The organism is Pseudomonas sp. UBA3149 (assembly GCF_002364655.1).
In the GTDB taxonomy this organism is placed as follows: domain Bacteria; phylum Pseudomonadota; class Gammaproteobacteria; order Pseudomonadales; family Pseudomonadaceae; genus Chryseomonas; species Chryseomonas luteola.
This window is the reverse complement of the sequence record NZ_DEYV01000010.1, coordinates 1-110,687: the sequence shown is the minus strand read 5'-3', so window position 1 is coordinate 110,687 and position 110,687 is coordinate 1. Positions and strand designations below refer to the sequence as shown.

General features: G+C 55.7%; 111 protein-coding genes and 2 pseudogenes. 60 read left to right on the top strand and 53 right to left on the bottom strand.

Features of this window, described 5'->3' with window-relative positions; all coding sequences use genetic code 11:
• The 6 genes from B3729_RS06435 to pilG form a co-directional block, all read right to left on the bottom strand.
• The coding region (locus B3729_RS06435; RefSeq protein WP_286787426.1) for an Hpt domain-containing protein at positions 1-2,741 on the bottom strand (2,741 nt) is incomplete at its 3' end.
• Between the two features lie 19 nt (positions 2,742-2,760).
• On the bottom strand, positions 2,761-3,645 hold the full coding sequence (locus B3729_RS06430; protein WP_010795385.1) for a CheR family methyltransferase: 885 nt from the start codon (positions 3,643-3,645) through the stop codon (positions 2,761-2,763).
• Positions 3,646-3,675: 30 nt separating this feature from the next.
• Positions 3,676-5,706, bottom strand: a complete 2,031-nt coding sequence (locus tag B3729_RS06425; RefSeq protein ID WP_286787425.1) for a methyl-accepting chemotaxis protein — start codon at positions 5,704-5,706, stop codon at positions 3,676-3,678.
• A gap of 183 nt (positions 5,707-5,889) precedes the next feature.
• Positions 5,890-6,426, bottom strand: a complete 537-nt coding sequence (locus tag B3729_RS06420; RefSeq protein ID WP_010795387.1) for a chemotaxis protein CheW — start codon at positions 6,424-6,426, stop codon at positions 5,890-5,892.
• A gap of 24 nt (positions 6,427-6,450) precedes the next feature.
• Positions 6,451-6,816: a twitching motility response regulator PilH gene (pilH, locus tag B3729_RS06415; RefSeq protein ID WP_010795388.1), complete on the bottom strand. Its 366-nt coding sequence runs from the start codon at positions 6,814-6,816 to the stop codon at positions 6,451-6,453.
• 39 nt (positions 6,817-6,855) lie between these two features.
• Positions 6,856-7,263, bottom strand: coding sequence for a twitching motility response regulator PilG (gene pilG, locus B3729_RS06410; RefSeq protein WP_010795389.1), 408 nt, complete (start codon positions 7,261-7,263; stop codon positions 6,856-6,858).
• A gap of 229 nt (positions 7,264-7,492) precedes the next feature.
• On the opposite strand from pilG, the gene gshB reads away from it, so the two are divergent.
• The 7 genes from gshB to B3729_RS06375 all read left to right on the top strand — a co-directional run bounded on the left by gshB (position 7,493) and on the right by B3729_RS06375 (position 13,338).
• Complete coding sequence (gshB, locus tag B3729_RS06405) at positions 7,493-8,455, top strand: glutathione synthase (RefSeq protein WP_010795390.1); 963 nt, start codon at positions 7,493-7,495, stop codon at positions 8,453-8,455.
• Between the two features lie 108 nt (positions 8,456-8,563).
• Positions 8,564-9,457, top strand: coding sequence for an energy transducer TonB (locus B3729_RS06400; protein ID WP_286787424.1), 894 nt, complete (start codon positions 8,564-8,566; stop codon positions 9,455-9,457).
• A 51-nt stretch (positions 9,458-9,508) separates the two neighbouring features.
• On the top strand, positions 9,509-10,078 hold the full coding sequence (locus B3729_RS06395; protein WP_150346818.1) for a YqgE/AlgH family protein: 570 nt from the start codon (positions 9,509-9,511) through the stop codon (positions 10,076-10,078).
• On the top strand, positions 10,079-10,540 hold the full coding sequence (ruvX, locus tag B3729_RS06390; protein ID WP_019364349.1) for a Holliday junction resolvase RuvX: 462 nt from the start codon (positions 10,079-10,081) through the stop codon (positions 10,538-10,540).
• On the top strand, positions 10,537-11,049 hold the full coding sequence (gene pyrR, locus B3729_RS06385; RefSeq protein ID WP_010795394.1) for a bifunctional pyr operon transcriptional regulator/uracil phosphoribosyltransferase PyrR: 513 nt from the start codon (positions 10,537-10,539) through the stop codon (positions 11,047-11,049). The genes ruvX and pyrR overlap by 4 nt, the downstream gene beginning before the upstream one ends.
• A gap of 18 nt (positions 11,050-11,067) precedes the next feature.
• A complete protein-coding gene (locus B3729_RS06380) occupies positions 11,068-12,066 on the top strand; it encodes an aspartate carbamoyltransferase catalytic subunit (protein ID WP_019364347.1) in 999 nt (332 codons plus the stop codon).
• A complete protein-coding gene (locus B3729_RS06375; RefSeq protein ID WP_286787423.1) occupies positions 12,067-13,338 on the top strand; it encodes a dihydroorotase in 1,272 nt (423 codons plus the stop codon). It begins immediately after the preceding gene.
• Positions 13,339-13,377: 39 nt separating this feature from the next.
• Here B3729_RS06375 and B3729_RS06370 read toward each other — a convergent pair whose 3' ends face one another.
• Positions 13,378-13,794 carry an NINE protein gene (locus B3729_RS06370; RefSeq protein ID WP_150346816.1) on the bottom strand — a complete coding sequence of 139 codons (417 nt, stop codon included), beginning with the start codon at positions 13,792-13,794 and terminating at the stop codon, positions 13,378-13,380.
• Positions 13,795-14,002: 208 nt separating this feature from the next.
• Between B3729_RS06370 and B3729_RS06365 the strand changes: the two genes are divergently transcribed.
• The 3 genes from B3729_RS06365 to B3729_RS06355 all read left to right on the top strand — a co-directional run bounded on the left by B3729_RS06365 (position 14,003) and on the right by B3729_RS06355 (position 17,401).
• On the top strand, positions 14,003-14,671 hold the full coding sequence (locus tag B3729_RS06365; protein WP_010795398.1) for a C40 family peptidase: 669 nt from the start codon (positions 14,003-14,005) through the stop codon (positions 14,669-14,671).
• A 97-nt stretch (positions 14,672-14,768) separates the two neighbouring features.
• Positions 14,769-15,980: a putative DNA modification/repair radical SAM protein gene (locus B3729_RS06360; RefSeq protein ID WP_286787422.1), complete on the top strand. Its 1,212-nt coding sequence runs from the start codon at positions 14,769-14,771 to the stop codon at positions 15,978-15,980.
• 2 nt (positions 15,981-15,982) lie between these two features.
• A complete protein-coding gene (locus B3729_RS06355) occupies positions 15,983-17,401 on the top strand; it encodes a UdgX family uracil-DNA binding protein (RefSeq protein ID WP_286787691.1) in 1,419 nt (472 codons plus the stop codon).
• Between the two features lie 3 nt (positions 17,402-17,404).
• Here B3729_RS06355 and B3729_RS06350 read toward each other — a convergent pair whose 3' ends face one another.
• Both B3729_RS06350 and B3729_RS06345 read right to left on the bottom strand, forming a co-directional pair.
• The gene (locus tag B3729_RS06350; RefSeq protein ID WP_286787421.1) at positions 17,405-18,544 is read right to left on the bottom strand and encodes a PilT/PilU family type 4a pilus ATPase; all 1,140 of its coding nucleotides are present in this window, start codon (positions 18,542-18,544) and stop codon (positions 17,405-17,407) included.
• Entirely contained in the window at positions 18,544-19,578 is a 1,035-nt protein-coding gene (locus B3729_RS06345) for a type IV pilus twitching motility protein PilT (protein WP_010795402.1), read from the bottom strand. The genes B3729_RS06350 and B3729_RS06345 overlap by 1 nt, the downstream gene beginning before the upstream one ends.
• Positions 19,579-19,651: 73 nt before the next feature.
• Here B3729_RS06345 and B3729_RS06340 point away from each other — a divergent pair, with 73 nt between their 5' ends.
• The 9 genes from B3729_RS06340 (at position 19,652) to B3729_RS06300 (ending at position 28,013) form a co-directional block, all read left to right on the top strand.
• Complete coding sequence (locus B3729_RS06340) at positions 19,652-20,356, top strand: YggS family pyridoxal phosphate-dependent enzyme (protein WP_286787420.1); 705 nt, start codon at positions 19,652-19,654, stop codon at positions 20,354-20,356.
• 11 nt (positions 20,357-20,367) lie between these two features.
• Positions 20,368-21,186, top strand: a complete 819-nt coding sequence (gene proC / locus B3729_RS06335; RefSeq protein WP_286787419.1) for a pyrroline-5-carboxylate reductase — start codon at positions 20,368-20,370, stop codon at positions 21,184-21,186.
• Positions 21,187-21,195: 9 nt separating this feature from the next.
• A complete protein-coding gene (locus B3729_RS06330; protein ID WP_286787418.1) occupies positions 21,196-21,828 on the top strand; it encodes a YggT family protein in 633 nt (210 codons plus the stop codon).
• Between the two features lie 158 nt (positions 21,829-21,986).
• A complete protein-coding gene (locus B3729_RS06325) occupies positions 21,987-23,942 on the top strand; it encodes a dynamin family protein (RefSeq protein ID WP_286787417.1) in 1,956 nt (651 codons plus the stop codon).
• Positions 23,943-24,048: 106 nt separating this feature from the next.
• A complete protein-coding gene (gene metX, locus B3729_RS06320) occupies positions 24,049-25,188 on the top strand; it encodes a homoserine O-succinyltransferase MetX (protein WP_010795407.1) in 1,140 nt (379 codons plus the stop codon).
• A 10-nt stretch (positions 25,189-25,198) separates the two neighbouring features.
• Positions 25,199-25,798 carry a methionine biosynthesis protein MetW gene (gene metW, locus B3729_RS06315; protein ID WP_010795408.1) on the top strand — a complete coding sequence of 200 codons (600 nt, stop codon included), beginning with the start codon at positions 25,199-25,201 and terminating at the stop codon, positions 25,796-25,798.
• A 130-nt stretch (positions 25,799-25,928) separates the two neighbouring features.
• Complete coding sequence (gene rdgB / locus B3729_RS06310) at positions 25,929-26,522, top strand: RdgB/HAM1 family non-canonical purine NTP pyrophosphatase (protein ID WP_125887769.1); 594 nt, start codon at positions 25,929-25,931, stop codon at positions 26,520-26,522.
• Positions 26,519-27,676: a radical SAM family heme chaperone HemW gene (gene hemW, locus B3729_RS06305; RefSeq protein WP_286787416.1), complete on the top strand. Its 1,158-nt coding sequence runs from the start codon at positions 26,519-26,521 to the stop codon at positions 27,674-27,676. The genes rdgB and hemW overlap by 4 nt, the downstream gene beginning before the upstream one ends.
• 13 nt (positions 27,677-27,689) lie before the next feature.
• Entirely contained in the window at positions 27,690-28,013 is a 324-nt protein-coding gene (locus B3729_RS06300) for a DUF3392 family protein (protein WP_122041877.1), read from the top strand.
• 42 nt (positions 28,014-28,055) lie between these two features.
• Here B3729_RS06300 and trmB read toward each other — a convergent pair whose 3' ends face one another.
• The 4 genes from trmB to B3729_RS06280 form a co-directional block, all read right to left on the bottom strand.
• Positions 28,056-28,727 (bottom strand): tRNA (guanosine(46)-N7)-methyltransferase TrmB, encoded by a 672-nt coding sequence (gene trmB / locus B3729_RS06295; RefSeq protein ID WP_219653295.1) that lies wholly within the window; start codon positions 28,725-28,727, stop codon positions 28,056-28,058.
• A 113-nt stretch (positions 28,728-28,840) separates the two neighbouring features.
• Positions 28,841-29,635, bottom strand: a complete 795-nt coding sequence (locus tag B3729_RS06290) for a thiazole synthase (protein ID WP_074824958.1) — start codon at positions 29,633-29,635, stop codon at positions 28,841-28,843.
• 18 nt (positions 29,636-29,653) lie between these two features.
• The gene (gene thiS, locus B3729_RS06285; RefSeq protein WP_010795414.1) at positions 29,654-29,854 is read right to left on the bottom strand and encodes a sulfur carrier protein ThiS; all 201 of its coding nucleotides are present in this window, start codon (positions 29,852-29,854) and stop codon (positions 29,654-29,656) included.
• Between the two features lie 76 nt (positions 29,855-29,930).
• Positions 29,931-30,302, bottom strand: coding sequence for a DUF423 domain-containing protein (locus B3729_RS06280; protein ID WP_286787415.1), 372 nt, complete (start codon positions 30,300-30,302; stop codon positions 29,931-29,933).
• Between the two features lie 67 nt (positions 30,303-30,369).
• Between B3729_RS06280 and mtgA the strand changes: the two genes are divergently transcribed.
• Positions 30,370-31,065, top strand: a complete 696-nt coding sequence (mtgA, locus tag B3729_RS06275) for a monofunctional biosynthetic peptidoglycan transglycosylase (RefSeq protein ID WP_286787414.1) — start codon at positions 30,370-30,372, stop codon at positions 31,063-31,065.
• Between the two features lie 34 nt (positions 31,066-31,099).
• Here mtgA and speA read toward each other — a convergent pair whose 3' ends face one another.
• From speA to B3729_RS06255, 4 genes are all read right to left on the bottom strand, one after another.
• Positions 31,100-33,013, bottom strand: a complete 1,914-nt coding sequence (gene speA, locus B3729_RS06270; RefSeq protein ID WP_010795417.1) for an arginine decarboxylase — start codon at positions 33,011-33,013, stop codon at positions 31,100-31,102.
• 94 nt (positions 33,014-33,107) lie between these two features.
• On the bottom strand, positions 33,108-33,479 hold the full coding sequence (locus B3729_RS06265) for a translation initiation factor Sui1 (RefSeq protein ID WP_010795418.1): 372 nt from the start codon (positions 33,477-33,479) through the stop codon (positions 33,108-33,110).
• 188 nt (positions 33,480-33,667) lie between these two features.
• The gene (locus B3729_RS06260) at positions 33,668-34,657 is read right to left on the bottom strand and encodes an aldo/keto reductase (protein WP_019364332.1); all 990 of its coding nucleotides are present in this window, start codon (positions 34,655-34,657) and stop codon (positions 33,668-33,670) included.
• A 137-nt stretch (positions 34,658-34,794) separates the two neighbouring features.
• Positions 34,795-35,850 carry a DUF2333 family protein gene (locus B3729_RS06255; protein ID WP_197870861.1) on the bottom strand — a complete coding sequence of 352 codons (1,056 nt, stop codon included), beginning with the start codon at positions 35,848-35,850 and terminating at the stop codon, positions 34,795-34,797.
• Between the two features lie 208 nt (positions 35,851-36,058).
• On the opposite strand from B3729_RS06255, the gene B3729_RS06250 reads away from it, so the two are divergent.
• The 23 genes from B3729_RS06250 to ureC all read left to right on the top strand — a co-directional run bounded on the left by B3729_RS06250 (position 36,059) and on the right by ureC (position 62,236).
• Positions 36,059-37,687 (top strand): response regulator, encoded by a 1,629-nt coding sequence (locus tag B3729_RS06250; protein WP_286787413.1) that lies wholly within the window; start codon positions 36,059-36,061, stop codon positions 37,685-37,687.
• A gap of 90 nt (positions 37,688-37,777) precedes the next feature.
• Positions 37,778-39,559 (top strand): protein-disulfide reductase DsbD, encoded by a 1,782-nt coding sequence (locus B3729_RS06245; protein ID WP_286787412.1) that lies wholly within the window; start codon positions 37,778-37,780, stop codon positions 39,557-39,559.
• A gap of 124 nt (positions 39,560-39,683) precedes the next feature.
• Positions 39,684-40,136 (top strand): type II 3-dehydroquinate dehydratase, encoded by a 453-nt coding sequence (gene aroQ / locus B3729_RS06240; RefSeq protein WP_010795423.1) that lies wholly within the window; start codon positions 39,684-39,686, stop codon positions 40,134-40,136.
• Positions 40,137-40,223: 87 nt separating this feature from the next.
• Positions 40,224-40,679: an acetyl-CoA carboxylase biotin carboxyl carrier protein gene (gene accB, locus B3729_RS06235; RefSeq protein ID WP_010795424.1), complete on the top strand. Its 456-nt coding sequence runs from the start codon at positions 40,224-40,226 to the stop codon at positions 40,677-40,679.
• Between the two features lie 16 nt (positions 40,680-40,695).
• Positions 40,696-42,042: an acetyl-CoA carboxylase biotin carboxylase subunit gene (accC, locus tag B3729_RS06230; RefSeq protein ID WP_019364327.1), complete on the top strand. Its 1,347-nt coding sequence runs from the start codon at positions 40,696-40,698 to the stop codon at positions 42,040-42,042.
• 80 nt (positions 42,043-42,122) lie between these two features.
• Entirely contained in the window at positions 42,123-42,998 is an 876-nt protein-coding gene (gene prmA, locus B3729_RS06225; RefSeq protein ID WP_286787411.1) for a 50S ribosomal protein L11 methyltransferase, read from the top strand.
• Positions 42,999-43,103: 105 nt separating this feature from the next.
• Positions 43,104-44,381 carry a DUF3426 domain-containing protein gene (locus B3729_RS06220; RefSeq protein WP_286787410.1) on the top strand — a complete coding sequence of 426 codons (1,278 nt, stop codon included), beginning with the start codon at positions 43,104-43,106 and terminating at the stop codon, positions 44,379-44,381.
• A gap of 178 nt (positions 44,382-44,559) precedes the next feature.
• On the top strand, positions 44,560-45,555 hold the full coding sequence (gene dusB / locus B3729_RS06215) for a tRNA dihydrouridine synthase DusB (RefSeq protein WP_286787409.1): 996 nt from the start codon (positions 44,560-44,562) through the stop codon (positions 45,553-45,555).
• A complete protein-coding gene (gene fis / locus B3729_RS06210) occupies positions 45,552-45,872 on the top strand; it encodes a DNA-binding transcriptional regulator Fis (protein WP_010795429.1) in 321 nt (106 codons plus the stop codon). The genes dusB and fis overlap by 4 nt, the downstream gene beginning before the upstream one ends.
• A 79-nt stretch (positions 45,873-45,951) precedes the next feature.
• Positions 45,952-47,559, top strand: coding sequence for a bifunctional phosphoribosylaminoimidazolecarboxamide formyltransferase/IMP cyclohydrolase (gene purH / locus B3729_RS06205; protein ID WP_286787408.1), 1,608 nt, complete (start codon positions 45,952-45,954; stop codon positions 47,557-47,559).
• A gap of 122 nt (positions 47,560-47,681) precedes the next feature.
• Entirely contained in the window at positions 47,682-48,965 is a 1,284-nt protein-coding gene (gene purD / locus B3729_RS06200; protein ID WP_286787407.1) for a phosphoribosylamine--glycine ligase, read from the top strand.
• 93 nt (positions 48,966-49,058) lie between these two features.
• Positions 49,059-51,812, top strand: coding sequence for a hybrid sensor histidine kinase/response regulator (locus tag B3729_RS06195; RefSeq protein WP_286787406.1), 2,754 nt, complete (start codon positions 49,059-49,061; stop codon positions 51,810-51,812).
• A 291-nt stretch (positions 51,813-52,103) separates the two neighbouring features.
• Positions 52,104-53,378, top strand: a complete 1,275-nt coding sequence (urtA, locus tag B3729_RS06190) for an urea ABC transporter substrate-binding protein (protein WP_286787405.1) — start codon at positions 52,104-52,106, stop codon at positions 53,376-53,378.
• 108 nt (positions 53,379-53,486) lie between these two features.
• Positions 53,487-55,061: an urea ABC transporter permease subunit UrtB gene (gene urtB / locus B3729_RS06185; protein ID WP_286787404.1), complete on the top strand. Its 1,575-nt coding sequence runs from the start codon at positions 53,487-53,489 to the stop codon at positions 55,059-55,061.
• Positions 55,058-56,137, top strand: coding sequence for an urea ABC transporter permease subunit UrtC (gene urtC, locus B3729_RS06180; RefSeq protein ID WP_010795435.1), 1,080 nt, complete (start codon positions 55,058-55,060; stop codon positions 56,135-56,137). Before urtB ends, urtC begins: the two co-directional genes overlap by 4 nt.
• Positions 56,134-56,967, top strand: coding sequence for an urea ABC transporter ATP-binding protein UrtD (urtD, locus tag B3729_RS06175; RefSeq protein WP_286787403.1), 834 nt, complete (start codon positions 56,134-56,136; stop codon positions 56,965-56,967). The genes urtC and urtD overlap by 4 nt, the downstream gene beginning before the upstream one ends.
• A gap of 100 nt (positions 56,968-57,067) precedes the next feature.
• Positions 57,068-57,766: an urea ABC transporter ATP-binding subunit UrtE gene (gene urtE, locus B3729_RS06170; protein ID WP_219653264.1), complete on the top strand. Its 699-nt coding sequence runs from the start codon at positions 57,068-57,070 to the stop codon at positions 57,764-57,766.
• 91 nt (positions 57,767-57,857) lie between these two features.
• Positions 57,858-58,697, top strand: a complete 840-nt coding sequence (locus tag B3729_RS06165; protein ID WP_286787402.1) for an urease accessory protein UreD — start codon at positions 57,858-57,860, stop codon at positions 58,695-58,697.
• Positions 58,697-58,999, top strand: a complete 303-nt coding sequence (locus B3729_RS06160; RefSeq protein ID WP_010795439.1) for an urease subunit gamma — start codon at positions 58,697-58,699, stop codon at positions 58,997-58,999. The genes B3729_RS06165 and B3729_RS06160 overlap by 1 nt, the downstream gene beginning before the upstream one ends.
• Before the next feature lie 7 nt (positions 59,000-59,006).
• Positions 59,007-59,519, top strand: a complete 513-nt coding sequence (locus tag B3729_RS06155) for a GNAT family N-acetyltransferase (RefSeq protein WP_286787401.1) — start codon at positions 59,007-59,009, stop codon at positions 59,517-59,519.
• Positions 59,512-60,048 carry a GNAT family N-acetyltransferase gene (locus B3729_RS06150; protein WP_010795441.1) on the top strand — a complete coding sequence of 179 codons (537 nt, stop codon included), beginning with the start codon at positions 59,512-59,514 and terminating at the stop codon, positions 60,046-60,048. The genes B3729_RS06155 and B3729_RS06150 overlap by 8 nt, the downstream gene beginning before the upstream one ends.
• Positions 60,045-60,350: an urease subunit beta gene (locus B3729_RS06145; RefSeq protein WP_010795442.1), complete on the top strand. Its 306-nt coding sequence runs from the start codon at positions 60,045-60,047 to the stop codon at positions 60,348-60,350. The genes B3729_RS06150 and B3729_RS06145 overlap by 4 nt, the downstream gene beginning before the upstream one ends.
• Before the next feature lie 185 nt (positions 60,351-60,535).
• Positions 60,536-62,236, top strand: coding sequence for an urease subunit alpha (gene ureC / locus B3729_RS06140; protein WP_010795443.1), 1,701 nt, complete (start codon positions 60,536-60,538; stop codon positions 62,234-62,236).
• Between the two features lie 71 nt (positions 62,237-62,307).
• On the opposite strand, the gene B3729_RS06135 is transcribed toward ureC, so the two are convergent.
• On the bottom strand, positions 62,308-63,117 hold the full coding sequence (locus B3729_RS06135) for a DsbA family protein (protein WP_010795444.1): 810 nt from the start codon (positions 63,115-63,117) through the stop codon (positions 62,308-62,310).
• Positions 63,118-63,352: 235 nt separating this feature from the next.
• Between B3729_RS06135 and B3729_RS06130 the strand changes: the two genes are divergently transcribed.
• A complete protein-coding gene (locus B3729_RS06130; RefSeq protein ID WP_286787400.1) occupies positions 63,353-63,952 on the top strand; it encodes an NUDIX domain-containing protein in 600 nt (199 codons plus the stop codon).
• 58 nt (positions 63,953-64,010) lie between these two features.
• Here B3729_RS06130 and B3729_RS24745 read toward each other — a convergent pair whose 3' ends face one another.
• From B3729_RS24745 to B3729_RS06115, 4 genes and pseudogenes are all read right to left on the bottom strand, one after another.
• Entirely contained in the window at positions 64,011-64,739 is a 729-nt protein-coding gene (locus B3729_RS24745; protein ID WP_372238908.1) for a methyl-accepting chemotaxis protein, read from the bottom strand.
• A 126-nt stretch (positions 64,740-64,865) separates the two neighbouring features.
• Positions 64,866-65,813, bottom strand: a pseudogene (locus tag B3729_RS24740) (HAMP domain-containing protein); the annotation flags it as partial.
• A gap of 495 nt (positions 65,814-66,308) precedes the next feature.
• Entirely contained in the window at positions 66,309-66,575 is a 267-nt protein-coding gene (locus B3729_RS06120) for a DksA/TraR family C4-type zinc finger protein (protein ID WP_019364310.1), read from the bottom strand.
• Between the two features lie 115 nt (positions 66,576-66,690).
• Positions 66,691-67,701: an AI-2E family transporter gene (locus B3729_RS06115; RefSeq protein WP_219653256.1), complete on the bottom strand. Its 1,011-nt coding sequence runs from the start codon at positions 67,699-67,701 to the stop codon at positions 66,691-66,693.
• Positions 67,702-67,957: 256 nt separating this feature from the next.
• On the opposite strand from B3729_RS06115, the pseudogene yedE reads away from it, so the two are divergent.
• Together yedE and yedF are read left to right on the top strand one after the other, a co-directional pair.
• Positions 67,958-69,184: pseudogene (gene yedE, locus B3729_RS06110) on the top strand (selenium metabolism membrane protein YedE/FdhT); the annotation flags it as partial.
• Entirely contained in the window at positions 69,129-69,401 is a 273-nt protein-coding gene (gene yedF / locus B3729_RS06105; RefSeq protein ID WP_074825034.1) for a sulfurtransferase-like selenium metabolism protein YedF, read from the top strand. The pseudogene yedE and the gene yedF, both read left to right, overlap by 56 nt.
• Positions 69,402-69,433: 32 nt before the next feature.
• Here yedF and B3729_RS06100 read toward each other — a convergent pair whose 3' ends face one another.
• Positions 69,434-70,234: a glycosyltransferase family 9 protein gene (locus B3729_RS06100; RefSeq protein ID WP_122041854.1), complete on the bottom strand. Its 801-nt coding sequence runs from the start codon at positions 70,232-70,234 to the stop codon at positions 69,434-69,436.
• Positions 70,235-70,485: 251 nt separating this feature from the next.
• On the opposite strand from B3729_RS06100, the gene B3729_RS06095 reads away from it, so the two are divergent.
• The 4 genes from B3729_RS06095 to B3729_RS06080 all read left to right on the top strand — a co-directional run bounded on the left by B3729_RS06095 (position 70,486) and on the right by B3729_RS06080 (position 73,113).
• Positions 70,486-70,710: a hypothetical protein gene (locus tag B3729_RS06095; protein WP_010795453.1), complete on the top strand. Its 225-nt coding sequence runs from the start codon at positions 70,486-70,488 to the stop codon at positions 70,708-70,710.
• A gap of 135 nt (positions 70,711-70,845) precedes the next feature.
• The gene (locus tag B3729_RS06090) at positions 70,846-71,208 is read left to right on the top strand and encodes a hypothetical protein (protein WP_074825039.1); all 363 of its coding nucleotides are present in this window, start codon (positions 70,846-70,848) and stop codon (positions 71,206-71,208) included.
• 134 nt (positions 71,209-71,342) lie between these two features.
• The gene (locus tag B3729_RS06085) at positions 71,343-71,933 is read left to right on the top strand and encodes an NUDIX domain-containing protein (protein WP_286787690.1); all 591 of its coding nucleotides are present in this window, start codon (positions 71,343-71,345) and stop codon (positions 71,931-71,933) included.
• A 487-nt stretch (positions 71,934-72,420) separates the two neighbouring features.
• Entirely contained in the window at positions 72,421-73,113 is a 693-nt protein-coding gene (locus B3729_RS06080; RefSeq protein ID WP_374940334.1) for a TIGR04211 family SH3 domain-containing protein, read from the top strand.
• A 42-nt stretch (positions 73,114-73,155) separates the two neighbouring features.
• On the opposite strand, the gene B3729_RS06075 is transcribed toward B3729_RS06080, so the two are convergent.
• From B3729_RS06075 to B3729_RS06065, 3 genes are all read right to left on the bottom strand, one after another.
• Positions 73,156-73,461, bottom strand: a complete 306-nt coding sequence (locus B3729_RS06075) for a chaperone modulator CbpM (RefSeq protein ID WP_286787399.1) — start codon at positions 73,459-73,461, stop codon at positions 73,156-73,158.
• Position 73,462: 1 nt separating this feature from the next.
• Positions 73,463-74,410, bottom strand: a complete 948-nt coding sequence (gene cbpA, locus B3729_RS06070; RefSeq protein WP_286787398.1) for a curved DNA-binding protein — start codon at positions 74,408-74,410, stop codon at positions 73,463-73,465.
• Between the two features lie 280 nt (positions 74,411-74,690).
• On the bottom strand, positions 74,691-75,833 hold the full coding sequence (locus B3729_RS06065; RefSeq protein WP_286787397.1) for a hypothetical protein: 1,143 nt from the start codon (positions 75,831-75,833) through the stop codon (positions 74,691-74,693).
• 294 nt (positions 75,834-76,127) lie between these two features.
• Between B3729_RS06065 and B3729_RS06060 the strand changes: the two genes are divergently transcribed.
• On the top strand, positions 76,128-76,259 hold the full coding sequence (locus tag B3729_RS06060) for a hypothetical protein (RefSeq protein WP_010795460.1): 132 nt from the start codon (positions 76,128-76,130) through the stop codon (positions 76,257-76,259).
• Between the two features lie 291 nt (positions 76,260-76,550).
• Here the strand turns inward: B3729_RS06060 and epsC are convergent, their stop codons facing one another.
• A complete protein-coding gene (gene epsC / locus B3729_RS06055) occupies positions 76,551-77,498 on the bottom strand; it encodes a serine O-acetyltransferase EpsC (RefSeq protein WP_286787396.1) in 948 nt (315 codons plus the stop codon).
• 204 nt (positions 77,499-77,702) lie between these two features.
• Here epsC and sseA point away from each other — a divergent pair, with 204 nt between their 5' ends.
• Positions 77,703-78,554 carry a 3-mercaptopyruvate sulfurtransferase gene (sseA, locus tag B3729_RS06050; RefSeq protein ID WP_286787395.1) on the top strand — a complete coding sequence of 284 codons (852 nt, stop codon included), beginning with the start codon at positions 77,703-77,705 and terminating at the stop codon, positions 78,552-78,554.
• Between the two features lie 569 nt (positions 78,555-79,123).
• Positions 79,124-80,407: an OprD family porin gene (locus B3729_RS06045; protein ID WP_286787394.1), complete on the top strand. Its 1,284-nt coding sequence runs from the start codon at positions 79,124-79,126 to the stop codon at positions 80,405-80,407.
• 56 nt (positions 80,408-80,463) lie between these two features.
• Here the strand turns inward: B3729_RS06045 and pcaC are convergent, their stop codons facing one another.
• From pcaC to B3729_RS06010, 7 genes are all read right to left on the bottom strand, one after another.
• Positions 80,464-80,874 carry a 4-carboxymuconolactone decarboxylase gene (gene pcaC, locus B3729_RS06040; RefSeq protein WP_010795464.1) on the bottom strand — a complete coding sequence of 137 codons (411 nt, stop codon included), beginning with the start codon at positions 80,872-80,874 and terminating at the stop codon, positions 80,464-80,466.
• 11 nt (positions 80,875-80,885) lie between these two features.
• The gene (pcaD, locus tag B3729_RS06035; protein WP_150346781.1) at positions 80,886-81,674 is read right to left on the bottom strand and encodes a 3-oxoadipate enol-lactonase; all 789 of its coding nucleotides are present in this window, start codon (positions 81,672-81,674) and stop codon (positions 80,886-80,888) included.
• A 10-nt stretch (positions 81,675-81,684) separates the two neighbouring features.
• On the bottom strand, positions 81,685-83,055 hold the full coding sequence (locus B3729_RS06030) for a 3-carboxy-cis,cis-muconate cycloisomerase (RefSeq protein WP_286787393.1): 1,371 nt from the start codon (positions 83,053-83,055) through the stop codon (positions 81,685-81,687).
• Positions 83,056-83,070: 15 nt separating this feature from the next.
• Entirely contained in the window at positions 83,071-84,360 is a 1,290-nt protein-coding gene (locus tag B3729_RS06025) for an MFS family transporter (RefSeq protein WP_010795467.1), read from the bottom strand.
• Positions 84,361-84,616: 256 nt separating this feature from the next.
• Positions 84,617-85,822: a 3-oxoadipyl-CoA thiolase gene (pcaF, locus tag B3729_RS06020; RefSeq protein WP_073449465.1), complete on the bottom strand. Its 1,206-nt coding sequence runs from the start codon at positions 85,820-85,822 to the stop codon at positions 84,617-84,619.
• 254 nt (positions 85,823-86,076) lie between these two features.
• Positions 86,077-87,417: an MFS transporter gene (locus B3729_RS06015; protein ID WP_286787392.1), complete on the bottom strand. Its 1,341-nt coding sequence runs from the start codon at positions 87,415-87,417 to the stop codon at positions 86,077-86,079.
• Between the two features lie 208 nt (positions 87,418-87,625).
• Positions 87,626-88,471, bottom strand: coding sequence for an IclR family transcriptional regulator (locus tag B3729_RS06010; protein ID WP_010795470.1), 846 nt, complete (start codon positions 88,469-88,471; stop codon positions 87,626-87,628).
• Between the two features lie 212 nt (positions 88,472-88,683).
• On the opposite strand from B3729_RS06010, the gene B3729_RS06005 reads away from it, so the two are divergent.
• Positions 88,684-89,604 (top strand): dihydrodipicolinate synthase family protein, encoded by a 921-nt coding sequence (locus tag B3729_RS06005; RefSeq protein WP_286787391.1) that lies wholly within the window; start codon positions 88,684-88,686, stop codon positions 89,602-89,604.
• Here B3729_RS06005 and B3729_RS06000 read toward each other — a convergent pair.
• From B3729_RS06000 to pcaQ, 10 genes are all read right to left on the bottom strand, one after another.
• The gene (locus B3729_RS06000; protein WP_218567939.1) at positions 89,601-90,362 is read right to left on the bottom strand and encodes an AraC family transcriptional regulator; all 762 of its coding nucleotides are present in this window, start codon (positions 90,360-90,362) and stop codon (positions 89,601-89,603) included. The two genes, B3729_RS06005 and B3729_RS06000, sit on opposite strands and share 4 nt — an antisense overlap.
• A gap of 99 nt (positions 90,363-90,461) precedes the next feature.
• Entirely contained in the window at positions 90,462-91,727 is a 1,266-nt protein-coding gene (locus B3729_RS05995) for an NAD(P)/FAD-dependent oxidoreductase (RefSeq protein WP_286787390.1), read from the bottom strand.
• A complete protein-coding gene (locus B3729_RS05990) occupies positions 91,724-91,960 on the bottom strand; it encodes a 2Fe-2S iron-sulfur cluster-binding protein (RefSeq protein WP_286787389.1) in 237 nt (78 codons plus the stop codon). Before B3729_RS05990 ends, B3729_RS05995 begins: the two co-directional genes overlap by 4 nt.
• Positions 91,957-93,093, bottom strand: a complete 1,137-nt coding sequence (locus B3729_RS05985; protein ID WP_286787689.1) for an NAD(P)/FAD-dependent oxidoreductase — start codon at positions 93,091-93,093, stop codon at positions 91,957-91,959. Before B3729_RS05985 ends, B3729_RS05990 begins: the two co-directional genes overlap by 4 nt.
• 5 nt (positions 93,094-93,098) lie before the next feature.
• Positions 93,099-94,031: a 4-hydroxyproline epimerase gene (locus B3729_RS05980; RefSeq protein WP_286787388.1), complete on the bottom strand. Its 933-nt coding sequence runs from the start codon at positions 94,029-94,031 to the stop codon at positions 93,099-93,101.
• Positions 94,032-94,287: 256 nt separating this feature from the next.
• Positions 94,288-95,997 carry a subtype B tannase gene (locus tag B3729_RS05975; RefSeq protein WP_286787387.1) on the bottom strand — a complete coding sequence of 570 codons (1,710 nt, stop codon included), beginning with the start codon at positions 95,995-95,997 and terminating at the stop codon, positions 94,288-94,290.
• Between the two features lie 320 nt (positions 95,998-96,317).
• Positions 96,318-97,376 (bottom strand): cell division protein ZapE, encoded by a 1,059-nt coding sequence (gene zapE, locus B3729_RS05970; RefSeq protein WP_286787386.1) that lies wholly within the window; start codon positions 97,374-97,376, stop codon positions 96,318-96,320.
• Entirely contained in the window at positions 97,376-97,978 is a 603-nt protein-coding gene (gene pcaG, locus B3729_RS05965; RefSeq protein WP_122041837.1) for a protocatechuate 3,4-dioxygenase subunit alpha, read from the bottom strand. The genes zapE and pcaG overlap by 1 nt, the downstream gene beginning before the upstream one ends.
• Positions 97,979-97,988: 10 nt before the next feature.
• On the bottom strand, positions 97,989-98,711 hold the full coding sequence (gene pcaH / locus B3729_RS05960) for a protocatechuate 3,4-dioxygenase subunit beta (RefSeq protein ID WP_286787385.1): 723 nt from the start codon (positions 98,709-98,711) through the stop codon (positions 97,989-97,991).
• A 107-nt stretch (positions 98,712-98,818) separates the two neighbouring features.
• Positions 98,819-99,754 (bottom strand): pca operon transcription factor PcaQ, encoded by a 936-nt coding sequence (gene pcaQ, locus B3729_RS05955; protein WP_286787384.1) that lies wholly within the window; start codon positions 99,752-99,754, stop codon positions 98,819-98,821.
• Between the two features lie 126 nt (positions 99,755-99,880).
• On the opposite strand from pcaQ, the gene yidD reads away from it, so the two are divergent.
• From yidD to B3729_RS05925, 6 genes are all read left to right on the top strand, one after another.
• Positions 99,881-100,135 (top strand): membrane protein insertion efficiency factor YidD, encoded by a 255-nt coding sequence (yidD, locus tag B3729_RS05950; RefSeq protein WP_010795482.1) that lies wholly within the window; start codon positions 99,881-99,883, stop codon positions 100,133-100,135.
• Between the two features lie 120 nt (positions 100,136-100,255).
• On the top strand, positions 100,256-100,753 hold the full coding sequence (locus tag B3729_RS05945) for a hypothetical protein (protein WP_019364280.1): 498 nt from the start codon (positions 100,256-100,258) through the stop codon (positions 100,751-100,753).
• Positions 100,754-101,477: 724 nt separating this feature from the next.
• Positions 101,478-101,975 (top strand): hypothetical protein, encoded by a 498-nt coding sequence (locus tag B3729_RS05940; RefSeq protein WP_074825107.1) that lies wholly within the window; start codon positions 101,478-101,480, stop codon positions 101,973-101,975.
• Positions 101,976-102,207: 232 nt separating this feature from the next.
• Positions 102,208-102,711, top strand: a complete 504-nt coding sequence (locus B3729_RS05935; RefSeq protein WP_026003746.1) for a hypothetical protein — start codon at positions 102,208-102,210, stop codon at positions 102,709-102,711.
• An 83-nt stretch (positions 102,712-102,794) separates the two neighbouring features.
• On the top strand, positions 102,795-103,937 hold the full coding sequence (locus tag B3729_RS05930; RefSeq protein WP_286787383.1) for a hypothetical protein: 1,143 nt from the start codon (positions 102,795-102,797) through the stop codon (positions 103,935-103,937).
• Between the two features lie 141 nt (positions 103,938-104,078).
• Complete coding sequence (locus B3729_RS05925) at positions 104,079-104,432, top strand: hypothetical protein (RefSeq protein ID WP_286787382.1); 354 nt, start codon at positions 104,079-104,081, stop codon at positions 104,430-104,432.
• Positions 104,433-104,446: 14 nt separating this feature from the next.
• Here the strand turns inward: B3729_RS05925 and B3729_RS05920 are convergent, their stop codons facing one another.
• The 9 genes from B3729_RS05920 to birA form a co-directional block, all read right to left on the bottom strand.
• Entirely contained in the window at positions 104,447-104,872 is a 426-nt protein-coding gene (locus B3729_RS05920) for a DUF1810 domain-containing protein (protein ID WP_286787381.1), read from the bottom strand.
• 5 nt (positions 104,873-104,877) lie between these two features.
• A complete protein-coding gene (locus B3729_RS05915; RefSeq protein WP_010795490.1) occupies positions 104,878-105,033 on the bottom strand; it encodes a hypothetical protein in 156 nt (51 codons plus the stop codon).
• Positions 105,034-105,110: 77 nt separating this feature from the next.
• The gene (locus B3729_RS05910; RefSeq protein WP_010795491.1) at positions 105,111-106,007 is read right to left on the bottom strand and encodes a MurR/RpiR family transcriptional regulator; all 897 of its coding nucleotides are present in this window, start codon (positions 106,005-106,007) and stop codon (positions 105,111-105,113) included.
• 219 nt (positions 106,008-106,226) lie between these two features.
• The gene (locus B3729_RS05905; RefSeq protein WP_286787380.1) at positions 106,227-106,760 is read right to left on the bottom strand and encodes a hypothetical protein; all 534 of its coding nucleotides are present in this window, start codon (positions 106,758-106,760) and stop codon (positions 106,227-106,229) included.
• A complete protein-coding gene (locus B3729_RS05900; RefSeq protein ID WP_197870791.1) occupies positions 106,726-107,520 on the bottom strand; it encodes an SDR family NAD(P)-dependent oxidoreductase in 795 nt (264 codons plus the stop codon). The genes B3729_RS05905 and B3729_RS05900 overlap by 35 nt, the downstream gene beginning before the upstream one ends.
• Before the next feature lie 98 nt (positions 107,521-107,618).
• On the bottom strand, positions 107,619-107,879 hold the full coding sequence (locus B3729_RS05895) for a hypothetical protein (RefSeq protein ID WP_286787379.1): 261 nt from the start codon (positions 107,877-107,879) through the stop codon (positions 107,619-107,621).
• Positions 107,880-108,294: 415 nt separating this feature from the next.
• A complete protein-coding gene (locus B3729_RS05890) occupies positions 108,295-108,702 on the bottom strand; it encodes a DUF3301 domain-containing protein (RefSeq protein ID WP_010795495.1) in 408 nt (135 codons plus the stop codon).
• 253 nt (positions 108,703-108,955) lie between these two features.
• Entirely contained in the window at positions 108,956-109,705 is a 750-nt protein-coding gene (locus B3729_RS05885) for a type III pantothenate kinase (protein ID WP_286787378.1), read from the bottom strand.
• Positions 109,695-110,651, bottom strand: coding sequence for a bifunctional biotin--[acetyl-CoA-carboxylase] ligase/biotin operon repressor BirA (birA, locus tag B3729_RS05880; protein WP_150346762.1), 957 nt, complete (start codon positions 110,649-110,651; stop codon positions 109,695-109,697). The genes B3729_RS05885 and birA overlap by 11 nt, the downstream gene beginning before the upstream one ends.
• Positions 110,652-110,687: the final 36 nt, after the last annotated feature.

Genomic DNA, 110,687 nt, shown 5'->3' with positions numbered 1-110,687 from the left:
TCTGGCTCTGGCTCTGGCTCTTGCTCTTCAGCATGGTCTACAGACGTAACCGGAGCCTCGACGTCAGCATTTTCATCCTGAGAACCGGGCCCAACCTCAGAGGCAGGCTCTACCTGTTCAGAAGACTCAAACGCGTCTGGAATCGGAAGCCCGCGGGCCAGCGCATGAGCCGCCGCTGCAAGGTAATCGACATCGTTACGCTGACGCTGAGCATTCAGCTCGTACTCATCAATCAGCTGCGGCAGTAGCTGTAGGACCTCGTTTACTACATGCTGAATATCAGCAGAGGTTTCTACACTGTGGTCGATGACACGGTTGAGAAGGTTTTCAACCGCCCATGAGAGTTCGCCAATGATCAAGGCGCGCACCATGCGCCCGCTACCCTTCAGGGTATGGAAGGCTCGACGGCTCTCAGATAACGCTTCACGATCCGAGGCATTAGCCAACCAGCGGGGAATATACGTGTTAAGCGTTTCGAGCACTTCTTCTGCCTCTTCGATGAAGACTTCTCTCAAATCTTCATCGACAGGCTCCTCATCAACAGGAGGAGGAAGAATAGAGGGAGGAACTTCTTTTGCAGGCGGATTGATAGCCTGCACAGGGGAGGCCATGACATCCCCCAGATCCATATCAGTCTCTTCGCCATGACTGGGTGCAGGAGAGGTGTCAGTTGCTGTATCGATGTGTTCAGGCAACGCCTCAGCCTCAGCCTCAGTCGGCTGCGACGCATCCAGAGACGCGGTGGCTTCCTGCTTGTCATCCCTGGCTTCCAAGGCACCGGTAGCTGCGTCGGCAGGCAGTTCTGGCTCTGTCGAGGGCTCGTGAGAAAGCGCCTCCTCCGCTGTCGGCTCAAGTGATGTAGCGTCCTGCTGTTGGCCGTCAACACCAGAAGCGGTGCTGGCTTCAGGAGAGCTGCTTTCGAGCGAATCAACCGCTCCAGCGTGGGCAGGCTCTTCAACCTCTGCATCAGCATCGCTCATAGCGCTGTCAGCGCTTGCGTCCGGCGTCGGCTCTGTAGCGATTTCCTCTATAACCAGAGGCACATCAGTCGAACTGGATACCAAGGGATAGCCCAAGGTTTCCATGCTCTCCTCTGCTACATCAAGAATCAGCTCCTGCTGTGCATTGGAGTCGTCAGCGAGACGTTCAAGGTAATATTCGACACTGGTAATAGCATCTGCCAGCGTGTCCAAGCTCTGCCAGTCTGGAACGACCTGGCGAGCCAGGAGCTCTTGCTGAATATAGCGATTACATGCCTCAACCAGGCCTGCTGCACGCTCCAGAGGAATCATGCCCAGGCCGCCTCGAACCTGGGTCAGCAACTGGGGAATCGGCAACAAATGCTCATGATTCCATTGAGAGGCTATGAATTCGATAATGGCATCTTTGGTCTGCTCAAGACCGTTACGCGCCTCTCTAATGACAAGCTGATGTACCTGGGCAACGTCTGTCGTGGGAAGATGAGACTCCTCATCATCGCCATGATCCGTCACGCCAATCATGCCCGCCAGTGTTGCCTCGACATAAAGCAACGCACCTGCGATATCCATGAGCGCAGAATCGGTACTGGGCACATCGCCAGCGGCCAGCGCCGAGACCTGATCGATCTGATCTAGAATGACGCGACGCGGCTGGCCAAAGCCCAGGACAGCCAACGTGTCTGCAATTTGCTTCAAGGGAAGCAGCAGTGCGCCCAGCTCGCTAGACTGCTGACGGTCGCTACGTACATACAAATCAAGGCTGTCCTTGATGCGCACCAGCTCTTCGCACAGAGCTGTCACCACGGAGCGCATCGCATCGCGATCCGGACCAATGCTTCCATTGTTTCCAGTATCACCCTGCCCTGAAATCTGCAGCGCTTCTTCGAGCTTGTAGAGAGCCTTTATTTCCTTGATCCGGGGCGTATCGCTTGTAGCTTGGCCCAGATAGAAAAGCAGATCGCGTGTCAGATCATAAGAAGCTGGCACATTGAGTGCCGCTGTTCCGCTTGCCAGCAGCCGCTTGAGCTCATTATCGATGCGACGCAGAAATACACGTACGCGGCTATCGTTCTCGAAGACGCCAGCGCTGAGTCCTTCAATCAGAGCAGAAGCCATCGGCCACAACTCGCCAAGCGGACTGCCTGCGCATAAATGCTCAAGACGCTCGAACACCTTCGTCAGATAATTGAGGTGACTGGCAACACCTTGGTTACGGAACAGGCTGACTTGTGCAACCTGTAAAACCTGACGGAGTTTGCGTACGACTACCGGCCAATCGGTTGCTTGTCTGCGAGCCAGTTCTTCAGGCTCGAGAAGCGGCACAAGAGGCGGAGAAGCTGGCGAGAAGAAGTTAACCTCGGATAAAGGCTTCTCGCCTCTGACTGCACGCAGTTCATTCAGAAGCGGCAGCACCATCATCGGCAGGTCGCGACGGGCACCGAGAATGCGATCCAGATAGGATGGAAGTTGCAAGATGGCTCGCATCAGAACTTCAAGCGCATCACTCTGGGCTGCTGCCGGATCGTTCTGAAGCACCTCGGCCAGCCGCTCCATTTCTTCGGCAAGCAGCGCCGCGCCATAGAACTCGACCATCTGCAGGGTGCCGTGGACCTGGTGAATGTAGGTCAGGCAGAAGCGAATCCGGGTAGTGTCCTGAGGATTCTCAACGAAAGCTTCAAGTGCATGCTGGGCTTGCTTCAGCGTTTCGGCAATCTCACCCTTCACCCACTCCAGAGCGACATAATCGTGCCGATCTGCCATATTCACTCCATTCATACCGTTAAGCTACCCTGCGGGTAAAAGCCAAAACACGCTCATCAGCGACCGGGATCAGGTCTGGATGACTCCAGCCAGTGACCTCTCCCACGCCAATTACTAAAAGTCCGCCGGGGTTCAGCTTGCTGACAAGCTGATTGAGAATGTCCTTACGAAGCCACCGACGAAAATAAATGAGCAGGTTTTGACAGAAAATGACATCCATGCCAGATATGGGTGTTCTACCAAGCTCGAGCACATTCAATCGCGCGCAACACAGGCGAGCTTTCAAAGCGGAAGCTATGGAAAACGTTCCATCTGCATGATTTGAAAAATAGCGATCAAGCAGCGAACTATCTAAATGCTTAACTTTCTCAGAGGCATATATTCCAAGACGAGCGTTACTCAAGGCATGTGAACTAATGTCTGTAGCAAAGACACCGTAGCGCTCGGATAAACCCGCCTTGCGGAAGGTCTCTGAGGCCGTTATTGCCATTGAGTAAGCTTCTTCTCCACTGGAGCAACCCACACTCCACAAAGACAAGGTTGCCTCGCTGTCCAATTGGATACGCTGACTCAAATAAGCCTCCAACGTCTCGAAGGAAGGAAGGTGGCGAAAAAACTGAGTGAACTGCGTGGTTAAGTGATTCAGCAGATCAGCCCATTCCCTTGCGCCCGTCACTCCCCGTGTTACATATCGATAGTAGTCTGCGTAATCGTTGATACCCAGCGCTCGCATACGGCTCGTCAAATGGGTCTGAAAAAATGGGCGCCTCGCGATGTCGATAACAATCCCGACACGACTCTCAAGCAAATGCTGCCAAGCGATGAATTCGCTTGGCAGCATTTCCATCGAGGGCTGGAAACTCCAGCCCTGGGGATGCTCGACATTCGTTGCGATAGCGTCCATACCTCTCGCCGCTCCGTACGAGCTGTGCACTTAGCTAGGAGACTGATCTTCTGGCAGCTTGAAGCCCGAAACCGAACGTCTCATTTCATTCGCCATCTTCGCCAAGTCTCCAATGCTACGAGCGGTAGCGGTAGTACCGGCAGAGGTTTGCGAAGTAATTTCCTGAATGACGTTCATAGTGTTTGAGATGTGACCTGCAGATGACGCCTGCTGACGCGCAGCATTGGAGATGTTCTGGATCAGACCTGCCAACGCTCTGGAAACCTTTTCAATTTCCTCGAGCGCCACACCCGCGTCCTGGGCCAGAGAGGCACCGCGAACTACTTCGGAGGTCGTTTGCTCCATGGAAATAACAGCCTCGTTGGTATCGGTCTGAATCGCTTTTACAAGGGCTTCGATCTGCTTGGTTGCGCCAGAGGAACGCTCAGCAAGACGTTGAACTTCATCGGCTACCACGGCGAAGCCGCGACCCGCATCACCGGCCATCGAAGCCTGGATGGCCGCATTAAGGGCCAGAATGTTTGTCTGGTCGGCAATGTCGTTAATCAAGCTAACGATGTCACCGATCTCTTGGGAGGATTCACCCAGTCGCTTGATCCGCTTGGAGGTATCCTGAATCTGCTCACGGATGTTATCCATGCCCACGATCGTATTATGTACGACCTGGTTGCCCTTGTTTGCAATGGATACAGAGCGCTCTGCTACCGCAGTCGACTCGGAGGCGTTGGCCGATACCTGGTCAATAGAAACTGCCATTTCGTTAACAGCGGCAGAAGCCCCGGCGATTTCCTGCGCCTGGTGCTCGGAAGCCTCCGCCAGATGAATAGCGGTTGACTGAGTTTCCTGAGCAGCTGCCGATACCTGAACCGCTGTCTGGTTAATGGTTTTAACCAGGTCACGCAACTGGTCGATCGAGTAGTTGATCGAGTCAGCAATCGCCCCTGTAAAGTCTTCGGTAACGGTTGCCTCTACGGTCAGGTCACCGTCGGCAAGGTCTGCAATTTCGTCAAGCAAGCGAAGAATCGCAGCCTGGTTACGCTGGTTCTTTTCATTGGTTTCAGCCAGACGCTGACGTGCTTCTTTTACAATGATAAGACCGATTGAAATAATCGATACCAACGCGATAAGGCCCAGAACGTAGTTACCGAGGACGTTGATACGTCGCTCAGCCGTTACGTTGCCATAACCTTGCGCCAGATCCGACGCTTTGGTCAAAAGCTGCTGTGAACTGGCAAAAATCTGGTTGGCTGCTTCACGAACGACAAGCAGTTCAGAAGACGTACCGAGAATTTCGTCCACGTTGCCGGAAACGAATTCAAACAGCTCGTTAACCTCATTCAAACGGTTAACAGCTTCGGGGTCAGTCACTTTTGCGATGTTCATCGAAGCGTTGCCTTCAAGCATCGCGTTCAAGACACGGCCAAACATACTGGCATCACGACCGAAACTATCGGCGGCCTGAACAGCAGACTGATCGCCAGCCAGCACCTTGTTAACCGAACCGAGAATACGCTCAGCCAGGAGTGACTGACGTTGCGCGACCGCTACTTGTTCAGCGGGTGCCTTACGCTCCAGCAGGATGTTAACGATCTCATCATACTCTACCTGCAACTGGGGAATCGTCTGGGCAAGCGTAGTCGCAAGCTGATGCAATGATAGTACGGTCTGCTCACTGGCCGTAATGTCATCCGCACTTTTCCGGACACGATCCCATTCAGCCTGTACCGCTTCCATTTGTGGGGCAACAGACAATGAAGAAGGCGGCAAACCTGCTAGCTCATTACCGTTACGCAAGATATCCCAGCGTCTTTCGAACTCGTTACGAGCCGCCTTAAGCTGATTGAATGCCTCGGGCTTACCTGTTGCAGCCTCACTCGCGTTGGTGGAAATACGCTGTGAGAGAACACGCAACTCACCCGCATGCTCAAGATATTGCTTATCGTGGTTGGCTTGCGTACTGAGATACGCGAAGTTTGCGAAAAGCAGAACAATTGAAATGATCAGCGCGACAAAAAGGCCGGCGACCATAGGACTCGTTTTCCCCGTACTCGTTTTCTTCATTGCTGGCCCCCGCCTGGACCGGTTTATTGCATATTCCTTTGTGATAAAGCCAATTCATTTGGCCCCACAATCCATTGCCCATGCAATTAGATGGCCAGCTTGACTGGCTCTCGTTCAGCATGGATGTGTCCGCCTGCATGTCTTATACAGAGAAGCGTGGCGATACTGATGTTACGTTGTGCGCTAAGCGGCAACGTTTAAAAACTGCTGGTGTTGAACCAGTGCGTGTGGACTGAAAACCAACCACTCCGATTCCCGGGTAAAAACCCCGTGAATGAAAGCCTCTAGCTTTTCTATCGGCGCAGCGGACTTTTCACTGAAGGAAGTGATTGAAAAATGTTGCATACCAAACACTTCATCGACGATCAGTCCAGCATAAATGTCCTGGTGATCAACAACCAGAACACGGCGCTGAGCGCGAACAGACGATGACTCGCCGCCCAGAAATCCATTGAGATCCATCAAGGGAAGCAAGCGTCCGCGAACATTGGCTACACCCTTCACCCAGTTTTTTACGCCAGGTAAAAGGGTATAACGAGGCTCATGGAGAATTTCACTCACCTCCCCCATTGGAGCAACAAACAGACGGCCTCCCATACGGAACCCGACCCCGCTCCATGAGCGCACCACCTCCTGCTGAGCAGGCAATCCCGCCGCCAGGTCCCGGCATCGCTGATCGATCTGAGCGAAAAGGGTATAAGGAGTATGGCTTCCATTCATATGAAGATCCTGCCTTGAATGACCTTAAGCGCTGAGTACACCAGCCAAGGTTTTCAACAATGTGTCTTCATCAATCGGCTTCGTCAGATAATCACGCGCACCTTGACGCTTGCCCCAGACCTTGTCGGTCTCCTGATCCTTGGTCGTCACGATAACGACAGGGATCTGGCTGGTTTCGCTGTCCTTGGTTAACTGACGGGTTGCCTGAAAACCGTTCAGACCGGGCATCACGATGTCCATCAGAACGACATCGGGCTTTTCCTGACGAGCCAAGGCAACGCCATCAGCACCGTTTTCAGCCTTGAGAACCTGATGGCCGTGCTTTTCCAGCATGGCGGTCAGCTTGTACATTTCAGTCGGTGAATCATCGACTATCAAAATTCTAGCCATTTTCGAATCCTACTTGGTCAGTACCACGAACCAGACGCCTCAGGACGTATGCTCGACTGGGGTAAAATTAGGCACATGGTTTTTTATTGCGCCGATCAGCTCTTCTTTGCTGAACGGTTTGGTCAGGTACTGATCGGACCCAACGATCCGACCCTTAGCCTTGTCAAAGAGGCCGTCACGCGAAGAAAGCATGATGACCGGCGTCGATTTGAATGCGCTATTGTTCTTGATAAGCGCACAGGTCTGATAACCGTCCAAACGAGGCATCATGATATCAACGAAAATGATGTTGGGATGGTTATCCGCAATTTTTGCGAGCGCATCGAATCCATCGACGGCAGTAATAACTTCGCAGCCTACTTTCTTGAGAAGCGTCTCGGCGGTTCGACGAATCGTTTTCGAATCATCGATTACCATTACCTTCAGACCTTCGGAGTACTGTTCCATGTTTGCTTTACCACCACATAGGCGAGTTATGACGCCTTTATCAATGCATTCCAGCCCTTTTAAGCTATCGGCTGGAAATCGAATCTTTTTAGCACAGTCTACAGGGTCTATCTATTAACCACCGGACTACCGGTTTTTCTTGATAACTAAGCGCGCTATCGCCACTCTGAGCATTCATCAGTGTCGGCCGATCAGAGCCGTCAAACCGTTTGCTTTGGAGAATCGATCAATGAGCATACGCATCGGGATAGTTATGGATCCCATTGCCCATATTGCCTACAAAAAAGACAGTTCCCTTGCCATGTTGTGGGCTGCTCAGGCGCGTGGATGGACACTACATTACATGGAGATGCAGGACCTGTACCACCTTGACGGCAAATCTCGTGCGCGCTGCCGTTTATTGAAGGTACATCAAAATTCTGAACACTGGTACGACCTGCATGATGAGCTGGACATTCCTCTTGCAGACTTAGACGTCATTCTGATGCGCAAGGATCCACCCTTCGACAATGAGTATGTCTATGCTACTTATATGTTGGAACAGGCAGAGCGGGAAGGATCGTTGATTGTTAACAAGCCCTCCAGCCTTCGCGACTGCAATGAGAAATTTTTTGCCACTTTATTCCCAGAATTGACACCCCCTACACTGGTCAGTCGCCGTGCCGACTTGATTCGGGAATTTGCCCAAACCCATCAGGACGTCATCCTCAAGCCGCTTGATGGAATGGGTGGCTCGTCCATCTTCAGACACCGCGAAGGCGACCCGAACCTGTCGGTCATACTGGAAACACTGACACAGCACGGAACACAACAGATCATTGCGCAGCGCTACCTACCGGCTATCAAGAGTGGCGACAAGCGTGTACTCATGATCGATGGCGAACCCGTGGAGTACTGCCTTGCCAGAATACCGGCTCAAGGCGAAACCCGAGGCAATCTGGCGGCGGGTGGCCGGGGTGTCGCGCAGCCCTTGTCTGACAGGGACAGAGAAATCGCGGCCAAGGTAGGACCTGAGCTTCGCAAGCGTGGCCTACTATTTGTAGGACTGGATGTAATTGGCGAGCATCTGACGGAAATCAACGTGACCAGCCCTACCTGTATTCGGGAAATTGATAACGCCTACGATACCCGCATCGCTGAGCGGCTGATGGATGTCATCGAAAAGAAGGTGGCGATGAGACCTGGACGATAGACATTTGTCCCAACTCTCTTCAGACTTCCTCAAATAGTCATCAACCGGCACGACAGGATCGTCCTGCCGGTTAGCAGTTTTCTCATAGCGTAATCTCAACTACTCATCATGAATGCCGCTATCCCAAATACGCTGCCTGCCGCCTCTGCCGTTCGCCCTGCAGACCGTCTTGGCTTTACCCTCTTTATAGCGGCACTGGTTCATGTCGTTCTGATTTTGGGTTTGGGCTTTTCTATGCCGGAACCTAGTGAAGTCAGCAAGTCCCTTGAGATTACACTCGCCTCATTCAAGAGCGACAGGGCGCCGGAGAAAGCGGATTTTCTGGCCCAGGAAAATCAGCAGGGTAGCGGCACGCTTGATAAGGCACTGGCCCCCAGCACTACAGAAGAGGTGCCATTCAAAGACAGCGAGATAAAGCCTGCCGTCAAGCCGACTTCCCCTCGGCAAACCACTGAACCCAAGACCCCTAAGGCCGCCGTCACGACCAAGTCGGCACGCCAGGATAAGGCATCTACCCGGAAAGAAAAACCCGAGCCTGAAGCTGTCGCCCGAGAAACACCTCACTTTGATAACTCTCAGATCTCAAGCGAAATAGCCAGCCTTGAGGCCCAGCTTTCCCAGGAGCGTCAGCAGTATGCCAAGCGGCCAAAGATCTACCGGATCAATGCAGCCTCTACCATGAAGGACAAAGGCGCCTGGTACAAGGAAGACTGGCGCAAGAAGATCGAACGCGTCGGCAACCTGAACTATCCAGAACAAGCCCGCCGAGAACGACTTTACGGAAGTCTTCGTCTGCTGGTCTCTATCAACCGAGACGGCTCGCTTTACGAGGTTCAAATCCTCGAGTCCTCTGGACAGACCGTGCTTGATCAGGCCGCCCTGCGCATTGTGCGCCTGGCTGCGCCATTTGCACCGTTTAGCGGAGACCTCAGCGATATCGACAGGCTTGAAATCATACGGACATGGCGCTTTGAGCGTGGAGACCGACTCGCCAGCCAATAATGTTGTTGAGTTAGGCTTGAAGCTTCCTACGTGAAGCTAGAAACTAGCAGCATGAACGCTAGCACTCCGCAATACCTCAAAAACCATCTTTTGATCGCCATGCCGCACATGGCGGACTCCAACTTTGCCCAGACGCTCATCTATCTGGTTGAGCACGGCGAGGATGGTGCCATGGGCATCATCATCAACAAGCCCAGCGCATTAAATCTGGAAGATGTTCTGGAACAGCTGCGCCCTGATGAAGAGCCGCCGCTTTCCTCGAGAAGCACTGCCATTTATAACGGCGGACCAGTGCAAGTCGAGCGCGGCTTTGTTCTTCATCCATCCGGCCCGCAATTCCAGGCAACACTGGAGCTGGGTGAGCTGGCACTTTCCACCTCTCAGGACATCTTGTTTTCCATAGCCGATGGCCACGGGCCCGAGCAGCACCTGATTGCCTTGGGCTACGCCGGGTGGGAAGCAGGCCAGCTTGAAGTCGAGCTGGCTGAAAATGCCTGGCTTACCTGCGAGGCCGATCCATCCATTCTGTTCGATGTTCCCAGTGAGCTTCGTTTGAAAGCAGCAGCGGCCCAGCTAGGTATCAACCTATCCTTATTGACCAGCCAATCGGGTCATGCCTGAATGATTTCCTCATTTAAGCTGGTACTGGGATTTGACTACGGCACGCGCCAGATAGGCGTTGCGGTGGGCCAGCCTGTAACAGGCCAAGCTCGAGAGCTATGCATTCTCAAAGCACAAAATGGTGTGCCGGACTGGTCGAAGGTTGAGAGCCTGCTTAAAGAGTGGCAACCCGATGCGCTGGTAGTGGGCCTTCCATTGAATATGGACGGTACGTCTAGCGAGATGAGTACACGTGCGGAGAAATTCGCACGACGCCTCAATGGTCGATTCAATCTACCTGTTTACACCCACGATGAGCGCCTGACCACATACGAAGCCAAGGGTGTACGTCTTGCCCAAGGCCAGCGTGATGGTTACCGTGAACGCCCTGTCGACGCCTTGGCCGCTGCCATGCTCCTTGAAGGCTGGCTTACTGCCCAAGCCGAGACGGTCAAACCCGAGCCTCCGCAGGAGAATGCATGAGCACCCCGAATCCTACCGATCTAATTCCGCAAATGGCGGATCAATTGACTCGCCACCTTGAGCGCAAGGGTATTAGCGAACCCTGCTTGGTGGGAATCCGAACCGGAGGTGTCTGGGTTGCTCAAGCGCTACTGGATGCTCTTCAAAATGAATGGCCCCTAGGCACCCTGGATGTTTCATTCTATCGGGATGACTTTACTCAGAATGGGTTGCATCCACAGGTACAACCCTCTGCCCTCCCCTTTGAAATAGAAGGCAGGCACCTTGTTCTGGTTGACGATGTGCTTATGACCGGGCGCACCATTCGTGCGGCATTGAATGAATTGTTCGATTATGGCCGCCCAGCCAGCGTGACCCTCGTCTGCCTATTGGATCTGGAGGCACGCGAACTTCCTATTCGCCCCGACATCGTTGGTCAAACGCTTCCCTTGGGTCCGGATGAGCGCATCAAGCTGACAGGGCCTACTCCCCTGGCCTTTGAACGAAAAGCCCTTTCTTCTGCTATTTGACACTCAAGGCTTACCGCCATGACCAACGCTACGCGTTCCTTGCAACTGAATGCCAATGGTCAGTTGCGCCATTTTCTTTCCCTGGATGACTTACCTCGCCCTCTGCTGACCGAACTGCTTGATACGGCAGACTCCTTTCTTGAGGTAGGCGCACGCGCAGTCAAGAAAGTACCCTTGTTGCGCGGCAAAACGGTATGCAATGTTTTCTTTGAAAACTCAACCCGGACTCGAACCACTTTCGAGCTGGCGGCCAAGCGGCTTTCTGCCGATGTCATCACACTGAACGTTTCGACTTCCTCGACCAGCAAAGGCGAAACACTGTTCGATACCTTACGAAACCTGGAAGCTATGGCGGCGGACATGTTCGTAGTCAGACATGCCGACTCCGGCGCTGCCCATTTTATTGCCGAGCATGTTTGTCCACAGGTAGCAATCATCAATGGCGGCGACGGTCGTCATGCACACCCCACACAGGGCATGCTCGATATGCTCACCATTCGCCGTCACAAAGGTGATTTCGAAAAACTGTCTGTAGCGATTGTTGGCGACATCTTGCACTCCCGCGTGGCGCGCTCGAATATGCTGGCGCTACGGACTCTGGGATGCCAGGACATTCGCGTCGTCGCACCACGCACGCTCCTGCCCATCGGCCTTGAAGATAGTTATGGCGTAAAAACGTTTACGGACATGACGGCCGGACTGAAAGATGTGGATGTAGTCATCATGCTGCGTCTTCAACGCGAACGGATGCAGGGTGGGCTACTGCCCAGCGAAGGCGAGTATTACAAGCTGTTCGGACTGACCACACAACGCCTGGCTCAGGCTAAACCAGACGCAATTGTCATGCACCCCGGACCGATCAACCGTGGAGTGGAAATAGAGTCGGCCGTCGCTGACGGGAGTCAATCTGTGATTCTCAATCAGGTGACCTACGGCATTGCCGTACGTATGGCTGTTCTATCCATGGCAATGAGCGGGCAAACGGCCCAGCGTCAACTTGAGCAGGAGAATATCTAAGTGACTCTGAGCATTATCAAGGCGCGGGTAATAGATCCCGCCACCCGCCTCGATCAAATAACCGATATTCACGTTTCCCAAGGCAATATCATTGCCTTGGGTGAAGCCCCTGTTGGTTTCAAGGCAGAAACTGTAATTGATGCCTCTGGACTGATAGCAGCTCCCGGCCTTGTTGATCTGAATGTGTCGCTCCGCGAACCAGGCCATACCCGAAAAGGCACTATAGAAAGCGAAACGCAGGCAGCGGCAGCAGGTGGTACAACCAGCCTGTGTTGTCCGCCGTCTACCAAGCCCGTACTGGATACTACTGCGGTCACCGAACTCATTCTGGATCGTGCGCAAGCGGCAGGTAAAGCGCGTGTCTTTCCTGTTGGTGCCCTGACAAAAGGGTTGGCCGGAGAGCAACTTGCCGAACTCGTTACATTGCACAGTGCAGGCTGTGTAGCCTTTACCAATGGGCTGGCCCCCATGGCAGGCATGCGCACGCTTCGGCGAGCACTGGAGTACGCAGCGACCTTTAATTTGAAGGTTATCTTTACGTCTCAGGATGCTGATCTAGCAGAAGGCGGGCTGGCTCATGAGGGCCCTACCGCTAGCTTCCTAGGTCTTGCTGGCATACCAGAGACAGCTGAAACCGTTGCCCTATCCCAAAACCTTCTTCTGGTTGAGCAAAGCGGCGTACGAGCACACTTTAGCCAGCTGACCAGCGCCCGTGGAATCGAGATGGTCGCTGAAGCGCAGGCACGGGGGCTCCCTGTCACCGCCGATGTAGCGTTGTATCAACTGTTCCTTACTGATGAACGGCTTGAAGGGTTTTCCAGTTTTTACCATGTGCAGCCGCCTCTTCGCACTGAGCGAGACAGGCAGGCGTTGCGTGAAGCAGTACGAAGCGGCGTAGTACAGGCCATTGCCAGTCATCACCAGCCGCATGAAGAAGATGCGAAGCTTGCGCCTTTCGCAGCCACCGAGCCCGGTATCAGCAGTGCAGAACTGTTGTTACCTCTGACCCTGAAGCTTGTAGAAGAAGGATTACTGGATTTATCGACTGCCCTTCACAGGCTAACAAGTGGCCCTGCCTCTGTATTGGATCTGCCTGCCGGTCAGTTATCAGTAGGTACTCCAGCCGATATCGTCCTCTTCTCGCTCGAAGAGCGTACCACCGTAGGCAAGCCCTGGCTTTCACGCGGGCGCAATACGCCATTCATGGACGTAGAGCTGCCAGGAAGGGTTCGCCATACACTGGTTGCAGGCAAGACAACGTATCAGGCCTGAAACCAGCGAACCCGCTGTGTACAGCGGGTTCGCTCATCCCTACCCTAGAATACCGCCTCCTTTCTGCCGATTCTCGATGGAGACCTGATCGTTCAGCGTCCAGAAATCGTACAGCACACCCAACAGGAAAAATCCGCCGGTAAAGAAGTACAGAATGGCCGTAATCCATTTACCCATGTACAACCGATGGACGCCAAAAATGCCCAGAAACGTCAACAGTATCCACGCAATGCTGTAATTGACGCGACCGCCCTGGAACCGCATATCTGCCTCACGATCCATGCTGGGGATCAGAAACAGGTCGATCAGCCAGCCAATCCCTAGAAGGCCTAGCGTAAAAAACCAAATGGTGCCGGTAACTGGCTTTCCGTAATAAAAGCGATGAGCACCCAAAAAGCCAAAAATCCACAACAGGTATCCAAGCACTTTGCTATGCGTATCGTTTTGGTACTTCATGACAACCTCAGTCACAGAGCGGTAATGTCTGCTTCATAAGCAAGATTTTTTGATTTCACTGGTCATTCTGCCAGTGATTCCAACTGGTATAGAAACCTTTTGCGACATGAACCGCTGATTTTTGATAAATATCTCGACCGGCGGAGCGGAAATAAAACTATCGATCTGATATAAAGTTGCGCGATTTTGATTATCAGGTCCGTCGACAATGCGCTCTTTACTCATTACCTGGCTATCAGCCTGTTTGGTACTGCCTGTGACGGCAGTCCAGGCCAAAGAAGCCGTTAGTGCTCGCGCTGCCGCTCCGGCTCATGCCAAGTCAGCACCACGTGCCAATAAACCCAAGGCACGTACACAACATGTTTATGCTCCTGCCAAGCCCAAGGCGGGAACCATTGTGCAAGCACATGCTGCCGCTCAGCATGCTGCGGCCAAGGAAAGCACCAAAGTAGTCAACCGCGCAATCGATGTACTAGGGACACCCTACCGTTGGGGCGGCACAACACCTAAGCATGGTTTTGACTGCAGCGGACTCGTGAATTATGTATACCGTGACGTCCAGAATCTTGAGCTACCTCGTACCTCTCAGGAGCTGGCTCGCATGGATGGCATGAAGGTTGGAAAAAAGGATCTAAAACCTGGCGATTTGATCTTTTTCAAGATACATGGCCGCAATGTTGACCATGTTGCGATTTATATGGGCCATGACCGCTTTATCCATGCACCTCGTCGTGGAGAAAGCGTACGAATTGATCATCTCAGCCGCCCCTACTGGAAAACGCGTTTCGCCTCAGCCAAGCGTGTTCTTCCCCAGATGGTCGCCACGAGTGAACAGCAGGTCCGCCCACGTAGTGCGCCTAATCCCCACAAGTCCTAACGATAGCGCTACCGTAAGCCCACCGTTGAGCAGAAGCGGTTGAAGACTTTCTGCAGCCCTTTATACTGTGCACATATACAGTATAAAGGGCTGCTTCATGGAGTTGACCGACAAACTCATCGTTTTGGCTGACGCCGCCAAATATGACGTGTCATGTGCCAGTAGTGGAGCACCCAAGCGCTCATCCAAGGGTAAGGATGGTCTAGGCGCCACAGATGGCATGGGTATTTGCCACAGCTTTACGCCCGATGGCCGTTGCGTCTCCCTGCTTAAAATCTTACTGACCAACTTTTGCCTCTACGACTGCCAATACTGTGTCAATCGTAGGTCCAGCAATGTCCCCCGCGCCCGTTTCACGCCGGAAGAAGTTGTAAAACTTACGCTCGATTTTTATCGGCGCAATACCATCAGCGGTCTCTTCTTGAGCTCAGGAATTATCCGCTCGGCAGACTATACGACGGAGCAGCTGATCCGAGTGGCTCAGTTACTGCGCGAGGAGCATCAGTTTCGAGGTTATATTCATCTAAAGACCATTCCTGATGCAGATCCCTTACTAATCGCCAAGGCAGGGCTTTATGCCGATCGTCTTTCAGTCAATATCGAACTGCCTACCGAATCGGGCCTGACACGTCTTGCTCCTGAAAAGGAGGTTCGCAGCATCAAAAAAGCCATGGGCACGATCCGTCTTGGTCTGGAGGAAACCGCCGCTGAAAAGAATGCGCCACGCTTTGCACCGGCTGGGCAGAGTACGCAGATGATCGTAGGCGCTGATGCTACTGATGACCGGACCATACTGGATACCGCGCAAACCCTGTACGGCGCCTATCAGCTGAAACGCGTGTACTATTCGGCGTTCAGCCCCATCCCGGATAGTCCGAACTCCGTACCTCTCATACCTCCGCCTTTATTGCGCGAACATCGACTTTATCAAGCAGATTTTCTTATTAGAGGTTACGGTTTTACGGCCACGGAATTACCAACGGAAGGTGGAAATCTCCCGCTGGATATTGATCCTAAGCTTGCTTGGGCTCTGAGTAACCGTGACACTTTTCCCCTCGATCTCAATCAGGCGGAGCCTGCGTTAATTGCTCGGGTTCCAGGCATTGGGATGCTGTCAGCCAAGCGCCTCGTGACATTAAGACAGCAACGGCGTATCCGCTATGCAGATCTCATTCGTCTTCGTTGCAGCCTGGAAAAAGCCAGGCCGTTCATCATTGTTCACGATTACCGTCCCAGCTCCATGCTTGCTGAGTCCTTGCACCTTCGTACTCAGCTCAGTGAAAAGCCTGCCCAATTGGCGCTCTGGTGACTATGCGCACTGTTTCCTTTGACGGCTCGTTTGCAGGTTGGCGGCGCGTAGCCAGAAAGTTGCTAGAGCAGGACATAGCGCCCCATGAAATCAGTTGGCAAACCGAGCCTCTATCAAATGATTTGTTTGCTACCGCAGATGCACAGCCATTGGAAACGGCCTCATCAACTATCCGAGTACCCAGGCAACTTGCAGACTTATTGAACTTGGCAGCCTGTTATCGACATCCCCAGCGTTGGGCACTGCTATACCGTGTCCTGTGGCGAGTCATACGGGGTGATCAAGCAGCGATGCTGGCCGGTGACGAGGATGGTAGCGAATTGCACCGTTGGGCCAAGGCAGTCAGGCGAGAAATTCATCATTTACATGCTTTCCTACGCTTTAAACAGCGGGGCGAGCATGCGGGTAACCCCCACTACGTTGCGTGGCATGAGCCGGCTCATGATGTGTTGGCGCTGGCCGCCCCTCATTTCTGCAACCGGATGGGGAATACCTCCTGGCTGATCGCCACACCGGAGGCAGCCGCATTATGGGATGGAAAGACATTAACGCTCGAGGCCCCCTGCCCCACAGGACTGGAAGCGCTTGCTAAACAGCAACGTGATGATGGCGAGCGCCTCTGGATGGCTTATTACGCAAGCACATTCAATCCCGCCCGCGCCAACCCCAAGGTCATGACGGGACATATGCCCAGGCGATTCTGGAAAGACCTGCCGGAGGGACCGTTGATCCCCACACTGCTTAGCGAGGCGCGCACCGGTACGCAGCGAACGGCCCAAGCAAAAAGCGTAAGCGAACAGACAGGAAAAACGGTACCCGTATCAGCTGCTGAGGTATTACCGGTACGCGAACAACCAAGCACCCTGGAAACCTGCCGTCGCTGTCCGCTCTGGCAGCGCGCCACTCAAGCCGTTCCAGGCGAGGGACCTCTCAATGCGAGGCTTTTCCTGATAGGCGAGCAGCCCGGCGATCAGGAAGATCTGCAAGGCCGCCCTTTCATAGGGCCGGCTGGACAGGTGCTTGATCGAGCTATTCGAGAGGCAGGCCTACAGCGGGAATCGCTCTATCTGACCAATGCCGTCAAGCATTTCAAGTGGACGCCACAGGGACGTCGACGTAAACATGTTACCCCTACCGTTGAGATCGCCCCGTGCCGCCATTGGCTTGAGAACGAGCTGGATACCATCAAGCCGGACGTCATTGTTGCATTAGGGGCTACCGCACTGGAGTCCCTGATGCACAGAAAACCAGGCTCATTGAGTGAGTATATGGGTCGTGTTACACAGTGGCAGGGGCGGTGGCTGATCGTCACGTATCACCCATCCTATGTTCTGCGCGTACCCGAGGAAGCCAGGCAGAGACAGGCCCAAGCAGCGCTTATCGCAGCCCTGGTACAGGCCAGGCAGCTACTTGAGCCTTAAAGGTTATCGGAAACGCTTGCTGTCCTCGCCCATATCCAGGGAGAGTCCTTGAGTAATGTTAGTCAAATGATCCGCATCGGTTTCGGAGCCCAGCTTGATCATCAAGCGCAGATCATTGGCAGAGTCCGCATGCGCCAACGCATCTTCGTAGCTGATCTCACCGTCGCGATACAACTGGTACAAGGCCTGATCGAACGTTTGCATGCCCAATTCCGTCGAGCGCTTCATGAGCGGCTTGAGCTCATGCACCTCTCCCTTCCGAATCAGGTCTGCCGCCAACGGCGTGTTGATCAACACTTCGATAACCGCCCTACGGCCCTTACCATCAATCGTGGGAACCAGCTGTTGAGCCACAATGGCCTTGAGGTTGAGCGAAAGGTCCATCCATATCTGCTGATGCCGATCAGCCGGGAAAAAGTGGATGATCCGCTCCAACGCCTGGTTCGCATTGTTAGCGTGTAACGTTGCCAAACACAGGTGGCCGGTCTCGGCGAATGCCACCGCATACTCCATGGTTTCCCGAGTACGTACCTCGCCGATCATGATGACATCAGGTGCCTGACGAAGCGTGTTCTTCAGCGCGACCTCAAAAGACTCCGTATCCAGGCCCACTTCCCGCTGCGTCACAATGCAGTTCTGGTGCTGGTGAATGTATTCGATAGGGTCTTCGATCGAGATGATATGGCCAGTGGAGTTCTTGTTGCGGTGACCAATCATGGCAGCTAGCGACGTGGATTTGCCCGTGCCGGTTGCCCCGACGAACAGCACCAGGCCACGCTTGGTCATGGACAGTTTTTTCAATGCCTCGGGCAGACGCAACTGATCAAGCGTAGGGATGTTTACCTCGATACGCCGAAGCACCATGCCCACCAGGTTACGCTGATAGAACGCACTTACCCGAAAGCGCCCCACCCCTCTGGAGCTGATCGCAAAATTGCATTCATGCTTCTCGGCGAACTCCGCTCTCTGCTGTTCATTCATGACGCCAAGAACCACTTCCCGAGCCTGATCAGGCGAAAGCGGCTCCTTGGTTACCGGCAGAACACGACCGTTCACCTTCATGGACGGTGGAACACCAGTTGTAATGAACAGATCGGAGCCGCCCTTTTCGACCATCAGCCGCAGCAGCTTTTCGAATTCCATCAGAAGTTCTCCGGAATCTTGGCTTTCTCACGAGCGCTGTCGCGACTGATCAACCCCTTCGCCAGCAGGTTTTTCAGGCACATATCCAGCGTTTGCATTCCAAGACCACCACCTGTCTGGATGGCAGAGTACATCTGCGCCACTTTGTCTTCACGAATGAGGTTGCGGATCGCAGGCGTCCCAATCATGATTTCATGGGCAGCCACACGGCCCCCGCCGACCTTCTTGACAAGGGTCTGAGAGATAACGGCCTGCAGCGACTCGGACAACATCGAGCGAACCATGGATTTTTCTTCGGCCGGGAAAACGTCCACGATACGGTCGATCGTTTTGGCGGCCGATGTGGTGTGCAGCGTACCAAATACCAAGTGTCCGGTTTCCGCAGCGGTCAACGCCAGCCGGATCGTTTCAAGGTCACGCAACTCACCGACCAGAATGATATCCGGGTCCTCACGCAGCGCAGAGCGCAATGCCTCCGAGAAGCCTAGAGTATCGCGGTGCACTTCCCGCTGGTTGACCAGGCATTTCTTGGACTCGTGAACGAATTCGATCGGGTCTTCGATAGTCAGGATATGGTGATACTTGGTGTTATTCAGGTAATCCAGCATGGCCGCCAGCGTCGTTGACTTGCCGGAGCCTGTAGGACCGGTGACCAACACCAGACCGCGAGGAACATCGGTTATCTTGCGAAACACATCGCCCATTCCCAGCTCTTCCATCGAAAGCACTTTAGAGGGAATAGTACGGAACACGGCACCCGGTCCACGGTTCTGGTTGAAGGCATTGACACGGAAGCGCGCAATGCCTGGCACCTCGAACGAAAAGTCGGTTTCAAGGAATTCTTCATAATCCTTGCGCTGCTTGTCATTCATGATGTCGTAGATGAGCGCATGCACCTGCTTGTCGTTGAAAGCGGGCAGGTTGATGCGTCGAACATCGCCGTCGACACGGATCATGGGTGGCAAACCGGAGGAAAGGTGTAGGTCGGATGCACCCTGTCTGGCACAAAACGCCAGCAGTTCCGTGATATCCATGAAGACTCCCTTAATACAAACAAGCAGGTAGAATGCCGCCTTATCAGCAGCGGTATTTAGAGAACGAGGTTGAATGTCAACGATAGCTGAAAATATCGCAACAGTACGCACCCGTATCCAAGCCGCAGCGCAGGCTTGTGGTCGTGACCCTGAGACCGTTGGTCTACTTGCCGTCAGCAAGACCAAACCGGCATCGGATCTACGCGAAGCTTACAACTGCGGGTTACAACATTTTGGCGAGAACTACCTGCAAGAAGCGATCCAGAAGCAGGAGATGCTAAAAGATCTACCCTTGATCTGGCATTTCATCGGCCCGATTCAATCCAATAAGACACGCTCGATCGCTAGCCATTTCGATTGGGTGCATTCCGTTGATCGCCTGAAAATCGCCCAGCGGCTTTCCGAGCAACGCCCAAAGGACATGCTCCCGCTCAATATTTGCCTACAGGTCAATATCAGTGGTGAGGCCAGCAAGTCAGGATGTTTGCCAGAAGAACTGCCTGAGCTGGCCCGTGCCGTTGCTCAGCTGCCCAACCTCGTCTTACGTGGGCTGATGGCTATACCAGAAGCCGCTACGGAACCTGAGGCGCAGCATGCTGCCTTTTCATCCCTACGAAAACTCAGCGAGGCGCTGAACCTGAATCTTGATACCCTGTCCATGGGCATGAGCCACGACTTGGAAGCAGCGATTGCTGAGGGCGCGACCTGGGTTCGAATCGGTACAGCACTGTTTGGTGTCAGACATTACAGCGCAACCCCTTCGCCTGCTTCTCATTAAGGAATTTACCTATGAGCGATACCCGCATCGCCTTTATCGGCGCCGGAAATATGGCGGCCAGTCTGATTGGAGGTCTTCTCGCACAGGGACTGCCGGCCAGCTGCATTACTGCAAGCAATCCTGACGCTGCACAACGCTCAGCGCTTGAGTCTGACCATGGGATTCAGACATTCACGTCTAACCTTGAGGCTGCCCAACAGGCTGATGTAATTGTCCTGTCGGTCAAGCCACAGGTCATGAAAAGCGTCTGTGAGGAGCTCTCCAGCGCACTTAACGGCACTCAGCTGATCGTTTCTGTTGCAGCTGGAATCACCTGTGCCAGCCTGACTCAATGGCTAGGCGAGCGTGCCCTGGTGCGCTGCATGCCTAACACCCCGGCACTGCTTCGCCAGGGTGCCAGCGGCCTGTATGCCAACGAGCATGTGTCATCAACCCAGCGCGATCAGGCTGAGCAGTTACTGTCTGCCGTAGGCCTTACCGTCTGGGTAGAAGACGAAAAGCAACTGGATGCCGTAACGGCAGTATCAGGCAGCGGCCCAGCGTATTTCTTCCTGATGATGGAAGCCATGACCCAGGCCGGTGAAGCACTTGGCCTGGACAGGGAGACATCAGCACGGCTGACCCTGCAGACAGCCCTTGGCGCTGCCCAGATGGCCTTGAACAGCGAGGCGTCACCGGCCGAACTGCGCCGCCGCGTCACTTCACTTGGCGGCACTACCGAACAGGCCATCAAGACCTTTCAGGAGGGCGGCTTCGAAGCCCTCGTTCAACAAGCACTTTCAGCGGCTGCACGCCGCTCGGCCGAGCTGGCGGAAGAGCTCGGTAAATAAGGAGTAGTCATGTACGGATTGAATACCGCCCTGATTCTTATTCTGCAAACGCTTGGCAGTCTTTATCTGCTCATTGTTTTGCTGCGCTTCATTCTACAACTCGTGAAGGCAGATTTCTATAATCCCCTGAGTCAATTCATCGTCAAAGCCACACAACCCTTGCTGCGCCCGCTACGCAGAGTCATTCCAGGCTTTGGCGGCATCGATCTGGCATCGCTGGCGCTTGCGGTACTGGTACAGCTGGTTCTCATGGTTCTGCTGCTTCTCCTGACCAACGTTGAAGGCATAAACGGCCTCACCCTGATCACCATGCAATATGGCATCGGCGGAGCAATTGCCCATCTGTTCATCTGGTCGTTGATTGCCGTGGCGTCCCTGTTTCTCAAGGTCTTTTTCTTCGCCATGATCATCAGCGTGATTCTCTCCTGGGTCGCGCCGGGCAGTTACAACCCCAGTGCCCAGCTTGTAAACCAGATCTGCGAACCTGTGCTGGCGCCTTTCCGCCGCCTTCTGCCCAACCTGGGCGGGCTGGATATCTCGCCCATTTTCGCGTTCATTGCGATCAAATTGATCGACATGCTGATCATCAACAACCTGGCCATGATGTCAGGTATGCCGTCGGTCCTCGCACCGTTCCTGTAAGCGATGGCCCCATCTGTTCGGTGGGGCCTTTATCGTTAACCATTCACACACTTTGCGTGACCGCCTAGAGAATCCCGTCGGGTCTTGATTGACGCAAGACCCGCCTTACGGCACCGTACCGCCCTTTATTACGCTCATGATGATGACAGGGATGGGGTATGGAGCGTCTGTCTCAGCAAGTCGATGCCTACGCGACTTGGAAGCTTGAACTCATACAGCAGATCAATCGCTACAGCGGCTGGCTTGTTCGTAATCGCCTCAATTCGCAAAGCCTTGATGAAACCCTGGCACGCTGTGTTCAGATCCTGCGCGACGATCACATTACGCTAGCTTTCGCTGGTGAGTTTTCCCGTGGAAAAACCGAACTGATCAATGCCTTGTTCTTTGCCGACTACGGGCAGCGCATGCTGCCGTCCCAGGCTGGCAGAACAACCATGTGCCCTACCGAGCTCTTCTATGATATCAAGGCAGAAGCCCCGTATATTCGGCTTCTACCTATCGAATCACGGCTAGATGACCTCAGTATTGCAGATATGAGAAGCGATACGGCCCGTTGGCAACAGATTGCACTGGATTACGAACAGCCGGACCTCATGGCAGCTGCGCTCGGAAAGGTCGCCGAAACGCGCCTAGTGCCGGTTGAGCAGGCCATATCCCTTGGATTCGATGCCGAGCAGCTGGACAAGCCCAGCAAGGACGGGATGGTCGAAATCCCGACCTGGCGCCATGCGATCATCAACTTCGATCATCCCTTGCTGCGTCAGGGCCTGCGCATACTCGATACGCCAGGCCTCAACGCGCTTGGCAGTGAGCCTGAACTGACACTTTCGATGCTTCCAGCCGCTCAGGCCGTACTGTTTCTGCTCGCGGCCGATACGGGGGTTACAGCCTCCGACCTTCAGCTGTGGGAGCATCACATCAAGCCAACCAGTGACGACGCGGAAGGCTCGCTGTTTGCGGTACTCAACAAGATCGATACCCTCTGGGGCGACCTGAATGGTGACGAATCCGTCGATCAGTCCATCCAGCGCATTCGTGAGGTCAGCGCTCGTCATCTGGGCATTCCCATGACGGATGTACTGCCCTTGTCTGCCAAGCAGGCCTTGCTTGCCAAGGTACGCCATGACACAGCGCTGCTTGAGCGCAGCCAGCTGGCCGCCCTCGAACGCCTGCTCTGTGACCGTATCGTTGGACACAGAGAGCGTTTGCTACAAAGCCGAGTGGTCAATCAGGTGATTTCACTTCTGGCGAGCAGCTATGCGCTTCTGGGCGAACGCTTCGAGGATATGAAGCGGCAACATGCATTACTGGAAAATGCCGCTACCGGCTCGACGCTAGCAGAGCAGATAGAAAAAACACGTGAGGAGCATGCGCTTTATCACAAGCGGCTACTTAACCTGCGCACCACACAGCGGATGCTTCAGGGGCAGGCCGTCCTACTTAACGATGCCCTGAACCCGGCACGCCTTGAAAGGCACCTGACCGACGTACGCAATAACCTTGCAGGAAGCTGGACCACACTAGGCATCAGCGAAGCGATCCATCGCTTCTTCCAAAGCGTCGAACACGACATGTTATCCCTTTACTACGAGGGTGAACGTGCGAACAAGGTTCTTCAGTCGATTTACCAGCGTCACAACGAAGAAAATCCTGGCCATCGCCTGGATGCTCCCCGTTTGCGTGTCAAAGCGCAGATTCGTGCGCTTCGCCAGCTACAGCAAAAGTCGGACCGTTTCCGTCGTCAGATGAAAACGCTGTTTACTGAACAGCGTGTGCTGACTCGCCGGTTCTTTGCAACGCTGGTAAAGGAAGCGGTCTTCGTGCATGAGCAGGCCTGTCGGGAAGCCAAACGCTGGAACGAGGTTGCCCTGCTGCCTCTCATTCAGTTTACCCGCGAGCACAAGCAGTTGCTGGAATCCAATATGCTGGAGCTCAAGGCGCTGACCCAGCAGGCGCTGGATACCCAGCAACAGAAGAGTCGTCTGCAAACCTACTGCGAAACACTGGCAGGTCAGCTTGATGAGGCCAACGATATCTTGCGACAGTTGCGCCGCCCTGCTCCGGCCCAACGCCATGCCAAGGTCGTCGCTCTCCCCGGGGTAAGTGTCGCCTAGCCACATCGGGCCTTTATCCGATGCGGCAAGCACCCTGCTTGCAGGATGCTTGCCGCTTGCGATGGCGCTCTTTAGACTGGCGCCCTCTCACGTATAAGAGCCTTAAATGCCCAGCGTCATACCCCCTGATTCCGTAGGCCTGGTTACGCCTCAGGTCCTTCACTTCTCCGAGCCGCTCCCATTGGCTTGCGGCAGGTCTTTGGCCGAGTACGATCTGGTCATCGAGACGTATGGAGAGCTCAACGAAAACCGTAGCAATGCCGTGCTCATTTGCCATGCCCTGTCCGGCCATCACCATGCGGCGGGCTACCACAGCATGGAGGATCGCAAGCCGGGCTGGTGGGACAGCTGTATCGGTCCAGGAAAGCCCATCGATACCCGCCGGTTCTTTGTCGTCGCACTGAACAACCTGGGCGGCTGTAACGGATCAACAGGCCCAGGCAGCGCCAATCCTGCTACAGGAAAGCCCTACGGCGCCGACTTTCCTGTCATTACCGTGGAAGACTGGGTCAATAGCCAGGCACGTCTGGCTGATGCGCTAGGCATTCAACAATGGGCGGCCGTCGTAGGCGGCAGCATGGGAGGCATGCAGGCCCTGCAATGGACCATCAGCTACCCTGATCGTGTACGTCACTGCATGGCTATCGCCTCGGCGCCCAAACTGTCAGCTCAGAACATTGCGTTTAATGAAGTGGCACGCCAAGCCATTCTGACTGATGAAGAATTCCATGGCGGTCGCTTCTATGAGCAGAACGTCGTACCCAAGCGAGGACTGATGCTGGCCCGCATGGTAGGTCACATCACCTATCTGTCCGATGACGCAATGGGGCAGAAGTTTGGCCGCGAACTCAAGACAGACAAGTTGAACTACGACTTCCACAGTGTGGAATTTCAAGTCGAAAGCTACCTGCGCTATCAAGGCGAAGAGTTTTCAGGCCGCTTCGATGCCAATACCTACCTGCTGATGACCAAAGCGCTGGATTACTTTGATCCCGCCAGTGCACACGATGGTGATCTAGCCAGAACGTTTGCAGATGCAAAGGCTGATTTCTGCATCATGTCCTTTACGACAGACTGGCGCTTCTCACCGGCCCGCTCACGCGAGATCGTGGATGCCTTGATTGCAGCGAAAAAAAATGTCAGCTATCTCGACATCGACGCGCCACAAGGGCATGACGCTTTTCTTCTACCGATCCCCCGGTACCTGGAAGCCTTCGTTAGTTATATGAATCGCATTGCTGTATGAGGGCCTGAACGTGCGTGCCGATCTGGATATCATCAAAGACTGGATTCCCGCCGGTAGCCGGGTCCTTGACCTGGGATGTGGTAATGGCGAGCTGCTTGCCTATCTGCAGACAAACAAGCAGGTCACCGGCTATGGCCTTGAGATCAACGACGAAAACATCAAGCAGTGCATTCGCAGAGGTGTAAACGTCCTTGAGCAGGACTTGGATAAGGGGCTGGGGAATTTTGCCAGCAACAGCTTTGACATTGTTGTTATGAGCCAGGCCCTGCAAGCGGTACATTATCCTGATCGTATTCTCGAGGAAATGCTGCGCGTAGGCAGAGAATGCATCATTACCTTCCCGAATTTTGGTCACTGGCGCTGCCGCTGGTATCTGGCCCGTAACGGGCGAATGCCGGTATCGGAGTTCTTGCCTTATACCTGGTACAACACGCCGAACATCCACTTCTGTACGTTTGAGGATTTCGAGCGTCTGTGCCACGAACTCAAGGTCAAGGTGCTTGACCGGCTGGCCGTTGACCGTCAGCACCGCCACGGCATTGGTAGCCGCCTGTGGCCCAACCTCCTGGGCGAGATCGGTATTTATCGCGTGACGGGCCAGTCGTTGTAAGACAGGTTCGTCACACTGATTCAGATGACGTCATGACCCGCCATCTGAATCACGTACATCGACTTTCCAGATTTCATATCATGCGAGCAGGCATTCGCCTGTCTCCGCCTTAAACCAGAGATGACACGACATGATTCAATTGTCCGAGCTGGTGCTGGCCAGCCACAACGCCGGTAAGCTCAAAGAACTTCAAGCCATGCTGGGTGATGCCGTCAAGGTGCGCTCCGTCGGTGAATTCAGTCAGGTCGAACCGGAAGAGACTGGACTTTCCTTTATTGAAAACGCCATTCTCAAAGCGCGTAATGCAGCGCGTGTATCCGGCCTGCCCGCCCTGGCCGATGACTCCGGCCTTGCTGTCGACGCCCTGGGTGGCGCGCCCGGTATCTACTCGGCACGCTATGCAGAAGGACGCGGCGATGCCGCGAACAATGCAAAGCTGCTCAAGGCTCTTGAAAGCACTCCTGAAGCCGAGCGTGGCGCTCAGTTTGTCAGTGTGCTGGCCCTGGTTCGCCACGCTGATGACCCGCTTCCTATCGTTTGTGAAGGGATCTGGGAAGGGCGCATCCTCTTCGAAGCCCGAGGTGAGCATGGCTTTGGGTATGACCCTCTTTTCTGGGTGCCCGAGCGGGACTGCTCGAGCGCAGAGCTGGCACCTGAGGAAAAGAACCGTATCAGCCACCGTGCCCGTGCCATGGCTATTCTTCGTGAGCGGCTCGGACTTTGATTCGATCAGCCTCGTTCGAACTGCCGCCCCTGTCGGCCTATATCCATATTCCGTGGTGCGTGCGTAAATGTCCTTATTGCGACTTCAACTCGCATGCAGCAGGACCCGAGCTACCTGAAGAGGCATATGTCGATGCCTTGCTGGCAGACTTGGATGCGGACCTTGTCCATGTGCATGGCCGACCACTGACCTCCATCTTTTTTGGAGGTGGTACTCCCAGTCTGTTTTCAGCCAGGGCGCTGGGGCGCTTGCTTGAAGGCGTCGAACGCCGCGTTGCCTTTGTTTCCAATATCGAAATTACCCTTGAGGCTAACCCAGGGACATTCGAACAGGACAAGTTTGCCGCCTACCGGCAGCTCGGCATCAACCGGCTTTCAATTGGCATCCAGAGTTTTCAAGATGCCAAGTTAAAAGCCTTGGGCCGGATCCACGGGCAGGACGAAGCGGTTCGAGCCGCCGAAATGGCACGTCGGGCAGGGTTCGATAACTTCAATCTGGACCTCATGCACGGCCTGCCAGACCAGAGCGTTGCCGATGCGATGGCAGATCTTGAACAGGCGATTGCCCTCGCGCCTACGCATATTTCCTGGTATCAGCTCACCATGGAGCCCAATACCGTCTTTTGGAGCCAGCCGCCTGAGCTACCTGAAGACGATACCCTCTGGGATATTCAGGAAGCGGGACAGGCTCGACTTGCCGAAATGGGTTATCGGCAATACGAGACCTCGGCCTATGCCCAGCCTGGACGCCAGGCACGTCACAACCTGAATTACTGGACATTCGGTGACTTCCTTGGAATTGGCGCGGGCGCCCACGCCAAGCTGAGCGCACCTGATGGTCAGATTATTCGCACCTGGAAGACGCGCCTTCCCAAGGACTATCTGGATTCTGCCAAGCATTTCCAGGCCGGTGAGCGTGTACTGACGCCAGCAGAGCTGCCCTTTGAATTCATGATGAATGCCCTGCGCCTGGTAGAGGGCGTTTCAAGTGAGCAGTATACACAGCGAACCGGTCAGCCCTTGGAAAGCCTATCTGGGGCACTGGAAGCGCTACGCGGCAAAGGTCTGCTTGAGAAGGATTCGACCAGGTTGGCCCCTACGTCCCGAGGGCAGCTTTTTTTGAATGATGTGCTGCAGCATTTTCTGTCTGACTAAGGAGACATGACGCTTGGACTACCTACTTAGCCTTATTGCAGAGGCTTCTCGCTGGTGCCGCGGTCATCTGGCCGAGATCGCCCTGGCTCTGATTTCAACCCTGCTGGTAATGTTCGGCACTGAAATCAACAACTGGATGAAGCAGCGCCTGGGCAGTTTACCTACCTTTGTACGGGTTCCGGTTCTAGCTTCGGCTTCAGTAAGTCTTTACGGCGCGGCAACTACCCACCTGACCCCCTGGGTTGTGAAAGGCTTAGGACAGTTCAACAATTACAGCCTGGCACCCGCCTTGCTGGTCGGTGCTTGTCTGCTGGGTGTTCTAGCCGAGCGACGCTGAGATACGCAGAAAAAAGGCCTGACATCTGTCAGGCCTTTTTTATTATTCGGTACGCTCGAACTTCAAATCCCAGACACCGTGCCCAAGTCGCTCACCTCTACGCTCGAACTTAGTGATGGGTCGCTCTTCGGGACGCGGAACATAGCGCTCATCTGAAGCCTGATTCCGATACCCCGGCGCGACACTCATGACTTCCAGCATGTATTCCGCATAGGGCTCCCAGTCGGTTGCCATATGCAGCACCCCACCAACCTTGAGCTTGCTACGAATCAGCTCGGCAAACTCAGGCTGAACGATACGACGCTTATGGTGGCGGGCCTTGTGCCATGGGTCCGGGAAAAACAGTAGGACCCGATCCAGGCTTGCATCAGCCACGCACTGGCGAAGCACTTCCAAGGCATCGCAGCTATAGACACGCACATTGGACAATTGCTGTGTCAGAAGGCCGTTCAGCAACGCGCCGACCCCAGGACGGTGGACCTCAACACCAATGAAGTCCTGCTCCGGCGCTGCGGCTGCCATTTCCAGTAGAGAGTGTCCCATACCAAAGCCGATTTCAAAGGTACGAGGCGCTTGGCGACCAAACACAGCGTCGAAATCCTGTAGCCCCGCATCCAGGTCGAGACCGAAGCGGGGCCAGCCTTGGTCAAGCCCCTTTTTTTGACCTTCCGTCATACGTCCCGCACGCATGACAAAACTTTTGATGGTACGCATTGGGCGTGCGGGTGCGTTATCGAATTCCTGATCGCTCATGGCTATTCACAAAGACAGCACGACCCGGCCTGAAGGCCGGGTCGTTAAGGTTAAGGTGGAATGAAACGTCGTGATCAGCTGATCAGACCTTCCAGAGGTGACGAGGCGGAGGCATATAGCTTGCGTGGCATGCGACCTGCCAGATAAGCCATGCGCCCTGCCAGGATGGCGTGCTTCATGGCTTCGCCCATCAGGACAGGATCCTTGGCGTGGGCAATGGCGGTGTTCATCAGGACGGCATCACATCCCAGCTCCATTGCAATGGTGGCATCCGAAGCAGTACCTACACCGGCATCGACCAGAACCGGCACCTTGGCCTCTTCCAGAATGATGCGCAGGTTGTACGGATTGCAGATACCCAGACCGGAACCGATCAGACCGGCCAGCGGCATAACCGCAATACAGCCAATCTCCGCCAACTGACGGGCAATGATAGGGTCATCACTGGTATACACCATGACATCGAACCCATCCTTTACCAAGGTTTCGGCGGCCTTCAAGGTTTCGATGACGTTTGGGAACAACGTTTTCTGATCCGCCAGTACCTCAAGCTTGACCAGTGAGTGCCCATCAAGAAGCTCGCGCGCCAGACGGCAGGTACGCACAGCTTCAACAGCGTCATAGCAGCCAGCCGTATTGGGCAGAATGGTATAGCGATCCGGTGGAATAACGTCCAACAGATTAGGCTCACCGGGATTCTGACCGATGTTGGTCCGGCGAACCGCAACGGTCACGATTTCGGCTCCCGACGCCTCGATGGCCAGACGGGTTTCTTCCAGGTCCTTGTATTTACCGGTGCCCACCAGCAGACGCGACTGGTAAGTGCGTCCGGCCAGGGTAAGCGGTGTATCTTGACGATTGCTGTTCATGGCAGATTCTCCGGCGGTCTAGCCGCCACCAATAGCATGAACCACTTCCAGCTGATCGCCGTCCACAAGCGTGGTATCGGCGTGCTGGCTGCGGGGTACGATATCGAGGTTTCGTTCCACGGCTACCCGTTTTCCGGTCAGTTCAAGCCGGACGAGCAAGTCCGCCACGGTGGCACCGTCAGGAAGTTCGAAAGATTCGCCGTTCAATTGAATGCGCATGGCAGAAGCGGTCTGAAATGTATGAAGGGCTGCATTCTAGCCCCTTCTGCCACGATGACCAACGTTGTATCGTCATCTAGGCCAGACGCCAGGCCACCAATCCAAGACAAACCCACCCTGCCAGGAAGGCGAGCCCGCCAAAAGGCGTGACGATGCCCAGCTTGCTGATACCGGACAATGTCAGAATATAAAGGCTGCCAGAGAACAGAATAATCCCTATGGCGAAGAAGGCGCCGGCCAAGCTAACCAAACGCCCCTGCAGATGCGTAGCCAGCAGGGCAACGCCCAGCAATGCCAGGGCATGTATGAGCTGATATAACACGCCGGTCTGGAATACAGCCAGGTGCTCCGGCGACAGTCGCCCTTTCAAACCATGGGCGGCGAATGCACCAAGGCCGACGCCAGTAAAGCCAAACACGGCGGCCAGCATGAGAAACGTACGAAGCATGGATAACTCCCAGACAGAATCGAAGCGATCGTTATAATGGACCGCTCATAACTAAAGACCAAGTCGCATGGTGCGCTCTCTTCTACGCCGTCTATTTCGCTACATACTCATCTCCATGGCTGCGAGCGTACTGCTCGTGTTGCTCTTTCGCTGGGTGCCCCCACCCGGCTCGATGGTCATGGTCGAACGAAAGATAGAATCCTGGATCGATGGCAAGCCCATCGATCTGCAGCGGGAATGGCGGCCATGGCGTGAACTACCAGACAACCTGAAGATGTCGGTGGTGGCAGGAGAGGATCAACACTTTAGTGAGCACTGGGGCTTCGACATGGACGCCATTCGTCAGGCCTTCAGCCATAACGAAGCCGGTGGCTCCCTACGTGGAGCTAGCACGATCAGTCAGCAGGTTGCCAAGAATCTATTTCTCTGGACGGGCCGTAGCTGGGTACGTAAAGGCCTGGAAGCCTGGTTTACCGTGCTGATTGAAACCCTTTGGCCCAAACAGCGCATCCTGGAGGTTTACCTCAACAGCGTTGAATGGGATTCTGGCGTCTTCGGCGCTGAAGCCGCTGCGCAGCACCATTTCGGTATTGGCGCACCGTACCTGTCGGATCGACAGGCCAGCCTGCTGGCTGCCATTCTGCCCAACCCTAGGGAATGGAGTCCAAGTCATCCTAGCGCTTACGTCAGCCGTCGTGCCAACTGGATACGGGAGCAGGTCCGGCAGTTGGGCGGTAGTGACTACCTGTTGCACATGAAATAAAAAAGGCCCTGGTAATAACCAGGGCCTTTTTTGATCAACCTGCGAGATAGGACGAGCGGGTCAATCCCAGACGCAAGGCATCCAGATACTGCGTACGCTCGCGTGCAGTCAGCTTTGCCCCGGCTACCTTGTCGCGGTAGTAGGTCATCAGCTCCTCTGGCGAGAGGTGCACATAGCGAAGCATGTCTTCAATGGTGTCATGAGTCTCGATGCCACCATGACGCACAGTGCCATCCGCATCCTGATAGACGTTGACCGAGTCCGTATCGCCAAACAGGTTATGCATATCGCCCAGGATTTCCTGATAGGCACCTACCAGGAATACACCCAACATGTAATCTTCATTCGGACGCACATCGTGAACCGGCAAACTGGTCTCGATACTCTGCTCATCTACGTAATGGTTGATTTTGCCGTCCGAGTCACAGGTCAGATCCTGTAACACCGCGCGGCGCATCGGCTCTTCATCCAGACGCGTCAGCGGTACGATAGGCAGGATCTGCCCTATCGCCCAGGTATCCGGCAAGCTCTGGAAAACCGAGAAATTGCAGATGTACTTGTCGGCCAACTTGTCGTTCAGTTCGTCCAGCACCTGGCGATGCGAACGCTGGCGTGCCTTGAGCTGATTGTAGAGTCGACGGCAGATCGCAAAGTAGCATTGCTCTGCAAGCGCCTTGTCACTCAGGCTCAGGCGACCTGACGCATACTGCGCAGAGGCTTCGCTCACGTACTGGGTTGCACGCCAGTACGTCTCGGTCACCATTTCCGGATCGGTATCACCCAGCAGCTCAACCAGCCACTGCACGACTTCAGGCTTGTCGGAGAAATTCTCGATATCAGGCATGGCGTCGTTGTTGCGCTCGACATCGGTTACCTGCATGACCAGCACGGCATGGTGCGCAGTCATGGCACGGCCACTTTCCGAGAAGATGTTTGGATGTGGAAGGCCCTGACGATCGCAGAACTCCTTGAGCATCCCTACGACCGTCGCGGCATAGTCATCCATGTCGTAATTGATGGAACTGGCGTTACGCGAGTGCGTACCGTCGTAGTCCACACCCAGGCCACCGCCCACATCGACATGATCGACCGGCAATCCAAGCGCGCGCAGTTCGGCGTAATACCGAATGGCCTCACGGAAACCCTGACGATAATCAGCCAGATTGGCAATCTGCGAACCCATATGGAAATGCAGCAGGCGAACCCCCTGCTCGAGTCCTGCCTTGCGGAAACGCTCGATCACGGACAGCAACTGTGCCGCCGACAGGCCAAACTTGGACTTTTCGCCCCCGGTATCGGCCCATTTGCTGGAAGCCAGCGATGACAGGCGAACGCGGAGACCTACCTGCGGAGTCACCTTGAGATCGGCCGCCTCTTCAATCACCAGCGGGACTTCGGACTCCTTCTCGATCACGATGAAGACGTTGTGACCAAGCTTGAGCCCCATCAGGGCCAGGCGTATGAATTCGCGATCCTTGTAACCGTTGCAAACGATGGTGCCCCCCTTGGGCGCCAGCGCCAGCACAGCCATCAGCTCAGGTTTGGAGCCAGCCTCGAGCCCGATCGACACATTACGCGTGGCAATAATGTTCTCAACGACCGCTTCCTGCTGATTGACCTTGATCGGATACAGGGCCGTGTACTGACCACCATATTCCATTCGCTCGATATTGGCATCGAACGCACCGGTCAGTGCCCGCACGCGACCTTGCAGAATGTCAGGGAAGCGCACCAATAGAGGCAGCGAAAGACCCGCCTCGCACAGTTGCCCCACCAGTAGATGAAGGTCGATGGGCTCTCCATCGGGACCATGAGGACGGACTTCGACATTGCCGATGTCATTGATAGCGAAGTAGCCAGCGCCCCAGTGGCGAATGCCGTACACACTACGGCTATCGGCTACGGTCCATTGGCTGCCGTCATCTTTGCGCGTACGTCGTGGGGACATCCGCCAGATTCTCCTGTTGAAAGGTAATAAGGTGTTGACCGCAGATCGCTGCGGTAAGTTTGGATAGATATGGCCTGAACGTGGAACCGTTCGTTTAACCGCCGGACTTCTTGGCTTTGAAACCGCGTTTGGTCAGCTCGTCAATCAGCAGGTCGACATGATCGCCCTGAATCTCGATGACGCCATCCTTCAACGCACCACCAGTACCGCACCGCCGCTTCAGTGTGCTCGCCAATTCTTTCAATTCATCGGCCGTCACAGGCACACCACTGACCGTGGTCACGGTCTTGCCGCCACGACCTTTGGTTTCGCGGCGAACACGTGCAATACCGTCTCCAGCCTGCACGGGGGCCTGCTTACAGAGGCAGTCAGCGAGAGGTTTGTTACAAGCCGGGCAATGACGACCACTATCGGTGGAATACACCAGGCCGCCGAGACCGGCAAAGGAAGAGGCTTTCTTGACCACCGGGCATTCCTCACAGGGTCAGGATAGCGACAGGCTGGAGAACCAACCAAGAGCGCCCCACTCTGGCAGGGGCTGCGCATCAAAAGGTCGCGCAATTTACCAGCATTGAACGCAAATGCTAAGTACAAATTTGCGTCAATGCTGGATATTTTCATGACAGGCTCACAGAAAACCTGCTGCTGGGCTCATTACCCTTTTCGTGTGGGTGGCGCCATGAATTCCGGCCCTACCGGATCAGTCACATGTCGGGTCAGAATTTTATCGATTTCGTCTAGCTCCTCTTGGCTCAGGGACCAGCCGAATGCCTCGTCTACTCCCTCGATCTGCTCGGGCTTTCGTGCACCCCACAGCGCAATCGTTGGGCCCTTATCAAGAATCCAGCGGATAGCCAGCGCCAAGACCGTCTTGTCATGGCGAGCACGGGCGTAATCCTCCAACGCGGCCACTGCTGCAAGGTACTGCTCAAAACGCGGTGACTGAAACTTTGGATCGACCTTGCGCAAATCGTCCCCATCAAACCGTGTCGAGGGTGACATTTTACCGGCTAGCAGGCCGCGGCACAGTGCCCCGTAAGCCAACACCGCCAGCCCGTGATCCTTGGCATAAGGCAGTACGTCCTTTTCGATATCGCGCTCGAACAAGTTATAGGGAGGCTGTACCGCTGCCAGAGGGGCTACATCGCGAAAGGCATCCATCTGCTCAGGCGAGAAGTTGCTGACGCCCAGGGCCAGCACTTTTCCTTCCTGGCGCAGCTTTTCCAACTCGCGGGCAGTCTCGTCAATGGGTGTCAAGGGGTCTGGCCAATGTACCTGGTAAAGGTCGATGTGATCGGTCTTAAGGCGACGCAGAGAATCTTCGATTTCCTGACGGATACGGGCCGGAGTAGCGTTACGGAATGGGCCGTCATCATTCCAGTCCAGTGCGACCTTGGTAGCAATCACTGCTTTATCGCGTATTCCTTCCAGCGCCTTGCCCACGATCTCTTCGGAATTGCCGAAACCGTAGACGGGCGCAGTATCAATTAGATTGATACCACGCTCTACTGCACTGCGGATCGTGGCGATGGCCTTGGATTCATCACTACCGCCCCACATCCAGCCGCCAATCGCCCAGGTACCCAGGGCGATGCGGCTGACGGGACGGGATATACCTTGAATAGTCAATGTTTCAACTGACATGAGACCTCCTGTATGGCTCAGGGGTGGATAGGCTGATAACGCCTGATAAGCGCAAGACATGCGTATGGAGAGGTATTGAACAGGCCGTTCAATGAAAGTTGCCTGGCTGCAGCGCAACACTGCAGCCAGGCGAGGTATCAACCCTGCTCCATCAGCTGGCGCAAGTCGATAATTGCCGCATTAGCGCGGGAGATATAGTTAGCTATCACCAGAGAATGGTTAGCCAGAACACCGAAGCCACTGCCATTGAGAATCATCGGGCTCCAGACCGGCTGCTGAGCGGCCTCCAGCTCACGAATGATTTCGCGCACGTTTACCGTTGCGTTCTTCTTGGCCAGCACATCGGCAAAATCTACTTCGATGGCGCGCAGGATATGAGACAGCGCCCAGGCCTGCCCGCGTGCCTCGTAGAAAACGTTATCTATCTGAAGCCAGGGCGTCTTGACGATACGCTCGTGAACTTCAGGCACCTGTCCGGGGAGCAGATCCTGATTGGGATTGATGTCAGCATCCAGACGAGAACGGCCCACACTGGCGGAGAGCCGTTGTGACAGCGACCCCAGGCGAGTCTCTACGTCGCCCAGCCAGTTACGCAGGTTATCGGCACGCGCGTAAAAGAGCGCACGCTGCTGCTCCTGCCCACCCAGACGCGCCAAGTAAAGGTCAAGGGAGCGAATACCCGCACGATATTCAGACTCCGAAGACGGCATCGCCCAGCTACGGTTGTCAAAGTTGAAGTGTGGCTCGGCCTTGGCCAAATCAACATCTTCCGTTGACTGAGACTGAGAGCGGGCAAAGTCCTTACGCAGCGCACGGGAAAGATCACGTACCTGCACCAGGACGCCGTACTCCCAGGAAGGCATGTTGTCGAGCCAGAGACCAGGAGGCGCAACATCGTTGGACAGATAGCCGCCTGGCTTGTCGAGCAAAGTGCCCGCCACCATCTTGAGTGTCTCTACCGTGGTATAGCCCAGGGCCAGTTTGCGTTGAGCGACAGACGCCGCTTCCTGGGCATGCTGCTGAACAGGAAAGCGGTCCGGCTCGCGGCTCCAGTACCAACCCAGGATAAACATCACGAGCAGATAAAGGCCGATGATGATAGCCACGGCGCGCAGCCAGGGGCGGCCGCCAACAGCCGAAGCGCCGTCTGTCCGCCGCCTCCAACTGCTTGTACGATTCTTCCAGTCCAGCATGATGTTATTCCTTATAGTCGACTCCAGCGTTCGACCACGTCTATGACAAGGGGTTGCCGATTAAGTACGTTCGGTAGTGTACATAAGCCGTTCAGCTCTTGGTCCTAATGTTGCTCGATCCTGAGCCGATGACCTAGCAAGGCGATGCTGGTAGGCTTTAGTGATGGCCTATCGCCACCGATCTTTACTCAGGACGAGCCGGACTACCATGAGCGAGCATGACGATCCTTCACTGGACCGTATCAAGAACCATTTTGCCCAAAGGGTCATCACCCAGGCCAGACATGTTCTGGAAATCTGGCAACGCCTGCATCGTGTGGAGTGGAGTACGGCAAGCCTGGAAGAGCTGACCGAGGCCAACAATCGCCTCCTGCGCTATGCCCAGCGATTCGATCAGCAGGAGCACAGCCAGCTGGCAGAACGGATTGCTGGCTGTCTTTTGGCCGTCGAGGCCAACCGGGGACGCCTGACCAGTACAACGATTTCAGAACTGAGCCAGCTCATGCAAAGCTTGTCTCGCACTGGCTTACGCCATGGCGATCAGCTGGAAAGCACCAACCTTCCCCCGTTGCGCAAGCCTATTTATATTGCCTTGCAGGATCGGGAGCGCTCTGAGCGCCTGGCCCTGCAAATGGAGTACTTTGGCGTCACGATTCATATCTTCGAAGACGCAGTCACATTCCGCCAGGCTATTTCCGAGCGCCACCCGGCAGTGCTCATTATGGAAGTCGATTTCAACGGCCCGGGCGCGGGTCTTCAGCTGACAGCCGAAATCCAGGCGAACCTGACTATCAAGCTGCCAGTGCTGTTCTTCAGTCATGAAGAAGCCGACACCGCCATGCGTCTGGCAGCCGTACGCGCGGGTGGCCACGAGTTCTATACCGGCACCCTGGATGCCTCGCACCTGCTTGAAAAGGTCGAAACGCTGACCCGCGTCGCCTATTACGACCCGATCCGCGCCCTGATCGTCGACGACTCGCGCGCCCAAGCGATGCATACGGAGATGTCTTTAAACAGTGCCGGCATCGTGACTCGCACCCTGCTCAACCCGACTGCCGTGATGCCGCATCTTGCCGAGTTCAACCCGGACCTGATCATTCTGGACATGTATATGCCGGAGTGCATGGGGACGGAGCTGGCCAAGGTCATCCGTCAGCATGAGCGCTACGTAAGCGTCCCGATTATCTACCTTTCGGCTGAAGGTGATCTGGACAAGCAGCTGGATGCCATGAGCGAAGGCGGCGATGATTTTTTGACCAAGCCGATCAAACCCCGCCACTTGATCGCCACCGTGCGTACACGCGCCGCCAGGGCACGTAACCTCAAAGCGCGCATCGTTCAGGACAGTCTGACAGGTCTGTATAACCATACCCACATTTTGCAGCTCCTGGAGGACGCGAGTTTTCTGGCTCGCCGACGCAGCAAAAGCCTGTCGTTTGTCATGCTCGATATCGATCACTTCAAAAAAGTGAACGATCAATATGGCCATCCTATGAGGGATCGCGTCATCAAGAGCCTGGCCCTGTTTCTGAAACAGCGCCTGCGCAAGACCGATCATATCGGCCGTTACGGTGGCGAGGAATTCGCCGTGGTGCTGCAGGACACCGATAGCCAGAATGCCCTGCGACTGATCGATGAAATCCGCAAACGGTTTTCAGAAATTTGCTATCCAGCCCAGCAGGAAAGCCTCTTCTGCACGTTCAGCGCAGGGGTTGCACAGCTGCAGCCCGACCAGGACATCAAGAGCCTGGCTAGGCAGGCTGATGAGGCGCTTTATCAGGCCAAGCGCAGTGGGCGTAACCGCGTGGAAATCTATCAGCCCCAGCCGTCAGCCTGACAATCCATCACGCATATGGAGACAATTCCTGAGGGCTAGCGGCGAACGCTTTCGGTATCATGGCCGGGAGTTTCACCTGCCGAGAGTGTCATGCGCCGCCTGTTATTTCTGCTTTTGCTGATTATCGCCCCGCCCGTCTCTGCCGGCCTGTTTGACGGTAACCGTCCTGCATCGACTCTTGGCGCTTCAAGTAACGCCAGCGACTTTCTACCTGTTGACCAGGCGTTCCGGCTGGAGCAGCTCGAATCCACTCCTGATAAACAGGTGCTGCGTTTCATTATTGCAGACGGCTATTACCTGTATCGGCATCGCTTTCAATTCAGCACACAACCAGAGGGCCTGACACAGGACATTGTCTTACCGGCTGGAGAACCCAAGTATGATGAGTGGTTCGGCGATGTACAGGTTTATCATCATGTAGTGGATATCGAGGTCCCGCTGGCCCAGGCAGGAGCATCCGGACAGCTGTCCATTACCTACCAGGGCTGCGCGGACAAGGGGCTGTGTTACCCGCCGGAAACCAAGCAGATCGCATTGGGTGATGCCTCTGCCTTACCCGCTACCGTGCCCTCTTCAACGACAATAGAAACCGCATGGCACTGGCGTGACATGCTCCTGTTTTTCCTGGCAGGCCTGGGATTGACCTTTACCCCTTGCGTACTGCCCATGCTGCCTATCATGTCTTCAGTCCTGCTTCACGGTCGGGACAGAAGCTCTCATACCGCAGGCCGCGGGTTATTTCTTTCTCTAGTGTATGTCGTACACATGGCAGGGTGCTTTGCCCTCCTGGGCTCGCTGATGGGGCTTTTTGGCGCAAGCCTCAATCTGCAGGCGCGTCTGCAGTCGGCCTGGGTGCTCGTTCCCTTTGCTGCATTCTTCGTAGCCTTTGCACTGGCCATGTTTGGACTGTTCGAGCTTCGCCTGCCCGCCTTTATCCGAAACCCAGTCGACCGCCTGGCCAGTGGCGCGAAGGGCGGCTCCGTACTAGGTGCAGCCACGCTGGGCGTTCTTTCCAGCCTGTTGGTATCGCCGTGTGTCTCGGCGCCACTGGCGGGTGCATTGCTCTACATCAGCAGCAGTGGTGATGCGTTAGGCGGTGGACTCAAGCTGTTTGCTCTGGGCTTGGGGATGGGTACTCCACTTATTCTTTTTGCTACAGGCGGTGGGGCTCTCCTACCCAAATCCGGTGCCTGGATGGTGGGTGTACGAAACGCCTTTGGCGTTCTGCTCCTCGGAGTAGCCGTCTGGATGCTGGAACGCTTGCTGCCCGGCCCTGTGGCATTGGCCCTATGGGGCTTGCTGGCCGGCGGAACCGGGCTGTTCCTTGGAGCCTTAGAGTTGACACCCAAGACTCCCCGTCAAAAGCTGGCTCAGCTTTTGGGACTGGCCTTGCTGGTCTATGCCGTAGCGGCATGGATTGGTGCGCTGCAAGGCCGCTCAGATCCGCTTCGCCCGCTCACAGTGACCTCATCTCCTGCCACCCTGTCTAGCAGTACCAGCGCCTCGAATTGGCAGACGGTCAGTACGCCCGCCGAACTGGATGCTGCCTTGAAGGCCGCAAAGGATGCGGGGCAACCCCTTCTGCTCGACTGGTATGCCGACTGGTGCATCAGCTGCAAGGTAATCGAGCGTGAAGTGTTCAACGATCCTGCCATCATGGCCCGGCTGACTGCCTTTCGTCTGATACGCTTCGACATTACGGCCAGCAACGCACAACAGCGTGCTCTTCTGGATCGTTACCACCTCTTTGGCCCGCCCGCGATCCAGTTTTTTGATCGCAAGGGACAGGAAGCCCAAGACCTGAGGGTCATTGGTGAAATCGGCGCAGATGCGTTTGCCAAACACCTCGAACGCGCTCAAAAAACCTTATAACCCCCAATTAGATAAAATTTCGCCCAACGTGCTGGCATTTACAGCAAACATCGGGCGACTGGACAGTCAGCGAGCAATGCGGCATAGTCCGCGGCCATCGCTTTGCCTGTTGAAGGATGTCGTCATGGCTACGCTGCTGGTCCTGCATGGACCCAACCTGAATCTGCTGGGCACCCGCGAGCCGGGCGTCTACGGCGCGGTCACGCTGGATGAAATCAACCAGGATCTCAAGTGTCGCGCGGAAGCGGCCGGACATACACTGGACTATTTCCAGAGCAATGCCGAGCACCAACTGATCGAACGAATCCATGCCGCTCGTCATGAAGGCGTGGATTTTATTGTGATCAATCCTGCTGCCTTCACTCACACCAGCGTTGCGCTACGTGACGCATTGCTGGCTGTGAGCATCCCATTCATCGAGGTGCATCTTTCAAACGTGCACAAGCGAGAACCCTTTCGTCATCACTCCTACTTTTCAGACGTTGCCGTAGGGGTGATCTGCGGTCTCGGTGCCAGCGGTTATCGCATGGCGCTTGACGCTGCAATCGAAATGACAGGCAAGGCACAGAACGCCTAGCCGCTGCATAACCGGGCATTGAATCGACACCTCGATGTGCCCGACAAAAACTTAAACGTAACAGACCTTAGGGGAGTGCCAACGTTAATGGACATTCGTAAAGTCAAGAAGCTGATCGAACTGCTGGAAGAATCCGGAATCGACGAACTGGAGATCCGTGAAGGCGAAGAATCCGTTCGCATCAGCCGTCAGAGTCAGCGTGCTGTACAGACTGCTGTCTACGCTGCTCCGCCCGTCGCTGCCCCGGCTGCTGCACCCGCTCCGGTTGCTGCCCCGGCTGCCGAAGCACCCGCTGCGCAACAACTGACAGGCAATGTGGTTCGCTCACCCATGGTAGGCACTTTCTATCGCGCCTCCTCTCCTACCTCTGCGCCCTTCGCCGAAGTGGGCCAAGCCGTGAAGAAAGGCGACATCGTCTGCATCGTCGAAGCCATGAAAATGATGAACCACATCGAAGCCGAAACCAGCGGTACCATCGGCGCTGTCCTGGTCGAAAACGGCCAGCCGGTTGAGTTTGACCAGCCGCTGTTCACCATTGTCTGATCGACAGGAGTCCGCGATGCTGGAAAAAGTCCTGATCGCCAACCGCGGGGAAATTGCCCTGCGTGTGGTTCGTGCCTGCAAGGAGTTGGGCATCAAGACGGTGGCCGTACACTCCACCGCTGATCGTGAGTTGATGCACTTGTCCCTGGCCGACGAATCGGTCTGCATCGGCCCCGCCCCGTCTCCTCAGTCTTACCTGAACATCCCGGCCATCATCAGCGCAGCTGAGGTTACCGGCGCCACCGCTATTCACCCTGGCTACGGCTTCCTGGCAGAAAATGCCGACTTTGCCGAACAGGTCGAGCGCTCCGGCTTTACCTTTGTCGGTCCGACCGCAGACGTGATCCGCCTCATGGGCGACAAGGTCTCCGCGAAGGATGCGATGAAAAAGGCAGGCGTACCCACGGTTCCCGGCTCCGATGGCGCGATGCCAACCGACGAAGCCGAGTGCCTGCGTATTGCACGCGAAGTGGGCTACCCCGTCATCATCAAGGCGGCTGGCGGCGGCGGTGGCCGTGGCATGCGCGTGGTTTACGAAGAGTCCGAGCTGATCAAGTCCATCAGCATGACTCAGACCGAAGCAGGCGCTGCGTTTGGCAACTCTACGGTTTATTTGGAAAAGTTTCTAGGCAACCCGCGTCACGTGGAAGTTCAGGTTCTGTCCGATGGCCAGGGCAATGCCGTTCACCTGTTCGACCGCGACTGCTCGCTGCAACGTCGTCACCAGAAAGTCATTGAAGAAGCACCTGCCCCGCAGATCGACGAAAAGGCACGTGCCGAAGTACTCGCCCGCTGCGTTCAGGCCTGCGTTGAGATCGGTTACCGTGGTGCCGGTACGTTCGAGTTCCTCTATGAGGACGGCCGTTTCTACTTCATCGAAATGAACACGCGCGTTCAGGTGGAGCACCCGGTTACCGAGATGATTACCGGTGTTGACATCGTCAAGGAGATGCTGAGCATCGCTGCTGGCAACAAGCTGTCGATCAAACAGGAAGACATCAAAATCACCGGGCACGCCATCGAGTGCCGGATCAACGCGGAAGACCCCAAGACCTTCATGCCCTCGCCTGGCCTGGTCAAGCACTTCCACGCGCCGGGCGGCAATGGCGTACGGGTCGATTCGCACCTGTACAGCGGTTACAAGGTTCCGCCGAACTACGACTCGCTGATCGCCAAGCTGATCACCTGGGGACGTGACCGTGACGAGGCGATGGCCCGCATGCGTAACGCGCTGGATGAACTGATTGTCGATGGCATCAAAACCAATGCTGACCTGCATCGCATGCTTACGCGCGATGAAGCCTTTGGCAAAGGCGGTGTGAACATCCATTATCTGGAGAAGAAGCTAGGCTTGAAACACTGATAGCCTTGCTTGAAGCCCGGGCCGCACATGCGGCCCGTTGCTTTTTAAACTACCCATTTACGTATTTGAAAGGTTTCGCCATGCCGTGGCTGCAAGTCCGACTCGCCATTACCCCTGATCAGGCAGAGCCCTATGAAGACGCCCTGCTCGGCCTGGGTGCTGTTTCCGTGACATTCATGGATGCAGAAGACCAGCCCATTTTCGAGCCGGACCTGGGCACAACGCCTCTTTGGAGCAAGACGCATCTGCTGGCCCTATTCGAGTCGGATATCGATGAGCAGGACCTGGCGAAACACCTGACACTTATTGCAGGCACCGACGCTGATTTTCATATCGAGCATATCGAGGATCAGGACTGGGAACGCAGCTGGATGGATAACTTCCACCCCATGCGCTTTGGCCAGCGCCTATGGATCGTACCCAGCTGGCATGAAGCGCCCGAGCCGGGTGCAGTCAACCTGCATCTGGATCCCGGGCTTGCTTTCGGTACGGGGACGCACCCCACCACTGCACTGTGCCTCGAATGGCTGGATGGACAGCCACTTGAAGGCTATCAGGTTATCGATTTTGGCTGCGGCTCGGGCATTCTGGCCATCGCGGCACTGCTGCTGGGCGCAACGCGTGCCGTAGGAACGGATATCGACGTACAGGCGCTTGAAGCCTCTCGCGACAATGCCAATCGAAACGGCATTGACCCAGCCCGCTTCCCGGTCTACCTGCCAGCCGACATGCCGGACGAACCGGCTGATGTCGTTGTTGCCAATATCCTGGCCGGCCCGCTTGTAAGCCTCGCGCCACAATTGAGCCGCCTGGTAAAATCGGGCGGCCGACTGGCCTTGTCTGGCATTCTGGCGGAGCAGGCGGAAGAGGTACGCGCCGCTTACAGTGCCGATTTCGAGCTGGACCCTACGGCCGAGCGCGAAGGCTGGATCAGAATTACGGGCATAAAACGCTAAGATGAACGACGCGCGGCAAAAAGTGGCTTCAACGAGCCACTTTTCAGCCTTGAGCGTTAGAGTAAACTAGTCGGCTTTTCCGCAGGACCAGACCAGATCGCCATAATGACTGAAACCTACGTCACTCAATGCCCGCATTGCAGTACTCGCTTTCGAGTCAAGCAGGAGCATTTGGCGATTGCCCAAGGCAACGTGCGTTGCGGCGCCTGCCTTGAAATCTTCGATGCCACTCAGCATCTCGAAGGATTGCCGACACCGCTCAAGCCCGTCATCGAGTCGACAGCCGTCGTCATTCAGCCTGCGCCCCCTATGGCTCAGTCACCTTCGACGCAGCCCCAGTCTATCAGCCATGTTTCAGATGCTGCCGAAGCAGTGCCCAAGCACCCTTCGGACACTCTATTGATCCATGATGACCTGGATCTGGACGGGCTTGACCTGGATGAAGAGCTGGCCAAGCTGGACGCCATGGAGTCGGCGCAACGCCTTCCTCCCCTGCCAACATTTGGGCAGCAGAAACCCGCCTCGAAAACTATACCGGTTTATGATGAAAGCTGGGCTGAGGCCCTGCTGCGCGAGGAAAGTGCAGAATCTGACAACGAGCAGCGCCAGGAACCGACTTTAACGCTCGACACCATCGAGGAAGATCATGCTCATGAAGAGCCCTCGCTAGGGCTACATGCCTCGCATGAGGCAGACGAGCCCGAGCTTGAATCATCCCTGAGGGCTGACGAGAAGGACAATCACGATCAGCCGATCGAAGCGGCCGAACCTCATATGGGCGACACGGCGCCCTCTGACCAGGAAGCCACGCCTGTACGTGCCGAGCCCGCTCTGCGTAACGACACATTGCTCGACCTTCATGACGAGCCATTGCAGCTCGACTGGCAACCGCCGAAGAAGCAGTGGGCCAAGCGGCTCGGCTGGGTGCTGTTGAATCTGGTTGCCCTGTTTGGTCTGTTTGCTCAGTACGTTGGCTTTCATTTCGACGAGCTGGCGCGTCAAGACCAGTATCGTCCCTGGTTTGTTCAGTTCTGCGCGTGGGCGGACTGCAAGGTTCCGTCCAAGGTCGATGTAAAACAGATCCGTAGCAGCAACCTGGTTGTACGCAGTCACCCAGAATTTTCAGGCGCGCTACAGGTCGATGCGATCCTGTATAACCGGGCAACGTTCTCACAGCCCTTCCCGCTTCTGGAACTGCGCTTTGCCGACCTGAATGGGCAGCTCATTGCCAGCCGTCGGTTCAAGCCGTGGGAATACCTGGGCGGCGAATTGAAAGGACAGACCGAGATGCCACCGCAGACACCTATCCATATCTCGCTGGACATTCTTGATCCAGGCAGCCGAGCTGTAAATTACAGCCTCAGCTTTCATTCGCCCGAGTAAAAAACACTCCAATATGGCAAAGGTGTCCGGGCCAGGCTGAACTGTTCAGTTTTTGTTCAATTCAGCCTTTATCCGGACACGGCGAGCGGGTATCATTGCCGACCCTTTTCCAGTACACCCGTACCTCCAAAGCGCCTGCAGTTGCTATTGGATAAGGTAATTTCGGCCAGGGAAACTCATGTCGATGGTACGCATCGGCCCATATACATTGCCCAACCCACTGATCCTCGCGCCAATGGCCGGGGTGACTGATCGCCCATTCCGCCAGCTGTGTCGTCAGCTTGGTGCAGGTCTGGTCGTATCGGAAATGGTAACTAGCGACGTTCGTCTGTATAACAGCCGCAAGTCACGGCTACGCCTGATTCACGACGGCGAGGCCGAGCCGCGTTCGGTACAGATTGCCGGCGGCGATCCAGCCATGCTGGCTGAAGCGGCACAGCGCAATGTCGAGCTGGGTGCACAGATCATCGACATCAATATGGGTTGTCCGGCTAAAAAGGTCTGCAACAAGGCAGCCGGTTCGGCGCTGATGAAAGATGAAGCGCTGGTAGCCGATATCCTGAATGCCGTCGTAGCCGCCGTTGACGTGCCCGTCACGCTCAAGATCCGTACAGGTTGGGACCGTGAACACCGCAATGGCGTGACGATTGCCCGCATTGCAGAGCAGGCCGGTATTGCGGCACTCTCCGTGCACGGACGGACGCGGGCCGATCTGTATACCGGGACAGCGGAATACGACACCATCGCTGAAATCAAGCAGGCGGTTTCCATTCCGATTTTTGCCAACGGTGACATCGACTCGCCGGAAAAGGCTCGCTACGTGCTGGACCATACCGGTGCCGATGCCCTGTTGATTGGCCGTGCGGCGCAAGGGAGACCCTGGATCTTCCGAGAGATCGATCATTACCTATGTACAGGCCAGCATCTGCCGGCACCGACCCTTGGCGAAGTGGAACAGATCCTGCTGGGCCATTTGTCCGAGTTGCATGGTTTCTACGGCCCCGAAATGGGCGTACGGATCGCTCGCAAGCACGTAGGCTGGTATCTTTCAGCTCTTCCTGGCGCCCAGGACTTTCGCGCTCAGTTCAACCGTCTCCAAGATATGGACGCACAACACGCCAGCATTTGCGCCTTTTTCGCGCAGTGCCCATCTGATGGGAAGGAAGTGGCATGACTTCGTTGACCGATAACTCTATGACTGGAATCACGCCTGTGAGCGACAATGCCAATCTGAAGCAGCACCTGACGGCACCGCTGCAGGAAGGCCAGACCCTGCGAGACAGCGTTGAAAAGGCGCTTCGCAACTATTTCGCTCACCTGGACGGCCAGCCGGTTACCGATGTCTACAACATGGTGTTGTGTGAAGTCGAAGCCCCCTTGCTGGAAAGCGTAATGAATTACGTCAAGGGCAACCAGACCAAGGCGTCTGAGATGCTCGGCTTGAATCGCGGCACCCTGCGCAAAAAGCTCAAGCAATACGATCTGCTCTGATTCTCATGATGTCCAGAGCCGGTCGAGCAAGGTCCGGTTCTGGACAGCCCTTCCTCTCGCCTGACCGATGGACTTTGTGATGACAGACCAAACCGCCCGCCTTCCCGTTCGCCGTGCGCTGATCAGCGTCTCCGACAAGACTGGCGTCGTTGATTTTGCCCGAGAGCTTGCAGCATTAGGTGTCGAGATTCTTTCGACTGGCGGCACCTATAAATTGCTGCGCGACAATAATGTCCCGGCAGTGGAGGTGGCGGATTACACCGGCTTTCCAGAAATGATGGACGGTCGCGTCAAGACGCTGCATCCCAAGATTCATGGTGGCATCCTGGGTCGCCGCGGTACGGATGATGGCGTCATGGGTCAACACGGCATCCAGCCGATTGATCTGGTAGCCGTTAACCTCTATCCCTTTGAGGCAACTGTAGCCAAGCCAGACTGCGACCTGCCGACTGCCATCGAGAATATCGATATTGGCGGTCCGACCATGGTTCGCTCAGCCGCGAAAAATCATAAGGACGTTGCTATCGTCGTCAATGCCGGCGATTACGCTCAGGTCATCGAAAGCCTCAAGCATGGCGGCATGACCTATGCTCAGCGTTTCGATCTGGCCCTGAAGGCCTTCGAACATACATCAGCCTATGACGGCATGATTGCCAATTACCTGGGCACGATTGACCAGACGGCTGAAGTATTATCCACCCAGGGCCGCGGCAGCTTTCCCCGTACCTTCAATACCCAGTTCATCAAGGCGCAAGAGATGCGCTACGGTGAAAACCCGCATCAGAGCGCTGCTTTCTATGTAGAAAGCAAGCCCCAGGAGGCGAGTGTCGCCACGGCGACCCAGCTTCAAGGCAAGGAGCTTTCCTTCAATAACGTGGCTGACACCGATGCAGCCCTGGAGTGCGTAAAGAGCTTTGATGCTCCAGCCTGCGTTATCGTCAAACATGCCAATCCCTGTGGCGTTGCGGTAGCCTCTGAAGAGGATGGCGGCATTCGCAAGGCCTATGACCTGGCATATGCCACTGATAGCGAGTCTGCCTTTGGCGGCATCATCGCTTTCAATCGCGAGCTGGATGGCGAAACGGCTAAGGCGATTGTCGAGCGCCAGTTCGTCGAAGTCATCATTGCACCCAAGGTATCAGCTGCCGCTCGCGAGGTCATCGCAGCCAAAGCCAATGTTCGACTGCTGGAATGCGGCGAATGGAGCACCGATCGCGTGGGCGGCTGGGACTTCAAGCGAGTAAACGGTGGCCTGCTGGTACAGAGCCGCGACATCGGTATGATCACTCAGGCCGATCTCAAAATTGTTACTCAGCGCGCGCCCAGTGAGCAGGAAATCCAAGACCTGCTGTTCGCCTGGAAAGTCGCCAAATTTGTGAAGTCCAACGCCATCGTTTATGCCAAGCATCGTCAGACCGTAGGCGTAGGAGCTGGCCAGATGAGCCGTGTCAATTCTGCCCGCATCGCTGCCATCAAGGCAGAACATGCCGGACTGGCCGTACAAGGAGCCGTCATGGCATCCGATGCCTTCTTCCCCTTCCGTGACGGCATCGACAATGCTGCCAAGGCCGGCATTACCGCCGTGATTCAACCCGGCGGCTCGATGCGTGACGCGGAAGTCATTGCGGCTGCCGATGAAGCAGGCATGGCCATGGTCTTTACCGGCATGCGTCATTTCCGTCACTAATCAAACCGGCTTTGCCGTATTGTCCGGAGCCTTGATCTGCCACTGCGCAGACGAGAGGCTCAGACATCTTGCATCACTGCGGGCTCATGCCCTGGCCGGCATGAGCCCTAGAAGGAGCGAACATGAATGTATTGATCATTGGCAGCGGCGGACGAGAACACGCGCTGGCCTGGAAGGCGGCACAGGATCCTCGCGTTGAAAAGGTATTCGTTGCACCGGGTAATGCGGGTACGGCCATCGAAGATAAATGTGAAAACGTCGCTATTGATGTCCTGGCTCTGGAGCAACTGGCGGACTTTGCCGAGAAAAACGTTGCTCTGACAATCGTCGGACCAGAAGCCCCTCTGGTAAAAGGTGTCGTAGACCTATTTCGCTCACGTGGCCTGAAGTGCTTCGGCCCTACGGCAGGCGCTGCCCAGCTGGAAGGATCCAAGGCCTTCACCAAGGATTTCCTGGCCCGCCACCAGATTCCTACAGCGGCATACCAGAACTTTACTGAAATTGAGCCTGCCCTTGCCTACCTGCGTGAAAAGGGCGCGCCTATCGTAGTCAAGGCCGACGGCCTTGCTGCAGGCAAGGGTGTGATCGTCGCCATGACGCTTGAAGAAGCTGAGGCTGCCGTACGTGACATGCTGTCAGGCAATGCCTTTGGCGATGCGGGTGCTCGTGTTGTTATCGAGGAGTTCCTGGAGGGCGAAGAAGCCAGCTTTATCGTCATGGTCGACGGCCATAATGTACTGCCCATGGCGACCAGTCAGGATCACAAGCGTGTAGGCGATGCAGACACCGGCCCGAATACCGGCGGCATGGGTGCGTACTCACCCGCTCCGGTGGTCACTACTGATATCCATCAGCGCATCATGGATGAAGTAATCTATCCCACGGTACAGGGTATGGCGGCTGAAGGTCATGTCTATACCGGTTTTCTGTATGCTGGCCTGATGATCGACAAGAGCGGCGCGCCCAAGGTTATCGAGTTCAATTGCCGCTTTGGCGACCCTGAAACCCAGCCGATCATGCTGCGCCTGCAATCCAGTCTGGTCGCACTGATTGAGGCAGCACTGGCTGAGCAGCTGGATACGACTGATGCCCAGTGGGATCCGCGACCCAGCCTGGGTGTCGTGCTGGCAGCAGGCGGCTACCCTGGAGACTACGCCAAGGGAGACGTCATTTCCGGCCTGGAGCAGGCAGTTGCTGCTGACGGCAAGGTCTTTCATGCTGGCACAGCATTGGTACAAGATCAGGTCGTGACCAGCGGTGGCCGCGTCCTGTGCGCCACGGCACTAGGTAACTCCGTGGCTCAGGCACAGCAGAATGCCTATGCCCTAGCCAGACAGATCAACTGGAACGGCTGCTTCTACCGCAACGATATCGGTTATCGTGCAATAGCTCGCGAACGCAGCTAATACCACTGCCGGACGTCATGAAGATGTCCGGCAGCATTTATCCCTGCTGGTCGGCTCGCTATACTCTGAATTCAACTTACGAAGGGAATTTTCGTGCGCCGGCTCAGGACCGCCATCTGTTTGCTTGCCAGCGTTGTGCTGGCTTTCCTGTATGCCTCGTTTCCTGTGGCTGCCGACGAAATGGCGGCATGGTCACGCCTGGATGATCCAGAGGGTAGCCTGCAGCTGAGCGATGTGCGTGAGCGGCTTTCTGAGTTCAGATCGCTCCCGGGCCAGGAAACCCATCGTCCGGCTGATGAAGGAGCAATCTGGCTCTATACTCGCCTGCCCGCCTCGGATGCCTCACGCGTTCTACGGGCCATTGCACCAAACGTGGCGTATATCGATTTTTATGCCTTGAGTGATGGCAGGACCCTGTCCCTCAATCGAACCGGCATCGCACGCCCCGGTAACTACCGTGAGCAGCCCAGCCGCGACTTTCTGTTTACCCTGCCGAGTACCGCCGGCCCGCTGGACGTTTTTGTCCGCATGGAAAGCCGAAGTCCGATTCGTGCCTTTCTGAAGATTGCGCCCAATGCCGAGATCACCATCGCCTTCCGGCTACTGATGTTCGGCACGCTGCTGGGCTGCCTGTGCATGCTCATGATCTTCAACATGATGCAGCTCTTCTACCGGCGCAGCAGTACCGGTATTGCCCTAACCATTCTGCTCGGCCTGCAGATGGTGGCCGCCTTTAACATCTTCGGCCTGGCCAGCATGATTCTGGTCGAAAAGCTCTACCTGACGCCGTTGCTGATGGATCTCTCTACCCTGGCAACGATGGCGTGTGCGCTCTATTTTACCAGCGCCTTCTTTAACGGCCAGCAGCTGCCATTACGCCTGCAGCTGGTGCTTTATGTCGAGTTCATCGCGCTTGTACTGGCGGCCGCGTTCCTGATTCTGACCAAGGACGTATACATCGGCGAGGTGCTTTACAGCCTCATCGGCCTAAGTGTTTTCACCCTTTTCGCCATCAGTGTCAAATACTGGCAACAGGGCTTCAAGCCCGCACGCTGGCTGGCACTAGCCTATCTGCTGGCCATCATTGCGGGTGGTTTGGCCCTGCCCCGCATGATGGGTTACTGGTCCTCACCAGAATGGCTGGGACGCGCACTGGTTATGGTCAGCGTGATTACCGGCTTTCTGTTTACGGTGGCTGTAGGCGAGCGCCAGCGTTATCTGCTTGAAAAGCACTTCCTGATGAGCCGTGACCAAGCCGCCAACACGGCTGAAATCAAGGGCAAGGCAGACTTCCTGGCACGCATGAGCCACGAAATACGCACCCCTATGAACGGTGTATTGGGCATGACCGAGCTGCTTTTAGGCACCGCTATGTCACCCAAGCAACGGGATTATGTCCAGACCATTCACAGCGCAGGTAATGAGCTGCTTAGCCTGATCAATGAAATTCTGGATATATCAAGGCTCGAGTCTGGCCAGATCGAACTGGAAGATGTCCAATTCGACTTCAATGCGCTGATCGAGGATAGTCTTGATATTTTCAGAGCCAAGGCCGAGCATCGACAGGTTGAACTGATCAGCTTTATCCAGCCCCAGGTGCCGCGCATGATGACGGGTGACCCGACGCGTCTGCGCCAGGTGTTGCTAAGCCTGCTGGATAATGCCTTCCAGCGGACTGAAATAGGCGAGATCCTGCTGGTGGTGGCTCTGGAAGGCCAAGGAACGCCAAACCCTCGCCTGCGTATCGCCGTTCAGGACAGCGGTACGCCCCTGGAGCCTGAGGCCCGCAACCGACTAGTTTCCAGCACGTTGGACAGCCGGGAGTTTCTGGCAGCTGGTGTATCGGGTGCCCATCGGGGTCTTGCCATCACGCAGCGCCTGATCATGCTGATGAAGGGTGAGCTGGGTATCGAAAGCGGCGCTGAAACTGGCTCGACCGTCTGGCTTACCCTTCCCGTTCCACAAGGCCTTCTGGATAATCCCGGCGCTGATCTCGACCGTCCCTTGCATGGCGTCCGCCTGCTGGTGGTCGACGATAACGAAACCTGCCGCAAGGTTCTCCAGCTGCAATGCAGTGCCTGGGGCATGAATGTCACCCTGGCGGCTTCCGGGCGGGAAGCTTTGGCACTCCTGCGTACCAAGGCGAACCTGCAGGAATATTTCGATGTCGTGCTGCTGGATCAGGAGATGCCAGGCATGACCGGCATGCAACTGGCCGCACGGATCAACGAAGATCCCAATCTGAGCCATGATCTGCTACTGATCATGCTGACCGGTATCACTAACGCGCCCAGCAAGATCATTGCACGCAACGCGGGTATCAAGCGTGTCCTGACCAAGCCTGTAGCAGGCTACACACTGAAGGCCACACTGGCCGATGAACTCTCCCGACGCAGCCAGCCACTGGGCGAGACGCCTCGAGAGAACCAGTCGGCACCTCTGCCGAACGACCTCAAGGTTCTGGTTGCCGAGGACAACATCATCTCAACCAAGGTTATTCGCGGCATGTTGAAAAAGATCAACATCGAGCCGGATACAGCTACAAATGGCCTCGAAGCCTTGGCAGCCATGCAACAGACCCAGTATGACCTCGTATTGATGGACTGCGAGATGCCGGAAATGGACGGCTTTACAGCAACTGAACGCATGCGTGCGTGGGAGACCCGTGAGAACCGCCCACGAACACCGATTGTGGCGCTGACGGCGCATATCCTTTCCGAACACAAGGAACGCGCCCAGGAAGCCGGAATGGATGGTCATATGGCCAAGCCTGTGGAGTTGTCTCAATTGCGTGACCTTGTGCAGTTCTGGGCTGGCGAACGTGAGCGAGGCGAAACAAAGAAGTAAGATGGCAGCTACGTGACTTCTTCACCATGTAGCTGCCTGACTCGTCCAATAGGCTGCTTATAATTCATCCAAATAACAACCCAAACCAGGCGCCCCAAAAAAGGGCCGCCTGGTTTTTCGTATTCACCCAGAGCACCAAAAGAAGGCAGCACGTCTACTACGCCGCCAGCGTTTGAGTATGAAAGTCCAGTCAAATCAGAGGCTGTGGCAGTTTGGCATGGATAGTGAAATGCATCGATTAAAGCCGAAAAGGCTTACCCACAATCGAGCACGATCATCCAGGAGCCATGCATGAAGCGCCGTCCCCTACTCAAGACAACGTTGGCCGCTAGCGCCCTGCTGTTCAGCGGACTTTTCCCTTTCAGCGCTGCGTACGCCGCCGACACCATTAAGGTCGGTATTCTGCACTCCCTGTCCGGCACCATGGCGATCTCCGAAACATCGCTCAAAGACATGGCGCTAATGACCATCGATGAAATCAATGCCAAGGGCGGCATAAACGGTAAAAAGCTTGAGCCGGTGGTGGTTGACCCTGCTTCCAACTGGCCATTGTTTGCAGAAAAAGCACGCCAACTACTGACTCAGGACAAGGTAGCCGTGGTATTTGGCTGCTGGACCTCCGTCTCTCGCAAATCCGTATTACCGGTTTTTGAAGAGCTGAACGGCATGTTGTTCTACCCCGTTCAGTATGAGGGCGAGGAAATGTCGCCCAACGTGTTCTATACCGGCGCAGCGCCCAATCAGCAGGCCATTCCGGCAGTGGAATACCTGATGAGCGAGGATGGTGGTGCCGCCAAGCGCTTTTTCCTGCTGGGCACCGATTACGTCTATCCTCGTACCACGAACAAGATCCTCCGCGCCTTCCTGCATAGCAAGGGCGTAGACGACAAAAATATCGAAGAGGTCTATACCCCCTTTGGTCATAGTGACTATCAGACCATCGTTGCCGATATCAAAAAATTCTCTGCCGGCGGCAAGACCGCTGTGGTCTCGACCATCAACGGCGATTCCAACGTGCCCTTTTACAAGGAACTGGCCAACCAGGGGTTGAAGGCAACAGACGTACCGGTAGTGGCTTTCTCGGTGGGTGAGGAAGAGCTGCGTGGTATTGATACGGCGCCACTGGTCGGTCATCTGGCAGCCTGGAACTACTTCCAGTCCGTCGAAAATCCGGTCAACGAGAAATTCGTATCCGACTGGAAGGCCTATGCCAAGGCCCATAACCTTCCCAACGCCGCTACAGCTGTCACCAATGACCCGATGGAAGCGACCTACGTCGGTATCCACATGTGGGCGCAGGCCGTCGAGAAGGCCAAATCGACCGATGTGGACAAGGTGCGTGATGCGCTGGCGGATCAACGCTTCCAGGCGCCTTCGGGTTATACCCTGACCATGGACAAGACCAATCATCACCTCCATAAGCCGGTCATGATCGGCGAGATCCAGGATGACGGTCAGTTCAGTGTGGTCTGGCAGACTGAAGGTCCCATCCGCGCACAGCCCTGGAGCCCTTATATCACCGGCAATGACAAGAAGCCGGAGCATCCAGTCAAGGGTACGTTTTAACGCATGAGTTGATAACGCGTCGCGGGCATTGGGGAGCCTTTCGCTTGCCAGTGTCTGCTTCGCCACGAAGCGCCCGAGGGTGCAGCCCCTGCACACACGAGAGAAAACATGCGCCTGGTTTCCTTTTTATTGACTGCCTTGCTGCTGAGCGCTGCCGGCTTGGCCTGCGCCGGCCCGGCCAGTGATTTCGCCGCCGCCAGCAGCGCCGAACAGATCAAGCTACTACAAGCCTGGTCGGCTGAGCCCAGCCCTGACCGCTTACCTTTTCTACAAGCCCTGCAGGACAACACCGTAGTTATCGACGATGAAAAGCACGTGTTCTACAAGGACGGCAATACACTGCATGCCGCAGAAGGTGACTCTACAGTAGCGCCTGTCGGCACGCCGAAAAGCTTCCGCTTGAACAACCGGCTCCGGGTCTTGATCAGCAATGCCCTGGCGAGCCACCAGCTCCTGTCCAACGATGCTTCGGCACGTCTGCACGCCGCACAGGCATTACGGCAGGAAGCCAAGCCAGAACAGCGTATGCTGCTCGAACAGCGCCTGCATATCGAGGCAGATGAAAACGTCAAACAGGCGTTGAGCCTTGCCCTGGCCAACCTACAGTTGACCGATCCTGATCCTGCCGTGCGTTTGGCTGCGGTGCGCCTGCTGGGCGATACCGGTGAGCCCCAGGCACGCACTCGCCTGCAGGCGCTGACCAATCCCGCCAACGAGACCGACGCCAATGTACGCAAGGCCGCAGCAACCAGTCTGCAACAGGTGGAACGTCGCCTGCTGATCGGTGATCTGCTTGGACAGGCCTTTACCGGCCTTTCCCTGGGCTCGATTCTGCTATTGGCAGCCTTGGGCCTTGCCATCACGTACGGACTGCTGGGTGTGATCAATATGGCCCATGGCGAGATGCTGATGCTGGGCGCCTACTCCACGTACGTGGTTCAACTGCTATTCCAGCGTCTGGCGCCCGATTGGCTCGCGTTTTATCCACTGCTGGCTCTGCCTGTGGCATTTCTTATCACGGCGGTCATTGGCATGGCACTGGAACGTACCGTGATCCGCCATCTGTACGGTCGCCCGCTTGAAACCCTGCTGGCTACCTGGGGCATCAGCCTGATGTTGATCCAGCTAGTGCGCGTCGTGTTCGGGGCCCAAAACGTGGAAGTGGCAAATCCGGCATGGCTCTCGGGCGGTATCCAGGTCTTGCCGAATCTGCTGCTGCCATATAACCGGCTGATCATCATTGGTTTTGTAATTGCGGTTCTGGTTCTCACCTGGAGTCTGCTCAATATGACCCGGCTAGGCTTGAATATCCGCGCCGTGACGCAGAACCGCAACATGGCAGCCTGCTGCGGCGTGCCGACCGGGCGCATCGACATGCTGGCATTTGGCCTGGGCTCGGGTATTGCCGGCCTGGGTGGCGTGGCGCTGTCGCAGGTTGGCAACGTCGGACCTGACCTGGGTCAGGGCTACATTATCGACTCCTTTCTGGTCGTGGTGCTTGGCGGGGTTGGCCAGCTGGCTGGAAGCGTCATGGCTGCGTTCGGCCTGGGCATTGCCAACAAGATTCTCGAACCACAGATCGGCGCAGTACTGGGCAAGATTTTAATCCTTGCGCTGATCATCCTGTTTATCCAGAAGCGCCCGCAAGGACTCTTCGCTCTCAAAGGGAGGGTTATCGATTGAACCAGCCCCTGACCATTACGCTTGCGCAAAAAGCCGGCCCGCGCTGGACCCTGGCCCTTGGCGGATTAGCCCTGGTTGGCCTGCTTGCCTTGCCGCTTCTCTCCTTGCTACCGGCCGACAACCCATTACAGGTGTCGGCTTATACCCTGACACTGGTAGGCAAGATTCTCTGCTATGCCATCGTGGCGCTTGCTCTGGACCTGGTCTGGGGATACGCCGGACTGCTGTCGCTCGGCCACGGCCTGTTCTTCGCCCTGGGCGGCTACGCGATGGGCATGTACCTGGTACGCCAGTCTGCCGGAGAAGGCGTCCCGGCCTTCATGTCGTTTCTGTCCTGGACGGAAATCCCCTGGTTCTGGGCGGGTACGCAGCACTTTCTGTGGGCGCTGTGCCTGGTCGTACTTGCGCCGGGCGTCCTTGCCTTTGTATTCGGCTTTTTTGCCTTCCGCTCACGCATTAAAGGCGTGTACTTCTCGATCATGACGCAGGCGCTAACCTTTGCCGGCATGCTGCTGTTCTTTCGTAACGAGACCGGTTTTGGCGGCAACAATGGGTTCACCGGCTTCACCACCCTGCTCGGCTTCCCGATCGCCTCACCGGGCATGCGTGCCATGCTTTTCCTGCTGACAGTCGCCCTGCTTGTAGGCAGCCTGCTTCTGGGCTGGCAACTCGCACGCAGTAAATTCGGCCGCATTCTTACCGCCATCCGCGATGCGGAGAACCGCGTCATGTTCTGCGGCTACGATCCACGCGGCTTCAAACTGTTCGTCTGGACGCTATCGGCGGTGCTTTGTGGTCTGGCGGGTGCGCTGTACGTACCTCAGGTGGGCATTATCAACCCGAGCGAAATGGCTCCGACCAACTCCATCGAGGCTGCCATCTGGGTGGCTCTGGGCGGCCGCGGTACGCTGATTGGCCCGATTATTGGTGCGGGCATCGTCAATGGCGCCAAGAGCTGGTTCACCGTTGCCTTTCCCGAGTACTGGCAGTTCTTTCTGGGCCTGCTGTTCATCGTAGTGACCCTCTATCTTCCCAAGGGCGTGATCGGACTGATCCGTAAGGATAAAGACCTATGAAAGCCGCTCCTGTACCTGAGCTGCTCGATGCCTCCCTAGGCAGCGAATCGAGCGGTCTTGGCCACCGCGTCACAGGCGGTCTCGACACACGTCACGGCACTATTCTTACGCTGGAGGACATCAGTGTCAGCTTCGATGGATTCAAGGCGCTAAATGACCTGACGCTTTACATCGGCGTCGGTGAGCTGCGCTGCATTATCGGGCCCAATGGTGCCGGCAAGACGACCCTGATGGACGTCATCACCGGCAAGACCCGCCCCGATACTGGCAAGGCCTACTTTGGCGAAACCCTGGACCTGACACAGATGAGCGAGGTGCAAATCGCTCAGGCAGGCATCGGTCGGAAGTTTCAGAAGCCTACGGTATTCGAAGCGCTTACCGTGTATGAAAACCTGGAGTTGGCCCAAAAGGCCGACAAGTCTGTCTGGGCCAGCTTGCGAGCAACGCTTAGCGGTGAGCAGAAGGAGCGACTCGAGGACATCCTGACCACGATCCGCCTGAGCGAATCGCATCATCGACCGGCCGGGTTGCTCTCCCATGGACAGAAACAATTCCTGGAAATCGGCATGCTACTGACGCAGGAGCCCCAGTTACTCCTGCTGGACGAACCGGTAGCCGGCATGACAGATGCCGAAACCGAGTTTACGGCGGAACTGTTCAAGTCGCTGGCTCGCAAGCATTCGCTCATGGTGGTGGAGCATGACATGGGCTTTGTCGACACCATCGCTGACCATGTCACCGTGCTGCACCAAGGGCATGTTCTGGCAGAGGGCTCGCTTGTCGAAGTACAGGCCAATGAGCAGGTCATTGAGGTCTATCTAGGTCGATGAAAGCGCCCCGTAGCGTGGATCAAGCCCAGCAATGCTGTGCAGCTGGCAATTGATGAGTAGGTAATCGCCCCTCTCGCTCATGCGTCCATAAGGAACAACGATGCTTCAGGTTAACGAACTTCATCAGTATTACGGTGGTAGCCACATCCTGCGCGGCCTGTCCTTTGAGGCAAGAATTGGCGAAGTCACGTGTCTGCTGGGCCGAAACGGCGTTGGCAAGACGACGCTGCTCAAGTGCCTGATGGGTCTTATACCCTCGAAACAGGGAAGTGTGCTCTGGGAAGACAATGCAATTACCACGCTCAAGCCGCACCAGCGGGTGCATGCCGGTATTGCCTATGTACCGCAGGGCCGTGAGATCTTTCCTCGGCTAACCGTAGAGGAAAACCTGCTGATGGGCCTGTCTCGCTTTCCGGTCGGACAAGCCAAGGAAGTCCCTGACTTTATCTATGAGCTGTTCCCTGTTCTCAAGCAGATGAAGCATCGCCGAGGGGGGGATCTGTCTGGCGGTCAGCAGCAACAGCTCGCCATTGGCCGCGCCCTGGCCAGCCAACCGCGCCTGCTGATTCTTGATGAGCCCACTGAAGGCATTCAGCCCTCGGTCATCAAGGAAATCGGTACAGTCATCAAGCGTTTGGCGGCCAAGGGCGACATGGCCATCCTGCTGGTGGAGCAATTCTATGATTTTGCCGCCGAATTGGCCGATCACTATCTTGTGATGTCTCGTGGGGAAATCATCCAGCGCGGCCAGGGTACACAGATGGAGGCCGACGGCGTACGCGGTCTGGTCGCCATTTGAAAACCGCTTGCCAGAGCACCCAGGCGGCATGCCATGATCCCGTCAGTTCAGCGTAATGATGCTGACGGTAAACCAAAACAGATAAGAACCGATGAACGCACCAATTACATCCGCCCTGTTTACCCCTGCCTGGCAGGCCGAGCTGGAATTGGCCTATGCACGCCAGGGTGACTGGACTCGTCCGGTCATGCGGCGGCATGCCGGTCCGCTGCGGGTGCAGAAGCATTTGCACGCGGAGGGACCGGAGGTGTGCCAGCACATCATTGTTCACCCACCTGGTGGTATTGCCGGCGGAGATCGCCTGGCAATCAATGCTCGTGTCGGTGAGCAGGCCTGGGCGCAACTGACCAGTCCGGGTGCCGCCAAGTGGTATCGCGCGACAGGCCCGGCTCATCAGTGTCTCACACTCGCCGTCGAGCCCGGCGCCACGCTGGAGTGGCTACCTCAAGAAACCATTGTCTTCTCGGGTGCGCAGGCCGAGCTGGCTACCCGTATCAATCTTGAAGGTGACGCCCGCCTTTTTTACTGGGACATGGTTGCCCTGGGTCGCCCCGCCAGCCAAGAGCGCTTTGCTACAGGACACTTCCAGTCTCATCTGGATATCTACCGCGACGGCCATCCGCTATGGCATGAGCGTCAGCGGATTGCCGGAGGCGACCGTTTACTGGAGTCGCCTATTGGACTCGCCGGATATCCTGTCTTCGCCACGCTGATCGTGACCGGCGATATTGACGAGCCCCTGCTACAGGCCTGCCGCGCCCTGCCGTGCCAGGGCCGTGGCGATCTCTCACAACTCCCTGGCCTGCTGGTAGCTCGTTGCCTTGCCCATGAGGCGTTGGCGGCACGTGCCTGGCTGATCGAACTCTGGACGCTGTTACGCCCCGCCCTGCTGGGCCGCCGCGCCGTCCCTCCCCGTATCTGGAGCACCTGATGGATTTGACACCTCGCGAAAAAGACAAACTATTGATTTTCACTGCCGGTCTTGTGGCTGAGCGGCGTCTGGCCAGGGGCCTCAAGCTCAATTATCCCGAGGCCATGGCTTTCATATCGGCCGCCCTGCTCGAAGGCGCCCGGGACGGCCAGACGGTAGCCGAGCTGATGCACTACGGCACCACGCTGCTTACCCGCGAACAGGTCATGGAAGGGGTTCCGGAAATGATTCCAGACATCCAGGTGGAAGCTACCTTTCCCGACGGGACCAAGCTTGTAACCGTACACCAACCGATTGCCTGAGGCTGTTATGACGTGCTCTATCGCTCCTGCCCACGAATCCGATCTGCCTGGCATTCTGGCCATCTACAACGACGCCGTAGAAAACACCACGGCGATCTGGAACGAGACCCTGGTCGATCTGGCCAACCGCCGCGCCTGGCTGGCAGACCGCACCGCCCAGGGGTTTCCCGTACTGGTTGCCCGTGATGCTGCCGGTGAGGTAGTCGGCTATGCCAGTTATGGCACCTGGCGAACCATTGAGGGTTTCCGTCATACCGTCGAGCATTCGGTATACGTCCGCAGCGATCAGCGTGGTCAGGGCATCGGGCCCATGTTGATGAAAGCGCTGATCGAGTATGCCCGCAAGGCCAATCTACACATGATGGTGGCGGCTATCGAGAGCGGTAATACCGCGTCGATCCGCCTACATGAGCGACTGGGTTTCGTAACAACCGGCCAGATGCCGGAAGTCGGCCGCAAGTTCGATCGGTGGCTGGATCTTACGTTTATGCAACTCAAGCTGGAGTCCCATCATGGTTGACATCACCCTTGAACGCGTCGGTGCAGAAGCATTTCAACATTACAGGCAGGGCTTAGGCGACCTTTTGCGTGACTGTGTTGCAGGCGGCGCCTCGATCGGGTTTCTGGCTGATCTGAGCGATGCCGAAGTTGACGCGTATCTGGATAGCGCTCAACAGGGTATAGCGGATGGCAGCCTTCATCTCTGGGTTGCGCTATTAGCCGATCGGACGGTGGCCGGTAGCGTACAGCTGGCGCCAGCGACCAAACGCAATGGCCTCAAACGCGCCGAAGTACAAAAGTTGATGGTGCTACGTGGCGCTCGGCGGCACGGCATTGCACATCGGCTGATGATCACGCTGGAAAGCGCTGCATCGGACATGGGGCGCACCTTGCTTTACCTCGATACGCTGGCGGGTTCAGGCGCCGAACAGCTCTATCAATACCTGGGATATCAGCGTGTCGGGGAAATCCCGGACTATGCCGCGAACCCCGACGGCACCTATCACCCGACCGCCCTTTACTACAAGCAGCTCAGGAGCCTCTCATGATCCCTGGCGAATACCAGATCAAAGACGGCGATATAGAACTCAATGCCGGTCGTCGAACCTTGAGCCTGACGGTAGCCAACACGGGGGATCGCCCTGTCCAGGTCGGTTCTCACTATCACTTCTTCGAAACCAACGATGCCCTCGCCTTTGACCGTGAGCAGGCCCGTGGCATGCGCCTGAACATTCCGGCAGGTACGGCGGTACGCTTCGAGCCGGGCCAGTCACGCGATATAGAGCTGGTGGAGCTGGCAGGCGACCGTATCGTGTATGGCTTTGCTGGCCGTGTGATGGGCCATTTATAACGCGCAGCTCCGATGCAATGAACATCAGTCTTGATGATGGGTATTGCTTCGCACCTTCCATCCCATTGCCAGGATGGTCAAGGCGCGCCGCCTGAAGGCAGTAATACCCCTTACCAACCCACACCCGAAACACAGAACGGGACCGGCGCTGCGCCACCCCTCCCTACACGATCAGGATGAGTGATATGAAGATTTCACGCCAAGCCTATGCCGACATGTTCGGTCCCACTACGGGCGACAAGGTGCGTCTGGCGGATACGGACCTGTGGATTGAGGTCGAGCACGATCACACCGTTTACGGTGAAGAGGTCAAGTTCGGAGGCGGCAAGGTCATCCGCGACGGCATGGGCCAGAGTCAGCGTTGCGCAGCCGACGTGGTCGACACGGTGATCACCAATGCGCTGATTCTTGACCACTGGGGAATTGTGAAGGCGGACGTCGGCCTCAAGAATGGCCGTATTGCAGCCATCGGCAAGGCAGGCAACCCGGACATCCAGCCGGGAGTAACGATTGCTATTGGTGGCGCAACAGAGGTCATCGCTGGGGAAGGCATGATCCTCACAGCAGGCGGCATCGATAGTCACATTCACTTCATCTGTCCGCAGCAGATCGAAGAGGCCCTCATGAGTGGTGTGACTACCATGATCGGCGGAGGCACAGGCCCAGCGACAGGCACCAATGCGACTACCGTAACGCCCGGCCCTTGGCATATGGCGCGCATGCTGCAGGCGGCAGATGCCTTCCCCATGAATATCGGTTTTACCGGCAAAGGCAACGTAAGTGTTGCCGAACCGCTAATAGAGCAGATCAAGGCTGGCGCTATTGGCCTTAAGCTGCATGAGGACTGGGGCACGACACCAGCAGCTATCGACAACTGCCTTGCAGTGGCTGACCAGTACGATATCCAGGTTGCAATCCATACCGATACGCTGAATGAGTCTGGCTTCGTCGAGACGACCCTGGGCGCATTCAAAGACCGCACCATTCACACTTATCACACCGAAGGTGCAGGGGGTGGACACGCGCCGGATATCATCAAGGCCTGCGGTTTCCCCAATGTGTTGCCCAGTTCCACCAATCCAACCCGGCCGTTTACCAGGAACACCATTGATGAGCACCTGGACATGCTTATGGTCTGCCATCACCTCGACCCAAGCATCGCTGAAGACGTAGCCTTCGCCGAGAGCCGTATCCGTCGTGAGACCATTGCTGCCGAGGATATCCTCCATGACCTGGGCGCGTTTTCAATGATCAGCTCTGACAGCCAGGCCATGGGCCGGGTAGGCGAAGTCATCACTCGCACCTGGCAGACGGCAGACAAAATGAAGAAGCAACGCGGCCCTTTGCCCGAAGACGGCCCCGGCCATGACAACTTTCGCGCAAAGCGCTATATCGCCAAATACACTATCAACCCGGCCATTACCCACGGAGTCAGCCATGAGGTGGGCTCTATTGAAGTGGGTAAATGGGCAGATCTGGTCTTGTGGCGCCCGGCCTTCTTTGGCGTGAAACCCTCATTGATCCTAAAAGGCGGTGCCATTGCGGCGAGCCTCATGGGCGACGCCAACGCGTCCATTCCTACGCCACAACCGGTTCACTATCGACCTATGTTCGCAAGCTACGCCGGTTCGCGTCATGCCACGAGCCTGACCTTTATCAGTCAGGCGGCCTTTGACGCAGGTGTGCCTGCCCAGTTAGGCCTCAAGAAGCAGATTGGCGTCGTAAAGGGCTGCCGTACGGTGAAGAAAACCGACCTGATCCATAACGGCTATTTACCCACCATCGAAGTCGATCCGCAGAATTATCAAGTCAAAGCGGATGGACAGCTGTTGTGGTGCGAGCCGGCAGAAGTATTGCCCATGGCACAGCGGTATTTCCTGTTTTGATCAAGGTTTTGCGGAAGGCCCAAGGCAGCGTTACCGCTTCTGAACGATAACGCCGCCTTGGAGAAACGGAATTACTTGCTGGCGGCGTCGATGGCCTTCTGCAGGTTTTCCGTATCGGTCGCGCCGGGAATAACGGTCACGTTGTCTGCGGTTGCGCCCTTGGTCGGCATGACTACGAACGTAGGCGTACCCTGGATCTGCATCTTGCTGCCCAGGTCCATGTTGGCCTGGATCTGGGACTCTAGCGTCTTAGCGTCAGCCTTGACATCGGCCAGCTTCAGATCAACGGCTTTCAGAGCCTTCTCCACGTCCTGCTCGGTCAGCTTGCCCTCGTTCTTGCCGGTTGCGAACAGACCGTTGTGGTACTTCAGATAAGCCTCGCCGCCCTTCTTGGCATACACATACTGACCGGCTTCCGCCGCCAGGATGGACGCAGGCCAGCGAGCACCAAAGACTGGAAATTCCTTGAAGATGAAGCGAACGTTGGGGTTCGCCTTGATCAACCCTTCGACCGTTTCGGACATGTGATAGCAATAGATGCACTGGTAATCGAAAAACTCGACGATCGCTACCTTGGCATCCTTCGGCCCTACGGCAGGCGTCTTGGCATCGTTGAGCAAGGCATCGGCGGAAGCTACGGCACCCACGGTCAGCTGACTGATCTGCTCTTCCTGTTGCTTCTGCTGCAACGCCTGGCTGACCTGAACCAGCACCTCAGGGTGCTTGATCAGATAATCCGCGGCAATCTTGCCAATCGCATCCTGCTGGCTGGCATTGAAACCGCCAACACTGCTATCGGCGTGGGCAAAGGGAGCGCAGGCCAGAACCAATGCTGCAAGAGCTGATTTGGCACGCAGCGTCCGACCTTTGAAATTCTGCATCTGTGGTTCCTTGGCTATGAACGAGGGGAAATAGCACTCCGCCGGTGGGCGGAAAGCTCATGATCGTACCGCATGCCGAGGCCTTTACAAAAACAGGTTGAATTGAACAGGCACAAACCTGAGGCATTCGGCACACCTGAGGGCAATCCAGCAGAATGCCTTGGGGCAGCTGGTCACCTTCAACTGACGTTTGCCATGAATGAGAGTCCGAATGGTTTTAGCGAGGTAAATGTAAATGACTGATCAAGCTGACTTCATCCGGATAGTCAAGAGCGAAGTGCTCTCCGAAGGCTTCTCCGTACTCAAAAAAAACACCTTCGACTACCGTCGCCGTAACGGTCAGTGGCAACAGCTGACCCGGGAAACCTACGATGCAGGCGACAGCACTACCGTGCTCCTCTATAACCGGTCGCAGCGGACCGTTGTGCTCACCCGGCAATTTCGCTTTCCTGCCTTCGTCAATGGCGTAGCGGACGGCATGTTGCTCGAAACACCAGCCGGCAAGCTTGATAAGGCGTCTCCTGAGAAACGTATTAAGGAAGAGATTCGTGAAGAGACCGGCTATGACATCCAGAATGTCACGCCACTGTTTGAAGCCTATTCAACCCCCGGCTCCGTAACGGAAAAGCTCTCTTTTTTCACGGCTGAATACGAGTCAAGTAACCGCAAGGAAGACGGTGGTGGTCTGGAAGGAGAAGGTGAGGACATCGAGGTATTAGAAATGCCTTTCGATGAAGCGCTAGGTTTGGTCAGGCAGGGGCAGATAAAAGACATGAAGACCATCACCCTGCTCTATCACGCAGCGTTACACGTATTCGATAAACCTGTAGCGTAATGTCAGCCATTTTTCGGGCGAGTAAGCTTACTAAGCCCACTCGCCCGAACGCGGTTCCTTACAGGCGGAACCGTGCCATTTGCGTGGCCAAGTGATCGGCCATAAGAGACAGTTCCTGACAATCCGCACGACAGGCATTCACATCCTTGACCGTTGTTTGAGCAAGATCAGCGATACCCTGAACGTTTCGGTTGATCTCTTCCGTTACTGAGCTTTGCTCTTCAGTAGCGGTCGCCACCTGATGGTTTCTATCCGTAAGCTCTTCGACATGCGCAGCAATGGCATCTAATGACCGGCCTGTTTGTCTGCTGGCCTCTACGCCCGTTTCAGTAGCCGACTGTCCGGCACGTATGGAAGCAACGGCCTCGTCAGCACGCCCTTTGAGTTCACCAATCATGCGCTGAATTTCAGAGGTCGCGCTTTGGGTACGGCCAGCCAGGGTACGAACCTCATCAGCCACCACGGCAAATCCACGCCCCATTTCCCCTGCACGTGCTGCCTCAATGGCTGCATTGAGCGCCAGCAAATTCGTCTGGTCGGAAATACTACGAATTACCAGCAAAACCTCATCAATGGTATCGACCTGTTGAGCCAGGGCACCTACAGCGCTTGCCGCCTCCTCAATATCGGCCGACATCCCTTGGACATACTGGATAGATTGCCCAACCACCTGCTTAGCGGATACCGCCTCTTCCTGAGTGCTGCAAGAGACCTCAGCTGCAGCGCCGGCATTGCGTGCGATCTCTTGCACGGTCAGCCCCATTTCATGCACAGCGGTAGCCACCATGTCGGTCATATGCTGCTGCTGGGTCGCTCGCGTCGATGTGCTATCCACTACCTGGGCAACCTGGACCACATTCTGCCGAAGCTGCTCGCTGGTATGCAGGGCATTACCGATCAGCTCGCGCAAACTTTCAACAAATCGATTAAAGCCACGCGCTAGATCACCTAGTTCATTCGCACGGCTTTCATCAAGCCGACGCGTTAGGTCACCATCACCGCTACCAATATCGATCAGTGCGGTTGTTACCTGGCGAATCGGTCGAACAATACTGCGCGCCATCCAGACAACCAGTCCCAGAAACGCCAGAACAACGGCCAGACTAATACCAGAAATGACAAACAAAGCTTTTTGGGCAGGACCATAAACCTCCGAAAGCGGCACCTCGCTAACCAGCGTCCATCCAAGCGACTCGACTGGCTCAGCTACCGCTACGTATTCCTGGCCATCCCGCTCAAACATCACAGCCTGACTGTCAGCGCCTTTTGCCTTGGCAATCAGTTGCTGGGCGGGCCCAGTTCCTACTAACTGCTCAAGCATCTTCTTGTCATTGAGTTCGGCCTGGGGATGGATTTTCACCTTGCCGTCTGGACTGACTAAATAAACCTGACCCTGCTGGCCAAAACGGAAGTCACGAATCATGTCTGACAATGCTGTCAGGCTGAAGCCCAGCCCTACTACACCCAACAGGCGGCCGTCGCGCTCGATACGCTCATCAATAAATAAGGTGGGCATATGAGTATTGTTATCAATGTCGATCACGATCAAACGCTGTTGTCCGCTCGCCAGAAAGTCATAAAACCACTTACTGTTCGCTTCGCCAGGTTTGAGCGTGATATCCAGGCCTTTGTTCGTAAAATAATGGCCGGAATCCTTGGAGATGATAAAGGACACGAGCGCGTTGTAATGCTGTTGGAGATTCGATAAATAATGTACGAACTGAGGCTGTTGCTCGACAGCTTCGCCAGCACTCAACCAGTCGGCAATCAATGTATTGTTGGCCATATTACTGGCCGTGGTCAGCGGGACGGTCAGTACTCGCTCAAGATCATTTCGAATCGCTTTGACACTGGTCGGCATAGCCTCTTGAAGCAGATAACGATCGGTTAACCGATTCAAGGCATAGGCATAGATACCAATTACAACCAAACTGCTAATGACCAAGGCGGCGCCCATGCTCAAGATAAGCTGCCACTGGATACTGTTTCGCCAAAGACGCATAACGTAACGTGCCTCGAATTCCGCGACTAGAAGAGATGCTGCAAAGAGATCTGGAGATAGTTAAGCGGTAACCCTAAATGCAAGGGCACAGCTAGCGTCTAGACGTTCTTTGAGTAAACGAATAAATAGTGCAACGCGTATCGACGAACAGAAGAAGAACTTTACGGGGAGAGAATGGTTTTTGGAGAGTGGGTGACTGACGGCAACAATAAAAACCGGACAATAAGGCGTTGCCTTTTAAAAAGGCAACGTCATGATTCCTTAGAAAGATGCTAGCGTGCGTTGACAAGCCCTGTATTTATAAGGCTTTAATGAGCAGCAAGGTGGCTCTATTACCTTGCTCCCTACTGCTCTCTAGCGTAGCTGACTATCCTTGCTGCCACGTCGGTTATAGCCGCTGAACCGGGCCTGCTCCTTGTCGTGCGCGGCCTGACAGTTAACGCACAAGCGCACACCTTTTACTGCCTGGCGTCGAGCTTCGGGAATAACCGCATCGCACTCTTCGCAATGCGTCAGGCTTTCACCACGCGCCATCTGGCTTCGAGCGCGCTGGATAGCATCTTCAATGGTGCTGTCGATCTGCTCTTGAACCGCCCCGTCGTTTGCCCAACCACTGGCCATAGGACTCTCCCATTAGCTGTGAGACATCCTGTTGATATGGGTACATCTGCACCTATAACAAGAGGCCAGCGCAACGTCATTTGCCGTAGCCGACCAATGACATCCTACGACTCGTTTACACCAGATCTGCTCGTGTCAGCTCACTTTTGAGATAGGCGTAATAAATAGGCGCAGCCACAAGTCCTGGTAGGCCGAAAGCCGATTCAAAAACCAGCATGGCTAACAGTAATTCCCAGGAGCGGGCCTTGATTTGCCCTCCGACAATGCGCGCATTAAGGAAATACTCAAGCTTGTGGATAGCGACCAGATAGCACCCTACGGATACTGCCACCCACAGCGAAACCGACAGCCCTACGATCAGAATCAGGGTATTAGAGAGCAAATTCCCGATCACGGGCAGCAGCCCCAGAATGAAGGTCGCTACGATCATTGTCTTGATCAGGGGTAAGTGGATGCCACAGAGCGGCAACACACCCGCAAGAAAGACGGCTGTCAGAATGGTATTGATAAAGGAGATCTTTACCTGGGCAAATACCACGTTGCGAAATGCCTCTGACAGCAGCGCCACACGGTCCAGCAGCGCAGTGGACAGCGGACGTTCCTGGGCTCTGCTGCGCTTGCGCTGCAAAGCAACGGCAGCGCCCAGGATCAGGCCAATTACGAGGGTGACAAACGTGTGTATGGCATCCTTGCCAATGGTCTGCAGCTCACCTAAGTGAGCACCTAGCCACTCATTGACCGAGTGACGAAAATCTTCGGCGCTGGCGGGCAGGTATTTATCGAGCGCCATGGGAAGTTGCCCACGGGCACGCTCGGTGAGCGCCATGAATTTATCGATCAGACTGCCCGGATTACGGACTTCATGCAGTACAAAACTGATCGCGCCCGCAAAGAACACGGCCAGTACACAGACAACCAGGGTCACCAGCAGGGCTACCGCCACGATACGGGCACGATCACCGGAAATAAGCCCCTGCAGGCGAGGCTCCAGCATATTGGCCAGTTCAAAGACCAGCAGACCGGCAAACAGACTGGGGACCAATCCAAGCGGAAAAACCAACATGAGGCTGGCCAGAATAACGAACCAGCTACCCAGAAGAATCTGACGAGGCGTAAATACGGGCATGATGTCCTATGCGTTGTAAGGCAGCCTCAAGGAGGCAATCCATTCCATCAATCATTATCGTAAAACAGAGGTGACTGCGGCTCTTGCGCAACCTCTATTGTGCCCTGTTAAAGGCCCGCGCGGGAAATACCGTTCATGTCCGGGTCTTTCAAAATTCGTCGGCATGACGCCTAAAAACACTACAAAATGAAGGGTTGCTCTATACTACGCGTTTCCCTTTCAGAGGCTTTGCCACGTATTCGCCGGTCTCGCTCATTTTCGTCAAACGTACCTTGTCCGCTTCTGGGCTCCCCTTCCGACACTGGTCGCTTTGGGAGTCCTTTCGGCGTATTACTTCACGCTCACCCATACGTTCTGGGCCGTCATCGGAGAATTTACCCGTTGGGGAGGACATGTACTGTCCTGGTTCGGCCTCCATCCTGAGGAATGGAGCTATTTCAAGCTCATCGGTTTGCAGGGTACCCCGCTGGACCGGATCGACGGTGTCATGATCGCCGGCATGTTTCTCGGTGCCTTGAGCATGGCGTTGTTCGCAGGCAATGTGGGCTGGCGCTGGCCTACCAGTCGTAGGCGCCTGCTGCAGGGATTGATTGGTGGGATCGTTGCAGGCTTCGGTGCTCGCCTGGCCATGGGATGCAATCTGGCAGCCTTTTTTACCAGCATCCCTATGTTTTCCCTGCATGCCTGGGCTTTCATGCTGGCGACTGTCGCAGGAGCCTGGATAGGGGTGAAGCTCAGCCTGCTGCCCTTTCTGAGAGCGCCACTCAAGGTTGGCAAAACCCGCTCATCCCTGCCCTCCCCGGATGCGCTTGCACGCCGGGTCAGAACACAATCCCGCCTGGGCATCGCCGTACTGTGTGCCACGGCACTGCTGGCCGCCTGGCGATTCGAGGCCTCCTTTGTATTGGGTATCGCCTGCATATTCGGGCTCTTGTTCGGCACCCTGATCGAGCGGGCCCAGATCTGCTTTACCAGCGCCGCCCGTGACATCTGGACGACCGGCCGCACTCGGGCTGCCCAAGGGATTCTGTTGGGGATGGCGGCTGCGTCCATCGGCACTTTTGGTGCGATTCAGTTGGGCGTTGCGCCCAAGATTTTCTGGATGGGCCCGAACGCCATCATTGGCGGCCTGCTCTTTGGTATCGGCATCGTATTGGCCGGTGGCTGCGAGACCGGCTGGATGTACCGCGCCGTAGAAGGACAGGTGCACTTCTGGGTAGTGGGCCTGGGCAATGTGATTGGCGGTACGTTGGTGGCAGTGTATTGGGACGAGCTGGGTAATGCACTGGCGCTTCCCTATCCCAAGATCGACTTACTGAAAGCCGTCGGCCCTGGCTATGGTTTGCTACTGACCTTTATCGGCCTGGGCATCGCCCTGCTATTGGTTCAACTCAACGCTCGCCGTTTCGGCACCTCCAGGAGAGTCCATGAGCACACAACCGGATCTGTCTCTCGACCTGAGGGGCGAACACTGCCCCTATAACGCCATCGCTACACTGGAAACCCTGGAAACGATGCAGGCTGGTCAATTGCTCGAAGTCATTACCGACTGTGCGCAGTCGGTACATGGCATTCCAGAGGATACCCAACGCTATGGCTATCTGTGCCGTAGCGTCGAGCAGCATGGCTCGCTGTTCCGCTTCCTGATCGAAGTCCCTGCGGAAAAGGCAGGCCAGACGGCAGCCAGCGTCACCGTGTAGTCAGGAGGCCTCTCTGGAGGCCCCCATTCGACTTACGCCTCGGCAGCCACTCGGTGCGCCATGGCAACACCGGGCCTTATGGCTGAGCCGACTGACATCAATTCATTCAATGCCGACACCACCTGATCGACAGTGATCGCCTGCATGGACGCCCGGCACTTCTTGCAGGGCAGCCGTGCGCCATTACCCAACGGCGTCTTGCCTTGATACAGATTGATATGACCCAGGTAACCCGTGACCCGTGGCGAAATAAACTCTGAAAACAGCACAACGGCTGGCGTTGAAACCGCTGCAGCAGCATGGTGCATTCCGCCTTCAGCCCCAACAAAACCCCGGGCGTGAGCCAGTACGGCCGCCGCTTCGCGAAAGCTGGCCGTCACGACATGCCGTACCCCTGGAAGCAGCCGGGTTCCCTCCGGCCCCAACTGCACGAAGTCGAAGCCGCACCGAGCCAGCTGTTCCCAACGCTCCCAGAGCCAGGCCTTGTTGGAATCGGTCACCTTGGTATGGGGCTCAATGACAATCGAGCCCTGGGCATGTTGTCGACCGAACGCCAGTTCCTGGGCAGAGAAAAATATCTCGCCAGGCACCAGCTCAAAGACCTGCCACTCGCAGACCTTCTTGTTCTTGCGGTAGATATACGGACGGCTCTTGGGTGCGTTGCATATCGTGACGCACCCTGGCTCCGGCTGTTTGAGAATATAGGGATTGTTCTCCCAGATCTCCGACCAGCGCGGCTGCCCCTCACAATCCACGAACACCACTTTCTGCCGGGTCTTTTCATAATGCACGCGGGCCTGACCCGCGGCCATCAGCTCGTCACCCCATCCCATTCGATTTCTCCCGAATGTAATGCCGAACCCAAAATGTGCCAGGAGACTAGCAGGCTCATCCTTAAGATTTGCTTAACCAAACTGCATTCGTGAGCGTTTCGTTAAGCAGACACCTTTTAAGGGTGTAAGCGGGTATTTCCATCGGTTCTGAGCGATGCTGTCGACAGCATCGTCACAGAGTAACCACAGGGGCACACGGCTTTTCAGCCAGACGTGCGATAGTGTGGGCTGATCGGATACCGGAGCGCTTGATGTACCAGGAACTCAACGAGCTATGGCTGCTGTTCATTCAGACCTTGGCCTGGACGACTTACTATCTTCAGCTCGGGCTGCTGCTTTGCGCTGTTGGCATTGTGGCCGGCCTTGTGAAATGGGGCGTATGGTGGGGTAAGGCTCTGGTTATAGGCTCTGTCGGGATTGCCGCCCTGCTTGCGCTGGCACTGGACGCCATTGGCAAACTGGTTGCCACGTTATAGATGAGAAGCATTATACAAGGCATGTCGAAAAAGCCCTGGAGCCGAACCTGTAAGGAACACTACCCGGCACCGCCGGTCCGTGTGTAGGTGACAAGGAAACTGCTTATAACAAGTTGTTTATCCATGGAGACCACCATGACTGTCAAAGCCCTGTTTGCTGTAACTGCCCTTCTGGCCTCCAGCGCTGCGCTGGCAGCCTCCCCAGCGATGGAAAAAAATGGTGTTCTGGTCGATGACCAGGGCAGAACGCTATATACCTACGACAAGGACACTGAAGGTGTTTCCAGTTGCAATGGCAAATGCGCGGAAAACTGGCCGCCGCTCAAGGTAGAGGCTGGCAGCAAGCCTTCGGATGCCTGGACCGTGATCGAGCGCGAAGATGGCGCCATGCAGTGGACCTACAAGGGCAAGCCGCTGTATACCTTCGTCCAGGACAAAAAGGCTGGTGACAAGACTGGCGATGGCAAGGGTGGTGTCTGGCATATAGCCAAACCATAACGGCTCAGGAAACCGGCTACCGCGCCGGTTTCCCTTCTGACACACCGCTGCCAAGATGCACTGGCATGCTCATCAATACCCAGCACCTGAGCCCGGCATCAGCCCGCCTGAATACCCTCTTTCGAGAACTCTTCATGACCGACTCCTCGCCCATCCGTATCCTCGACTCACAGATTCTTGCCAATGACTGGGGCGTGCTGACCAAGTACACCCTGGATTACCAGCGGCGTGATGGATCACGACAGCAGCACACCCGTGAGACCTACGACCGCGGCAACGGCGCGACGGTACTGTTGTACAACCTGGATCGCCGTACCATTGTGCTGATCCGACAGTTCCGCCTGCCGACCTATCTCAATGGCATTCCTGATGGCATGTTGATCGAAACGCCGGCCGGCCTGCTCGACAATGCCGCGCCTGAAGAGCGCATCCGCGCTGAAATCGAAGAGGAAACGGGATACCACCTCCATCATGTCACCAAGCTGTTCGAAGCCTACATGAGCCCGGGCTCGGTCACAGAAAAACTCTACTTCTTCGCGGCAGAATACGATAGCGATACACATAGAAGCGAAGGGGGTGGGCTGGCTGATGAAGGTGAGGACATCGAAGTGATGGAGTTTGGCTTCGATGAGTTGCTAGACATGATTCGCGCCGGACGCATTCTAGACGCCAAGACCATTATGCTGGTGCACTATGCAGCGCTCTACTTGCTCCCTAAGCGCTAGACATCGTACACATGGCTAATCCGCCTCTCAAAGCGAATATCCTGCTGCAGACCTTGCGGCCTACGACCATGCTCTTCGTTGAACATGGCCAGGACGTGCTTTAACCAGATTTTCAAGCCGTTTCACACTTTTAGCCCCCTCTCTTGCAAAGGCAGAAACCTCTGCGTTTGCAAGAGGTCGCACACCTCTTATCAGTTGAATCAGTGGCCAGCCAATATGCTGGCAAGCTCGTGATATGCAAGCACCGGATAGACGCATCAGGAAATAATATTCCGGCTTACTGGCCTGAAAAGGTGTGGATCGTTCAGGTTCTAGCCAGAATTTGGCATATACCCTGTTTGACGGCCCCCGCGCGGCGTGCTCCATGCACAAACTCTGCATGAGGTGATTGCTGATCATAGGCCAGGCTTGTTACGGTACGGCCCTTTCCAAAAGATGGCCTTTTGTCCAGGCTCTCATACTTTTATTACATGACCATTTAATGCCTATGCCCACTTTTCTCGCAGCCCTTTTTTCTCGTACCCCGTTAGCCAAGGGCACACGCATTTTTTCCAAAGGCTCTACCTGGAGCGCCTGTTTGCTCGGAGCAGCCCTTACAGCAGGTCTGGGTCAGGTACAGGCCCAGGAAAACAAGGCGGCTGACCGTTGGGTCAGCGATACGCTGTCCACGTATGTTCGCAGCGGCCCGACCGATGGCTATCGTATCGTTGGATCACTCAAGTCCGGCCAGAAAGTCGAGCTGGTTAACACCCAAGGTGATTACAGCCAGATCCGAGGCGAAAGCGGTGATCTGGTATGGATTCGCTCCAGCGAACTGCAGGAACAACCAGGCCCGGTAGAGCGTGTACCGCAACTGGAACAGCAGGTAAACGAGCTGAGCAGCAAGCTCAAGACGATCGATGACAGCTGGAAATCCCGCGTTCAGGGCATGCAGGAAACCATGGACGCCCGCAAAGCACGCATAGATGAACTTGAGCAGACCCGGCGCCAGCTGGATGCCGAGCTGACCGACGCACAGTCCGAACTTCGCAGCGTCAAGGCGCGCCTGGGCGATGAGAACAAGGATGTCATGATGCGTTATCTCGTTTACGGAGGCAGCATTGCCGGAGCCGGCCTGTTGGCAGGTTTGATCCTGCCGTCATTTGCGGGTCGCAGAAAGCGCAACGATCGCTGGTTCTAAAGGGCAGGCTCCGGCACAACATGTGTGCCTGGAGCCCTCCTCTTATTCATCAAGCACAAAGCGGGCAAGCCGCTGCCTGAGCATGCGGTTTTCCATACGCAGGGTTTCTACCTGGGTCAGCAGGTCGAGCGCCAGTGCGATGCCCGCCCAGTCCAGCTCAAGCTCTCGTTGCAGCCGTACGGCACGGCGTACCGTATGCAACGCTGGCAAATCGAATACCCATACCTCTGGCCGCGGCCCGCGTGGCTCGACGATGCCATGCTCGACAAGCTCAACGATGTGAGTCACTGGCGTATCGACCAGCTGGCTGATCTCTTCGATGTCAAATTCCACGATTACGGTGGTCATCTCAGTCCCTCCACTCACTTCTGGGGTTGAAGCTGGCCTTGCTCGCCAATTGCTCCCATAGTTTCCGAGTAGCCTCATCATGAGTCTTGGGCATGACAATTTTGATCATGGCGTACAGGTCCCCTGCGCCGCCCTTCCGTGTTCGCAACCCCTTGCCCTTGAGACGTAAACGCTGCCCCGCCTGGCTGTTGGCCGGAACGGTCAATTGCAGTTTCCCGCTCAAGGTGGGAACAGTTACCTTGGCGCCCAGTGCAGCTTCCCAGGGTGCAAGCGGAACGGTCAGAAGCAGGTCATGCCCGTCGACATCGAAGAGTGGATGAGGAACCAGCCGGACAACCAGATAAAGATCGCCGTCGGGTCCGCCATTGAGCCCTGGGGCGCCCCGCCCTTTCAACCGGATTCGCTCGCCATCGGTCACGCCTGCCGGAATGCGTACGTTCAGGCTCTTGGGTACGCTCTCGTGACGCAGCCCGTTCGCACTATAGCTAGGCACCCGATAGTTGATGGTCCGCGGCTCGTCCGACAGCGTGTCTTCGAGAAACAACGGCAGCTCCATTTCCGCATCCTGCCCTCTTCGTCCGGCACTACGCTCCTGGCCGCGCCCACTACCGGGTCGGGCACCAAAAACAGATTCGAAAAAATCGGAAAAATGCCGCTCGTACTGCCCGTCTCCTCCGCCAAAATTGCCGTTGAACTCCCAGCCTGGCGGCGGATCGAACTGCTGCCCGGCCCGGCCGTACTGGCGTAGTTGATCGTATTCGGCTCGTTTTTCCGGATCTCTGAGAACCTCATAGGCCTCGGAGACTTCCTTGAATTTGTTTTCCGCATCCGGCTCTTTGCTGACGTCTGGATGGTATTTGCGCGCCAGCTTGCGGTATGCGGTCTTGATCGCTTTTTCGTCTGCGCCCGGGTCGACGCCCAGTAGCGCATAATAATCTTTGAATTCCATCGAACCTCACCGTCTCGTCAATCGACAACAGTCAAAAGCAGACAGCCATGACAGGCCTGCCGCTGCCCGGTGATCGTGCCTGTCTATAACCATAGCCCTATCAGCCCGGTATGGCGCTGATACAGGTCAGTGCACGACACAAACACCCTTCGATAAAGATGTGGACAGTACGCCAGGAATCCAGTGCCGGTTGCGAAAAAGACACGGAAGGCAGCCGTTTGCCAAGCGGCTTCAGGCGCGCACCGCCTGTGCGAAGGCGGTGCGCGAAAGAGGATCAGTTTTACTGCTGAATAAGATTGACGCGGTTGCCTGTGCCGGATTGGCTCAGGTTGACCCGTAGATCAGCACCGGTCTGCTGTAGCGTGATGTGGTTATCCGACCCGCTCAGCTGGCTGAGATACGCCACGTTACGATCGCCCTGCTGCCCGATGGTGATTTCATTGAGCGAGCCTTCGGTCGAAGCGCTCAGGATGTTATCACTACCCTCTTGCGTGCCGTACAGGACGTTACTGTTGCCGGTCTGATCGGCATAGAACTCGTTACCAGTCCCGGTCTGGTTGGCGGTCGCAATGTTGTAGTCACCCACCTGGCTGAGCTGAGCGGCCTGCCAGTCACCTGCCTGGAAAGCATCGATACTGTTCGAGACACCACTCTGGGTAGTGTCTGCGTCGTTATTGCTGCCTTCCTGAGTGACCAGGGCGCCGCCATTCTGACCGTCGATACGGACAGCGGCTTGCTGCTGCGTACCGCGCTGGGTGACATAGGCCGAGGTATTCACACCACTGACCTCAAGCGTGGCCACGGAACCCTGGCTGTCCAGCTGGTAGATATTGGCGGAGGTATCGTTCCCTGTCTGAATGACCGTCGCAACGTTATTGGAGCCGTCCCGCTGCCACAGCAGAGCGGTGTGATTGTCGCCCTGTTGATTAACGGATACTTCACTGGCCACGGCCCCTTCCTGCAGCGTATGGGCCCAGTGAGTGTTGCCGTTTTGCGTAATCCGGGAGGTTGCCTGGGTCGTGTTTAGTTGCTCGGTTTCAGCTTCGTTGGCAGTGCCTGTTTGGCTCTGGTTGACTGAAGCCGATTCGGAAGCTTGCTGAGAGACTAACGCCTGATTGTTCCAGCCATACTGGTATTGGTTGGAGTAGGCAGTGGTCGAGTCGGCCTGCTCGACAGTCGCGACGTTGTAATTGCCCGCCTGTGCCTGCTGTGCAGTACCGGCCTGGCTATTGACCTGAGTCAGGCGAGCCTCATTGGCGTAGCCGCTATGCGACTGCTTGGCGGCATTACCGGAGCCGGACTGCTCGATCGTAGCCGTATTGAGCACACCGTGCTGGTCCTGTCGGGCCGTATTATTTTCAGCAAAGGCTTGCGTGGCTAACACCGCGAGAACGGCAGCGGCGAGCGGTTTGAAGATAAACATAGCTCTCTCCATGAATGTTTATTCCACCAGAGGTACAGCAAGGTCTGGAAGACCTTTACCGCCTTACCATTGCGCAAGAACCTGCAAGGGCACCCTAGCGATCAGGCATTGTGAATCGGGAGGCTATATTCGCCGTTTAGCGCAGCGACGGGTATCAATCGAAAGATTGAAAATGCTAGCCCTTTAACACTTCGCAAGTGAGACCAAAGGCCTCATAGATGGGTGGTCAGAACCTTCAGTATCTCCTGCGGCCTAACTTATAACGCCTGCACAAGGCCCGAACGGGAGACGAACATGAGCGACATCAAGCACCCCGAAAACCAGAACGCTGAAAACGAAGACCTCGATAATCGTGACGTCGATGACGACCAGCTAGACCAGGCCGTAGAGGAAACTTTTCCTGCCAGCGACCCGATTTCACCATGATCTGATCAGTCGATCGGATTTCTTCTACTCGGTCTTGGGGTTGAAGACTATATACCTATAGCTTCAACCCTTTTTTTGTGCCTGATGTCTCCCAACGCCTGTCCATCACGGATGCGCTAACGGGTTGGCCATTAGGGGACGGATCAGAATCACCGAACGCAGCAGCGTTGAAAGCTTGGCTGCCGCCTTCGACATCCGGCGCAATCATTCCTGGATAGCAATCGTGCCCCTCATGCCTGTGGCAGTCAGGGCATGTTGCGTATTGAAGCGTTAGCCTGCCGAGCGACACCTTTACTGATCGCTGTTGGAGCATCCTTGCAAGTTGGCCTGGGTCACGTTGCTGAACGCCGGAACACTACGCGTCAGCCAGACATTACCGCCAATGGTGGAGCCTTTTCCGATAGTGATGCGTCCCAGAATGGTCGCGCCGGCATAGATGACCACATCGTCCTCGACGATCGGATGACGTGGATGCCCTTTTTGCAGATTACCGGACTCATCGGCCGGGAAGCGCTTGGCACCTAAAGTCACTGCCTGATAGATCCGGACCCGCTCGCCAATGATAGCTGTCTCGCCGATAACCACGCCGGTACCATGATCGATAAAGAAGCTGGGGCCGATCTGCGCCCCTGGATGGATATCGATACCCGTGGCTGAATGAGCCAGCTCTGCAGTCATGCGCGCCAGTAGCGGCAGGTCCGAACGATAGAGCTGATGCGCCAGACGATGGTAGATAACAGCCAGGATACCGGGATAGCACAGCAGTACCTCATCCACGCTACGCGCCGCCGGATCGCCCCGGTAGGCTGCCAGCACATCGGTATCCAAAAGACGCCGCAGATCAGGCAATGCCAAGGCAAAGTCCTGCACAATGCGCTGCGCCGGGTCTTCGACCGAGCATTCAGGCATCCCCCGCTGTCGGGCGGTATAGCACAGCTCCAGCCGCACCTGCCCTAACAGAGCATTGAGCGCACGGTCCAGCACGTGCCCTACGAAAAAGTCTTCGCTTTCCGCACGTAGGTCATTTGGTCCCAGACGGAGCGGAAACAAGGCGCTACAGAGCGACTCGAGGATCTCGCTCATTACCGCTCGCGACGGCAGTTCACGGCTGCTCAGTTCTCGCGTTCGGCCATGCTGGCTACGCCATTCGTTACGAGCGTCATGCAGCTCATCTACGATTCGTTCCAGTTGCCAGTTGATCCCCGGGGCTTTACCCCGCACCGCATTTGAATCGCTCATTACCACGTTCCTGGAAAAAGAACCGGCGCGGGCCGGTCCTGGGTTCGACAATAAAACGTTGCGGCTGATCGAGCGCGCCCCAACGCCTGTTCGTACCTTACCGCATCGCCTGCCCGATCGGATAGGATGGGGACAGACCTGCCAACGCCGCACCGCCTGGCGTCAAGGCAACCATAAGTGGAACATTCATACAGGAGAACTCTTATGACGTTTGGCCCCCTGGTCAGTACCGAGTGGCTTGCCAACGCATTGGGCAACAAAGACCTGGTGATATTCGATGCCAGTGTCTACCTGCCCAACGAGTCGAAACATGCACGCGCCGAGTATGAGGCTGCTCACTTACCTAGTGCTCGCTTCTTCGATATCGAAGAGATTTCAGATCAGGACACAACGCTGCCGCACATGGTGCCCTCCCAGGGTCGTTTCGCCCGGCTGGTAGGTGAGCTGGGGGTCAACAACCAGTCACGCGTTGTGGTTTATGACCAGAAAGGGTTGTTTTCAGCAGCGCGTGCCTGGTGGATGTTTCGCCTCTTCGGCCACGATCAGGTCGCAGTGCTCGATGGAGGCCTTCCCAAGTGGCAGGGCGAACATCGGCCCGTAGAACAAGGCCCCACACCTGCCGTACCGGCCCAGACGTTCGAAGCCACGTTCCACGCCAGAATGCTACGGGGCCTGGGCGATATCCAGGCCAACCTCGACAGCCGCCTCGAGCTGGTACTGGATGCACGCGCGGCCAATCGCTTCGAGGGGTCGGTGCCCGAGCCGCGTGCAGGCCTGGCCTCCGGGCATATTCCAGGTAGTGCCAGCCTGCCCTATACCGATCTTCTCAACGCTGACGGCACGTTCAAGGATGTCGAGACGCTCCGCGCGCGCTTTGCACATGCGGGTGCGGATGGCTCACGATCAGTGGTTACCAGTTGCGGCAGCGGCGTGACAGCTGCCGTTCTTCTCCTGGGACTGGCAGTGGCAGGCCTACCGGAAGGGGCCCTGTACGACGGCTCCTGGACAGAATGGGGCTCGCGCTCAGATACCCCCAAAGCGACAGGACAGGCTTGATCATTCCCGCGGTATCGCTCCTCTGACGGTACCGCTCCACCACCGCGGCGTAGGCTTCAAAGATTATTCTTTGGTCTAATAGACGCCTTTTCTAGGGTCTCGAACAAGACAGATCTTCTTCTCTGAGCCACGCTGTTTCAGGGCTCGGCCGCTTATGTGCTACTTAAAAGTGTTATCAGGCATACAGTTAAGCCATTTGTCTCATACGGTCTTTCAAGTGCGATAAACGAACAAATGGCTATTGCTTTAGGTAGCGAATCGATAGCATTATCGCGGCACGTCATCGTACAACCCTGGCCATAAGGCACAAGGGTGAATTCCACAATAAATTCAATAATGGAATAACCTGAATGTTGAAGATTGCACCCTGTACGGCCTTAATTTTCCCGCCCGATATTCCCCCCTCTTCCAGATTTCGCGGAGGCGTTTGCGCGTCCGCTTAGGTTCGGCTGCCTATTCAGGCCGGACATGAAATGCCCTGAGGATCAGGGCCTCTCCGCCTCTGATAAATCAATCCGTAAGAGATTGCGCTCAGGTGCGGCACCATTACTCATGGGAGTACAACAATAATGACCCTTCGCTATCTCTCTGTTCCTGCGTTTATTGGACTCACACCGCTTGCGCTGGCCTTGGCATTACCGATGGCTGCTCATGCTGAAGGTTTTCTGGAAGACGCCAAAGTCAACGTGATGACCCGCAACTATTACTTCAACCGGGATTTCCGCAACGGTACCAGCGCTCAACAGAGCAAGGTCGAAGAATGGGGCCAAGGTTTCATTATGACGGCAACCTCGGGTTACACACCGGGCGTCATAGGTTTTGGTCTGGACCTGACCGCCCTATATGGTCTCAAGCTCGACAGCAGCCCGGACCGTGCCGGTACGCAGCTGCTACCTGTAGGGAGTGATGGCCGTGCGGCAGACGACTTTGGCCGCGTGGGCGCTACCTTCAAGGCTCGCATTTCTAAGACTGATCTGTTGTTAGGCGAATTGATGCCTAACGTACCGGTGCTTCGCTTCAACGATGGTCGTCTGCTTCCTCAGACATTCCGCGGTGCGACACTAACCTCCAAGGAACTGGACGGCTTCACGTTCTATGCTGCGCAGATTCGCCAGGTGAGCCTGCGTAACTCCTCCAACATGGAGGATCTGTCCATCACGACCGGCGGTGCCCGTCAGATTCGTGCAGCCTCTTCGGATCGCTTCAATTATGTAGGGGGTGAATACACCTTCAACGAGAAGCGCACCATGGTTGGCGTATGGCACGCGCAGTTCGAAGATGTCTACAAGCAGAACTTCTTCAACCTGACACATACCCAGAAGTTCGGGGACTGGAGCCTGGGCGCGAACCTGGGTTACTTCACCGGTGAAGAGGAAGGCCAAGCGCGCGCGGGCAACCTGGACAACAAACTCTTCACTGGACAGTTGTCCGCCGGTATTGGTGGCCACAAGTTTACCGTAGGTTATCAGCGCGTCAGCGGTGATAACGGCTGGCTGAGCGTTAACGGTTCCAGCGGCGGCAGTATCGTAAACGACATGTTTACCCAGAGCTTTGATAATGCCAAGGAACGCTCGTGGCAGCTGCGTTACGACTACAACTTTGCTGCTATGGGTATTCCGGGTCTGGCCTTCATGGCGCGTTACGGCCATGGTGACAACATCTACGTCAACGCTGCCAATGATGACGGCTCGGAATGGGAACGTAACTTCGATGTGGCCTATACCTTCCAGAGCGGCCCGCTCAAGGACCTGAACATGCGTTGGAGAAACTCTATGGTCCGCCGCGACTATGGCAGCAACAACGATGTCGACGAGAACCGCCTGATCTTCAGCTACCCGATCTCGATTCTGTAAGCGCCAGGTCAATACAAAAAGCCCGTCTTTCGACGGGCTTTTTTATAACGCCTTGCCTACTGCCCTTCATATTGAGTTTGGCGTGACTCCACGCCCAGCTCATCCCATACTGACTCGGCCAAATGGAAGGTCGCGTTGGCCGCCGGGATACCGCAATAAATGGCGCTCTGCATGATCACTTCCTTGATCTCATCGCGCGTTACACCGTTGTTGGCAGCGGCGCGCAGATGCAGCTTGAGTTCTTCGCTTCGGTTCATCCCAATCAGCATGGAAATGGTAATCAGGCTACGGGTATGCCGCGGCAGGCCCGGACGGGTCCAGATATCACCCCAGGCATGCCGGGTGATCATCTCCTGAAACTCCTCGTTGAATGGCGTGAGCTTTTCCAGGCTGCGATTCACATGGGCATCGCCCAATACCGCGCGACGGACCTCCATGCCCTTTTCATAACGTTCGCGTTCGTCCATCTCGAGATCTCCTAAGCCGTCAGGAAAGCCAGGACACGGCGACTGAATGCTTCGCCGGCCTGTACATTGGAAAGATGCGCAGCATCGAATTCCGCATACTCGGCATTCGGAATTTGAGCCTGCATGTAGTGACCGTCGGCCGGTGTGGTGACGGCATCGTGCGTACCCGCCACGATAAGCACCGGAACGGTGACGGCCTTGAGATGCTCACGAAAATCACCGTCACGCACGGCAGCACAATTGGCGGCATACCCTTCTGGCGAGGTAGCTGCGAGCATGTCGGTAATGCGCTTGACCTTGGCTGGCTCTGCCTGAGAGAACTCAGGTGTAAACCAGCGGCTAATGGAGGCATCACGCAGATTGACCATAGCCGCCTGGCCGCCCTTCAAAACCGTATCGATACGGTCGTTCCAACCGTCTGCCGTTCCGATCTTGGCAGCGGTATTGCAAATGACTACGCGTTGGATACGGTCACTGGCGTTCACTGCCAGCCACTGCCCGGTCAGTCCACCCATGGACAGTCCGCAGAAAAAGGCTTTCTGAACCTTGAGCGCATCCAGCAGCGCCAGGACGTCATGGCCCAATTGCTCAATGGTGTACGGACCGGGCGTGACGGTGGAGCCGCCATGGCCCCGGGTGTCATAACGCAGTACGCGAAAATGCTCAGTAAAGGCGGGAATCTGATCATCCCACATATGCAGGTCAGTGCCCAGCGAGTTGGACAGCACCAGAACCGGCGCGTCTTCGCGGCCATCGAAACGGTAATTCAGTTCGCCCTCGGCGAGTTGCACAGTTGGCACAGGAATCCTCCTAGCGAGCAGACGTCAGTGAATGGTGTTCGGCACAGGCGCGTTCTACCCAGGTGCGGGCCTGTCCCAAGTAGTGCGCAGGATCGAGCAGATGATCCAGCTCATCGGCAGACAGCTCGGCGGTCACGGTCTCGTTCTGCCCGAGCGCCTCACGCAGGTGGCATTTCTGCTCGACTGCACTGCGGCAGCACTGCTCGACCAGCTGATGCGCCTGCTCACGGCCGACACGTTGGCTAAGGGTAATGCTGACAGCCTCGGCCAGTACCAGTCCGTGGGTCAGCTCCAGGTTCGTGCGCATGCGTTCGGCATCAACTTCCAGCCCTTCGGCTACCAGCAACGCCTGTTCCAGCGCACCCGAAGTCAGGCAGAAGATATCAGGCAGGGTGTCCCATTCGGCATGCCAGAGCCCCAGGCTGCGCTCGTGTTCCTGAGGCATGGCCGCGAACATGGTGGCGACAAGGTTGGGAATGCGGGTCGCAGCGCTGATCAGGACTGCCGCGCTGACCGGATTGCGCTTGTGGGGCATGGTCGAGGAACCACCCCGCCCCTGCCCGGCCGGCTCGAAAACCTCCGCCGCTTCTGTCTGCATCAACAGGGAAAGGTCACGTCCCAGCTTGCCCAGGCTTCCGGCAATCATGCCGCACACACTGGCGGCCTCTACCAAGCGGTCCCGCTGGGTATGCCAGGGTTGATCAGGCAGTGTCAGGTCAAGTTCTTTAGCCAACGCCTCGGCGACCGGCATGGCCTTGTCACCGAGCGCCGCCAGTGTGCCCGACGCCCCACCGAACTGCAGCACCAGAACACGCGGCTTGAGCTCAGCCAGCCGTTGGCGATGACGGGTAATTGCGCCTAGCCAGCCGGCAATCTTCATACCCAGCGTGACGGGCGTTGCATGCTGCAGCCATGTTCGTCCGGCCAGAGGCGTATCCACATAGCGCCGAGCCTGTTTGGCCAAAATATCAGCCAAGGCAGTCAGACCGTCTTCCAGCAGCGCGAGGGCTGAGCGGATCTGCAGCACAAGCCCGGTATCCATGACGTCCTGACTGGTGGCGCCCATGTGCACATAGCGCTCGGCCTCGGGGCTTGTACGCTTGATTTCACGCCCCAGTGCCTTAACCAGCGGAATGGCCGAGTTGCCGCTGCTCACGATGGCCTGCTGCAACGCGGCAAGGTCATAGGCCTCGGCGCGACAAGCCGCCTCGATCGGTGCGACGGCATCCTTGGGAATCAGGCCGACCGCGGCTTCGGCTCGCGCCAGGGCGGCTTCGAAATCCAGCATGCCCTGCAGGCGCCCGCTATCACTGAAGACATCACGCATCGCAGCCTGAGTAAAATAGGCATCGAAGAGCTGATGGGTCGGACGCTGACTCATATGCATTTATCCTTATTAGTGATCGTCATGCAGATAGCTGGCTCTGCGCGGCAGGCGCAGGCTTACCAGGAAGGCCACTACCAGCATGCAGGACACATAGATGTAGAAGAGATTCTCATGCCCCATGGCTTTGAAGTTCAGCGCAACGAATTCGGCCGAACCGCCAAACAAGGCATTGGCTACGGCATAGGAGAGCCCTACCCCTAGCGCACGCACCTGTGGCGGAAACATCTCGGCTTTTACCAGGCCACTGATCGAGGTGTAGAAACTTACAATGGCCAGCGCGAGGATGATCAAGCCAAAGGCAATGACCGGGCTGGTCGTGGTTTTCAGGGTCAGTAGGATGGGATAGGTACACAGTGCGCCGAGCGCACCGAACCACAACATGGAAGCGCGGCGGCCAATACGGTCAGACAAGGCACCGAACAGCGGCTGCATCAGCATGTACAGGAACAGCGCACCGGTCATGATGCCGCTGGCCGTCTTGGCATGCATGCCTACGGTGTTGACCAGGTACTTCTGCATGTAAGTTGTAAAGGTATAGAAAATCAGCGAGCCACCGGCGGTATATCCCAGCACAGTGAAAAACGCCGCCTTGTGATGTTTGAACAGAGCCGACAGCGAACCCGCCTCTTTGGCAGCACGGCTTTCTGCCGTCGTGGTTTCCTCAAGCGAGCGACGCAGCAACAGCGAAATCACGGCAGCAACCGCACCCACCACAAAAGGAATACGCCAGCCCCAGGCACGCAGCTCCTCTTCGGACAGGACCTGCTGAAGGATGACTACCACCAGCACCGCCAGCAACTGCCCGCCAATCAGCGTCACGTACTGGAACGAGGCATAAAATCCGCGCTTACCCTTCAGCGCCACCTCACTCATATAGGTTGCAGTAGTGCCGTATTCACCGCCGACCGACAAGCCTTGGAAAAGTCGCGCCATGAGCAGAAGAAGCGGCGCCCAGAAGCCAATGCTGTCGTAGGTGGGCAGGCAGGCAATCACCAGTGAGCCGGCGCACATCATGAGCACGGAGATCATCATTGACGTACGCCGCCCATAGCGATCGGCCACCCCACCGAAAATCCAGCCACCGATGGGTCGCATCAGAAAGCCTGCGGCAAATACACCGGCAGTGTTAAGCAGTTGAACGGTGGGGTCGTCTGAGGGGAAAAACGCGTGAGCAAAATAGATGGAGCAAAAGGAGTAAACATAAAAGTCGAACCACTCGACGAGGTTACCGGACGAGGCGCCGACAATGGCAAAGATTCTTTTACGACGCTCTTCCAACGTATAGGAACTGGTAGTCATTCGATCCGCTCTTGTCATTGAAATAGGAATAATCCGGCACGCAATCGATCCTGACGTGCCGGTGAATGACCCTACAGAGGGCAGCCTTTGCCCTGTCGCAGGGTGTGCCGCCTACGCGTGACGGATTCGCAGGCCTTGGTGAGACATGTCCTTTTACAATTCTCTCCTTTGCAAAGCCGCAAATCCTTCGCGTTGGCGCAGATCACCCTTATTCCTCATCAACGCCCCGTTGTACGAGGCGCCCAAGACATTGACCTCAAACGCGCTCGACTGCCAGCGCCAGACCTTGTCCAACCCCAACACACATGGTCGCGAGCCCCAGCTGCTTGTTGGTCTTTTCCAGCCAATGCACGGTAGTCATGACCAGGCGTGCACCACTCATCCCCAGCGGATGACCCAGTGCAATGGCGCCGCCCTGCGGATTTACTTTTTCACTGTCGTCCGGTAATCCCAAGCCTCGCACTACCGCCAGGGCCTGGCTGGCAAAGGCCTCGTTCAGCTCCACCACATCGAAGTCTTCAATGGTTTTCCCCAGACGGGTCAGCAGCTTTTGCACCGCCGGCACTGGGCCGATTCCCATGACACGTGGCGCAACGCCGCCACTTGCCATACCGAGAATGCGGGCGCGAGGCTTGAGGCCATACTTCTGCACGGCCTCGGCCGAGGCGATGATCATGGCCGCAGCGCCGTCATTCACACCCGAGGCATTACCCGCCGTGACGGTCTTGTCGGGCCCATTGACGGGCTTGAGCTTGGCCAGCATCTCCAGCGTGGTATCAGGGCGTGGATGCTCGTCCTTGTCGACGATCGTCTCGCCTTTCTTGTGGACGATTCGCACCGGCACGATTTCTTCGGCAAAGAAGCCGCTCTCCTGGGAAGCCGCCGTGCGCTGTTGGCTGCGCAACGCAAAGGCATCCTGATCGGCCCGGGAAACATTGTGATCCTGCGCGACATTGTCTGCCGTTTCCGGCATGGAATCGGTACCGTACTTCTGTTTCATCAATGGGTTCACGAAGCGCCAGCCGATGGTGGTGTCTTCGATCTTCTGTCCGCGGGAAAACGCAGTGTCCGCCTTGCCCATCACGAACGGAGCGCGGGACATCGATTCCACACCGCCGGCAATGGCCAGCTCCATCTCACCTGTGGCAATGGCGCGGTAAGCCGTCCCTACAGCGTCCATCCCTGACGCGCAAAGGCGGTTCAAGGTAACGCCCGGTACGGTTTCCGGAAGGCCTGCTAATAGAAGCGCCATACGCGCCACGTTACGGTTATCCTCGCCCGCCTGGTTGGCGCAGCCCATGAATACCTCATCGACTTCCGCCCACTGCACTCCAGGGTTGCGCTCCATCAGCGCCTTGAGCGGAATAGCCGCCAGATCATCGGCACGGACGCTGGACAGCGCACCGCCAAAGCGTCCAATAGGTGTACGAACGGCATCGCAGATGAATACATCACGCATCATGAGTCTCCTGATACCGCTCCTGGGCGGGCCGATGGCCCATGGGTAAGGAGGCGGTGTGACGGTCATGGCAGCACCTGAAATCGAGGGTGCCAGCTACCTGGGTCGTACTCGCCCGGACGGAAGACCAGGCGAGTGATGTTGAACGGAACAGTAAGCCGCAAGGCTGCAAGCAGACAATCCGATAATCGAATCTACGGTCGATTATCGAACATGTTTATCTGTTCCCGTATGCGGTTGCGTGATTCGAAAAGGCCTTATGACGCATCTGAATGACTGACGATACCCTTGATCACTACAGCCGCCGCAGCCAGCGCAGCAGGCACCACCAGCGCAGTCAGTACCTGCTCGAAATTCCATCCCAGCCCCAGTAGAGTGGCCCCCATCCAGGCCCCCAGAATGGCACCGAAGCGTCCGATACCCAGCATCCAGGACACCCCTGTGGCACGACCCTGGGTCGGATAGAAGCGCGCCGCCAGTGAAGGCATGGCGGACTGCGCACCGTTGATGCACATCCCCGCAACCAGTACCAGCGTAGCCAGCAACGTCACGTGACCCAGGCTCTGCCCGACACAGTACGCAAAGACACCGGCGAGCAGGTAAAACGTGCCAATGACCCAGTGCGGATTGATCCGGTCCATCGCCCAGCCCACGGCTACCGCGCTAAGCACGCCACCAAACTGGAACAGGGCTCCAATGAATGCAGCCTGCTCCATACTTGCCCCGCTGTCGCGCATCAGGGTAGGCAACCAGCTTGTCAGCAGGTATACGATGACAAGTCCCATGAAGTAGGTCAGCCAGAGCAGCACCGTGCCCAGCCCACACGCCTTGGAGAAAATAACGGCAAAGACATTACGCGCCTTGACTGTGCGCTGCTCTGGTACGCTGAACTCCCTGGCCTGCTGCACGATACTTGGGCCGATGGGCAGCAAGGCCTTGCGAATCCGTGCCACGCCCCGGTTATGCACCACCAGATAACGGGCCGATTCCGGCAACCACAGCAGCAGCACCACTGCCAGAGCCATCGGTAGCAAGCCCCCGAGCAACAGCAGGCTATGCCAACCGAACGCCGGAATCAGCTTGGCAGAGATGAACCCGCCACACGCCATGCCCAAATTGAAACCACAGAACATGCTGGTTACCAGTAACGACTTGAGCCGCTCCGGGGTGTATTCGGACAGCAGTGTCGTGGCGTTCGGCATGGCGGCGCCTAGTCCAAGGCCGGTCAGAAATCGCAGAATGACCAGTTGATCCACCGTACCGCTGTAGGCCGAGATCACGCTGAAAAGTCCAAAGATGGAAACGGCGGCAACCAGCACGACCTTACGGCCGAACCGGTCCGCCAACGGTCCCGAGCCCAACGCACCAAACACCATCCCAACCAGGGCAGCGCTCATGACCGGTCCAAGGCTTGCTCGATCGATACCCCAGTCCTGGGTCAACGCCGGTGCGATAAACCCCATGGCAGCAGTGTCCAGGCCATCCAGGAAAACGATCAAAAAGCACAACACCACGATTCGCCACTGATAGCGGCTCAGCGGCTGGGCATTGATAAATGTCTGAACATCAAGTGTCGTGTTCGTTGAGGCCTCCGTCATGACAAGGCCTCCATCATCCACGAATAGAAAGAAAGCGCATCGGAGCGATGCGCATGCACCATCCCGTTCACGGGAGAAATCATGCAGAACATAGGCGGACTCTGTTGTTTTTATCAGGCGTGCCGGCTGGCAACGTGCCTCTACCCTACGGAGCAGGCACGCACTGCACAATTCGATTAACGGCTAAAGGTTCGATTAACGAACAGTTTTAGTGAAAGAGCTTGGAGCTGAGTTCCTGGCTGGCCTTGAGTAAAAGGGGCAGGAAGCGGCGCTCCAGCTCCTGCCGGGTAATACGGCTAGCATGGGTGCCCACGTTCATGGCAGCCATGACCTGACCTGAGGCATCCAGTACCGGTACGGCCAATGAACGGAGCCCGACCTCCAGTTCCTGGTCAACGACGCACCAGCCTTGCTGCCGGATCTGCTCGAGACAGGGCAACAGCTTTTCTGGCGTATGCAGTGTGCGACTGGTCTTGATCTGCAGGTCAGCACGCTCGAAGTAATCCTGAAGGGCAGCATCATCCAGAGCCGCCAGCAGAATACGGCCCATGGAGGTGCAGTAGGCCGGAAGCCGGCTGCCAACGCTCAGATCGACCGAAATCAGCCGCAGCGGTGTAGCGGACCGGGCGATGTACAACACCTCATCCCCCTCAAGCGTGGCGACGGAGCAGGCCTCATGCAGCTGCTCGCTCAGGCGATCCAGAATGGGTTGGGCGGTGAGCGCCATGGGCGTGGATGACAGATAGGCATGGCCCAACGTCAGCACCTTGGGTAATAGTGAATAGGTCCGTCCATCGGTGGTCACGTAGCCCAGCTTCATCAACGTATGCAGGCAACGCCGAACCGCCGCGCGGGGGATCTCGGTTCGGTGGCTGATCTGCGCGATGGTCAGATGCCGCTTGCGCTCCTGAAAGGCATGGATCACAGCCAAGCCACGCGCAAGGGACGTCATGAAGTTTGGATCGCCCGTGAAGGCCTCGATCCGCTTGGCCGGCGATGCAATGATAGGCGGTGCGCCAAAGCTGTGAGGGTCACGCGAATTCGAGTTATCCATGATCTCTGCCCGGCCGCTGTCTGATTTGGCCGATTATCGAAGCATCTGATCGATAATCGCAATACGACAAACGCAGTCTTGTTCGTTTATAGGCCACTTACAGATCGTCACTGTGCCGATTTCGTCCTCGCACCTGGGGAAAAATCTCAAGCCATAAGAGCGGTGGCGGTTCACCCTGTAGGCATCTGTCTATCGCTAAAGGGATAACGACCATGGGACATCAAGCGATCAACTGGCGCGGCGTCTTTCCGGCTGTCAGCACTCAGTTCAAGCCTGACTTTTCTCTGGACCTGGACGCCACTCACCGCGTTGTCAGCAATCTCGTGGCGGATGGTGTGTCCGGGCTTGTAGTATGCGGCACCGTTGGAGAAAACACCTCGCTCACCATGACGGAAAAGCTATCGGTCATCGAGAGCGCCAAGGCGGCGGCGGCCGGGCGCGTACCCGTGATTGCCGGCGTAGCCGAATTTACTACCGCCTTCGCGCAGAAGATGGTTAACGAGGCGCGCTTTGCTGGCGTGGACGGTGTGATGGTTATGCCCGCGCTGGTCTACTCTGCCAAGCCCCACGAAACCGCCATGCACTTTCGCAGCGTTGCGACTTCGACCGATCTTCCGGTCATGGTCTACAACAATCCGCCGGTGTACAAGAACGACGTTACGCCGGACATCCTGGCCTCGCTCAAGGACTGCGAGAATATCGTCTGCCTCAAAGACTCCTCAGGTGACACTCGCCGCTTTATTGACCTGCGCAACGCTGTGGGTGATCGCTTCGTGCTCTTTGCCGGCTTGGATGATGTAGTGCTCGAAAGCATTGCTGTAGGGGCCGTCGGCTGGGTATCCGGCATGTCCAATGCGTTTCCCAGGGAAGGTGAAACCCTGTTCCGCCTCGCCATGCAAAAGCGTTTCGACGAAGCCCTGTCGCTCTATCAATGGTTCATGCCCCTGCTACATCTGGACGCCCGCCCTGACCTGGTCCAGTGCATCAAGCTCTGCGAAGAGATACTAGGCCGTGGTTCAGCCGTCACCCGCCCTCCTCGCCTGAGCCTCGAAGGGGCTGCCCCTGATGAAGTGAAAGCGATTGTGGACAACGCGCTGACCCAACGTCCTGCACTGCCTGACGTCGGGCTTTAAGCTGCGTCGCTGGCAGCCTGCCGAAACTGCCGGGGCGTGAGTCCCGTCAGCGTCTTGAACTGGCGGCTAAAGGCGCTGTGATCGGTGTAGCCGCACTGCAAGGCAATATCGGTGATCGGCATCGTCGTCCCCAGCAATTGAGAGGCTTTTTCCAGACGCACCTTATGGATCATCTGGCGGGGCGTGAGATGAAAGATCCGCTTGCAATAGCGCTCCAACTGAGCCACGGAAAGCTCTGCGATGGCGGTCAGCTCTGCCAGTGCGATCGGACGGGTGTAATGAGCACGAATGTGTTTATCGACCGCCGCAAGCCGTTGATACGCCGGGTGGTTATCCTGCGCGGCTTGCAAGTCATAGGAAATGCCAGCCATGCCCAACACCTGCCCTGAATGCCCTTTCAAGGGCAGCTTGTAGGTCAGACACCACCCTGGCTCACGACCGTTGTAAAAATGCAGCTCAAGCTTGTCCTCGATGATCGCTCCGCGAAGCACCTCGTGGTCCTGCTCGGTATAGAGTGGTCCTAGATTCGCCGGAAAGACCTCAGCGGACGTCTTGCCCAAGAGAGGCGCAACCGTCTTGAACCCACACCGTCTCGCCAACGTCAGGTTGGCCAAGAGGTAACGTGCGTCCAGATCCTTAATAAAGAAGACCACATTGGGAATCGCATTGAGAAGCGGAGCAATCAGCGCAACGCTGTTAAGCAAGGTTTCTAAGTCTTCAGGGCGCTCTGCGGCAAGCCCCTCACACCAGGCTGTCATCTGCTCAGGAGCAAAACCTGGAGCCTGCCTGTCGCGTTCGGCTATAGGAGACATCATCTGAAGCATGAGCACCTCTTATGAGTGGTGGCGCGAATGCGCTCACGGTATATCCGTCTCTGAGCATGCCATAAGCGTCTCGACCCGTGCAGGGACCAACGGAATACGGGGCTCCGGCAAGGCCCAGCCAAACAATTCGCGAGCCGCCGTGCCACAGACACGTCCCTGGCAGGCTCCCATACCGCACCGGCTCTGAAGCTTTGCCGCATCCCATCCTTGCTCTCCCACCAGAGCAGACAGGGCGACATCCTCGCAGCGGCAAATCAGCGTATCCGCACGGGCCAGTTGCCTGACCTCAGGTCGCAATCTGAAATGCGCTTGCACATGTCGGGCAAACCGCTGCCAACGCTCGCGACGTGTGAACAAAGTCTCTGCCTGTTCAACCTTGTCAATAGCAGCCAATCCGGCGATTTCGCCCTCGATCAACGCCAACTCACTACCACCAACGCCTGTACATTCACCGGCCGCATAGAGACCTGTCTGACTCGTCTGCTGATAGCGATCGACCGCTACAGCATCACCCTCAAGCTGACACCCCAGATGACTCGCCAGTCCAGTATTGGGCACCAGACCAAACCCACAGGCCAGACGCGTACAAGGTACGACCTTATCACGGCCACTCTGGCGAATACGCACAGCCTCCAGACGATTATCCCCCAAGGCCTCAACGACATAACTCGCCCAGCGGTAGTGAGTCGAGAGCAACCTGAATGCCTGGGTGAGCTTGTCAGGCCAGCGCAGCAACCCGGTACCGAACGATATAACTTGCTGACGGGCCGCCTGTTCATAGACGCCTGTAAGCACAGCGCCGGCTGCTATGGCCGTCCCGGCAGAAGCCAGCAATAACGGACCGCTTCCCGCTACCACCAGCCGCTCACCTGCCACAGGCGCGCCCCCTTTGATCAAGGCCTGCAACGCTCCGGCGCCCGTCACGCCGGGTAATGTCCAGCCCGGAAACGGTAGCAGCAATTCCCGTGCGCCACAGCACAGGATCAATTGCCCATAGTCCAACCGGCACCCTGACTGTGCATCCTCTAATAACAAGGCCCCCGGAGCCAACGCAGCCACGATGCGCGTCCCGGCCAAGTACCGGACATTAGGCTGAGATAAACCCTTTCGATAACTCTGCGCCGATACAGGTAGTACCACCCCTGGCCCGTCGCGCCATATCTGCCCGCCTAGCCGGGGGTTATCATCGATGACCACAATGGAGCGCTGGCTGGTGGATGCAGCCCTGGCCGCTGCCAGACCTGCCGGCCCAGCGCCTACGATAGCGATATCGCAAGACAGCCTGCTCAGCCCCGTCATACCGTACGCTCTACCTGCATGCCCTCACGGCACAGCGTCTGGCAGGCCAGCTGCCGGCGACCGTTAATCATTACCCGACATTCCTGGCAAATACCCATTCCACAAAACGATGCACGTGGCTGACCTGTGCAGGACAGCCGTGCCACCGGTGATTCGCTCAATGCCAGCAAGGCGGCAACTGTCAGTCCGCCCGTAACGACTATAGGTTGCCGGTCGAGATACACCGTAATCATGCCGTTGCCTCCTGGGTGGTGGAAGCCGCATTTACAAAGCGCTCAGGCCGGAACGGAGTGGAATCGAGAGGAAGCGCTTCACCCAGTAACTGAGCAGCGATCATCCGTGCACTGGCCGGTGCGGTGGTAACGCCCAGCCCTTCATGGCCCAGCGCCAGCCATAGGCCCGGTTGACCAGGATACTGTCCGAGCAAAGGCAAACCATCCGGTGTTGCAACACGAAAACCTGTCCAGCTGCGAATGGCATTCAACTCGCCCAAGCCGGGTAAGTAATGCTGTGCACGCGTGAGCATACGACCTAGCACATCGAACTCGACGCGCTTATCCAGGGTATCGAATTGTCGGGATGAGCCGATCAGCAACTGTCCTGTAGGCCTTGGCTGCACATTGAACGCGACGGAGGTTCCATCACTGGCGTGAGCGCTGGCAGCATACCCAAGCTCCACCAGCTGATGGGTGACACAGGCGGGGTATCGGTCTGTAATCAGTAAATGGCCTTTCTTCGGCCTTAACGGCACCTCCGGGAGTAACCGGCAGGCACCCAGGCCATTGGCAAGCAGAATAGCGGGTGCCGTCATCCAGAGACCATCGCTCAGACATAACCGATTACCCTCGACCCGGATGACCTCCTCCTCCTGAACGGTGATTCGATTGCCGTGCTGGCCGAGCAGCCAGCGTGCGGTTGCCGGAGCGTAGAGGATCCCATCGTCAATTACCTTCAGCGCACCTGCCAGATCAGAGCGCAGCATCGGCTCTAATTGCCGTAGCGAAGAGGCAGTGACCCAACCCGACTGAACGCCATGCTCAGCCAGCCTGGCTTGCTTTGCCTCTGCTAACGCGCACTCATCATCGTTCGCCGCCAGCCACAGTGTCCCGCAGTTACGATAGGCGCATGCGTCAGGCAAGCGCTCACGCAACGCATTCCAGAGCTCTATGGAATAATGACTGAGCGCAAGCTCGGCAGGACTGTCATCCATGGCAACCAAGTGGCCCATCCCCGCGCCGGTAGCACCACCGCTTCGATTGTCGATGACCCGTACGCACAAGCCTCGGGCAGCCAATTCATAGGCACACATAGCCCCTACGATACCGGCTCCCACGATAACGATATCTGCTGCAGCGGTGCGTGCCAGAAGGCTCACAGCCGAATTCCCCAGGCGAAGGGATCAGCCTCATCAATCAATAACGTGGCCTCGGCGCTGATATGGGCAGTGCCTCGAATAGTGGGAATGATCCGCTCCCCTTCCCACGCATAACTGGCTTCGAAAAGGCTGCCGATCACGCTGGCCTGCCGCCAGAGCTCACCCGGCTGCAGATGCCCATCCGCAGCAAGGCAGGCAAGCTTGGCGCTGGTTCCTGTCCCGCAGGGCGAGCGGTCATAGGCTTTGCCTGGGCAGAGCACAAAATTGCGGCTGTCCGCGTATTCATCGCCTCCAAACAGCTCGATGTGATCAATCACACCGCCGTTTTCGCCGCGTACGCCTTGCGCCTCAAGCGCCTGCCGTACTGCCCAGCTGTACTCGGTCAGCGCGTCGAGGTTGTCGCTGTTCACCTGCAGGCCATGATCGGCAATCAGATAAAACCAGTTGCCACCCCAGGCAATGTCACCCCTCACCGTACCCAGGCCGGGCACCTCCAACGGAACATCCTTGCGATAGCGGTACGCAGGTACATTACGCACGCTGACGGAAAGGTCCTCATGCAGCGTTGCCTCTACTGTCCCTACAGGGGTCTCGATCCGGTGCCGCCCTACGTCGATCCGACCGAGATGATAAAGCGATCGCACCAGCCCAATCGTGCCGTGCCCACACATTCCCAAATAGCCGGAGTTGTTGAAAAAAATAACGCCGGCGCAGGCCTCAAGATCGACCGGCTCGCACAGGAGCGCACCCACCAACACATCGCTCCCACGGGGTTCAAGCACGCAAGTAGCCCGCCAGTCATCGTATTCATGCCGCAACAGTTTCAATCGCTCCGCCATGGAGCCTTTTCCCATATCGGGAAATCCCTCGATGACCAAGCGAGTCGGCTCACCGCCCGTATGGGAGTCGATAACCTGGATACGTCTCATGGCGCCACCTCGGCAAAAGAGGCTTACAGCGTGGCGTGTCAACGCAAAATCGGCTTGGTGTTTTTCGCTCGGCGGAAGGACGAAATCAGCACAATTAACTGAGTGATATACAGGAGCGGCACGCCTGTCTTGTCTAACCGTATTAATGAACTGCTCCGCCATAAAGACGGAGCAGTTACTGCAAACAAGAGAGCTAGGCCTTTGCAAGGTAAACGTCAAACATACTCATGTAGGCTGAGCGCTTCAGAAAGCGGATCTAATTGGAAAGGCCAGCAATCCAGTCAATCATATCGGTATTGTCATAGTTGCCAGAGTGAGGTTGGTTCCAGGCAATTTTGTAATCTACGTTCAATCCTCGATTCTGCAGGGCGATTGCCAGGTTGGCCGAGACGAAGGGTGAAGAATCGCGATCATAAGAGCCCACCCGAATACGCCAGTGCTTGGCCACCGAGCTTGTTCCGTACACAGTGGCAGCATAAGGATTCACATTAATACCACCATACCCGTTGTACCTCAGTACGTAATACATCGGGTTCATCATGGCGGCCCAACGGGCAACGTCACTGCGTACGCGGAAGTTCTTGATGCTGGTATAGCCCTCAACTTCGCTCAAGCCGGCCTTCGCAATCGCGTCCTTAAGGTTCGGGTCAAAATGATTCCAACCCTCGGCAACGGTAATATCATTTTTCAACGCGGCAGGATCGGTATTGAACAGATCCATCTCACCCGTCACGTTGTAAAACCCGTTGTCGAATGCACCGACCGGCTTCATACGGTTCATGTAAATGAGAAGGTTTTTCCAACTCTTCAGGGTTGCCGTGCGGGTATTTGCATTCCACGTAATGACGCTATCGGGTGTCAGGCCCGATTTGACACCGTTTACCGTCTCGGCAGTTGCCATATAGGTCTGACCAGCCTCATTCAGGCTGCCATCTGCGCTCACATAACCGGAGTCAATAATAAAACGCGTCGCAGATGCACTGAAAAGACTGTACACGTAGTTTCGATAGGAACCGCCCGCTACCGCATCAGGGCTGTAGCTGTTCAGCTTGAGCGGTACACCCGTATCAGGATGCTTCAGTCCTAACCGGTTGAGATAAGTTGGATACATCTGCGCCATGACCGCAGAAAGGCGCTGATCATTGTTACTGAGCGTGATTGGTGCCGTACGGCCAGGATTAGCCGTAGTAATGCCAGAGCCATAAAAAAAGTACTCATAGGCCGCATTGGCATTATCCAAGTCTGTGATCGGGCAGAATGGCGAAGCGGCATACACGCTATCACTGCTGGGTGCAGCACCGATTTCATCCAGGTACGGCTTGAAAACAGCACTGTCTCCAGTAATGCCCAGCAGAGAGGTCATTGCCCCACCGCCACTGGTGCCGCTTACTACGATCTTATTGGCATTACCTAACATGACCGAATCGTTGTATTTCAGATATCGCACCGCTGCCTTCAGATCCACAAGTGCAGTCGGGCCATTACCGACCTCTGTGGTCACGCCATTGACAAGCATGGTGGTATTACGGCCCCGGCCAGCCGGAGACACTACGACAATTCCTTTGGACAGGGCCAAGGCGGCGGCAATAGCTGAGCCTGAACCACTACCTGAAGAGTTGACATTATCAGTGGTGACATCCGCGGGTGTCAGGAGATCGAGCTCCATGTAGCCGCCTGTATTAAGCGGCATGAAGATGGGGGAGCCTTGCGTAGCATTCGCAGGGATATAAATGCTCATGACCTGTTTGGCAGGATCATTGGGCTTGGCAACATAGCTCACTGTATAAGCAGTGTAGGTGACGGTCTGCCCATACACAGTGACCTGCCCTACTGTTCCGCCACTGGCAGGATTGAAGCGAAGCGATGCCTGATGACTACTTGCATGGGCAGACATAGCCGCCATTACACCAAGCATGCCGCACAAGGCCAATGTGCCAGCGCGACGCTTCAAAAAGGTACTCCGCATAGTGCTCTCCTAACGAGGTTTATTATTGTTTTCCCACAATGAGGTCTTACTGGCTGTAGCTATACAGTTGAATCGTGGGGCAACTATGTCAAAGGCTTTGCAGGCATAGTGCGCCATGACCCCGGCTACAGTAGAAGCCATCCCATACGCTGTAATCCAAGCATGGGAATTGCGAGACAGGAGTACATTCGGATTGTTGAGATATGCCTTTTCCTTATCGGCATCTGCAGTAAAACACTGCTCCAAGGGTAAAGGCTTGGTGCTGCCTCACCGCTTCATAACATGAAACCTATTGGCCTATCCTTCTGTTGAGTCCTGATTCAAAGCCGCTCTACTCCCAGCTGCCTCAACCGGCTCAGCGTCCGGGCAAAGTCCACGGCGGCATCCCCGGCCAGCTCATCCATAGGCACTTCGCTGGACAGGATCAGAGTCACGCCCCGGTCGTAAGCGATATCCACCAGGTTTAGAAATCGCTGTCGAACGGCATCAGACTGACGCGCCAGGCAATCAAGCCCGCTGACGCCAACGTGTGAAAAATGCTCGACAATCCAGAGGTAATCCAAGGTCGAATGAGGCTGCTCACAGAGGTCGGCAAAATCAAGCCAGATCCGCTCCCCTTCATACGCGCGCACCGAAAGGGGATGATGATTGACGTCCAGGGTAGCGTCCGTCGTAGCGGCAGCAGACAGGTCCAGTAGTGTTTGCAAACGCTTCACACCGCCCGCCGACGCTGGCCAGAGGTAATACCCCCATAGGGTCTGCTCGTCGCTGCGCTGCCGATAATCGACCTTACCGTTGATGGCAAGCACATCGAAGCGCTTTTCGATCAATGCAATGATCGGCTTGAAGCGCTCTCGATACAACGGGTTTGGACACAGGCCCTCCGGCTTATAATTGGATGTCATCACTAGCCCGACACCCTCATCTACCAGCACCTTGAGCATACGACCCAACAGCATGGCATCGCCAATGTCATGCACATGAAATTCATCAAAGCACAGCAGACGTACTTCCCGAGCGATTTCCCGGGCTACCTGTGCCAGAGGATCGGCTTGGCCGGCATAGTCACGCATCCGCCGCTGCAACTCCTGCAGAAAGGAATGAAAATGCACGCGACGCTTTTCCGTAATGGGGACGGCCGTATAGAAGGCGTCCATGACAAAGCTCTTGCCTCGCCCTACGTCGCCCCAGATATAGACGCCCGCAGACGGCTTTTTAAACCAGGATTTACGATCGGCCAGAAAGCGATCAAGCCAGTCAGCCAGATGCACCAATGCCGCCTCTTGGGCGGCATCGGCCTGATAGTGACGGGCGGCCAGTTCGGCAGCGAAATGTTGCCGAATTAACTCGCCCGCGTTGAGCGGTTCAGATGTAGCCATCAGAAATCGAAAAAGACAGTTTCCTGTGGACCTTGCAGATGCATGTCGAAACGGTAAATCACTTTGCCGTTTTCTTCAAAGCGCTTGGCGATCAGAGTCGGCCTGCGAGGTGGCTCGACAAGGTTGAGCACTGGACAAATCGCATTGGCTTCCGCTTCGTCCTCAAAGTAGATACGGGTCTGCAGATGGATATTGATGCCACGGGCAAACAGCGCCAGATTGATATGCGGCGCCATGGGCCTGCCCTGGCTGTCCATCACCTTACCCGGCTTTATCGTTTGCACCGACCACTCACCGGCATCAAAGGTAGTAGCCGTACGGCCAAAGCTGTTGAATGCCTTTTCCGGATGATAAACCGGATCGTAGACACCGTCGTGATTGGCTTGCCAGACCTCTAGAAAGGAGTCGCGCACCAGATTGCCGTTGCCGTCAAACACTTGCCCCGTCAGCACGATGTGCTGGCCTGGCGCATCCGGCTTGGCAAGATCATTCCAGATTTCCATGTCACGCGTCGGATTACCAGCTGCGGCCAGCGCAAGACCGATGTGAACGTAAGGGCCTGCGGTTTGTGAAGGCGTCTCGGGCAGAAATGTCGTCGTCATGATCGCCTCCTCACAGATTCTCGAAATGGGTTTGACGTGCGCCACGCGTCACGATGTCAAAACGGTAAGCCAGGCAGTCCATCGGGTTGGCCATGGTCATGTCCAGGCGTGCAATAAGTGTCTGCACGGCCTCCGGGTTTGCAATCGACTTCACTATCGGGCAGACCGGTATCAGCGGATCACCTTCGAAATACAGCTGCGTAATCAATCGAGTGGAAATCGAAGGTCCCATGACCGAAACATGGATATGGGCGGGCCGCCAATCATTCACCCCATTACGCCACGGATAAGGCCCCGGCTTGATGGTACGGAATACATAGTTGCCATCATTGTCGGTCAGGGTACGTCCTACACCGCCAAAGTTGGGATCGAGCGGCGCTAGGTAGATGTCATTCTTGTGGCGATACCGTCCACCAGCGTTAGCCTGCCAGATCTCTACATACGTCTTCGGTACGGGCTTACCAAACTGATCGACTACTCGTCCAAACAGGATGATTCGCTCGCCCTGCGGCAAGCCCCCATTATTGAAGTTCAGCAGCAGATCGTTATCGTGCTTGCCCAACTGAAGATGAGAGAAATCCGGGCCGGTACGTTCAGAAACCGTTTGCTGAATGCTAACCAAGGCCTGTCGGGGTGAACGGGGTACAGACGACTTATAACCAGGCGTATAGGCATGGGGATGCCAGTTACGGTCACGGGCGACAAAGCGAGTGTCATTGGAATTATTATTCATGGCTTTACTCCACAAAGAGCCTTACCCATCAAAGGGGTTGCCCGGAGTGTGGCGCAATGCCGCAGGCCAGCCAATTGAAATGACGGCAATCATTCATAACCAAATGGTTATGAGGCTGATCGCTCGGCAACCAGCTCGCTGGCGACTTCCCGTAGAACCTCACAGAACCATTGCGCCGCCAGCGGAAGCGTTGCCGTATTATTGCGGCACAAGCCAATCGAGCCACCCGGCTCCTGAACGCCTAGAGACAGCTCAGCCAGCACACCAGCCTTGATGTCGGTCTCCACGGCATCCAGAGGCGCAATCCAGACGGCATCACTTAACAGTACATAGCGCCGGCTCAGCGCTGGCGAAAGCGTCTCCAACCGCTGCGACATCAGGCTGATCCCACACTGCACCAGAAAGCTTTCGGCGTACTGCCGAATTGTGGTGCCCGTCAACGGAAGAACCCAGGGATAGTCCGCCAGTCGTTGCCGGTCAATTCCAGTCGCTGCTTGCAACGGATGACCGTTTCGAACCACCAACGTCATCGACTCGCTATACAGATGCTCGAAGTTCAGGCCGCGGATTTCAGGGTTGTCTGTCATGCGCCCCACCACAATATCCAGCTCACCTACTCTCAGCTTATTGAGTAGATAGGTACTCATGCCTGTCGTAACACTGATGGTGAGCCCGCTGTAGCGTTCGTGGAGTCGCCTGATGACCTCCGGTATAACCAGACTTTCCACTGTCGAAAGTACCCCAACCCGTACTTGGCCACCCTGCATCCCGCCGCTGCGTACCGTATTGACCCCGTCTCGCAATGCCTGGACGCAGGGCCCCGCATAATGCATGAAGGCCTGACCGGCTTGCGTCAGCACTACGCCATTCTTGTCCCGCTCGAACAGGCGCGCCTCAAGAATGCCCTCAAGCTCCTTAAGGGTCTTGGAAATGGCAGGCTGAGAAACCGACACGGCATGGGCCGCCTTGGCGAAACTGCGGTGCTGAGCCACTTCAATAAAGCACAGGAGATGTCGAAATTTAATACGGGTATCGATGTTCATATCGCGCCAGCGTCAGGAGCAGACTGCCATTGTTAACCTCAACCCGTCGGCAAGTCACTCGACCCAACTGCCATACCCGGTAAAATGACCGTCCCACGCCCTGCTGCCAGATAAGCCCCTCAGCTCATGAAGAAAGTGTTGATCGTTCTGCTACGAGGTTACCAGCTCTTCATCAGCCCCATGATTGGCCCACGCTGCCGTTTCTATCCCTCCTGTTCGCATTACGCCATTGAGGCCCTACAGACCCATGGCGCCTTGCGCGGCAGCTGGTTGACCATTCGCCGCTTGCTGCGCTGCCACCCGTTTCATCCGGGCGGTATCGACCCTGTTCCTCCCTGTCATTGCAAAACCCAGGATAAACACTCGAACCGCTGCCACTAATATGAGATCAGCCTAGTTCATCTCCTATTTAAAAGGCAGGCAATTTCACCCTTTAGAGCGATACCCAAGTGGCCCGCCCTGCGCGATAACGTAGTACGAAGCGCTATTGAGGAAATAGCCATGAACGTACTGCAGCGGATCAGTTTGAGGTTTGCGTTGCTGGTTTCATGTCTCGGCTTTTCCATCGAGACGCCCAACGCGGCGGACCTGCTCAATAACTTCGATCTTTCTACGGTCTCGGATGTAGCCGCCCGGCAGGCCCAGGGTTCCCTTGGTCAATCGACTGCCGACCGCATAGCGGCCACCGTTATCCAGCAGGGCAGCGACAGCCAGGCCTTTCTCACCCAAACCGGATTAGGCAGTCAGGCACTTATCCAACAACTCGGTAGAAATCATCAGGCAGCCATGCTGCAAAGTGGTACAGAGCTGACCGCTGTCATTCTGCAAAGCGGCCAGGGCCATAACGCTTCTATCATTCAGCGAGGCTCGGCTAATCAAGCCGCTATCCATCAGTATGGCGCCTATAACGAAGCGCTGATCGACCAGAACGGCACCGGTTTACAGGGCAGTATTATCCAGTTCGGAAACAACCAGAGCATCACTGTTCAACAGCGCTAGCGGCTCAATGCCGCTTGTTCATGAAGTCAAAGGACGATGTCATGTGCAAGGTCCAATCTATTCCTGTGCTCTCTCCCGATTCCCAGCCGGCAGAGACTTGTTTGACAAAGGTTAGAAAAAACCGCATCCCGCCCTAGCTCACTTCTACAGCTCGCTTACAGGCAATGCTCTGTAGCGTTCGGCTGTCTGCCTGTTAGAGCTGTATGGCTTTTACCTTCCCGATAACTATAAGGAGCACGTCGTGTTTATGGTGAAACCTAGCGTTGCGGCTGCTTTGTCCAGGCTTGGCCTGCCTGCTCTAGCCGTCATTAATAATGCAAGCCTCAACCAGGCAGGCAACAACGCCTTCCTTCCCGAGAATGGGAAAGCCCTATCGTAACCGCATCGACTACGGGCAATGGCAACACGCTTTCCTTGGAGCAACCCAAGCATGCTGTGTCGGTTAACACTGCCACGGTAAAAGAGCAAAGAATAACAATCAGGCCGTGCTGACTCAAAGTGGCAATTTTAACGAGTTGGACTATCGTCAGGAAGGCAATGGCACCAGCCAGCGATCACCATGAATGGATAGGAGTTGCGCTGCTCTATAACGCAGCGCCTGCTGTTGGCCATACCAGAGAATTAAGTCTTTTTTATTTCGCTTTGATTAAAGTTTCAATCTTTAGATTGATAGCGAAGCGGGAACCCGTCAGCAAAACTTGTAAGTGCTAAACAGGAGTTAGCCATGACCATGTTGCAACGACTGCTTTCTCAAACGGCCCTGGTAGTAAGCTGCCTTGCAGCGCCACTGTATTTGCAGGCTGCTGACCTGCTCGATAACTTCGATATCGCCTCCTCATCGACAGATTTGGCTGGCACACCCGACGTACGTGCATTGGCTGCCGCCTCGGTCAATGGTCTCGTCGCTCAGGTCCAGCAGAATGGCAACAGCAACCAGGCCACCTTGAGTCAGCGAGGGCTTAACTCCCTGGCAACCATTACTCAACAGGGTAATGACCAGCAGGCTTATATTCTGCAGCAAGGCTCAGACCTGGCTGCCGTCATCAAGCAGGTAGGAGAAGCCAATAGCGCACTGATCTCCCAGACCGGGTCAGCAAATGCTGCTGTTATCAGTCAGTACGGCAATGCTAACAATGCCGCCATCGAACAGAATGGTACTGGTCAGCAAGCCAGCATTATCCAATACGGAAACAATCAGAATGCTGTCATTCGCCAATACTGAGCCCAAGGAGCCATCAATGCGTAGCAAAAGCCAGATCAGTTAACGCCTCTTGATGGTAGAGGTTGCCTAGGTATACCGTTCATCGGGCCTGGCCAGCTCTAGATCCGCCTCCTCCGGCAGCCATGGATTAATCCCTCTATGGCTTAAATGCCCCATCTTTTCAATCTTTTGGTTGATACCCAGTTTCGCCTGTACGGCCAACAATCCGCACAGCGCTATACAGGGATTAGCCATGAATTCGCTGCAAAGATTGTGCTCAGGACTTGCGCTCGCCTTCTCCGGCATGAGCCTTGTTGTACCGCCGCTCCAGGCGGCTGATCTGCTTGATAATTTCGATATCGCCACGACGACTTCAGACCTTGCCGGTACGCCTGACCCGCGCGCACTGGCAGCTACAGCATCGGCTGGCGGATTGGTTGCTCAAATCCAGCAGAACGGTAACAACAACCAGGCCACCTTAAGCCAACAAGGCCTTAACTCACAGGCGCTCATCTCACAACTTGGTAACGATCAGCAGGCCTTTATCCTTCAGCAAGGGGCTGACCTCTCCGCAGTTATTACCCAGGCTGGTTATGGCAACACGGCTTCCATTACCCAGATCGGCTCGGCAAATGTCGCACTGATCAACCAGTACGGCGCTTATAACAGCGCTTCCATTGAGCAGAACGGTACCGGTCAACAGGCCAGTATTACGCAATACGGTAATAACCAAACCGCAGTGGTACGTCAGTACTGATAACAACGGATGTTTAAACATCACGCATTAGAACGTCGACATTTTCATTTCTCGTTATTGTGATTACTACGAAGGGAATAATCATGCACAGCTTCAAGCCTCTTGCTGCCGCCATCCTGATCGCTCTCAGCTCACACGCCTTTGCTGAGATGAACTCTGCTGAAACTACTCAGGATGGAGACAACAACTCCATTACGACCGAACAAATCAACGGCACTCAAAACAGCAAGAGCATTCAGGAGCAGATCGGTAATGGTAATGCTGCAACCCTGACCCAGAGCGCTGCCCTGAATAGCACTTCCTATCAGTACCAGGACGGATCAAATAACGTTGCCAACACTGCGCAGGAAGGCAGCGACAATTACTCGAGCATCTATCAGGAGGCTCAGGAGAGCAGCCAGGTAGCCGTAACACAAACTGGCGACACCAACTCGTCTACGGTTTATCAGTTGACCGGCAACGACAACCAGGCTCAGGTTATCCAGCTGGGTAACAACAACGTAGCTGAAGTCACCCAGGGTGGCGGCGCTGCTTATGGCATGTCCAGCAGCAGCGTGGCTACCATCAACCAGAATGGCAACGACAACTCCCACATCATAAACCAGGATGGCTATGCCCATCAGCTGAGCGCTACCGCGACCGGCAATGGCAACCAGGTTGAAGTAACGCAAAGCGGTATGACGGCTTCTGCAACACTGGCCCAGACAGGTGATAACAACGCCATTACCCTGACCCAGACAGGCGACGGCCAAACAGCGACCATTACTCAGGACGGCACTGCCAATACCGTGGCCATGGTCCAGGATGGGTACAGTGGCCCAGACTTCGCCACCATCTCCCAGCGCGGCGATAACAACGCCATTACCAGCTTCCAGGATGGCAAGTTCAACGAGTTGTATTTTGATCAGAACGGCACAGCCAACACGCTGAACGTGTCCCAGATTGGTCGTGGCAACAACCTGACTGGCGCCACCTCAGGCACCAACAACTCGGCTGATGTGAGCCAGAAAGGTGATAGCAACTACACCAGCGTTACTCAGGATGGCAGCGACAACATCGCTACCGTTCAACAGCTGGAATCGCAGCTGGCCGCCAATGCAGTGGTCTATCAGTCCGGTGTAGCTAACCAGGCCGCTATTACGCAGCGTGGTGAGTTTGCCATTGGCAACTCTGCAACCATCTCGCAGACGGGTACTGGCAACAGCGCTGTCATTACCCAGCAGTAAGCGCTTGCATCTGAGCAGTATCCTGGACGCCCTCATTTAGAGGGCGTCTGCACAAGGAGGTCAAAGATGCGCTACTCTGATCTCCAGCCTGTTCAAATGATCGTAACGTAGACTGACATGCCTGGACTCTTCGCCCTGCCTATGACTGCCATGTTACTTGCCGCCTCGTCTCCACCTGTAGAGGCCAATCTGAACCTGAGTGCAATTTCACCACAGCAAGCCTCCATAGAGCTCTGTTTCAAAGGCAGCGGGCAAGCCGTACGGTTTGAGATGATTGTTCAGGCCAGTGGCAAAGCCGGCAATAACCGATCCCGCCAAGCTGGTGAGGTCAAGGCAAGCGAAGATGGAGCCTGCCCTGTACGTAACAAACTGGGCTTCGCCCCTCAGACAATGGTCAGTGCTCATTTGAAATGGTGGGTCGATGGAGTTGAGCAACCTGAAGTCCATAAGCAACTAGGCGACTCTCTGGAAGAAAACAAAGACACCCGCGCCTAGACACGCAGCGAGTATTATTGCTTCAGCAACCGCAACGTTTGAGCGTCCTCCTGGCCATTGAAATACTTGATCAACGCCGCCTGATAAGGGCTCTGCTCCCCTGCAACGTATGCGAATAACGTCATTGATGAATGAAATTTCAAATCGTCAGGATGACCAAAAACCTGCGCTACCGACGCCCCTTCCAGGTTATTCACAATCTCACAACACGTTTTCAGCCGACTCCCTAGAAGCTCATGCTCAAGGTAGGCAGTAGCTTCATCCAGCCCGGATATGGCATACCGCCTCGCCATGGCGCTATGCCCAAGTCCTTGCAACTGCGGAAATACGAACCACATCCAGTGGGTACGTTTATGACCTGAGCGGAGCTCTGCAATCACTTGTTGCCAAACAGTCTCTTGAGCGCTCACGAAGCGTTGCAAATCATGACGATCTGACATGTGGATTACCGTGAGCGCTGCGCCTGTGGATCCTCTGGCTCGTTGAATTTGGTACGGCGCTGCTCTCCCCCCTTCTCATTCTGGGACTTGTTCACCTCACCTACCTTGCTGGCTTCCTCGGGCGTTTCCGCCGTGCTGCGCTTCGCATGTTCGTCGGCCATGATGCACCTCATTGATTCAATACGTACTGCTTAGGCAATATCCTCAGCCAGTAGTGCCCAACAGTTGAAGAGCAAATTCAATCATCGAAACCCACCTGCTCATGCATTTCATCCACTTTCATTTCCAGGCGGTAGGCCAGAGCAATGAACAGTGCCTGGCAAAGGCATAGCGTTGCGCTCAGGGAACGAAAAGCGAATGCACTGCCCTCGTTGACCAGCAACAATGCGCTGGCTCGCTTGGCCAGGGGTGACAACTGGCTGTCTGTAATGATGAGCGTCTTGGCTTGATTATGCTGAGCGATACGTACGCACTGCTGGCTTTCCTTGCCATAAGGCGTAAAGCTAATGGCTACGATGAGGTCGTTGGCTCGGACGCTACGCATCTGTTCTCGATAGCTACCGCCAAGGCCAGACACAAGATGAATACGCTTGTTGGTGTGTTGCAGGTTATAAACAAGGTAGTGCGCTACCGCAAATGAACGACGAACCCCCACTACATAAATGTTCTCCGCATTGACCAGCAGGTCGACCGCTTTCTCGAACGCCTGATCGTCCAGCTCTTCTCCCAATCTATCCAGTCCTGAACGTGTGGCACTTATGCATTCACGTGCCAAATCGCTTCCGGCAGCCGGTTGAGACTTGTTGGCAATCATTCGCCGGATACGCTGCTGATAGTTCTGGACAGGTGTTGCCTTATGCGTATAAGCCTCACGAAACAGGGATTGCATTTCACTGAAGCCTTTGAAGCCGAAACGCTGAGAGAACCGTACGATTGCCGAAGGGTGTACTTCGCATTGGCGGGCAATATCGCTAATACGATCAACCATGACACGATCACTTTGCTGGCTCATGTAGGCCGCTACACGCTTGAGCTGACGAGGCAGAGACTCGTACTCTGCCGTAATCATCTGCTGCAGAGTTTCCACACTAGCAGGCGCTACAAGGGAAGAGCTTGAAGAATCAGTATTAAGCATTTCGAATCCTTTAGATGAATCGTTACAGCAAGCACTTAACGAAACCAGACGCCAACGTAATCGAAAATGCTCTCATTCTTCAGGAATATCTGCAAAAGAAAGGAATTTAAAGGCGGCTCGCTTCGTTGACATACGGCGGAATATCAGCTTAGAACACAAGATTATTTTTCTAAACATAATTTTTTAGAAAAATAATTTATTGACTTATTCTGGACTAGATTATCGCTGTACAACCAGCTGAACAGGGGCCAGCCGTACTTCAAATGCTGTAAAAAAATACAGCTGACAATAAGGCTCGCTTTGCGCAAGTCTCCAAAGCTGTTTTGAAGTCGATAAAGCCAAATGCGAAACTGAATACTTAGGTTCCACCGCACGCATCAGCGCATAAGTTATGCACCGCATATCGCGCAGCACTGCATCAGAAACAGGCGCTGCTGCTTTTACAGTGATACGCGTAAGCTGCTCGCCTGTAGTCTCTACTGACATGTCAAAGCTGGACGCGCCCCGAGCGGAATATACCCACCCTGCCTCGTCCTTCATTGGGTGTGGCGCTCCCAGCATCAGGGCTTTGCAGCTAGGCAGCACCGCTAAATAGGCAGGAATTCTCCGTTCGAGCTGCGCCTTGTCCAATCCAAGAGACAAAGGTGCAGCCTCACTGACTGTCGCTAAGACAATACTGCCAAGAAGCCACACCCCTAGCCAGTTTAACAATGACATATCAGGCGATAGTGTCGACAACACCACCATCAACACGCAACGCGGCACCCGTTGTCGCTGAAGCCAGAGGAGAAGCTGTGTAGACAACCAGATTAGCGACTTCCTCTGTAGTTGCTGCACGCTGGAGAATGGAGCTAGGCCGGTTTTCCCTTACAAAATCAGCGGCCACCTCCTCTAGAGTCTGACCAGTACGCTCGCTCGCCTCCTTGAGCATCTCCGCTACGCCTTCAGAAAGCGTTGGACCTGGCAGAATGGAATTAACTGTCACGCCTGTACCAGCCATCCGTTTGGCCAATCCACGCGCCACGGACAGGTTGGCTGTTTTGGTAAAGCCGTAATGAATCATGTCGGCCGGAATATTGAGCGCTGATTCAGAGGAAATAAAGATTACGCGCCCCCACTGCCGTGAGGCCATACCAGGCAAATATTCCCGAGAGAGCCGAACGCCAGACATCACGTTGACCTCGAAAAACTCCGTCCAAATATCATCGCCCGTTTCAAAAAAGTCTCGAGGCCCGTATATACCCGTGTTGTTGACTAGAATATCAACCTCAGGCTCAGCAGCTTTCAATACAGCACATCCGTCAACGCTCCCGACATCCGCAACCACTCCACGTAATGTCGCATCCGGTACGTACTGCTGCAGGAGACTAACCGCCTTATCTACTGATGGAGCCGATCGACCGTTTATAACTACAGTCGCTCCTGCCTGAGCCAATCCTTTCGCAATAGCGAAACCAATACCACGAGTAGAGCCGGTTACGATTGCCGTTTTACCAGAAAGATCGATCTGCATGAAGAATCTCCAGACACGTTAAAAGAGCCAATGAGCACAACGGCTAGTCCATTATTCGAGTCTGACGAAAAATCCAGCACAAAGGTCCCTGGCGCCGCTCAGGCTGTTGCAGCGTTCATGGCTGCCTTGAGCAACTCACGACCCTCCAACGATCCTAAGGCTTCAACGACACCGGGAGTAAACACGACCTGAATCTCATCGTCGCTGGTCTTCCAGCGCTCTAGAACCAATAGGGTCGCCTTTGTACCGTTGCGATGCATCAATCTCAAAGAGGCTTTTTGCAAGAAACTCAGCTGGACCTCTAGCTGCTCTTGATCTTCTAGGCTGTCAGGTTTGATCGAGACGACATTGCTGCTCAACGGTGCGATCTCCAAGTCAGAAATAGATGTGGTTGTTTGCTCCAGCACAAAGCCGAATCATCCAGCCCAATTGAACGCAGGATAAAACTGTCCTGATGTTCGGCAGCTATAAATGGTCGCATAAGACAAAAAACAGATTCAAACACTTCGGATGGATGTCACCACACTGCTAGCTCATGAGCCTTGCCAGCTTATACACTGGCTAGCTGATTATGAGGTGCTAAAGATTTCTACAGCAATGATGCTAAAAGAAGCCGATAAAGAATGATGAGGCGTTTGCTGAAGTGCTAATTGCAGAACCGTTTCCAGCCTGGCGATGTTACGTTGGCTACAAGGCCTAAGCGACCCAAGAGGCTCAATAGCGGCTATTACGGTAGGAGAAGGATCATTGGTAACATGATGCAATTACAATGGATCAGTCGGCTCGGCGGCGATCCTCTTTTTCTTCACGGGCACGTCGCCATGAGGCCATATCAACCACACGCGGGTCATTGAGCATTGGCGCTTCAGGTACCGCATAAGGGGCAAATTCAATAAGCCCTAAGCGGTAACCAAACAGCACTACCTTACCTGCCAGACGCTGCTCGCCAGTAGCGGTAAATTCAAAATCATAAACGCGAGCAAACCGCTTGAAGCCTTTAGCATCCCGCATAAAAGAAAACCGGCGGAACGCTACATTCTCATCCAACAGCTCTACATCACGCTTGCGACAATGCTCTTTGGCCAAAGCGAGCGCACGTTCACGCAAACCATGGGAATGCCATAGCCAAGCGCAAGCTGAGGCCACCAGAAGAAATCCAAAAATGTTACCTAAGGTCAGCATGAATAATCACCTAAACCAAGCCGTCCCAAGCGCTTCAATACCAAGAAAGCCATTCAGCCCCTGCTAGCTTATTGCTTAGCCCCAACGCCCATTGAGGGTGCCTCAGGCTCATGTAGCAAACGTATGTTGTCACGCTCGCTCTTGTACAAGCTTAGCGGAGTAATTTCCTTTGCGCGCAAAGGCGCCTGCTGTTGATTCCACACGTAATAGAACACATTCAATGCCAACAGGAAAACGAAAAGCCATCGCATATTTATGAGTCCACAGGGCAAGCCAAGGCCAAACCGTCAAAGACCAGATCAGGCACAACACGCGAAGTGGGAATGACGTCTTTTACCAGCTCAGCGTCTCCCCCTGTAAGAAAGACAGCAAAATCAGCCCCTAGCAGCTCAAGGGCTAAATCATATTGCGTCCTCACAAATCCGCGGAGCATATACACGCATCCGCCCTCAACAGCATGCATCGTATTTCTTCCAGGCAGAGGATGCCCGTTGGTGGCCTCAAGTTCTGGGTTATAGCGAATTCGACGAGTATGCGTCTGCAATTCTCGACGCATGAGTGGAATCCCCGGACAGATGAAGCCACCCGCATGCTGCCCAGTCTGATCGACAAAGTCTGAAGTAACGGCGGTTCCCAGATCAATCACGACACATGCTTTGTTACCTGCCAGCTTAAAGCCGCCTAAAAGGGCAAGCCAACGATCCATCCCCAGTCGTTCGTAGTCTGAATATCCATTCTTTACACCAAGAAACGATGCTACGGGTTTTGCCTGCTGACATGAAAAACCAAACGTGCTGTCTAGCCGTTCAATTAAGCCTGTAGTTTCCAGATCGCTACGAACGCTGACAAGCCGACCATGGCTGAGGGAGAGGCTTTCATGAGATTCAAGCGTTACAAGCAACTCATCATCAGAATGAGCGATACCACTGGCAACAACGCCATCAATTTTAGATAGAACGCGCCATTTGATCAGGCTGTTGCCGCAGTCAAGCTCAAGAATCATTACGCAATCTCAAACTGAGCTCACCGCCATTAAAAGACTTTTCATAGCCATTAACATTTAATCTAAGTGATCCGTCCAATCCAACACCCAGCACCTTACCTTCGATTTGATTGGCACCGGCAGAAAGAATCACCTCTCGTCCCTGCCATAAATGATTGGCTTCCCACGAATCCTTCAATGCAGCAAAGCCATGTGACTGATGCAGTTTCAAACAATCACTTAACTCATGCAACACATTAGAAGCTAACTGGTTTCTATCAACGGGCCTACCGAGCGCCTCATATAAGGAAATCCATGGTTGATCGATATTGTCTGCATTTCTCATATTCACATTCAAGCCAATGCCGATAATTGCCGTACAGCTATCAGCAGGATCACCTGACAACTCGATGAGAATGCCAGATAGCTTGCGCCCAAACAGGAGAATGTCGTTAGGCCACTTCAAACCAGCATCAACTAAGCTCAGCTTTTTTAGTGCTGAAACAACCGCAAGCCCTACTACCAGACTCAGTCCTTCAAGTTGCTTGATACCACCATGAATGGTAACAGCTGCTGTCAGGTAGAGATTTTTTGCATATGGACTAACCCAGGCCCTTCCCCGACGCCCTCTGCCAGAGGTCTGGTGCTCAGCCAACAGCACGAAAGGCGCGTGGCCACGCTGCCCCATGACACGCCGCAGCGCCTCAGCATTCGTAGAGTCAATCGTATCCAGGATTTCTATTGGCCACTCATCAAAGTCTATCCGGCTATTTGCCAGCAGATTGAGAGGTTCAGCGAGACGGTACCCTTTTCCAGGTACTTTAAAAAAAGATAAACCTGTACGTTGCTCTATTCCTTGCAGCTGCTTCCAGACGGCACTACGGCTAACACCTAGAAGCGCCCCCAACTCTTCTCCGGAATGAAACTGACCATCAGCAAGGCATTCAAGTAGTAGGGAAACAGCCATATTTTTTATCCGCACAAAGCAAAACCCCCGGGCGGT

Coding starts and splice junctions, on each gene's coding strand:
- pcaH (WP_286787385.1), bottom strand. CDS start 98,711: ATGAATAATAATTCCAATGACACTCGCTTTGTCGCCCGTGACCGTAAC.
- B3729_RS06025 (WP_010795467.1), bottom strand. CDS start 84,360: ATGACTACCAGTTCCTATACGTTGGAAGAGCGTCGTAAAAGAATCTTT.
- B3729_RS06145 (WP_010795442.1), top strand. CDS start 60,045: ATGATCCCTGGCGAATACCAGATCAAAGACGGCGATATAGAACTCAAT.
- B3729_RS06010 (WP_010795470.1), bottom strand. CDS start 88,471: ATGGATAACTCGAATTCGCGTGACCCTCACAGCTTTGGCGCACCGCCT.
- B3729_RS06365 (WP_010795398.1), top strand. CDS start 14,003: ATGCGCTCTTTACTCATTACCTGGCTATCAGCCTGTTTGGTACTGCCT.
- urtA (WP_286787405.1), top strand. CDS start 52,104: ATGAAGCGCCGTCCCCTACTCAAGACAACGTTGGCCGCTAGCGCCCTG.
- pilH (WP_010795388.1), bottom strand. CDS start 6,816: ATGGCTAGAATTTTGATAGTCGATGATTCACCGACTGAAATGTACAAG.
- B3729_RS06380 (WP_019364347.1), top strand. CDS start 11,068: ATGACCAACGCTACGCGTTCCTTGCAACTGAATGCCAATGGTCAGTTG.
- B3729_RS06330 (WP_286787418.1), top strand. CDS start 21,196: ATGTACGGATTGAATACCGCCCTGATTCTTATTCTGCAAACGCTTGGC.
- B3729_RS06075 (WP_286787399.1), bottom strand. CDS start 73,461: ATGACCACCGTAATCGTGGAATTTGACATCGAAGAGATCAGCCAGCTG.
- B3729_RS06030 (WP_286787393.1), bottom strand. CDS start 83,055: ATGAGTCAGCGTCCGACCCATCAGCTCTTCGATGCCTATTTTACTCAG.
- proC (WP_286787419.1), top strand. CDS start 20,368: ATGAGCGATACCCGCATCGCCTTTATCGGCGCCGGAAATATGGCGGCC.
- thiS (WP_010795414.1), bottom strand. CDS start 29,854: ATGCGCATTCAATTGAACGGCGAATCTTTCGAACTTCCTGACGGTGCC.
- B3729_RS24745 (WP_372238908.1), bottom strand. CDS start 64,739: ATGGTGGCTACCGCTGTGCATGAAATGGGGCTGACCGTGCAAGAGATC.
- B3729_RS06000 (WP_218567939.1), bottom strand. CDS start 90,362: ATGACAGCCTGGTGTGAGGGGCTTGCCGCAGAGCGCCCTGAAGACTTA.
- B3729_RS06155 (WP_286787401.1), top strand. CDS start 59,007: ATGACGTGCTCTATCGCTCCTGCCCACGAATCCGATCTGCCTGGCATT.
- sseA (WP_286787395.1), top strand. CDS start 77,703: ATGACGTTTGGCCCCCTGGTCAGTACCGAGTGGCTTGCCAACGCATTG.
- B3729_RS06255 (WP_197870861.1), bottom strand. CDS start 35,850: ATGCTGGACTGGAAGAATCGTACAAGCAGTTGGAGGCGGCGGACAGAC.
- metX (WP_010795407.1), top strand. CDS start 24,049: ATGCCCAGCGTCATACCCCCTGATTCCGTAGGCCTGGTTACGCCTCAG.
- B3729_RS06100 (WP_122041854.1), bottom strand. CDS start 70,234: ATGGGATGGGGTGACGAGCTGATGGCCGCGGGTCAGGCCCGCGTGCAT.
- urtE (WP_219653264.1), top strand. CDS start 57,068: ATGCTTCAGGTTAACGAACTTCATCAGTATTACGGTGGTAGCCACATC.
- B3729_RS06350 (WP_286787421.1), bottom strand. CDS start 18,544: ATGGAATTCGAAAAGCTGCTGCGGCTGATGGTCGAAAAGGGCGGCTCC.
- B3729_RS06120 (WP_019364310.1), bottom strand. CDS start 66,575: ATGGCCAGTGGTTGGGCAAACGACGGGGCGGTTCAAGAGCAGATCGAC.
- B3729_RS06130 (WP_286787400.1), top strand. CDS start 63,353: ATGACTGATCAAGCTGACTTCATCCGGATAGTCAAGAGCGAAGTGCTC.
- B3729_RS05980 (WP_286787388.1), bottom strand. CDS start 94,031: ATGAGACGTATCCAGGTTATCGACTCCCATACGGGCGGTGAGCCGACT.
- aroQ (WP_010795423.1), top strand. CDS start 39,684: ATGGCTACGCTGCTGGTCCTGCATGGACCCAACCTGAATCTGCTGGGC.
- birA (WP_150346762.1), bottom strand. CDS start 110,651: ATGGCTGTTTCCCTACTACTTGAATGCCTTGCTGATGGTCAGTTTCAT.
- B3729_RS06245 (WP_286787412.1), top strand. CDS start 37,778: ATGCGCCGCCTGTTATTTCTGCTTTTGCTGATTATCGCCCCGCCCGTC.
- B3729_RS05945 (WP_019364280.1), top strand. CDS start 100,256: ATGAACGTACTGCAGCGGATCAGTTTGAGGTTTGCGTTGCTGGTTTCA.
- trmB (WP_219653295.1), bottom strand. CDS start 28,727: ATGCGTACCATCAAAAGTTTTGTCATGCGTGCGGGACGTATGACGGAA.
- B3729_RS06065 (WP_286787397.1), bottom strand. CDS start 75,833: ATGTTTATCTTCAAACCGCTCGCCGCTGCCGTTCTCGCGGTGTTAGCC.
- B3729_RS05995 (WP_286787390.1), bottom strand. CDS start 91,727: ATGACGGGGCTGAGCAGGCTGTCTTGCGATATCGCTATCGTAGGCGCT.
- B3729_RS06115 (WP_219653256.1), bottom strand. CDS start 67,701: ATGCCCGTATTTACGCCTCGTCAGATTCTTCTGGGTAGCTGGTTCGTT.
- B3729_RS05925 (WP_286787382.1), top strand. CDS start 104,079: ATGACTGCCATGTTACTTGCCGCCTCGTCTCCACCTGTAGAGGCCAAT.
- cbpA (WP_286787398.1), bottom strand. CDS start 74,410: ATGGAATTCAAAGATTATTATGCGCTACTGGGCGTCGACCCGGGCGCA.
- B3729_RS05990 (WP_286787389.1), bottom strand. CDS start 91,960: ATGATTACGGTGTATCTCGACCGGCAACCTATAGTCGTTACGGGCGGA.
- B3729_RS06345 (WP_010795402.1), bottom strand. CDS start 19,578: ATGGATATCACGGAACTGCTGGCGTTTTGTGCCAGACAGGGTGCATCC.
- B3729_RS06220 (WP_286787410.1), top strand. CDS start 43,104: ATGACTGAAACCTACGTCACTCAATGCCCGCATTGCAGTACTCGCTTT.
- B3729_RS05920 (WP_286787381.1), bottom strand. CDS start 104,872: ATGTCAGATCGTCATGATTTGCAACGCTTCGTGAGCGCTCAAGAGACT.
- B3729_RS06325 (WP_286787417.1), top strand. CDS start 21,987: ATGGAGCGTCTGTCTCAGCAAGTCGATGCCTACGCGACTTGGAAGCTT.
- yidD (WP_010795482.1), top strand. CDS start 99,881: ATGAAGAAAGTGTTGATCGTTCTGCTACGAGGTTACCAGCTCTTCATC.
- accC (WP_019364327.1), top strand. CDS start 40,696: ATGCTGGAAAAAGTCCTGATCGCCAACCGCGGGGAAATTGCCCTGCGT.
- rdgB (WP_125887769.1), top strand. CDS start 25,929: ATGATTCAATTGTCCGAGCTGGTGCTGGCCAGCCACAACGCCGGTAAG.
- B3729_RS06080 (WP_374940334.1), top strand. CDS start 72,421: ATGCCCACTTTTCTCGCAGCCCTTTTTTCTCGTACCCCGTTAGCCAAG.
- B3729_RS05890 (WP_010795495.1), bottom strand. CDS start 108,702: ATGCTGACCTTAGGTAACATTTTTGGATTTCTTCTGGTGGCCTCAGCT.
- B3729_RS05910 (WP_010795491.1), bottom strand. CDS start 106,007: ATGCTTAATACTGATTCTTCAAGCTCTTCCCTTGTAGCGCCTGCTAGT.
- B3729_RS06135 (WP_010795444.1), bottom strand. CDS start 63,117: ATGCAGAATTTCAAAGGTCGGACGCTGCGTGCCAAATCAGCTCTTGCA.
- B3729_RS06095 (WP_010795453.1), top strand. CDS start 70,486: ATGTACCAGGAACTCAACGAGCTATGGCTGCTGTTCATTCAGACCTTG.
- dusB (WP_286787409.1), top strand. CDS start 44,560: ATGTCGATGGTACGCATCGGCCCATATACATTGCCCAACCCACTGATC.
- B3729_RS06250 (WP_286787413.1), top strand. CDS start 36,059: ATGAGCGAGCATGACGATCCTTCACTGGACCGTATCAAGAACCATTTT.
- B3729_RS06015 (WP_286787392.1), bottom strand. CDS start 87,417: ATGACGGAGGCCTCAACGAACACGACACTTGATGTTCAGACATTTATC.
- pilG (WP_010795389.1), bottom strand. CDS start 7,263: ATGGAACAGTACTCCGAAGGTCTGAAGGTAATGGTAATCGATGATTCG.
- B3729_RS06370 (WP_150346816.1), bottom strand. CDS start 13,794: ATGAAGTACCAAAACGATACGCATAGCAAAGTGCTTGGATACCTGTTG.
- B3729_RS06165 (WP_286787402.1), top strand. CDS start 57,858: ATGAACGCACCAATTACATCCGCCCTGTTTACCCCTGCCTGGCAGGCC.
- B3729_RS05900 (WP_197870791.1), bottom strand. CDS start 107,520: ATGCAGATCGATCTTTCTGGTAAAACGGCAATCGTAACCGGCTCTACT.
- pcaG (WP_122041837.1), bottom strand. CDS start 97,978: ATGACGACGACATTTCTGCCCGAGACGCCTTCACAAACCGCAGGCCCT.
- ruvX (WP_019364349.1), top strand. CDS start 10,079: ATGATTTCCTCATTTAAGCTGGTACTGGGATTTGACTACGGCACGCGC.
- B3729_RS06420 (WP_010795387.1), bottom strand. CDS start 6,426: ATGAATGGAAGCCATACTCCTTATACCCTTTTCGCTCAGATCGATCAG.
- B3729_RS06160 (WP_010795439.1), top strand. CDS start 58,697: ATGGATTTGACACCTCGCGAAAAAGACAAACTATTGATTTTCACTGCC.
- B3729_RS05975 (WP_286787387.1), bottom strand. CDS start 95,997: ATGCGGAGTACCTTTTTGAAGCGTCGCGCTGGCACATTGGCCTTGTGC.
- B3729_RS06400 (WP_286787424.1), top strand. CDS start 8,564: ATGAATGCCGCTATCCCAAATACGCTGCCTGCCGCCTCTGCCGTTCGC.
- B3729_RS05930 (WP_286787383.1), top strand. CDS start 102,795: ATGCACAGCTTCAAGCCTCTTGCTGCCGCCATCCTGATCGCTCTCAGC.
- urtD (WP_286787403.1), top strand. CDS start 56,134: ATGAAAGCCGCTCCTGTACCTGAGCTGCTCGATGCCTCCCTAGGCAGC.
- B3729_RS06290 (WP_074824958.1), bottom strand. CDS start 29,635: ATGAACAGCAATCGTCAAGATACACCGCTTACCCTGGCCGGACGCACT.
- B3729_RS05940 (WP_074825107.1), top strand. CDS start 101,478: ATGACCATGTTGCAACGACTGCTTTCTCAAACGGCCCTGGTAGTAAGC.
- urtB (WP_286787404.1), top strand. CDS start 53,487: ATGCGCCTGGTTTCCTTTTTATTGACTGCCTTGCTGCTGAGCGCTGCC.
- pcaC (WP_010795464.1), bottom strand. CDS start 80,874: ATGGACGAACGCGAACGTTATGAAAAGGGCATGGAGGTCCGTCGCGCG.
- purH (WP_286787408.1), top strand. CDS start 45,952: ATGACAGACCAAACCGCCCGCCTTCCCGTTCGCCGTGCGCTGATCAGC.
- B3729_RS06085 (WP_286787690.1), top strand. CDS start 71,343: ATGACCGACTCCTCGCCCATCCGTATCCTCGACTCACAGATTCTTGCC.
- gshB (WP_010795390.1), top strand. CDS start 7,493: ATGAGCATACGCATCGGGATAGTTATGGATCCCATTGCCCATATTGCC.
- B3729_RS06060 (WP_010795460.1), top strand. CDS start 76,128: ATGAGCGACATCAAGCACCCCGAAAACCAGAACGCTGAAAACGAAGAC.
- B3729_RS06045 (WP_286787394.1), top strand. CDS start 79,124: ATGACCCTTCGCTATCTCTCTGTTCCTGCGTTTATTGGACTCACACCG.
- B3729_RS06340 (WP_286787420.1), top strand. CDS start 19,652: ATGTCAACGATAGCTGAAAATATCGCAACAGTACGCACCCGTATCCAA.
- epsC (WP_286787396.1), bottom strand. CDS start 77,498: ATGAGCGATTCAAATGCGGTGCGGGGTAAAGCCCCGGGGATCAACTGG.
- B3729_RS05885 (WP_286787378.1), bottom strand. CDS start 109,705: ATGATTCTTGAGCTTGACTGCGGCAACAGCCTGATCAAATGGCGCGTT.
- B3729_RS06360 (WP_286787422.1), top strand. CDS start 14,769: ATGGAGTTGACCGACAAACTCATCGTTTTGGCTGACGCCGCCAAATAT.
- B3729_RS05915 (WP_010795490.1), bottom strand. CDS start 105,033: ATGGCCGACGAACATGCGAAGCGCAGCACGGCGGAAACGCCCGAGGAA.
- ureC (WP_010795443.1), top strand. CDS start 60,536: ATGAAGATTTCACGCCAAGCCTATGCCGACATGTTCGGTCCCACTACG.
- fis (WP_010795429.1), top strand. CDS start 45,552: ATGACTTCGTTGACCGATAACTCTATGACTGGAATCACGCCTGTGAGC.
- prmA (WP_286787411.1), top strand. CDS start 42,123: ATGCCGTGGCTGCAAGTCCGACTCGCCATTACCCCTGATCAGGCAGAG.
- B3729_RS05935 (WP_026003746.1), top strand. CDS start 102,208: ATGAATTCGCTGCAAAGATTGTGCTCAGGACTTGCGCTCGCCTTCTCC.
- pyrR (WP_010795394.1), top strand. CDS start 10,537: ATGAGCACCCCGAATCCTACCGATCTAATTCCGCAAATGGCGGATCAA.
- B3729_RS06090 (WP_074825039.1), top strand. CDS start 70,846: ATGACTGTCAAAGCCCTGTTTGCTGTAACTGCCCTTCTGGCCTCCAGC.
- mtgA (WP_286787414.1), top strand. CDS start 30,370: ATGGTGCGCTCTCTTCTACGCCGTCTATTTCGCTACATACTCATCTCC.
- yedF (WP_074825034.1), top strand. CDS start 69,129: ATGAGCACACAACCGGATCTGTCTCTCGACCTGAGGGGCGAACACTGC.
- B3729_RS06280 (WP_286787415.1), bottom strand. CDS start 30,302: ATGCTTCGTACGTTTCTCATGCTGGCCGCCGTGTTTGGCTTTACTGGC.
- purD (WP_286787407.1), top strand. CDS start 47,682: ATGAATGTATTGATCATTGGCAGCGGCGGACGAGAACACGCGCTGGCC.
- B3729_RS06425 (WP_286787425.1), bottom strand. CDS start 5,706: ATGAAGAAAACGAGTACGGGGAAAACGAGTCCTATGGTCGCCGGCCTT.
- pcaQ (WP_286787384.1), bottom strand. CDS start 99,754: ATGAACATCGATACCCGTATTAAATTTCGACATCTCCTGTGCTTTATT.
- pcaF (WP_073449465.1), bottom strand. CDS start 85,822: ATGATGCGTGATGTATTCATCTGCGATGCCGTTCGTACACCTATTGGA.
- B3729_RS06005 (WP_286787391.1), top strand. CDS start 88,684: ATGGGACATCAAGCGATCAACTGGCGCGGCGTCTTTCCGGCTGTCAGC.
- B3729_RS06395 (WP_150346818.1), top strand. CDS start 9,509: ATGAACGCTAGCACTCCGCAATACCTCAAAAACCATCTTTTGATCGCC.
- B3729_RS06430 (WP_010795385.1), bottom strand. CDS start 3,645: ATGGACGCTATCGCAACGAATGTCGAGCATCCCCAGGGCTGGAGTTTC.
- zapE (WP_286787386.1), bottom strand. CDS start 97,376: ATGGCTACATCTGAACCGCTCAACGCGGGCGAGTTAATTCGGCAACAT.
- accB (WP_010795424.1), top strand. CDS start 40,224: ATGGACATTCGTAAAGTCAAGAAGCTGATCGAACTGCTGGAAGAATCC.
- speA (WP_010795417.1), bottom strand. CDS start 33,013: ATGTCCCCACGACGTACGCGCAAAGATGACGGCAGCCAATGGACCGTA.
- B3729_RS06355 (WP_286787691.1), top strand. CDS start 15,983: ATGCGCACTGTTTCCTTTGACGGCTCGTTTGCAGGTTGGCGGCGCGTA.
- B3729_RS06260 (WP_019364332.1), bottom strand. CDS start 34,657: ATGTCAGTTGAAACATTGACTATTCAAGGTATATCCCGTCCCGTCAGC.
- B3729_RS06150 (WP_010795441.1), top strand. CDS start 59,512: ATGGTTGACATCACCCTTGAACGCGTCGGTGCAGAAGCATTTCAACAT.